Annotated in this window: 102 protein-coding genes and 1 pseudogene (1 of these 103 cut by a window edge); 41 read left to right on the plus strand and 62 right to left on the minus strand. The window is 69.4% G+C overall.

Translation table 11 applies throughout. The features are described from left to right. Positions 1-25 precede the first annotated feature (25 nt). The gene (locus AB0M59_RS00005) at positions 26-814 is read right to left on the minus strand and encodes an IS701 family transposase (protein WP_364605892.1); all 789 of its coding nucleotides are present in this window, start codon (positions 812-814) and stop codon (positions 26-28) included. Positions 815-961: 147 nt separating this feature from the next. On the opposite strand from AB0M59_RS00005, the gene AB0M59_RS00010 reads away from it, so the two are divergent. Beyond that, positions 962-1,186, plus strand: a complete 225-nt coding sequence (locus AB0M59_RS00010; protein WP_364605895.1) for a hypothetical protein — start codon at positions 962-964, stop codon at positions 1,184-1,186. Between the two features lie 568 nt (positions 1,187-1,754). Here AB0M59_RS00010 and AB0M59_RS00015 read toward each other — a convergent pair. The 15 genes from AB0M59_RS00015 to AB0M59_RS00085 all read right to left on the minus strand — a co-directional run bounded on the left by AB0M59_RS00015 (position 1,755) and on the right by AB0M59_RS00085 (position 26,918). Continuing rightward, positions 1,755-2,036: a hypothetical protein gene (locus tag AB0M59_RS00015; RefSeq protein ID WP_364605898.1), complete on the minus strand. Its 282-nt coding sequence runs from the start codon at positions 2,034-2,036 to the stop codon at positions 1,755-1,757. Between the two features lie 250 nt (positions 2,037-2,286). Next, positions 2,287-4,506: a protein DpdD gene (gene dpdD / locus AB0M59_RS00020; protein WP_364605901.1), complete on the minus strand. Its 2,220-nt coding sequence runs from the start codon at positions 4,504-4,506 to the stop codon at positions 2,287-2,289. Continuing rightward, positions 4,503-5,039, minus strand: a complete 537-nt coding sequence (dpdK, locus tag AB0M59_RS00025; protein ID WP_364605904.1) for a phospholipase D-like domain-containing protein DpdK — start codon at positions 5,037-5,039, stop codon at positions 4,503-4,505. The genes dpdD and dpdK overlap by 4 nt, the downstream gene beginning before the upstream one ends. After that, the gene (dpdJ, locus tag AB0M59_RS00030; protein ID WP_364605907.1) at positions 5,036-9,487 is read right to left on the minus strand and encodes a protein DpdJ; all 4,452 of its coding nucleotides are present in this window, start codon (positions 9,485-9,487) and stop codon (positions 5,036-5,038) included. The genes dpdK and dpdJ overlap by 4 nt, the downstream gene beginning before the upstream one ends. Continuing rightward, on the minus strand, positions 9,484-10,236 hold the full coding sequence (locus AB0M59_RS00035; RefSeq protein ID WP_364605909.1) for a hypothetical protein: 753 nt from the start codon (positions 10,234-10,236) through the stop codon (positions 9,484-9,486). Before AB0M59_RS00035 ends, dpdJ begins: the two co-directional genes overlap by 4 nt. Then, positions 10,233-13,205, minus strand: coding sequence for an ATP-binding protein (locus AB0M59_RS00040; RefSeq protein WP_364605912.1), 2,973 nt, complete (start codon positions 13,203-13,205; stop codon positions 10,233-10,235). The genes AB0M59_RS00035 and AB0M59_RS00040 overlap by 4 nt, the downstream gene beginning before the upstream one ends. Beyond that, complete coding sequence (locus AB0M59_RS00045; RefSeq protein WP_364605915.1) at positions 13,202-14,248, minus strand: hypothetical protein; 1,047 nt, start codon at positions 14,246-14,248, stop codon at positions 13,202-13,204. Before AB0M59_RS00045 ends, AB0M59_RS00040 begins: the two co-directional genes overlap by 4 nt. Beyond that, complete coding sequence (dpdF, locus tag AB0M59_RS00050; protein WP_364605918.1) at positions 14,249-16,678, minus strand: protein DpdF; 2,430 nt, start codon at positions 16,676-16,678, stop codon at positions 14,249-14,251. Further along, positions 16,678-19,845 carry a protein DpdE gene (gene dpdE, locus AB0M59_RS00055; protein ID WP_364605920.1) on the minus strand — a complete coding sequence of 1,056 codons (3,168 nt, stop codon included), beginning with the start codon at positions 19,843-19,845 and terminating at the stop codon, positions 16,678-16,680. The genes dpdF and dpdE overlap by 1 nt, the downstream gene beginning before the upstream one ends. Before the next feature lie 1,495 nt (positions 19,846-21,340). Next, a complete protein-coding gene (locus tag AB0M59_RS00060; RefSeq protein WP_364605923.1) occupies positions 21,341-21,946 on the minus strand; it encodes a hypothetical protein in 606 nt (201 codons plus the stop codon). Between the two features lie 431 nt (positions 21,947-22,377). Further along, complete coding sequence (locus tag AB0M59_RS00065) at positions 22,378-22,839, minus strand: glycoside hydrolase family 6 protein (protein WP_364607081.1); 462 nt, start codon at positions 22,837-22,839, stop codon at positions 22,378-22,380. A gap of 727 nt (positions 22,840-23,566) precedes the next feature. Continuing rightward, complete coding sequence (locus AB0M59_RS00070; protein WP_364605926.1) at positions 23,567-24,310, minus strand: hypothetical protein; 744 nt, start codon at positions 24,308-24,310, stop codon at positions 23,567-23,569. Positions 24,311-24,503: 193 nt separating this feature from the next. Then, positions 24,504-24,650 carry a hypothetical protein gene (locus tag AB0M59_RS00075; RefSeq protein ID WP_364605929.1) on the minus strand — a complete coding sequence of 49 codons (147 nt, stop codon included), beginning with the start codon at positions 24,648-24,650 and terminating at the stop codon, positions 24,504-24,506. 190 nt (positions 24,651-24,840) lie between these two features. Continuing rightward, on the minus strand, positions 24,841-25,695 hold the full coding sequence (locus tag AB0M59_RS00080; protein ID WP_364605932.1) for an alpha/beta hydrolase-fold protein: 855 nt from the start codon (positions 25,693-25,695) through the stop codon (positions 24,841-24,843). After that, complete coding sequence (locus tag AB0M59_RS00085; protein ID WP_364605935.1) at positions 25,692-26,918, minus strand: amidohydrolase family protein; 1,227 nt, start codon at positions 26,916-26,918, stop codon at positions 25,692-25,694. Before AB0M59_RS00085 ends, AB0M59_RS00080 begins: the two co-directional genes overlap by 4 nt. Before the next feature lie 87 nt (positions 26,919-27,005). On the opposite strand from AB0M59_RS00085, the gene AB0M59_RS00090 reads away from it, so the two are divergent. From AB0M59_RS00090 to AB0M59_RS00105, 4 genes are all read left to right on the plus strand, one after another. After that, entirely contained in the window at positions 27,006-27,602 is a 597-nt protein-coding gene (locus tag AB0M59_RS00090; RefSeq protein WP_364607084.1) for a TetR/AcrR family transcriptional regulator, read from the plus strand. 479 nt (positions 27,603-28,081) lie between these two features. Continuing rightward, positions 28,082-28,675 carry a TetR/AcrR family transcriptional regulator gene (locus AB0M59_RS00095; RefSeq protein ID WP_364605937.1) on the plus strand — a complete coding sequence of 198 codons (594 nt, stop codon included), beginning with the start codon at positions 28,082-28,084 and terminating at the stop codon, positions 28,673-28,675. 98 nt (positions 28,676-28,773) lie between these two features. Next, positions 28,774-29,628, plus strand: coding sequence for an NAD(P)H-binding protein (locus AB0M59_RS00100; protein ID WP_364605940.1), 855 nt, complete (start codon positions 28,774-28,776; stop codon positions 29,626-29,628). Positions 29,629-30,580: 952 nt separating this feature from the next. Continuing rightward, entirely contained in the window at positions 30,581-31,366 is a 786-nt protein-coding gene (locus tag AB0M59_RS00105) for an AfsR/SARP family transcriptional regulator (protein WP_364605943.1), read from the plus strand. Positions 31,367-31,483: 117 nt separating this feature from the next. Here the strand turns inward: AB0M59_RS00105 and AB0M59_RS00110 are convergent, their stop codons facing one another. After that, the gene (locus AB0M59_RS00110) at positions 31,484-31,879 is read right to left on the minus strand and encodes a lipocalin-like domain-containing protein (protein ID WP_284746770.1); all 396 of its coding nucleotides are present in this window, start codon (positions 31,877-31,879) and stop codon (positions 31,484-31,486) included. 129 nt (positions 31,880-32,008) lie between these two features. Here AB0M59_RS00110 and AB0M59_RS00115 point away from each other — a divergent pair, with 129 nt between their 5' ends. The 3 genes from AB0M59_RS00115 to AB0M59_RS00125 are packed head-to-tail and all read left to right on the plus strand — an operon-like array spanning position 32,009 to position 34,481. Then, positions 32,009-32,773 carry a cyclase family protein gene (locus AB0M59_RS00115; RefSeq protein ID WP_364605946.1) on the plus strand — a complete coding sequence of 255 codons (765 nt, stop codon included), beginning with the start codon at positions 32,009-32,011 and terminating at the stop codon, positions 32,771-32,773. Next, the gene (locus AB0M59_RS00120) at positions 32,773-34,317 is read left to right on the plus strand and encodes an acyl-CoA carboxylase subunit beta (protein WP_364605949.1); all 1,545 of its coding nucleotides are present in this window, start codon (positions 32,773-32,775) and stop codon (positions 34,315-34,317) included. The genes AB0M59_RS00115 and AB0M59_RS00120 overlap by 1 nt, the downstream gene beginning before the upstream one ends. Continuing rightward, the gene (locus tag AB0M59_RS00125) at positions 34,314-34,481 is read left to right on the plus strand and encodes an acyl-CoA carboxylase subunit epsilon (protein ID WP_364605952.1); all 168 of its coding nucleotides are present in this window, start codon (positions 34,314-34,316) and stop codon (positions 34,479-34,481) included. The genes AB0M59_RS00120 and AB0M59_RS00125 overlap by 4 nt, the downstream gene beginning before the upstream one ends. A 43-nt stretch (positions 34,482-34,524) precedes the next feature. On the opposite strand, the gene AB0M59_RS00130 is transcribed toward AB0M59_RS00125, so the two are convergent. Both AB0M59_RS00130 and AB0M59_RS00135 read right to left on the minus strand, forming a co-directional pair. After that, a complete protein-coding gene (locus tag AB0M59_RS00130) occupies positions 34,525-35,058 on the minus strand; it encodes an NAD(P)H-dependent oxidoreductase (protein ID WP_364605955.1) in 534 nt (177 codons plus the stop codon). Between the two features lie 81 nt (positions 35,059-35,139). Beyond that, entirely contained in the window at positions 35,140-35,541 is a 402-nt protein-coding gene (locus AB0M59_RS00135; RefSeq protein ID WP_364605958.1) for a group 1 truncated hemoglobin, read from the minus strand. A 92-nt stretch (positions 35,542-35,633) separates the two neighbouring features. On the opposite strand from AB0M59_RS00135, the gene AB0M59_RS00140 reads away from it, so the two are divergent. Genes AB0M59_RS00140 through AB0M59_RS00170 form a run of 7 tightly spaced genes read left to right on the plus strand, consistent with a single transcriptional unit; the run spans position 35,634 to position 41,042 of the window. After that, the gene (locus AB0M59_RS00140) at positions 35,634-36,521 is read left to right on the plus strand and encodes an aromatase/cyclase (protein ID WP_364605961.1); all 888 of its coding nucleotides are present in this window, start codon (positions 35,634-35,636) and stop codon (positions 36,519-36,521) included. Beyond that, the gene (locus AB0M59_RS00145; protein ID WP_364605964.1) at positions 36,518-37,528 is read left to right on the plus strand and encodes a methyltransferase; all 1,011 of its coding nucleotides are present in this window, start codon (positions 36,518-36,520) and stop codon (positions 37,526-37,528) included. The genes AB0M59_RS00140 and AB0M59_RS00145 overlap by 4 nt, the downstream gene beginning before the upstream one ends. 5 nt (positions 37,529-37,533) lie before the next feature. Continuing rightward, on the plus strand, positions 37,534-37,920 hold the full coding sequence (locus AB0M59_RS00150) for an SCP2 sterol-binding domain-containing protein (protein WP_364605967.1): 387 nt from the start codon (positions 37,534-37,536) through the stop codon (positions 37,918-37,920). Continuing rightward, positions 37,917-38,249 carry a hypothetical protein gene (locus tag AB0M59_RS00155; protein WP_364605970.1) on the plus strand — a complete coding sequence of 111 codons (333 nt, stop codon included), beginning with the start codon at positions 37,917-37,919 and terminating at the stop codon, positions 38,247-38,249. The genes AB0M59_RS00150 and AB0M59_RS00155 overlap by 4 nt, the downstream gene beginning before the upstream one ends. A gap of 2 nt (positions 38,250-38,251) precedes the next feature. Further along, complete coding sequence (locus AB0M59_RS00160) at positions 38,252-38,716, plus strand: cupin domain-containing protein (protein ID WP_364605973.1); 465 nt, start codon at positions 38,252-38,254, stop codon at positions 38,714-38,716. After that, positions 38,713-39,777 carry a methyltransferase gene (locus AB0M59_RS00165; RefSeq protein WP_364605976.1) on the plus strand — a complete coding sequence of 355 codons (1,065 nt, stop codon included), beginning with the start codon at positions 38,713-38,715 and terminating at the stop codon, positions 39,775-39,777. The genes AB0M59_RS00160 and AB0M59_RS00165 overlap by 4 nt, the downstream gene beginning before the upstream one ends. Then, positions 39,774-41,042, plus strand: coding sequence for a cytochrome P450 (locus AB0M59_RS00170; protein ID WP_364605979.1), 1,269 nt, complete (start codon positions 39,774-39,776; stop codon positions 41,040-41,042). Before AB0M59_RS00165 ends, AB0M59_RS00170 begins: the two co-directional genes overlap by 4 nt. A 218-nt stretch (positions 41,043-41,260) precedes the next feature. Here AB0M59_RS00170 and AB0M59_RS00175 read toward each other — a convergent pair whose 3' ends face one another. Further along, entirely contained in the window at positions 41,261-42,709 is a 1,449-nt protein-coding gene (locus AB0M59_RS00175) for a DHA2 family efflux MFS transporter permease subunit (RefSeq protein WP_364605982.1), read from the minus strand. A 50-nt stretch (positions 42,710-42,759) separates the two neighbouring features. Between AB0M59_RS00175 and AB0M59_RS00180 the strand changes: the two genes are divergently transcribed. The 5 genes from AB0M59_RS00180 (at position 42,760) to AB0M59_RS00200 (ending at position 46,388) form a co-directional block, all read left to right on the plus strand. Then, positions 42,760-43,191, plus strand: coding sequence for a MerR family transcriptional regulator (locus AB0M59_RS00180; protein WP_364605985.1), 432 nt, complete (start codon positions 42,760-42,762; stop codon positions 43,189-43,191). A gap of 129 nt (positions 43,192-43,320) precedes the next feature. Beyond that, entirely contained in the window at positions 43,321-44,577 is a 1,257-nt protein-coding gene (locus AB0M59_RS00185; protein WP_364607092.1) for a beta-ketoacyl-[acyl-carrier-protein] synthase family protein, read from the plus strand. After that, the gene (locus tag AB0M59_RS00190) at positions 44,574-45,779 is read left to right on the plus strand and encodes a ketosynthase chain-length factor (RefSeq protein WP_364605988.1); all 1,206 of its coding nucleotides are present in this window, start codon (positions 44,574-44,576) and stop codon (positions 45,777-45,779) included. The genes AB0M59_RS00185 and AB0M59_RS00190 overlap by 4 nt, the downstream gene beginning before the upstream one ends. Before the next feature lie 13 nt (positions 45,780-45,792). After that, a complete protein-coding gene (locus AB0M59_RS00195) occupies positions 45,793-46,038 on the plus strand; it encodes an acyl carrier protein (protein WP_364605991.1) in 246 nt (81 codons plus the stop codon). A gap of 59 nt (positions 46,039-46,097) precedes the next feature. After that, positions 46,098-46,388, plus strand: a complete 291-nt coding sequence (locus tag AB0M59_RS00200) for a YciI family protein (protein ID WP_364605993.1) — start codon at positions 46,098-46,100, stop codon at positions 46,386-46,388. A gap of 33 nt (positions 46,389-46,421) precedes the next feature. Here the strand turns inward: AB0M59_RS00200 and AB0M59_RS00205 are convergent. Next, positions 46,422-46,645, minus strand: a pseudogene (locus AB0M59_RS00205) (IS21 family transposase); the annotation flags it as partial. Between the two features lie 422 nt (positions 46,646-47,067). Between AB0M59_RS00205 and AB0M59_RS00210 the strand changes: the two are divergent. Both AB0M59_RS00210 and AB0M59_RS00215 read left to right on the plus strand, forming a co-directional pair. Continuing rightward, positions 47,068-47,586: an RICIN domain-containing protein gene (locus AB0M59_RS00210; RefSeq protein WP_364605996.1), complete on the plus strand. Its 519-nt coding sequence runs from the start codon at positions 47,068-47,070 to the stop codon at positions 47,584-47,586. 279 nt (positions 47,587-47,865) lie between these two features. Then, a complete protein-coding gene (locus AB0M59_RS00215) occupies positions 47,866-48,609 on the plus strand; it encodes a glycoside hydrolase family 75 protein (RefSeq protein WP_364605999.1) in 744 nt (247 codons plus the stop codon). 138 nt (positions 48,610-48,747) lie between these two features. Here the strand turns inward: AB0M59_RS00215 and AB0M59_RS00220 are convergent, their stop codons facing one another. From AB0M59_RS00220 to AB0M59_RS00235, 4 genes are read right to left on the minus strand one after another with little or no spacing between them, the layout of a single operon-like run. Next, entirely contained in the window at positions 48,748-49,425 is a 678-nt protein-coding gene (locus AB0M59_RS00220; RefSeq protein WP_364606002.1) for a response regulator transcription factor, read from the minus strand. Next, positions 49,422-50,738, minus strand: coding sequence for a histidine kinase (locus AB0M59_RS00225; RefSeq protein WP_364606005.1), 1,317 nt, complete (start codon positions 50,736-50,738; stop codon positions 49,422-49,424). Before AB0M59_RS00225 ends, AB0M59_RS00220 begins: the two co-directional genes overlap by 4 nt. Before the next feature lie 37 nt (positions 50,739-50,775). Next, positions 50,776-51,615 (minus strand): ABC transporter permease, encoded by an 840-nt coding sequence (locus AB0M59_RS00230; RefSeq protein WP_364606008.1) that lies wholly within the window; start codon positions 51,613-51,615, stop codon positions 50,776-50,778. Next, positions 51,612-52,550, minus strand: coding sequence for an ATP-binding cassette domain-containing protein (locus AB0M59_RS00235; protein WP_364606011.1), 939 nt, complete (start codon positions 52,548-52,550; stop codon positions 51,612-51,614). The genes AB0M59_RS00230 and AB0M59_RS00235 overlap by 4 nt, the downstream gene beginning before the upstream one ends. Before the next feature lie 469 nt (positions 52,551-53,019). Between AB0M59_RS00235 and AB0M59_RS00240 the strand changes: the two genes are divergently transcribed. Together AB0M59_RS00240 and AB0M59_RS00245 are read left to right on the plus strand one after the other, a co-directional pair. Continuing rightward, positions 53,020-54,261, plus strand: coding sequence for a GGDEF domain-containing protein (locus AB0M59_RS00240; protein ID WP_364606014.1), 1,242 nt, complete (start codon positions 53,020-53,022; stop codon positions 54,259-54,261). A 302-nt stretch (positions 54,262-54,563) separates the two neighbouring features. Beyond that, on the plus strand, positions 54,564-55,559 hold the full coding sequence (locus AB0M59_RS00245) for an RNA polymerase subunit sigma-70 (RefSeq protein ID WP_364606016.1): 996 nt from the start codon (positions 54,564-54,566) through the stop codon (positions 55,557-55,559). Positions 55,560-55,561: 2 nt separating this feature from the next. Here the strand turns inward: AB0M59_RS00245 and AB0M59_RS00250 are convergent, their stop codons facing one another. From AB0M59_RS00250 to AB0M59_RS00260, 3 genes are read right to left on the minus strand one after another with little or no spacing between them, the layout of a single operon-like run. Continuing rightward, positions 55,562-56,131 (minus strand): dihydrofolate reductase family protein, encoded by a 570-nt coding sequence (locus tag AB0M59_RS00250; RefSeq protein ID WP_364606019.1) that lies wholly within the window; start codon positions 56,129-56,131, stop codon positions 55,562-55,564. A 54-nt stretch (positions 56,132-56,185) separates the two neighbouring features. Next, positions 56,186-57,859, minus strand: a complete 1,674-nt coding sequence (locus AB0M59_RS00255) for an MFS transporter (protein ID WP_364606022.1) — start codon at positions 57,857-57,859, stop codon at positions 56,186-56,188. Positions 57,860-57,909: 50 nt separating this feature from the next. Then, positions 57,910-58,440: a MarR family winged helix-turn-helix transcriptional regulator gene (locus AB0M59_RS00260; RefSeq protein WP_364606025.1), complete on the minus strand. Its 531-nt coding sequence runs from the start codon at positions 58,438-58,440 to the stop codon at positions 57,910-57,912. Between the two features lie 140 nt (positions 58,441-58,580). Here AB0M59_RS00260 and AB0M59_RS00265 point away from each other — a divergent pair, with 140 nt between their 5' ends. Both AB0M59_RS00265 and AB0M59_RS00270 read left to right on the plus strand, forming a co-directional pair. After that, positions 58,581-59,882 carry a DUF1800 domain-containing protein gene (locus AB0M59_RS00265; RefSeq protein WP_364606028.1) on the plus strand — a complete coding sequence of 434 codons (1,302 nt, stop codon included), beginning with the start codon at positions 58,581-58,583 and terminating at the stop codon, positions 59,880-59,882. Beyond that, a complete protein-coding gene (locus AB0M59_RS00270) occupies positions 59,879-61,096 on the plus strand; it encodes a DUF1501 domain-containing protein (protein ID WP_364606031.1) in 1,218 nt (405 codons plus the stop codon). Before AB0M59_RS00265 ends, AB0M59_RS00270 begins: the two co-directional genes overlap by 4 nt. Here the strand turns inward: AB0M59_RS00270 and AB0M59_RS00275 are convergent. The 5 genes from AB0M59_RS00275 to AB0M59_RS00295 form a co-directional block, all read right to left on the minus strand. Next, positions 61,063-62,403, minus strand: a complete 1,341-nt coding sequence (locus AB0M59_RS00275; protein ID WP_364606034.1) for a HAMP domain-containing sensor histidine kinase — start codon at positions 62,401-62,403, stop codon at positions 61,063-61,065. The two genes, AB0M59_RS00270 and AB0M59_RS00275, sit on opposite strands and share 34 nt — an antisense overlap. Next, positions 62,400-63,080, minus strand: a complete 681-nt coding sequence (locus tag AB0M59_RS00280) for a response regulator transcription factor (RefSeq protein WP_364606037.1) — start codon at positions 63,078-63,080, stop codon at positions 62,400-62,402. Before AB0M59_RS00280 ends, AB0M59_RS00275 begins: the two co-directional genes overlap by 4 nt. A 129-nt stretch (positions 63,081-63,209) precedes the next feature. Further along, a complete protein-coding gene (locus AB0M59_RS00285; protein WP_364606040.1) occupies positions 63,210-64,313 on the minus strand; it encodes a glycoside hydrolase family 3 N-terminal domain-containing protein in 1,104 nt (367 codons plus the stop codon). 151 nt (positions 64,314-64,464) lie between these two features. Continuing rightward, a complete protein-coding gene (locus AB0M59_RS00290) occupies positions 64,465-65,586 on the minus strand; it encodes an epoxide hydrolase family protein (RefSeq protein WP_364606042.1) in 1,122 nt (373 codons plus the stop codon). A 27-nt stretch (positions 65,587-65,613) separates the two neighbouring features. Continuing rightward, entirely contained in the window at positions 65,614-66,558 is a 945-nt protein-coding gene (locus AB0M59_RS00295; protein ID WP_364606045.1) for an alpha/beta hydrolase, read from the minus strand. Positions 66,559-66,635: 77 nt separating this feature from the next. Here AB0M59_RS00295 and AB0M59_RS00300 point away from each other — a divergent pair, with 77 nt between their 5' ends. Next, on the plus strand, positions 66,636-67,247 hold the full coding sequence (locus AB0M59_RS00300; protein ID WP_364606048.1) for a TetR/AcrR family transcriptional regulator: 612 nt from the start codon (positions 66,636-66,638) through the stop codon (positions 67,245-67,247). A gap of 89 nt (positions 67,248-67,336) precedes the next feature. Here the strand turns inward: AB0M59_RS00300 and AB0M59_RS00305 are convergent, their stop codons facing one another. The 5 genes from AB0M59_RS00305 to AB0M59_RS00325 form a co-directional block, all read right to left on the minus strand. Then, positions 67,337-68,524: a cytochrome P450 gene (locus AB0M59_RS00305; RefSeq protein ID WP_364606051.1), complete on the minus strand. Its 1,188-nt coding sequence runs from the start codon at positions 68,522-68,524 to the stop codon at positions 67,337-67,339. A gap of 161 nt (positions 68,525-68,685) precedes the next feature. Then, on the minus strand, positions 68,686-69,555 hold the full coding sequence (locus tag AB0M59_RS00310) for an aldo/keto reductase (RefSeq protein WP_364606054.1): 870 nt from the start codon (positions 69,553-69,555) through the stop codon (positions 68,686-68,688). A 20-nt stretch (positions 69,556-69,575) separates the two neighbouring features. After that, positions 69,576-69,986, minus strand: coding sequence for a cupin domain-containing protein (locus AB0M59_RS00315; RefSeq protein WP_364606057.1), 411 nt, complete (start codon positions 69,984-69,986; stop codon positions 69,576-69,578). Between the two features lie 16 nt (positions 69,987-70,002). Further along, positions 70,003-71,025: a zinc-dependent alcohol dehydrogenase family protein gene (locus AB0M59_RS00320; protein ID WP_364606060.1), complete on the minus strand. Its 1,023-nt coding sequence runs from the start codon at positions 71,023-71,025 to the stop codon at positions 70,003-70,005. Positions 71,026-71,051: 26 nt separating this feature from the next. Continuing rightward, the gene (locus tag AB0M59_RS00325) at positions 71,052-72,755 is read right to left on the minus strand and encodes an MFS transporter (protein WP_364606063.1); all 1,704 of its coding nucleotides are present in this window, start codon (positions 72,753-72,755) and stop codon (positions 71,052-71,054) included. Between the two features lie 101 nt (positions 72,756-72,856). Between AB0M59_RS00325 and AB0M59_RS00330 the strand changes: the two genes are divergently transcribed. Next, positions 72,857-73,762 (plus strand): helix-turn-helix transcriptional regulator, encoded by a 906-nt coding sequence (locus tag AB0M59_RS00330; protein ID WP_364606066.1) that lies wholly within the window; start codon positions 72,857-72,859, stop codon positions 73,760-73,762. 40 nt (positions 73,763-73,802) lie between these two features. Here the strand turns inward: AB0M59_RS00330 and AB0M59_RS00335 are convergent, their stop codons facing one another. Then, positions 73,803-74,438 (minus strand): TetR/AcrR family transcriptional regulator, encoded by a 636-nt coding sequence (locus AB0M59_RS00335; RefSeq protein ID WP_364606069.1) that lies wholly within the window; start codon positions 74,436-74,438, stop codon positions 73,803-73,805. A gap of 139 nt (positions 74,439-74,577) precedes the next feature. Between AB0M59_RS00335 and AB0M59_RS00340 the strand changes: the two genes are divergently transcribed. The 3 genes from AB0M59_RS00340 (at position 74,578) to AB0M59_RS00350 (ending at position 77,011) form a co-directional block, all read left to right on the plus strand. Continuing rightward, complete coding sequence (locus tag AB0M59_RS00340; protein ID WP_364606072.1) at positions 74,578-75,312, plus strand: SDR family oxidoreductase; 735 nt, start codon at positions 74,578-74,580, stop codon at positions 75,310-75,312. A gap of 50 nt (positions 75,313-75,362) precedes the next feature. Then, the gene (locus AB0M59_RS00345; protein WP_364606075.1) at positions 75,363-75,986 is read left to right on the plus strand and encodes an NAD(P)-binding domain-containing protein; all 624 of its coding nucleotides are present in this window, start codon (positions 75,363-75,365) and stop codon (positions 75,984-75,986) included. Between the two features lie 122 nt (positions 75,987-76,108). Then, positions 76,109-77,011 (plus strand): TIGR03619 family F420-dependent LLM class oxidoreductase, encoded by a 903-nt coding sequence (locus AB0M59_RS00350; RefSeq protein WP_364606078.1) that lies wholly within the window; start codon positions 76,109-76,111, stop codon positions 77,009-77,011. A 116-nt stretch (positions 77,012-77,127) separates the two neighbouring features. On the opposite strand, the gene AB0M59_RS00355 is transcribed toward AB0M59_RS00350, so the two are convergent. Together AB0M59_RS00355 and AB0M59_RS00360 are read right to left on the minus strand one after the other, a co-directional pair. Then, complete coding sequence (locus AB0M59_RS00355; protein WP_364606081.1) at positions 77,128-78,021, minus strand: fumarylacetoacetate hydrolase family protein; 894 nt, start codon at positions 78,019-78,021, stop codon at positions 77,128-77,130. A 119-nt stretch (positions 78,022-78,140) separates the two neighbouring features. Further along, a complete protein-coding gene (locus AB0M59_RS00360) occupies positions 78,141-78,713 on the minus strand; it encodes a TetR family transcriptional regulator (RefSeq protein ID WP_364606084.1) in 573 nt (190 codons plus the stop codon). 87 nt (positions 78,714-78,800) lie between these two features. Between AB0M59_RS00360 and AB0M59_RS00365 the strand changes: the two genes are divergently transcribed. Together AB0M59_RS00365 and AB0M59_RS00370 are read left to right on the plus strand one after the other, a co-directional pair. Continuing rightward, positions 78,801-80,222 carry an FAD-dependent oxidoreductase gene (locus AB0M59_RS00365; RefSeq protein WP_364606088.1) on the plus strand — a complete coding sequence of 474 codons (1,422 nt, stop codon included), beginning with the start codon at positions 78,801-78,803 and terminating at the stop codon, positions 80,220-80,222. Beyond that, positions 80,222-80,539 (plus strand): putative quinol monooxygenase, encoded by a 318-nt coding sequence (locus tag AB0M59_RS00370; protein ID WP_364606091.1) that lies wholly within the window; start codon positions 80,222-80,224, stop codon positions 80,537-80,539. Before AB0M59_RS00365 ends, AB0M59_RS00370 begins: the two co-directional genes overlap by 1 nt. Before the next feature lies 1 nt (position 80,540). On the opposite strand, the gene AB0M59_RS00375 is transcribed toward AB0M59_RS00370, so the two are convergent. From AB0M59_RS00375 to AB0M59_RS00395, 5 genes are read right to left on the minus strand one after another with little or no spacing between them, the layout of a single operon-like run. Beyond that, the gene (locus AB0M59_RS00375) at positions 80,541-81,884 is read right to left on the minus strand and encodes a CapA family protein (RefSeq protein WP_364606094.1); all 1,344 of its coding nucleotides are present in this window, start codon (positions 81,882-81,884) and stop codon (positions 80,541-80,543) included. Then, positions 81,877-83,721 carry a CocE/NonD family hydrolase gene (locus AB0M59_RS00380; protein ID WP_364606097.1) on the minus strand — a complete coding sequence of 615 codons (1,845 nt, stop codon included), beginning with the start codon at positions 83,719-83,721 and terminating at the stop codon, positions 81,877-81,879. The genes AB0M59_RS00375 and AB0M59_RS00380 overlap by 8 nt, the downstream gene beginning before the upstream one ends. After that, positions 83,721-84,542 carry a transporter substrate-binding domain-containing protein gene (locus AB0M59_RS00385; protein WP_364606100.1) on the minus strand — a complete coding sequence of 274 codons (822 nt, stop codon included), beginning with the start codon at positions 84,540-84,542 and terminating at the stop codon, positions 83,721-83,723. The genes AB0M59_RS00380 and AB0M59_RS00385 overlap by 1 nt, the downstream gene beginning before the upstream one ends. Before the next feature lie 21 nt (positions 84,543-84,563). Further along, on the minus strand, positions 84,564-85,292 hold the full coding sequence (locus tag AB0M59_RS00390; RefSeq protein ID WP_364606103.1) for an amino acid ABC transporter ATP-binding protein: 729 nt from the start codon (positions 85,290-85,292) through the stop codon (positions 84,564-84,566). Further along, complete coding sequence (locus tag AB0M59_RS00395; protein ID WP_364606106.1) at positions 85,292-86,041, minus strand: amino acid ABC transporter permease; 750 nt, start codon at positions 86,039-86,041, stop codon at positions 85,292-85,294. Before AB0M59_RS00395 ends, AB0M59_RS00390 begins: the two co-directional genes overlap by 1 nt. Before the next feature lie 115 nt (positions 86,042-86,156). Here AB0M59_RS00395 and AB0M59_RS00400 point away from each other — a divergent pair, with 115 nt between their 5' ends. Then, entirely contained in the window at positions 86,157-87,233 is a 1,077-nt protein-coding gene (locus AB0M59_RS00400) for a DUF5937 family protein (RefSeq protein ID WP_364606109.1), read from the plus strand. Between the two features lies 1 nt (position 87,234). Here the strand turns inward: AB0M59_RS00400 and AB0M59_RS00405 are convergent, their stop codons facing one another. From AB0M59_RS00405 to AB0M59_RS00420, 4 genes are read right to left on the minus strand one after another with little or no spacing between them, the layout of a single operon-like run. Next, entirely contained in the window at positions 87,235-87,852 is a 618-nt protein-coding gene (locus AB0M59_RS00405) for a phospholipase (protein ID WP_364606112.1), read from the minus strand. Next, positions 87,849-89,027 (minus strand): acyl-CoA dehydrogenase family protein, encoded by a 1,179-nt coding sequence (locus AB0M59_RS00410; RefSeq protein ID WP_364606115.1) that lies wholly within the window; start codon positions 89,025-89,027, stop codon positions 87,849-87,851. Before AB0M59_RS00410 ends, AB0M59_RS00405 begins: the two co-directional genes overlap by 4 nt. After that, on the minus strand, positions 89,024-90,016 hold the full coding sequence (locus AB0M59_RS00415) for an alpha/beta fold hydrolase (protein WP_364606118.1): 993 nt from the start codon (positions 90,014-90,016) through the stop codon (positions 89,024-89,026). Before AB0M59_RS00415 ends, AB0M59_RS00410 begins: the two co-directional genes overlap by 4 nt. 10 nt (positions 90,017-90,026) lie before the next feature. Beyond that, entirely contained in the window at positions 90,027-90,980 is a 954-nt protein-coding gene (locus AB0M59_RS00420; RefSeq protein ID WP_364606121.1) for a VOC family protein, read from the minus strand. Between the two features lie 130 nt (positions 90,981-91,110). Here AB0M59_RS00420 and AB0M59_RS00425 point away from each other — a divergent pair, with 130 nt between their 5' ends. Beyond that, entirely contained in the window at positions 91,111-92,076 is a 966-nt protein-coding gene (locus AB0M59_RS00425; protein ID WP_364606124.1) for a helix-turn-helix domain-containing protein, read from the plus strand. Between the two features lie 59 nt (positions 92,077-92,135). Here AB0M59_RS00425 and AB0M59_RS00430 read toward each other — a convergent pair whose 3' ends face one another. From AB0M59_RS00430 to AB0M59_RS00480, 11 genes are read right to left on the minus strand one after another with little or no spacing between them, the layout of a single operon-like run. Further along, positions 92,136-92,912 (minus strand): helix-turn-helix domain-containing protein, encoded by a 777-nt coding sequence (locus tag AB0M59_RS00430; RefSeq protein ID WP_364606127.1) that lies wholly within the window; start codon positions 92,910-92,912, stop codon positions 92,136-92,138. A 59-nt stretch (positions 92,913-92,971) separates the two neighbouring features. Beyond that, positions 92,972-93,919, minus strand: a complete 948-nt coding sequence (locus AB0M59_RS00435; protein ID WP_364606131.1) for a DUF6282 family protein — start codon at positions 93,917-93,919, stop codon at positions 92,972-92,974. Positions 93,920-93,941: 22 nt separating this feature from the next. Beyond that, positions 93,942-94,934, minus strand: a complete 993-nt coding sequence (locus AB0M59_RS00440; protein ID WP_364606134.1) for a cyclase family protein — start codon at positions 94,932-94,934, stop codon at positions 93,942-93,944. After that, positions 94,906-96,096 (minus strand): MFS transporter, encoded by a 1,191-nt coding sequence (locus AB0M59_RS00445; protein WP_364606137.1) that lies wholly within the window; start codon positions 96,094-96,096, stop codon positions 94,906-94,908. The genes AB0M59_RS00440 and AB0M59_RS00445 overlap by 29 nt, the downstream gene beginning before the upstream one ends. A gap of 21 nt (positions 96,097-96,117) precedes the next feature. Further along, positions 96,118-97,467 (minus strand): MFS transporter, encoded by a 1,350-nt coding sequence (locus tag AB0M59_RS00450; protein ID WP_364606140.1) that lies wholly within the window; start codon positions 97,465-97,467, stop codon positions 96,118-96,120. Positions 97,468-97,497: 30 nt separating this feature from the next. Then, positions 97,498-98,397 carry a hypothetical protein gene (locus tag AB0M59_RS00455; RefSeq protein ID WP_364606143.1) on the minus strand — a complete coding sequence of 300 codons (900 nt, stop codon included), beginning with the start codon at positions 98,395-98,397 and terminating at the stop codon, positions 97,498-97,500. Then, entirely contained in the window at positions 98,394-98,786 is a 393-nt protein-coding gene (locus AB0M59_RS00460; RefSeq protein WP_364606146.1) for a Zn-ribbon domain-containing OB-fold protein, read from the minus strand. The genes AB0M59_RS00455 and AB0M59_RS00460 overlap by 4 nt, the downstream gene beginning before the upstream one ends. Continuing rightward, entirely contained in the window at positions 98,783-99,940 is a 1,158-nt protein-coding gene (locus AB0M59_RS00465; protein WP_364606149.1) for a thiolase domain-containing protein, read from the minus strand. Before AB0M59_RS00465 ends, AB0M59_RS00460 begins: the two co-directional genes overlap by 4 nt. Further along, a complete protein-coding gene (locus AB0M59_RS00470) occupies positions 99,937-100,587 on the minus strand; it encodes a 3-oxoacid CoA-transferase subunit B (RefSeq protein ID WP_364606152.1) in 651 nt (216 codons plus the stop codon). The genes AB0M59_RS00465 and AB0M59_RS00470 overlap by 4 nt, the downstream gene beginning before the upstream one ends. Next, the gene (locus AB0M59_RS00475; RefSeq protein ID WP_364606155.1) at positions 100,587-101,306 is read right to left on the minus strand and encodes a 3-oxoacid CoA-transferase subunit A; all 720 of its coding nucleotides are present in this window, start codon (positions 101,304-101,306) and stop codon (positions 100,587-100,589) included. The genes AB0M59_RS00470 and AB0M59_RS00475 overlap by 1 nt, the downstream gene beginning before the upstream one ends. Then, positions 101,303-102,076, minus strand: coding sequence for an aldolase/citrate lyase family protein (locus AB0M59_RS00480; protein WP_364606157.1), 774 nt, complete (start codon positions 102,074-102,076; stop codon positions 101,303-101,305). The genes AB0M59_RS00475 and AB0M59_RS00480 overlap by 4 nt, the downstream gene beginning before the upstream one ends. 336 nt (positions 102,077-102,412) lie before the next feature. On the opposite strand from AB0M59_RS00480, the gene AB0M59_RS00485 reads away from it, so the two are divergent. Both AB0M59_RS00485 and AB0M59_RS00490 read left to right on the plus strand, forming a co-directional pair. Beyond that, complete coding sequence (locus AB0M59_RS00485; RefSeq protein ID WP_364606160.1) at positions 102,413-105,436, plus strand: DEAD/DEAH box helicase; 3,024 nt, start codon at positions 102,413-102,415, stop codon at positions 105,434-105,436. After that, on the plus strand, positions 105,429-106,160 hold the full coding sequence (locus tag AB0M59_RS00490; protein ID WP_364606163.1) for a hypothetical protein: 732 nt from the start codon (positions 105,429-105,431) through the stop codon (positions 106,158-106,160). Before AB0M59_RS00485 ends, AB0M59_RS00490 begins: the two co-directional genes overlap by 8 nt. 15 nt (positions 106,161-106,175) lie before the next feature. On the opposite strand, the gene AB0M59_RS00495 is transcribed toward AB0M59_RS00490, so the two are convergent. Continuing rightward, positions 106,176-107,762 carry an AMP-binding protein gene (locus AB0M59_RS00495; RefSeq protein WP_364606166.1) on the minus strand — a complete coding sequence of 529 codons (1,587 nt, stop codon included), beginning with the start codon at positions 107,760-107,762 and terminating at the stop codon, positions 106,176-106,178. Between the two features lie 162 nt (positions 107,763-107,924). Here AB0M59_RS00495 and AB0M59_RS00500 point away from each other — a divergent pair, with 162 nt between their 5' ends. From AB0M59_RS00500 to AB0M59_RS00515, 4 genes are all read left to right on the plus strand, one after another. Continuing rightward, positions 107,925-108,581 (plus strand): SAVMC3_10250 family protein, encoded by a 657-nt coding sequence (locus AB0M59_RS00500; protein WP_364606169.1) that lies wholly within the window; start codon positions 107,925-107,927, stop codon positions 108,579-108,581. Then, a complete protein-coding gene (locus tag AB0M59_RS00505) occupies positions 108,582-111,794 on the plus strand; it encodes a protein kinase (RefSeq protein WP_364606171.1) in 3,213 nt (1,070 codons plus the stop codon). 169 nt (positions 111,795-111,963) lie between these two features. Further along, the gene (locus AB0M59_RS00510; RefSeq protein WP_364606174.1) at positions 111,964-113,352 is read left to right on the plus strand and encodes a serine hydrolase domain-containing protein; all 1,389 of its coding nucleotides are present in this window, start codon (positions 111,964-111,966) and stop codon (positions 113,350-113,352) included. Between the two features lie 38 nt (positions 113,353-113,390). Then, positions 113,391-114,469, plus strand: the 5' portion of a protein-coding gene (locus AB0M59_RS00515) for an ABC transporter substrate-binding protein (RefSeq protein ID WP_364606177.1). 517 nt of this gene lie beyond the right edge of the window; the window shows 1,079 of its 1,596 coding nt (coding positions 1-1,079); its start codon is at positions 113,391-113,393; the stop codon falls past the right edge of the window.

Raw genomic sequence — 114,469 nt, forward strand, 5'->3', positions numbered from 1 at the left:
CGATCGGGATGCTCAGTCCCGACACCTACGAGCGGTCGCTGGCAGCGGCTGCCTGAACTGTGTAAGCCCCTGTCCACCGTTCGGGGTGAACCTCAACAGCCATCGCATAGGCGATTCCCTCGGCTTCCAGATATGACCGCAGCCCTGGATTCTGCCCGAACTCCTCGTCCGCGGCGAACCACGCGAACGGCACCCCGGCCACCACTGCCCGCGCGATCATGGCCTGAACCTGCTTCGGGCGGGTAGCGAACGTTACCTTCTCCGGCACGCGCGCCTCGGCTCGGCGCCGGGGATCGGCGCACCACGACTCATCGGGCAGATACAGTTCCCGGTCGATGAGCACCCGATCACCGGCCGTGTTGACATAGGCCAGGAACACGCCGATCTGACAGTTGTCGATCCGTCCCAGCGTGCCCGAATACTGTCGTTGAACACCCGCCGATTTGTTTCCCTTCTTGGCAAACCCGGTCGGGTCCGCGATCAGCACGCCGCGCGGATCAGCGAAATGATCCATCGCATACACGCGTACCAGATCCCGCGCTTCGTCGGCATCCCACGGCCACAGGTTCAACAACCGCTGAAGCGCCTTCGGCTCCGGATCCCCGGAATACTCCGCGATCGTCCAGCCGTTCTTCCGTTCCAGTGGAGCGATCAACCCGCGCACATAATGCCGGGCATGCGCACGCGAATCCGTCCGGTAGAACAACCCGTCAAGACGCGCGCACACATCCCGAAACTCGTGATCCCACGCGGCCAGATCTTCCCGAGTCGCACCGCCCGCGACGTCAGCCCGCCCAGCAGAAGGAATGCTCACACGCAAACCCTCGCACAATCGGCAGTCGATATCGCGAAGCGACACGCAAAGATCTAGCCCTGTAGTACTAGCCGCTTCGGCGTGGTCTCTGCGGCGCAATCTCGTCGGCTCCGCCGCTACCGATGCGGTGACGATGGGGGATCGGACATGAATCGCGAGCCGTCCGCGTCCGGCATCGCCCTACTCAGGCACGTGATCAACGACGCTGCCCGCACCCGTCGAATGGCCGCCCTCATCGTCGTCGGAACGCTAGCGTTGACGGCCGTCGGCGGTGTCGTGTTGCTGCTGGTGCACTTCGCCGGAGTTCCCTCGACTGCGACGGCTGGCGTGATCGGCCTCCTCGCGGGGTTCGCCAAGCGGCGGCGACGTTAGAGCGCGGACCAGGAAAGACCGGACTCCAGCTGAGAATCCCGGTTGCCGGTCGTGGCCGTGGCACGGTGGCGCCGCCGGCGTCGACGCGCACGCCGTGCCCGGGGATCCCGCGGGTCCATGGGTTCAAGTCCCGCTTTGAGCATGCAGACGTGGAAATTTCTCGCGCGGAGGCGGGCCACTTAAGCTGCAGGTCAGTGGTGAACTTCAGCGTGGGGCTATCGATCAACTCGGTCCTCCAACTGGGACTGAGGCCCCACCAGGGCAGGCAATACCGGCTGCCCGATCGAGACGGTGTAAGGCTCGACAGCCTTTCCGGTCACACTGCCGACGAGGTCGATCTAAGCGTGCGCACATCCTCCGCAAGGGGGCAATTGGTGTACGCACGGACCGACGACATGGTGGCACGTTCGCCGATCATGCCGCCGTGGGCGATCTACCCGTTGTCGCCCGAGCTGTGCACCAGGCTGATTGCCGACTACGCGTTGTTCATCGTGACGATGTCCAGCGATGCGGTGCTGGCCGCGCTCGACGATGTCGGTCTGGCGGCCGAATGGGTACTTCCAGCCGATCAAGGCTGCTGGACACGCTCGGCCGGGCGGAGGGGTGTTCGCCGCCGGAGACGGAGGTCCTGGTCGACGTTGACGTCGCCGCGGCAGCGGCGAGCGCGGGCGGCGCGGCGGTCGCCGGAGTGCAACTGGACGCAGAGCAGAATGGTGAGGGTGGCGATCAGGAGCGCGAAGGTTCCGGCGGCGGCATCGGCGGCGCGGGCCCCGGCGATGAATAGAGCGACGCCGGCGGCAATCGCTGTGATCAGGGCAAGAAGGTCGTACGGGTCGGGGCGCGGCGGCATGCTGGAGTCTCCTGGATGAGGGGGACAGTTGCGGCGAACTCGCCGGCCCGACGCCGACTCTGCTCCTGAGTGCGACGGTGTGTAAATTTGTTTCTGAAACTAATCATCGATCCTGCCGAAAGATCCCTCCCTCGTCTCAGGCACCAGTCAGCCGACAACAACGTCATGACCCGCAACAGCTAGCTGAGCGCTGTTCCACGTGGTGCGGTGGTGGCAGATCGTTCAGTCGTGCACGGCGCCCGACTTGTGATCACGAAGCGATTGAGTTGCAGAATCTGCTCAGCGCACTTTCGGTGGCTTCGACTAAGGAGACGGTGCCTTTCCCGCGCGCATAATCCAGGGGTGCCTTCCCGCGGGCGGTCTTCAGTGCATCTGTGGCCGCATGCGCCGCTGCCTTATCAGCAATTATCAAGATGTCGGCTGTTTTTGCGGCGTTTCGCAGACCATCTGTGGCCACTTTTTCTGTGAGCGACTGAACTTTCACGCCCGGATACCGCTTTTGAATTATGGACGCCGCGCGAGCGTTTGCCTGTTCCATCAAGGAGTAGATGGCGATCGACGTTCCCGTGGGAACTTGCGGGTGCTGGGGCGCCTTTGGGTCAGCAGGGGGAGGGGGTGACAGTTCCGCCAGGTCGAGACCGAATTCGGTCCCGAGTGCGATTGCCACCTCGAGCCAGTTGGCGTCCAGTCTTAGTGCGTTGTGCTGGCCGACCCGGCTCAGCACTGCCATGGCGAAAGTTGAGAGTGACTGATCATCATCAGGGCGAAGGTACGCCAGCACCTCTAACGTTTCCAAATTGAAGCGCAAGTCTGCGGCCGTGAGGAAGGGTGTCCAAGCGAGGTTCAGGTTGTCGATGATGTTGCCATAAGTCGCGGTGTTGACGCCGCACGCAAGAGTTCGGCTGACCAGGTCCGTCACCCTCATGGCGCGCCGGCGATTGCCTGACTCATCGCCGAGCGCCCACGTCTCGGTTGTGAGGACTCGCAATTCCTGGATGCCCGGCAAGTCGCCGGCGGCGCTGAAAAGATTGCGTTCGATGTCAAGGAGCAGGTCGACCATCTCGCCCAGGAGGTTGATATCCAAAGATTCGCTCGTCGAGCGCACGGCGCCGATGACGTCCTGGAGTCCCCCTGAGCGCATGAGCCGGGACACAGATTGGGCGCGCAACTCGTCAAGTGCCTTCGTGCGCTGTGTGGCACTGGTCGCTGAGAACGCGGCTTCAAGCGCATCACTGAACCGGGCCGTCGCGATATCTGCTTCCGGTGCAGAATTCGTTAGCCTGACCGCCAGTGCGTCCGCCGCAGGTGTGCCGGAAAGTTTGAGCTGCCATTGCTTGAAAAGTGCGATCGCGCTCGGGGTGAACGTCTTGACAAGTGCATCGACCAGCAGTGGAGCCAGTTCCGCCGTGGGCGACATCTCGGCCATCAGATCGATCGCTGCGTCGAATCGCTTTCCCTCCATTGCCGCCGTAACGTCGGAGAGGACTACCTTTCGGCGGATTTGAGTAGCTTGACTGTCGTCCGACGCCGTCAAGAGTGCGGCCAGGCCGCTGTGCGCGAGGGCATGGTCTAGCCAACCCGCGTCACTAAGGTGTTCGGCGACTTCCGTCGGGCTCTCGTCATTGGCCAGGGACCAGAAAGCGTAGAACTGCGATCCCGCCGCGGACCGGATGGTCGTCACCGTCGGCACCAATGCACCGAACTTCGACGCCGCGTTGACGAAGTCCGCGACCGAGGCGTTGGCTGTCAATCGTGCCAGTGCTAGTCGAGCGAGCGCGTCAGAGGCGAGAACGGGCCTGTCCAGGCGAAGTAGGTCCGGCAGTTGCTCCAGTTGCTCCAGTTCGTCCCACCGCTCGAAAGTCGCCAGAAACTGCAGTCGCTGGAACAGGCGGTTCACTTTGGAGAGTCGGTGGTCCTGCTCGATGAGCAGCAGCAGTTCATGCGCGGATACTTCTGAGCCTGCTGCGCAGGCATCCCAGAAGTCGCCGATCAGTGTCCCCAGATGAGGAGACAGCCGCACCTTGCGGTGCGGCCGAGTCGCGAGCACCCGGGTCAGCCGCTGAAGGCTGTTCTGCACCTCACGGACGGCGTTGCTGTCTTTGGCAACCAGGAAGCGGAGGGCCTTTCCCTCGGTGCCGACGAACGCGTGGACATTTGCGTCCGCCGGAGTCGTCGATTCAGCCGGTACGTGCTTGATGTCCGTATCGATCCATGTCCCGGCGTGCGCGCGAACCAAGTCGCGTACCCAGAGGCGCTGGTCGCGGTTCGGGCAGATCGCGTACCAGTAGTCCCATTGACCCTTACGTCCGGGGAGGAAGAAGGGCGAAGGTGACTCGGCCATCCAGGCGGCCCGCCCCTGTTCCACGAACCACTTCAGTCGCGCGTTTTCCGATGGGCGCAACTCGTTGGGAGCCGAGTAGAAGTCCGCCAGGAACGTTTCCCACCTCGCCGTTCGATCGGTGTCCGTCATGCGAACAGACCGCGTAGTTCGGTGGACACCGTGGTGACCATGGTGCTGTCGGTGGTCACGGTGATCAACTCTCCGTTCATCGATACGCCACTCTTGGTCAAGTTCATCGATCCGTAGATCGCCCAGGAATCAGCCACCAACGCCTTCTCATGACTGAAGACCTTGCGGTTCTGTGACAGGCGTACTGTTTCCAGTTGATCGGTTGTGCCGTCCAACGCAGCACCTTGACTAAGACGGTCGACCAGTTCGGACTCTCGCTCGCCAGGTCCGCAGGCCAAACGCACGTCGACGCCTCGCGCGAGCAAGGAGCGCAGCACAGCGGAAAAGGGGACCATCGTCGCGACCCACGACTGCTCGATTGCCGTGAACTGGCCACCCCGGTTGTCCAGTGCTGCGAAGTCGGACATCCAAGGTGAGACGACCATGATGTTCTTGCCCGGGCACAGCAGTTCTGCGGCCAGCATGCCTTCGATGCAGGCGGCGAGGTCTCGCGTGGGTGAAGCCGCTCTGCGGTGGATGAGTCTGGTGTTCATTGCGGAGCCTCTTGCAGGTTCATCGAAATGGAGAAGCGACCATTCTCGCGGAGGACGCAGTCGAGTTTCGGGTGCACGTGCAGCCAGTCGACCTCCAGCGGGGTGACCATCAGTCCACGCATCGCGTCCGACAGCACAGTCGAGTTGTCAGAGGAACTGAATATCCGAGCACTGCCCCACGTCCGCAACACCGACACGACGTCCTCGCGCCAGCAGGCCTGGTCGACGTCGACCGCACGCGCCTGCTCTGGCAGGACGTCTCTGAGCAGGCTTCGCTCTGTGGCGGGTGGGTTCAGCACGAATCGATTGCTCGTGCGAAGGGTCTCGGGACGGCGTGCGCAGGCTCGCGTCCACAACAGGCTCAGTAGGGTCGACTGTTTCTGGACCTCCCACTCAGTGCTGGTGCGCGGGCTCGCGATGCGCTTGAGCAGAGCTAGGACCTCCTCGTCCTCGGCGAGGAAAGTGCAAATCGCCCGGTGGTCGATCGCGAATCGCGCGCGGACGTCGAACTCGTCCCACTTGCGAAGCAGCAGCCGCAGTAGTTTGTCACTTTCCTGGACAGAACCGGGGCGGAAAACTCGGGTCGCGAGGGCGGAGATCGTGGCGTGGCTCCTGGCGACCCCCTTTTCCGAGATGAGCGCGATGAGGGCTTGCCAACTGGCTAGCCTGTCTCCTCGGCCGGCTCTGAACGTCGCTGCGGCGTTGGCGACGTCGGGGTCATCGGCGAGTAGCGTCAGCACCCGTCGCAGAGAGTAGTCGACCTCCTCCGTGTCGGACGGCTCTGCTGCGCCCGCAACGAGCGAGTCGAACCGACGGGGGTCGTCCGCGATCCGTTCGGTCAGCGTTTCGACGAGCCCGCCACCGCCCGTCACGGCATCGGAGAGAACGATGTGAGCCGTGGGGCCGCCGGCGTCGATGACGTCGACAACAGCATCCGTGTCGACGTTGAAGTCGGCACACAGTTGCTGAGCAGCTGACTGCCAAGCGGCCGCAACGGTTTGGAGGAATCGGGCCCGCAGCCACGGAGCCCACTCCTCGCTGGGGTCGTCGACGAGTGCGCTGACGGCGTTTCGCAGCACGTCGGTGTAGCGAGGCTGGTCGATCGCGTCGAGCACGACGTCCCGCAGTGGAGTCTCGTCGATGGAGCTGTGCGTGGTCGCCAGCAAGACTCCGTCCACCACCTCGGCCGCCAGTTCCCGCCACTCGCGAGGCGTGGACGACACGAGATCGGCGACGTCACTGCCGTGAAGAATCTTGCCCGCGGCCACGGAAAGCGCGACGTCGGTCACCCACATCGCGCCGAACGGGTCTAACTCTTCCGCCTCAAGGCCCTGCTTGACGAGGTGGGTGAACCGGTCGGTGCGCAGTTGACGCAGGCGTTCTTCGTCCAAGTGCAGGTTGAACTCCGCGACGGTCGACGGCACGACGACGGTCATGCGCAGGGCGTCCACTGCGGCGGCGAAGCCGACCGCAGCTGGCTCACCCTGTCGCGTGAACGTGTAGTCCCGCCGTTCGCGAGTTCTCCGGGTCACGATCTCAGCGGTACCTCCGAGGGCGAATCGCCACGTTCGCAGCGGTCCACGGCCCACGTTGAGGAACGCAGTCACCTCTGACACCAGATCGCCGAGCGGACCGGTACGCGGGCGCGGGAGTGGCGTTCCCTCGGCGTCCGAGTCGATCAGGAGCTGCCAGCGCAGCCTGCCGTTGGAGGTCGGCAGGATGGTGCCGCCGGGCTTCTCGGGCTTCAGACGGGTCGGGCGAACGAGCGGGAGTTGCCTGTCGTCCACCGTTACGTAGTGGACCACATCGCCGCCGGGTGCCAGTTTGTCGTCCAGGTCCACCACACCGTCGGGCGGCACATCAATCCACAGCCCACCGACCTTACGCACCGCCCAGCGAAGGGTGACTTTGCCCGGGGCCAGTTCGGTCAAGCCCATGGCCACGGGCAGTGACGTCCTAGCGGCCTCGTCGTAGTCGTCCGGCGGCTCGACGTCGACCTCTGGCAGCAAGAGGTCGCTGAACAGGTTGGACGGGATGTACTCGGGTAGCGGGTGCCGCGCGGTCGTGTCCGACTTTTCGACGAGGTGGTGATCCTCGTCGACCGCGGTCCAGTTGCTCGCTGCCCGTCTGCGAGCGGTGGGTACGGCTTCCAGGAGCAGCGACCGGGGATGCTCCCAGCACACGCTCCATATTTCTTGGTCGGTCAGTCCCAGGCTGGACTGCACGAAGTCGACGAGACTCCGCTGGGGTTCTCCGCCCTCGATCACCGCATCGAGCAAGGCTGCGATCTCAGCCAAGCGAGCCCTCGCCAACTGCTCGTACCCGTCGTTTTTGGGCGGACTGCTGAGCGTGACGCGAGGCGACCACTTCATGCCGCGCTTGTCAGATTCCAGGCGGACGGCGATCCAGTCGACCAGGCACATTGCAGCCTGCATCTTCCTGACCGCCTGGTTGCCCAGGGGCAGGCTCTTCGCCGGGATGGAGGGGTCAAGGATGGTTTCGTAGGACTGGAACGCCAGCCGATCTCGTCCGAAGTCCGAGAGCACCACAACGGTCCACGGCCGCTGGGACTGAAGTCTGCCTGCTCGACCCTTCCGCTGCAGGAACTGGGCGATATCGCGAGGAGCTTTGTGCTGCAGTACGGCTCCGACGCGGGGGTCGTCGTACCCCACCTCCAACGACGAGGTGGCCACGATGATGTCGGCGTTTGTGCTCACACCGGTGTCTTGCGAGGAGGTGCGGGAAACGACCAGGGAGCGGTCGTCGAAACCCAGGCTCTCGGGTAGCCACCAGTGCTGGCCGTCCCGCTCCCAGGCTTCCGGATCGATCTCGTCGGGCTTGCTTTCCGCATGCTTGAGCAAGCGCAGCGCGGCCAAGCCGGGCCCTTCGACCTCGCCGAACGGATTGCGGCCCTCGGCGCTGAGCAGTTGCCGGTAAAGGCGGTTGACCAAGTCGAGGTTCTCGAGAAAGGCGAACACGCGACTACCGAAGGGCTTGCCCAGACTGTCTCCGTTGTCCTCCAGCACTCGCCGCAAGAGCATCAGGCTCTGGATCGTCGTCGAGAGTAGCGCGGATTGAGACGCTGGGTCGCCGCGGAGCAGGAGTTGGTACTCACTTCCTTGCGGCTTGAGATCGGCCGGTTTCGGGCGGACGTCCTCAACCGCATCGGCGGGCAGGCCGCACAGATCGGCGAAGAATGTGGCTGCATTGGCGAGCGTGGCGCTCAACCCCACCCAGGTCACCGGCTTGCCGAGCAGTTTGCGCCACCTGCGCAGCAGGTACGCGACCTGGGCTCCGTTGGTTCCCGTGTACGTGTGGATCTCGTCCAGCAGGATCAGGTCCGGTACTCGCGCGCTGCCTCCGCCCAGTCCGAAGACGTGGCGCGACCAACCGTCGCTCATCTGCTGGTTCAGCATCTCACTGGTGGTGAACAGGATGTCGGGAGGATCAGCTTGCATCGCGTCGCGGGTGAGCCGCAGTTCATCGGAGGTCACCCGGTCTTTGCACTTCAGGCACCGAAGACTGCCCCAGTTGCGGGAGGCTGTGTTCTCCGTCGGCTTGTCCCACACCAGTTGGCCGTCGCACGCTGATCCGTCACTTTCGACCGACGGGCACTTCAGGAACGGGCAGATGTAGCGCTTTACGGCTTTGGACCAGCGCCAGCCTTCCCGGTCGTGTGAATTGGCGAGTGTCTTCCGAGGGGTGAGACCGAAGTAGGCGCCAATGGTCAACTTGCGACCGCCGGCCGCGCGCAGACTGCGGACTTCGCGGAGCGCGGTGACGAACTGATCCTTGAGCAGTTCGTTCCTCGGGTAGATCGCCATGGCGCGGGGACTGGTGGGTCCTGCCGCCGCCATTCTTGCCATGGCGGGGAGGTAGAAAGCCAAGGTCTTCCCGCTGCCGGTACCCGCGCTCACCACCACGCCACGGTCAGCGCCGGACTGCGCGGCCCTGGTGACGGCAACCGTGGCGTCCAGTTGGAAGCGCGACAGCTTTCGCCCGCTGAGGAGCCTGCTCACTTCGTTCACGAGCGGACCAGGTATATCGAGTACCGAGAGTTCGCGCAGGCAGGACTCGGCGTCCAGCGTACGCTCGGAAAACATGCGCGGCCTGCGGAGGAAGCGTATGTCCGAAACCAGCCGGCTGCCGGTCTGCCACGGTCGGTTCGGGAACAGTTGGCGCAATCGGCTGAACAAGCGAACCGTCTCGGCCATCCGGGTCCGATACTGGACGGGTGCGCTCCGCGGGAGTGAGAACAAGAGGTTTTCCGACTCGAGTTGTTGCAAGCACGACTCGGAGTCGCCGCAGTCCCACTTGTCGTCGAGCAGGTCGAGGAGTTGTTCACGGCTCCACGACTCGTCGAGCAGGCCCCACGCCAAGTGGCGGGCCTCGGCCTCCTCGATCAGGTCGAGCGCGCTCATCAGGTCGGGGCGGGGGATGGTGCTCACAGTCGAAGTACAACCTTCAGGTCAGCTGTGTTGGCGGGGTCTGACAGCCACTGGGACACGCTCGGGGTGATCGCACTCCATGGCGCGCCTCCCTCGGTGGCTGCAAGTCTGAGGAACTCCTTGATCTCAGGGTGGTGCTTCTCCAATGCTGCTTCCAGCAGCGGATGCTCCCGCGTCCACTGTTCGGCCTGTGCGGCGATCCTATCGAGTGACGCCACGAGTTTGTCGACAGCCATTTCGGGCAACGGCGCCTGCAAAGTCCTCTGGAGGCTCTGCAGCCTCACGACGAGTGCCTCGCTGACGCCGGAGTAGCCGTGCACCGGTGACTGGATGTCCGCGGGCAGGAGTTGCTGCCGTCTGAGCTTGGCTGCTCTGGCGAGGTGGAGTTCGAGTTCCTTGGCAATGCGCTCGCACGTTGCCAAGGCGCTGTCGACCGACTGTGATCGAGCCCGTTCGGCGGAGGCCCTTGGATCTGTGCGCTCGATGGTGGTCGCGGTGGTCCGCAAGGTCCGCTTGGCGGCCGGGATGTCATTCAACAACGTTCGCTGAAGGGTCGGGAAAGGAATCTCGTGTCGCTCCAGGTCCTGGACGGCGTCCGTGGTGGCTGACAACCGGCGGCGGCACACCTGAGATCTCGCCGAGACCGACTCGACGATGGATCGAGCCTGCTGGTCCTGCTCCCTCTCCTTGACGTCACCCAAGTGCTCGATCAGTCGTCGTGCACGTGTGGCCAGTGATGGCGTTGTCACCTTCGGCCTCCGTGCTTCGTGATGTCGTCCAGCACCTGGGCGAGTTCTCGAAACTCGACCACCAACTTCTCGGTCTCGATGGCGGTACTGGTCCCGGCGCCGGCTGGAACGTCCTGCTCGATGGCCTTGAGCATCTGGTCGACCACCCCGGTGTAGTGGTTCAGGGCTTGGAGCGCGGGCAGGGGATCGTTGCGAATCTGCCACAGATCGGCGGGGCCGACGCCATCCGACAGTTTCTTCGCGAGCTTCCGGTAGATCGTCATCCCGTCGCTCTGGAGCCGGCTGACAGCAAGGTCGTGCTGCTCCTTCGACTGGGAGTAGGGCAGTTTGCCCGCCGCATGCCCGACTTCAACGAGTTGATCGATCACTGCGCGTGTCGACTCCCAGTCATCGTCCGGGGAGATCCGGGTCTTCAGTTCGTCCACGACCTTGGCGATCTCTCCCCAGGCGCGGTTGGAAGCACGCTCCAGTCTAACTTGCAGGAATTGTCGAGTATCGCTGTCGGCGTCGTGACCTGTTGTAGAAAAGTCTCCGATTTTTAGCGATCTGGTGATGTGCGCGTAGATCAGACCGGTGTCCATCAAAGATGGAGCACCTTTTCCCTTGGCGGCCGTTGCGTGATCACGGATGGTGATCAAGGCATTGACGTGAGTTTTTTTGCTGTCCTTGGCGAACTGACGGACCGCTGCACTGGTGGGACCCGGTCCGACTTCGGGGATCAGCATCGACGGAAGTGCGTCCGCGACTGTGGTTCCTGGCTCATCGGATATGTTCCGTAGGACGGTCAAGATCGTGGCAGCATCTCGAAGTGCTGGATCGTCGTTCGCGCGGCCCAGCCTCGCAATCTTGTCGACATACTCGGCGATGCGGGTGTGGAGGTCGAAGTACCATCTGCCACCGTCAATCTCGTCGAGTGGGAGACCGGTAGACGCGGCGACGATCCCACGCAACATGAGAGCATTCTGGTCGCTGACTTTGATCTCGAAAGGGTTGTCTGACTTGATGCCGCCGCCGCCCTCGGCGCGCTCGATCCAGACGTCGCTGAGGCGCATGCTGTGTTCGCCGATACGCCACGAGTTCTTCCCCTCAGTTGTGACTGCAAGGCCGTAGGGGCCGCTGCGAAAAGAATCGAGGATCTTCGTTGAAATCCACACGCGGATCTTGTTCGCGGTGCCAGAACTCAGAGTCGTCTTGTCCGTCCATGCTTGAAACTCGTCAAGGGCTGAGGTTTTCGATGATGCTGCTGGGCCCTGCGTTCGATCGGTTGGTGTCGGCGGCGGTTTGGGTTCCTCGGCGACCGCTTCGTCATCGAGGTCCGTGATCTTGACGTGCAAGTATTCGGCAATGCGCGTCACCGCGCTGTCAAGGACCAGTGGAGACTTCGCGTAGAACGCCCGGAGACTCATCTCGGCCTCCGAGGAGATCGAGTTCTCCCTGCTGATCGCTGCCCGGACCATTACCGGGACCTCACGTCGGGTTGGATCGAGGTCTTTGGCGAACTCTTTTGAGGGGAATGTCCCGTTCATTTCCAATTCACTCTCGGCGACCTCGAGAGGATCGCGGATCGCGTGTCGAAGGATGAACCGGGGCCGAAAGTTTTCGCCGTTGGACAGGCTGACCAAGCGGTCAACTGCGGTCGCGTTGAAAGGAAAGAGTCCATGCCCCAACGAACTGGTGCCGAACGTCGCGTGACACTCGGATTGGATGGGGCATTTCAGACAGGCGTTCTTCGGTGAGTCGGAGCCCGGCCTGCCGGATTGGAAGGCGAGCAGGTCTTCGTCTTTCAATCGCCCCGCATTCAAGTACCTCCCAACGAAGTCCCGTAGACCTTCGCGCCCGATCGTGCCGGTGTAGATGTCCACTTTGAAGAGGATGCCGCGGTCGGCGAACGTGGATACTGAACCGAGATAACCGTCCGTGACAGCAATGGCCGCACGCAACGTGCACAACTCGCTGCTGGCGGGGATGGTCAGTGCCTGCGCCAACTGCTTGTCGATGCCGTGCAGCAGGACCAAGTCTTCGATGAACAGGCAGAGTTCGTGCCCACGCGCCTTGATCTCCCTGCGGACGTCCTCGAAAACCTCGATCAGGTTTGTGTTCGGTCCGGTGAAGACCTCGGCCTTAGCGCGTTCTAGGTATGAATCGCAGAGCGCTGCGATCTCAGAGCGAAGGCGGGAGCTGCCGTTGACTTTGTTGACCAGTTTTTGGATTTCCTGGCCCGCATCCTCGAACCTGCCGGGGTCGACGCGCAGGTCCTGCTCTGTGAGGTGCAAGCTTGCCTCGTCGGTCTCCGCGGCCTCCGAACTCGTGAGCGCAATGCGGACGAGTCGGCGGACTGGGCCGTCCGACCTGCTCAACTCTTGTCGGAAGGTGAAGTCGCCCAGCAATCGGTGCGCTTGCTTCCGCAGGTAGGCAATTTCCGCGGGTTCTGCCTCCGGCAGGTTCTTCAAGTCGGGAGACTGATCGAACTGGACCAGGTGGTCGAGTCGGGCGAGGAGAGCACTCATGGCTTCTTCGTCACTGGTGATTTCGGAGCCTGCTTTGGCCAGTGCCTCTCGAAGCTGCGTCGCCTTGGGAGTGTCGATTCCCTCCAAGATGCGCTCGATGACTCGGCGCAGGTTCGTGTTGCGTTTTTCGATATACACGATGTGCCAGTTCGGCCGAGGTCCGACCTGGGACTTCAGCCACCGCACCAGGTGGCTCTTGCCCGTCCCCTTCGCTCCAGTGACGAAGACCAGGCGCGGTTCGTTCGCGTGGAGCGGCTTGGTGAATTCGCTGAGGAGGTGGGCCTCCGTGGTGGGGGTCTCCTGGGATCCGTTCACATCGCGAACGGTGACCAGAGGCAATGGTTGGTGGATAGCGGAGAAGACGGCGTCGGCGCGCTGGTCACCGACTTCTAATCCGCCGACATCGATTTGAGTCGCGAAGGCCACTGCCTTTCGGTCCCAGCAGACGAGGTCGCCGCTCATGCCCTGCTCCTCCGGTCTTCGTTGTCTGCGAGCCATTCGACACTGGTGAAAGCCCTGTCTCCGGACTGGTCCGTGTGCAGGCGGACTACGTACACGCCGGTGTCGCTCTTTTGGGTGAGTTTTACGGCGCCGTCTGCTTCCATTTGCAACAATGAGATCGACAATGCCGGAGACAGGACTCGAGTCGCCCCGGACAACTCTGGGATGAACCTCCGCTGCAGCGCGCCTCCGTCGAGCAACGGCACTGCGTCGGCGCAATGCTCTACGAATGCTCCTGCGTCGTAAACGCCTTGCGGTAGGCGCCCCAGTCTTATCTTGAGAGCAATACTCGCATCGGCGATGACACCGCTGTCGCCGGCTTGGCCCGTCAAGCCTAAGTAAAAGGACCAGCGACAGAACGCGGTCCACCGGGTTTCGTTGCGCACCGGCCACAGTTTATTATCATCACCGAAAGTGGATACCTGCAATTCCCGAAAACCGCGTTCCAAATTTGCTGATATGAATCGCGCGAACGGTTGAAGCGGCCTATCGGCGGCGTAGACGAGTTCCACTGCCTGGACAAGGTCGTTCACATCGTTCCGGTCGCCGGGGCTCGCTGTGGGGTCGGACAACCGGAACACGTTGTCGAGCAGGAACGCACGAAATGCGGTCGGCGTCACCTCTATGGGCCTCGACCACAGTTCGCTTGCTGTGGAGGCCAAGCTCACCTGCTTTTTCTCGAGGGTGACCAGGCCAAGCGTCTTCAATGCGAGGAGGGATTGGGTGGCGATCACCGCGCCGCCAGTCCTTTGCTTCCCCGGCGCAGTGTCGGTCGTTTGATCGTCTTCGTCTTCGATGGAGTCGGGTTCGTCGTCTTCGGCCGGGTTGACGGCCTCGTGCGCGTAGGCGCCGCCGAGTGGCTCCATGGCGGCGCTCAGGCCAGGTGGCGATACGAGGTTGAGCAACTCCTGGCGGGGAAACGGTCCGCCACCGACTGCTAACAGCGCTCTGACCAGGAAGCGCATGGCTTCCGGGAGCATGTCGGGGGAGTTCAAGAGCGCCACTCACAGCCTCCGAAGGATGTCGTTGATGTAGTACGACGAGCCCCATGCCTCTCGGAGCAGCGACCGGTCGTCGAACGGACTGGGGTGGTCCCTCGTCGTCAGTACCACGGCGAGCGGACTGCGAGTCACCTTCGACAACGCTTCTGCTGTGCCGAGAGCCCGCGCGTCACGGCGGATCGCGATGAGGGTCGAAACATCGAGTCCTTCGTCGTCGCCGAGTTCGGTGATCTTCCGCTCCCACCAGAGACGTTTGCCGGCCGGCAACGCCAACGTGTCATCGTCCGACGCGAAGACCAGGACACCCAGTGCGTGCAGGCGCCTCACCAGTTCCCGCTCCTCGGCATCCTGGTCGTCGTCAGTCCAAATGCACAGCTTGCCGTTTTCGGCCAAGCGCAGCAACGAAGGACGCGCCGCGACCGTCAAGTTGCCCGCCATCAGTGGCGGCACCGACGACTTTTCGGCGATGGGTTGGCCACCGGCCGACCGGCAGTGCGGGCACCCGCCGCACTGCCGAACCGAGGCGATCAGCCCGGACTCAGGGTGAAGTCGGTAGTGGGTTGCGAGGAAGCTGTTGGTGCATCCTGGCGTCCCGTTGAGCAGAGTCATCGCTGATCGGAGTGATGCCGAGGCTGCGCCCCGGCTTGACGACTGAGCAGCACGGAACTGCGCACGAAAAGCTCTCTCGTTACCGAGATTGCTCTGTTTGATGCGAACCGCGGTGGAACGACGATGCGCTGCGAAGATCTCTTGCATGACGTCGTCGGACACGTCGGCCGGCACGTCGGGCGGTGTGGGCCAGTCGAGTGAGATCATCCCTGCTCGGTCCATCCCACTTAGAGTCTGGAGGTTCCAGTAGCGGTTGGCATCGCTCCACGGGTAGGTGACGTCGTCTGTAGCGGCGGTCAGGTCGACTTCGAGCCGGTCGCCGGTCGCTGCGCCCAGTCGCATGGCCGTCCAGCGCTTCCATGCCTTCTCGTCACCGATGAGTCGCGCTTCGGACATCTGCCTGGCCACCCGCGCATCGGCTTGGGTCCACAGAACGACCGACGCGGCGGCTTTCCCGTCCCGGCCTGCGCGTCCCACCTCCTGGTACAGGCGGTCAACGGACTCCGGCACGCACAGGTGGACAACGGCCCTGATGCCGGGGATGTCGATTCCCAAGCCGAAGGCAGATGTCGCTACGACGACGTCCAGGTCATCACCGGGATCGCCGTCCAGGTTCAGGCGACGGACCACGCCTTTGCGTTGTTCCGCAGTCGACGAGCCGGTGACGCCCGCGATCGCGTGGAACCCGGCTGCCGTGAGCCACGACAGGGCGGTCCCCACGTTCGTCGACCGCTCCGATGTGTGCAGCGTGGTGTACACGAGCAGCGGTCGGGGCAGGCGTCTGCACGCCTCTATGAACCGGCGGCGTTTCTCGTCTTCATCGGTGCACTCGCTCGCCCACCAGGCCGGCTCCGGGCGAGTGGCCTGCGCCGACACGAGCAGCTCTTGAGCGCCCGGGAAGAGGCGCTGCAAGGTCGCGAAAGCGTGGTCGTCCAACGTCGCGGTGAGCATGACCGTCGTCGGTTGCTTGCCAGGGGGAGCTGTCTCGATCAACCTGGTACGCAGACCGGCCAAGCTATGGAACGCGGGACGAAAGTCATCTCCCCACTCGGCGATGATGTGTGCCTCGTCGATCGCCACAAGGTCGAGTCGGCCGTCGGCCGCCGCCTTCTCCAAAGGGCGGGCCAGCACCGTGCACGCCGCTTCCGGCGAGGTGATGACCAGCCACTGCGTCCCTTCTCGGACCCTGTCTGCCAGAGCTGACTTGGCTTCCGCGGACAGGCCGCTGTGATAAGCTAAGTCATGGTGTTCTCCGGTCATTTCCGACACCCGGCGCTCGACGTCCAGCGCGAGGGCGACGGTGGGTACGACCAGACACGTCTGCTTCGGGCGGCGTGAGATGGCGCGACTGAGGATCACGTCTGTTTTGCCGGATCCTGTGGGCAGTACACAGATGACCGAATCGCCGGGCTGTGCGGCACCAACTGCCCGCACCGCGTCCCGTTGGCCCGCGCTGAGGTAGTCATCGCGGTCGGTGGCTTCCTGGTAGAAGCGGTCAGCGCCCAGCCGCCAGTCCCTTCGCCGAACTGCCTTGCGCGCGGGTGCCTCGTCGGGAGGTGTGCTGTGGTGGTCGAGCCATTCGGGGAGCCAGGGCGTGGCTTTCCACTCGGTGGGACCGATGGGGCTGAAGCCGTGGTTGGCCCACATCACCGGCGCGATGGGCCGAAGGCCGGGTGAGTCGGTCAAGATCGATCCATATCCCCGTGCCACAAGAGCGGCTCGGACCAGGGCGAGGAGATCGCCGCCGGACGCTTTCGGATCGGTGAGCCTGCGTGCGAGTCGATCTTCCTGTGCGGCCAGATCATCGAGCGACAGAGAGCCCATCAGTTGCCCGTCCCGGTGATGAACACCGCTCCACAGCTTTCCAGGCTGAAGGTCGGGAAGCTGAGGGCGTGGGTCACGCTATCCGCGACCGCCTGGTCGAACGTCGATCGATCGCCGCGTTGTCGGCGGGCGGCCAAGATGGCGCGTTCGCGCAGGAAGACTTCTTCGGCGAGAGCTTTGGACCGCTCCACTCTGTCAACCATTCGTTTGCTGTTCTGTACCGCACTCAAGGCACCTGCGAAGGAAGTCTCGCAATGGTGTTCCCAATTCAAGGAGCCCACGAGTTCACGGAAGCGCTCAAGCCGGCTGCCCAGATTCTCGCCCTGGTGTGTCTCCAAGAACTTGACCTGCTGAGAAGTGCAGGCGCCCCTTCCGAGCGTCCACCAGACTCGCTCGACGGTCGTGGGCATGAAGTGCTCCGCGCGCGACTTGACGGCGCGGACGAACGCCTCGTCGGCGTTTCCCGCGTTGACTACCTGGTTGGGCCCTACCTTGATGTCGAAGGACATTACGATCGTGGGGCGCTCGTCGCGCGGGAGTTTGGGTATAGCGATCTCCACCGCGAATGCGCGTCCACGGTCGTCGCCCTCAGCGAACTCGGAGAAGGCGTTGACCAGCGGCTCGCCCCAGCGGAGGAATGCATGTCCGGCAGTTGCGTTGATGCGATCGGTTGTGTAGGTGCGTTGCAAAGTGTCGACGCCAATCGCCTTGACCTCCGTTTCGGTCAGTAGGGGAGGTCGCCTCCTGCCCGCTTGGAACCGGATGCCATCCTCGGCGTATTCGACCGCGAAGCCGAGCATCTCATGGACGTAGCCGATGGCTGCGTTGGAGATCGTCTGCTGCTTGGCGTCGAACTCCGCGATCCGATCGGCGAGTTCCTCGTCCTCCGCGCGATCTTCGATGCTGTCCAGTGAGTCCTGGCCCGTGATCCGCCGGCGCTCCACCTCCAGCTCGGCTGCGCGGCCCTCGAGCGAGGCCTCTGCACCGGTGAGGGCCGATCTCACCGCCTCCGCGAAGAACTCCGCCTCGATGTCAGCGAGCACGTACTGCAACGTGGCTGTGGACGAGGTATACGCGCCGAATACCTTGTTCAGTACTCGCGTCCACGCATCGAACTGGCGGCTCACTTCGGGGTCCACGTCCTCGACCAGCACTGACCTGATCGGCGAGGCGACCTCGCTCCAGCGGTCGAACCGCCCCAACCGCTGCTCGAGGTGCGAACTCGATGTAGGTGTGTCGAGGTGGAGGACTTCTTCGACGATTTGGAGGTTGACCCCTTCCTCGGCGGACCTGTCCAACACGACGAACGTTCGTTCGCTGCTTCGCTCGAAGTTTGCGATCTGTGCGCTGCGATCCGAGGGGCTCTGCCCTTCCAACAGGGCGGTCACGCGATGACTCTTCACCTCGTTGACCAGCGCCTCGAAGACCATGCGCGCGGTGTTCGGGTAGGTACAGACGATGGCGTGCTTGCCGCGCGTTGCGCGTTGGCGTGCCCAGGTACACATCGCGGAGATGCGATCTGATGGCACGTCCTTGTCGAGCAGCAGGGTGAGCCTCCGCGCGAGTTCATCCGCAGCATCGATCTCCTGCAGCACGACCACCGCAGCGAGTTCGTCCGGGGACAGGTCGTGAGCATCGTCCTGTCGCAGCGCCGCCACCAGGTCGGAGAGCGCTTGCGCGGGCGCAAGGAAACGCCCGAGCAGGACTTGCAGCGTTCGACCGGCATCGATTCGGCCAGACAGTTCTAGTTCGATTCGGACGTCATCGAACAGTGCGAACATCGCACGGCGACGTGCGTCGGGGTCGACCAGTGCGTGTTGCTCTGCGAGTGTGCGACCTCGCACGGGGAAAGACTTTTTAGCTACGCTCGACCGGCGGTTCCTGATCATCCGGCGGTGGAGCCGGTAGGTCTCGGACACGTGGAGGCGGAGTCGGCCCACTTCGGTGCGGACCGCAGCCGGGTCGTCTTCCTCGATGGCCCTCATGGCGGCGGGCACGATCATCCCGACGAGTTCGTCGTCGGGAAGCAGGCCAGCAATCTCGTCGAGGGGTTCGTCGAGGTAGCGTAACGGCAGGTCGCCATCCAACGCCGACATCGCCAGCGCCAGGTCGTCGCGCATCGAGACGCGCTGGCGGAACGCCTGGACGTCGGACAAGGGGTAGTTCTTGGCGTCGAGAAGGTGGAGCAAACCGAGGAACGCGTCTTCGTTGCTCCGTACCGGCGTTGCACTCAGCAGGAGCAGCGCACTTGACGAGTGTGCGACCCCCGCGAGTGCCTGGTAGCGGCGGAGGCGTTGGTCGTCTTTGTCGTAGGCGACGTGGTCGGTGAAACGATGGGCCTCGTCGACGACCGTTAGGAGTCGTTCGTCGGGGTGTTCGTCCTCAATGCGTGAGTGCCCGATGACCCGCACGCGTCTTTTGAACTGTCCGACCCTGAACTTCGTGGTCAGTTCCGCCCTCCACTGCTCCACCAGGTGGTCCGGCACGACGACAAGTACTTGTCCAGGACCGTCGAGCAGGAGTTGTCGGATGACCATCCCGGCCTCGATGGTCTTGCCCAGTCCGACCTCGTCTGCGAGCAGGTAACGGGGAATGGGGTCGGTCAACACCCGCCGCGCCGCGCCCACCTGGTGTTCATGGATCTCCACGGCTGAAGACAGCAGTCCGCCGAGTCCGCGCACTGCACTCCGCTGTTCCGCCACGCTGCGCAGGAACCTGGTCCTCCTGGTGTGGAAGTACTGGGTCTCCACCGTACCGGTCTTCAAGAGCGGCAAGGGGTCGAGCAGTGGCATCTTCCACCGGACACGTAGTTCCGAGGCGTGGACGACAGCGGTTTCCAAGTTGGGAAACTCGACGTAGTAGGCCTCTTCTCCGTCCAGTGTATGCGCGATACTGATCCGGCCCACCATCCAACGATCCCCGCGGAACCACCATGTCCGCTGCTGAGATTCGAGTGTTGCCACGTAAAACGTACGCCCCGCGGAGTTGAGGATGACTTCGGGAGATGTAGGTGAATCGAAGAAGGACAACGTCTCCGCAGTTCGATCGAGTCGTCCCCAGCCGTACTCTTCGTCAAGCACGAACTGCGTGAGAGGCGTTCTGCGTGTGGGTCCCCGGCCGACTATTCCGTCGCCCCGTGAGTGGCTCACGTGATCGGCCCCCATCATCCGGTCAAACTCTTGATGCACAGGTGAGCGCGGTTATGAGTGATCACTTTGCACGCCCGCTGGTGAGGTTCATCGACTTGCTGCACGGTGTTGTTACACCAAAGTTCAAAGGTTGGACCTGCTCCTCAGGGTGATCCGCCGAGAGTCCACTTGTCTTCCGCGACCGCGGCAACGGGTACTGCTGTGAATGACCCGCAAGTACTGCCGTTCAACGGCATTTCCTCCGGAATGCACCACCTCCACCTCAGTTCGCAACTAACTCTACTACCCTCAAATCCGCTTCACCCGCCAACGCCACGCCATGCGGCAACCTCTAAGCCGATTTCCTCCGTCCCTTCCGGCGAGACCGAAGTACACGGCTACCTCGGTCTCTTCCTCTCCGACCCCTGTGCATGCCGCTCCCCGCGGCTCCGGCACCGAGTTCGTCGGACCTGGTCACCCATCCCGGACCAAGACCTCGGTGGCCGTCGGCGTTGCTGGCCGGCGGCAGAGTTGTCGGTAGTGGCGAAGTCGCGGTAGACATTGCAGTTGTTACAGCTGCCTCGTCGCGGGATCGCTGGTTCGATGTCGATCGTGACCGGCCGCTGACCACGACCGGGTGAGCACGGCCAGACCGCGCGATTGCGCCACGGAACTCGCAGCGGGCGGGTCCTGTCGAGGCTCGGCCGCCGGGGCGACGCGCCGGAGGCCGAGTGGTGCCGGTCCTTCAAGGCGTGGACTTCGTCGCGTTCGACGCGCTGGTCGCGGCCATGCCGCCGGTCGGGTGGGCCGAGCAGACCGTGCCGCTTGCCCGGGCGTCGCCGCGCGCTCGTCGCCGACGGCCTCTATGCCCGGGTCGACACGGCGGTCCGGGACCGGGTGGCGCGCGCGGACCCGCTGGTCGACCCGCGCGGCGGCCGGGCTGTCGTTGGCCGCGTTGCTGGGCGGAGATGCGGCAGCGGGACGCGGACGATCAGACCGGCGACGGCACCAGGTGGCAACCGCAGTTCCTCCTGCTCGCCACGGCCGATCCGAGCGTGCTGCCATCGGCCGGGCAGATCTGGTCGAGCGAGGCGAACGGCCCGGTTCGGGAGCCCTCGGGGACTGTTTGTCGCCGAACTGAGCCGGGCCGCGGTCGTGGAGCCGATGCTGGCGCCCGCCCTGCGCCGGACCCGGTCCGCCGAGCATGACCTGACCCATTGAGGAAGCCGAAAAGTTCTTCACCACGGACGCGGCCCGGCTGATCGAGGCCGGCTTCGAAGTGCAGTACCTGGCACCTGCGACGGCCGGCGCGGTGGTGGCTTTCCGTCCGCAACACGCCGCCGAGCAGGTCGTCACCCGCAGCCCGGCTGGGCCGCGACGAGTTGGCCGGGTTCCGCTGGTCGATCGCGGGTGGGCGACAACGAGTTCGGCGAGGAAGAGTCGGCCAAGCTCGTCGCGGCGAAGACCCCGCTGGTGCGGCTGCGGAGCGGTGGATCAGCTTCGACGCCGACCTGGCTCCGCACGGGGCTCGAGTTCATGCGTCGCGACCCGCGCCGGCTCGCCCACCGCGGCCGAACTGCTGGAGGTCGTCCGCGGTGGACAGAGGACGGCAGGGCGAGGGAGAGAGCGCCGTCCGTCGCCCTGTAGGCCCGCCCGGCGTCGGCCCAAGAGTGGCTACCCAGTCGTTGCCGTTGGTGTGGACCTTGGCCAGCCGGACCAGGCGAGAAGCTCGAAATGGCTGCCGACTTATTCCACGGGATGTTCGCTCGACCTGGTAGTTCCCAGGTGTCCAGCCGTCGCGGGCCGGGAGGCCGGGTGCTGCTTCGCGGGGCAGACTGGCGAAGGAGGTCGTCGGCGGGTAGGCGTCGAAGAAACTCGGCGCCCAGATTGACGTGGTAGGTGTCGTGACCGCCGTCCGGTCGGTCGCCGTCACCGTGACGACCACGAGCAGGGGGTCGACCGCGGTGAACGCCCAGTCGCGTTCGCGGGCCTGCGTGCTCCCGGTCACCTTGACCACGTGCTGGGCGAACTCGGCGGCGGCGACCTCCTCGCCGGCGGCACCTGCGAGGTCACCGTCAAGCTCCGCTGGGGGGTTGCCGACGAAGGACCAGTGCAGGTTCGGGCATAGCCCACCGTGCAAGTATCGCCCGTGCCACAGAGCCGCGAACGGGAACGGGTCCTCACCCTGCCACGGCCTATGAGCCGGTCGAGCGGCTGCAGGGTGAGTTGGAAGTCCGCATACATCCGTGCGATGATCGACTAGACGTTAGTCGAGAGCGGCGCCCGCGGTTGGAGTCGTTCGCCGTTGTCCTTGGTATCCACGGTGATAACGCGGCGGTGCCGGTCGTCGGCTTCCGCCTCGCTTTACGCCCCCGGCGCCCATCTCTCAAGCAGGCAACTGCAGATGTGTGGGTAGTGTGCAAGTCGCCCCTCGGATGTTTCTCCCATCCCGATCGTCGGGTCGAAAGGCGCTCGTCTACTGGCGGGTCCCTTTGCAGGTAATGCGAAGGCCGCCCTCGTCTCCTAGTCAGGCTGGGTGCTTGCTTCGGTCTCAGCTTGGCGTTGGCGTCGTCAGGGCGAGGCCGAGACTCGGGTCGAACGTGCCGGTGGGGCTTTCGTTGCGATACCGCAGGAGCCGTCGGACACGCCCGGAGTGGTGAGCCACAGGTTCTGCGCCTGACTTGGGTCGGCGCTGAGGGTGCTGTACGGGCCGACTCGGGCGCCGGCGGGATTGCAGCTGCCTTGCGCGGTGCCGCCGTTGCGGCTGGTGTCGACGAGGAACAGCAGGTCGTCGCGGCCGGTCGAAGACCGGAGGCCGGTGCGGATGGTTGCGGCGGTGGCCGCGATCTCGCGGTCTGGTGTGTAGCCGCCGATGTTGAGGGTGAAGCCGAGGGTGTCGCGGACGTCGGCGGCGCCGAGCAGGGTGATCGCGTCCTGCGGAGCTGTGCCAGTGGCGTCGAGCAGCAGGAGGGTGGTGGGGAGCGGAGGGTGCGGACGCCATCGGCGAGCAAGGCTGCGCGGATGTTCGGGCAGTCACGGCCGCCTCGGACGACGATCAGCGCGGGAACGCCCGCGATTCCGCGTGCGAGCGCGTCGAACCAGCGGTGGCGGGCCTCGGGAGCGCAGGAGCCCGCGCTGTCGCTTTCGGCGAGAATGACGGGTTTTGTGTGGTTCGCGGCCGCCGCCTTGCCGTACCGCCTGGCCTCGGCGGTGACCTGGTCGTTCGGTCCGGCGATCGGGTGGCCGACGACGTGGCCGGCGATGCGTCTCGGACGACAGCCGTCGCGGGATCCGATGGAGCTGCTGTGCGCAACCAACCGGCCGCAACGTTGTCGGGGGTCGGTGTAGAAGCGGGTCTCGCTCAGCAGCGGTTTCGGGATGGATGTACCGCGCGGGTCATGGGTACCGGCGGGCGCTTGACAGGAAGCCAGGAGGAGGAGGAGGAGCGCAAGTAGCAGAGCGAAGCGGCGGACGGCCCGGTGACCGCGCCGGATCCCGGTCATTCGGTCCCTCCGGTTGCTTCCGCGTGGAAGGGGCCGGTGGCTTCCCAAGCGATACGGTAGCCGCGGAACTCGGCGGGACGGCCCTCTGTCGACTCGCCTCGCGCGACGGCGAGCCAGATGAGTCACTCGCCATCGCGAAAGGTGAACCCGCCGCCCTGCAGGTCGGCGTCACGATGGACGAGTTCGCGCAGAGCGGCCTGGTCGGCCTGACCGGGCGGATCGGCCATCGGGTCGGGTGTCATGGTTCCCTTCGCTGGTCAGCCTTCGCCGACGACGCCTTCGGTCACGATCGTCGACACGTTCCTGAGGGTATCCAACACCGAGTGGTAGACGGTGTCATCGTCCATGAACCCGATCAGGTCGTCATCGCGCATACCGAGCGTGCGCTTGATGACGTTGGTGTAGATGCTGTTCAGGGCGTCCGTCTCCGCTTGGTACATGTGTATTTCCCCGCCGCTGATGGCCAGTGCTGTGTCGTCGAGGTGTTCTTGAGTGACGACGTACGAGGGGTCCCGAGGATTGACCATGACTGTCTCGACGAAGTTGCGGTACTTGTCGTAGAGGCTTCGAGCGCCGGCTTTTTCGCTGGCAGACGTCGGAGAGGCCTGGCTCCGGGTCGTCACGGTTTCGGCGTTCAGGTAGAAGAGGTGCGTGGGGAGGCTGCCCAGCCTGGTCTGGGCGAGGAAGTTGTCGCGGATGTTGTCGGCGAGCGGTATGTCGTTGTTGACCGGCAGCCCGTACATCGTGCCGACCGAGTCGAAGGTGCCGCAGTTGCTGTTCGGAACGTTCTCGAGGATGACCTGCGTGATGCCGTCACCACCGAGTCGGACCAGTGACCCGGAATCACCGCCCCAGCCCATGCGTTCGGTGGCGATCAGGTTGTCGAAGCTGTAGCTGAGGTTGGACGCGGAGATGTGGACTTTCGTGGAGTCCATGACGTTGACGATCTGGGTCGAGCTGTACCCGGTCCGCGCACCGACCTTCTCGATCGGGTCGAACATCTGGTAGCCGGTGACGTCGGTGGTGCTGTCGGGAACCATCATCGAGACGCCGAACCGGTCGGTTTCGTGCGCCGCGTCGCGCGGGTGTCCGACCAGTACCCGTGGCAGGGACCTCGGCGGAGGTCGAGGCGCCGCGGGTGATGGCGAGCCGGTCGGGGTCGGGTAGCAGGGCCGGGTCTCGGTTCGCGGCAAGCTACGCGGCGATGCCGATGAGCTCGTCGGTGGTGATGTCGTCGCCGTGCTCGCGCACGAGCATCCCGAGCACGTCCTCACCCGGATCGGCTTGCGCCGCCACGACCAGCTCGGCCCAGTAGCTACTCAGCTCCTGGCCTGGCTGCATTCGCTCCTGCGGGGGCACCGCCAGGTCCATCAGGGTGGTGATGCGGTCTTGGAGCTCGGTAGCGCGAACGCCGTGACGAGATCAGCCGGCGGCCCTTTCTCCGCCATCGCGTCGACCTGCGCCTCGACGATCGCGGCTCCAGCCGCGTCATCCGGCGGATGGTGAACTCCGGGGTGAGGTACTCAGGCGCTTACCGGGCACGGCAGGTCCTGAGGTAGCTGAGGAACGACGCCTGCAGGCCGGTCACATGCGTCTCGCGCAGGACCGCGCTGGTGACGGCTCCGCCGCGGGCGGTCAGGCGATGCAGGACGGTGGCCGCGTTCTTCGCGAGGTTCTGGTAGACGGCCAGGTCTCCGAGAAGCTCTTGGTCGTTGACGGTCAGGTGGAGCTTGGCGGCAGGCAAGCTGTCGCCCATTTCTTCGAGCCGCGCGAAGATCTGACTGTCTTCACTGACGACACCGGGGCTGCCCGCTCCGATGCTCTCGAAGAGCGTGCTGCCGGTGAGCCACGTGTAGAGACTGAAGAGGCCGCCGTAGGAGTAGCCGAAGAGGCCGTGCCCGCTCGCGGCTGTGCCGTAGTCGCGTTCGATCCGCGGGTGCAGTTCCGCGGTGAGGAAGCCCAGGAACGCATCGGCGTGGGTTTCGTGCAGTTCGGCGAGGTAGGCGTCGGCTTCCTCGCGGGTCGTCCTGCCCGTCTGGATTCCCATCTCGACGGCGTCGATGAACTCCTGGGCGATGGGCTCGCCGGGCGGCACGAGATCTCGGTTGCGCAGCCGCGCCCAGTGCTGTGCTTCCTCGCCCGCATAGCCGACGCTGACCTGGATGTAGGGCTCGATCTGCTGCATGGGGTCCAGCTGGGTGACGATGAGCGGCGCCGTCATGCCCACGGCCCAGTTGCCGTCGAGCACGTACACGACAGGCGCTTGCGTCGTGGCGGGGTCGTAGCCCGGTGGCGTGGTGACCCAGACGCCGTAGTCGTGCCCTCCGCTGGAACGCAGCTCGAAATAGTCGGTGTCGGCGAGGCAGCCCTGCCACATGGTGCTCATCGAAGGTCCTTCACAACTCGGCCGGCCTGGAGAACGAGGACGGCATTGGCGGGATCGGCGAACAGCTCCGGGTCTTCGACCGGGTTGCCGTTCCACAACACGAGGTCTGCCTGCGCGCCGGGAGCGATGACACCGACTTGGCCGGACAGGCCGAGGATCTCGGCGTTGGTCTTGGTGGCCGCCACGAGAGCTTCCATCGGTGTTTCGAGCTTCGCGCGCAGCCTGAGCTCTTCGCCTCGGCGGTCCTGAGCCGGGCCGATGAGATCGGAACCCAGCCCGATCCGTACTCCGGCCTCCTTGGCGACCGCGAGCGCCTCGGTCATCCGCTCGCGGACACCCAGCACACGATCGCGGGTCGATTCGTCGAGGCCCGCTCCAGCGGTGTCGTGCAGCAGTTGCTCGACGACGGCGAACGTGGGCACCAGCGTGACCTCGCGAGTGGCCATCAGGGTGGCCGTGGATTCATCGAGGTCGGTGCCGTGTTCGACACAACGCACCCCGGCCTCGACCGCGTTCCGGATGCCGTCGTTGTTGTGGGCGTGAACCGTCACGTAGGTGCCCCGCGCCGCGGCTTCCTGGACAGCGACGGCGATCTCCTCGACGGTGAACTGGGTGTCGGTCAGCCGGTCGTGCGCGCCGACCACTCCGCCGGTCACGCAGAGCTTCAGGAAGGAGGCTCCGCGACGGAAGGCTTCGCGCACGTTGTGCCGCAGCTCGTCGGCGTTGCCGGACATCGTGGACAGGGCGCACAGGCCGGGTAGGTGGTGGCTGCTCCACAGCTCGGTGGGTTCCCAGTCGGCTCCGTAGTAGCCGTGCCCGCCGATCTGGCACTGAACCGGTCCGCACGACAGGACGCGCGGCCCCCTGACCTTGCCCTTCGCGATCGTGGTGACGAGGCCGCCGTCGACCCCGCCGGTGTCCCGGACGGTGGTGAAGCCGGCGTCGAGCGTCGCGCCGGCCGTGGCGAAGATGTCCGCCGCGAGCTCGGCGGCGCTGATCCGGAACGAGAACTGCGGCTGGATCGGGCTCGACAAGCCCAAGTGGACGTGAGCGTCGATCAGGCCGGGCGTCATCGTCAAGCCTCCGGCGTCGAGGCGCTCGCCGTGTGCGGCAGACGCACCGACCTGGGTGATATGCCCGTCTTCGATGCTGACGTCAACGTCGACTGGGTCGCGACCCGATCCGTCGACGACCGTCGCGCCGACCACTTGACACCGTCCCACGAGTCGTTCCCTCCACTGGCGCTGACTGCGACCATGTGTGAGCAACACAGCGCCGCAAGGTTCTTTTCCAATGGATAAACTGTGGGAGTGATCCTGTCAAGCACGGAACGCAACGGCGACGCCCGCGAGCGTCTCCTGGCCCGGCTTCTCGACGCCTTCGGGGAGGGCCTTCCCGCACCGGAGGTGTCGCTCCGTGAGATCGCCGCCCGGACCGGGACCAGTCACGCCCTCTTGCGATACCACTTCGGGTCGCTACCGGGCGTCTTGGCGGCCATGCTCAAGGCACAGCGCTCTCGGGACAACGAGGCCCTCGTCGAGGCCGCCCGGCAGGGCACCTTCGACGACCTCGTCATGGCGATCTGGCGGACCTACACCCGCCCGGAGCAGCTGTCGCGCGTCCGCGGCTTCTTCCACGTCGTAGGACTCGCCGCGTACAGCCCAGAGGACTTCCGTGAGTTCATCGACTCGCTCGACGACCTGACCAAGATGCTGGCCTCGCTCGCGGAACGCGAAGGGCTCGACACCGAGGAAGCGCTGACTCTGGCCACCGTCACCGTTGCCGCGATACGTGGCCTGCTCTTGCAGGAGGTTCTGACTCCACCAGCCCACTCGGAGGACGCGGTCGCCTTGATCCTGCGCATGAGCAGGGACCAATCCGTTCCACGGACACGCCCGGGGCCTTGAGCAGGTAGCCGCCCTTCGCCACCACAGGAGCCCTCTCGACGCCTACCTCTCGAACAGCGTCGGCGCCCGCTTCACCTTCTGCCCTGGGCCGCGGGCGCGGTGGTGGTCCTGCTTCGACGGCCTCTGCGAATTCCACCGCCATAATCGGGCGACGCGTGGCCGAATACGTCTGTTGAGTTAGGGGGACTCAAACCCCTGACATCCTCACAGTGAATGCGGTCGGCATCGTGGCTGTGCTCCAGATTTGCTCCACGTTGATTGGTGAGAGACCGTCGCCGGCGCCGAAGGCTGTGCGGGGCGATCGGTTCATTCGGCACGTGCTCTGCGTTCGGCTACGAGGCGACGACTCGCGGGCTGCCGCGACGCTGCCCTCGGAGAGTGGCCGGCACCTGCCTGACCAACTCGCGGTTGATCTGAGGCCGGCGCGGCGGTACTTTGATTACGTACCCGTTCCGTTTCGTAAATCTGGTGGAGGTGGCATGCCCGGCAGCGGGAACACAGAGCCTGCTCGGGGCCGGCCGCGCGATGCCGGCCGGGACCTGGCGATCTTCGACGCGACGCTGAAGCTGCTGGTCGAGGTCGGCTATGACCGGTTGTCCATCGAGTCGGTCGCGGCCGCAGCCGGGGTTGGCAAGCCCACGATCTACCGGCGCTACGCCGGCAAGGCCGAGCTGGTGGCCGCGGCGGTCGAGCACCGGGCAGCGAGCGTGCCGCCCGCAACTCCCACCGGCGATCTCCGGCAGGCCCTGCTGCAGACCGTGGGATGGTTGGCCGAGCAGATCGCCGAGCAGGAGATCGGGCTGCTCGGCGCGCTGTTCACCGGCATGCGCAGCGACCCGGACCTGGCGGCGGAGATGCGGCGGATCCGGCGACGCGACGAAGCGGCCATGACCGAGCACCCCTTCGGCGGCGTACGGGGGGAAAAGCTCATCCCGGGAGCAGCCGGCCTGTTCGCCGAGATCGTCCCGGCGCTCGTGGTGCACCGGCTCGTGTTCGTCGGAGAGCCGAGCGACCAAGGCTTCGTCGAGCACATCGTCGACGACATTCTGCTGCCGCTGCTCCAACGTCGATGAGCGGTGGAGCGTCCTGCTGTCCGGCCTGGCAGACGGCTGGATCCAGACCCGGGATCGGGCAGAGCGGTGCTGATCCCCTGATTTTGGAGGCAACAATCTTGATCGTCATCACCGGCGCGACCGGCGCCTTGGGCGGCGCCGCTCTCGAGCACCTGCTCAAGCGCGTCTCCGCGGACCGGATCGGCGTCAGCGCCCGCGATGTCGCCAAGGCGCAGCACTTCGCCGACCGCGGCGTGCGCGTACGGCGCGCCTCCTACGACGACCCGGCCGCACTACGTAATTCGTTCGAGGGTGCCGAGCAGGTACTGCTGGTGTCCCAGAACGATCCCGACGGCGACGGTATCGGCCTGCACCGCACCGCGATCGAGGCCGCGGTCGCCGCGGGCGCCCGGCGCATCCTGTACACCAGTCACCAGAACGTCCGCGGCGACAGCCCGTTCACTCCGGCGCACGAGCACGCCGCCACCGAAACATTGCTCGCCCAGTCGGGAGTCGCTTGGACCTCACTGCGCAACGGGTTTTACGCGCACAGTCTCGGCTGGCTCCTCGGCTCCTGGCAGCAGACCGGCGTCATCGCCGCACCGGCCGACGGCCCCGTCTCCTGGACCGACCGCGCCGATGCGGCCGAAGCCGCCGCGATCATCCTGACCGGACAGCAACCCCTCGACGGCCCCGTCACGCTCACCGCACGCCGCGCCGTCACCTTCGACGACATCGCCGACATCCTCACCGGACTCACCGGCCGCCGAATCACCCGAGTCGTCCTCGACGACGAGCAGTGGCTCGCCGACCGGATCGCCGCCGGCACACCCGAGCACATCGCCCGGATGCTGCTGTTGTTCTTCCACGCCGCCCGAAGCGGCCACTTCGCCGAAACCGACCCATTGCTGGCCGAACTCCTACGCCGCGAACCACGGCCGGTCGCCGACCTGCTCACCGACCCCAGTAGGTGATCCGGGCGTGGTGAGCTGCCCGGCCTGCGCCGGTCTTCACGGCAGGCATGACGAGCTGCTGATTTTCCCGAGCCGGAGACCGGCGGGTTTCCGCGTCGCCTCCTCAGTGCCAGTGTCGGTGTAGCAGGTCGAGACCGCGCTGGTGCTCAGCGTCGGCGGCGAGGTGGATCTCGTCAGCGCGCCCCAGCTCAGCGACGCGGTCACCGCGAGTGCCTGTACTTCGGCCCCTGCGGGCAGTGACGCCCGGGCGGCGCCAGGGGGTAGTCCGCCGCTGCGCATGGCGCTCGCGGGAAGTCGCCCGCCGCTCCGCACGTCACCCGCGGCAAGCACCCCGCCGCCGGACCGTCTGCCACCGCTCCCACCAGGCGCCACCGGCTTCCTCGGGAACCGGGCCAGGGCGGGCCGCGGGGCGGAAATCTGCGTACGTTGGCAGCGGAATGCGTGCCGCCGGCCGTATCGCCATTGACCAACGGGCCTGTGGCGGTGATAAATTTTCTGGACCAGTTCGCGCAGGTCAATGACCCTCGTCGCGTGTGTGAACAGCCGGTTCGCCATTCCTTAAAGGACATTTGGTTTTTCGCTGGTCGGCGCGCTGTGTAGTGCCCTTGACACCCACGGCGATCCTGTGCAACAGTCAGTTTCTGACAGATTCGCGTCACTCGAAGAAGGAAACTATCCGACAGGTCGCGGGATTACTGGGGCTTAGTAGCAATTACGGATTTCGATCAATTGCCGAGGCCGGTGGATAACCGCCTTGGTCGCGACTGGGGCAAGCAGCTTCGCGACGATCGCCCCTCGTGTCGTCCGCGGACGGATCCGTTGGCCCCTCGTTGAGCCGGAACATCATCATGCGTCGTGGCATCGGGGCCGCGACGATCGCCATCGCGGAGCGGGTGCGAGGACGCGCCACCGAGGCGATTCCGCCGATTTCCCTTGGGGGGATACACGCTTTATGTCTGAGGAGCAAATACAGATCAACGTGCTGGGGAAGCTCGAGGTCGCACCCGTCGCGCGGGTGCCCGCACCCGATCGGCGCCTCAAGATCACCGCGACCAAGCTGCGTCAGGTCCTGGTGCTGCTCGCCGTCAACGCGGGCACGACGGTGCGGACCGACCAGCTGATCGACGAACTGTGGCCGTCCGGTCCGCCGCAGACCGTCCGGACCATTGTGCAGACGTACGTGTACCAGTTGCGCAAGCTTTTCGCGCGGAGTTTCCGGGCGCCGGACGGCAAGGACCTGCTCAGCACCGACCCCGACGGCTACGTCTTGTCGGTGCCGCGCGAGAACATCGATCTGTTCCAGTTCCAGACCCTCATCGACGACGGCCGCGGCGCGTTGCGCGAGCAAAAATTCGGCTGCGCCGCGGAAATGCTGCGCCGGTCCCTCGAGCTGTGGCGCGGGCCGATACCCGCCGACGTGACGTCGGGGCCGCGGCTGCGCGGGCTGTCCGTCTTCCTGGAAGAACAGCGGCTGGAGGCCGTCTCGCTGCGCATCGAGGCCGATCTGGCCAGCGACCGGCACCTGGAGGTCGTGGGCGAACTCCGTTCACTGGTGGCCACCCATCCACTGCACGAGGTCTTCCACCTGCGGCTGATGCAGGCGCTGCACGGCTCCGGGCGGCGCGGCGAGGCGCTCTACGTCTATAGAGAGCTGCGGTCCACCCTCAACAATGAGCTCGGCCTCGAGCCCTCGCCCGAGGTGCGAAAGGTCCATCAGGAGATCCTGGTCGGCCGGTAGAGGGACATAAATGCCACATCGAGGGTCCTCAGGGCCTCTCGATGTGGCATTCACGTCTCGGGGACCGGCCGGGCGATGCCGCCGCCCGGGGGACGTGCGGCACCGGACCTGGCCGGGTCAGCAACGCTGCCAGTCCATGACGACCCAGTCGTGCGGACCGCCGAGCCGGCGCCGCAGGCTCAGCAGGCCGTCGGCCAGCGTGACCTCCCGGATCTGCTCGGTGTTCACGACCCGGGCGTGAGACCCGATGACGACGTCGTGCACGACCTCGCCGTCCCGTAGCCGCCAGCGACCCGAGTACCCGAGATAGTCGTCGGCCGAGCCGAGGTAGGTCGCGCCGTCGGCCGCGGGCTCGGTCCGCATCAGGCTGGCCGCCATGTAGCCGTCCGCGTGGTAGATCAGGATGCCGTCAGCCTTCTCGCCCATGGGGCCTTCGGCCACGGTGGCGTCGTCGTCGAGGTAGTAGTGGGCCACGAGCCGCCAGGCCCCGATGAGATCCGTGTCAGCCAGCATGTTCCCACGGTGGCGCAGCCGCCTCGAATGGCGCTCGAACGTGGGCGAAGGTAGAGCGCCGGTCGACTCGTCCTTGAGGCGGCGAGCCTAGCTTCGAGCGAAATCGCCAGTCGGAGGGAGACCACGATCGTGCGGCTCATCGATCTCAATGTGCCCACTGTGGACGGTCCGAGCGAGGCAACGGCGGTCGAGGTCAGCCTCCTCGACCACGCCGCGGCGCCTGCTGCGCTGGGCCTGCGGCCCGAGGACTTCCCGGAAGGGGAGGCGATCTCGAACGAGACGGTCACCCTGACCACCCACACCGGGACCCACATGGACGCCCCGCTGCACTACGGCCTGCGCAGCGGCGGGGAGCGGGCGGCCTCCATCGACGAAATCCCGCTGGAGTGGTGCTACGCGCCCGGCATCCGGCTCGACCTGCGGCACATCCCGCCCGGCGCCGCGATCAGCGTCGCCGACATCGAGGACGCGCTGGCCAAGATCCCGTACGAGCTCGTACCCGGCGACATCCCGCTGATCTGGACCGGCGCGGACCGGCTGTGGGGCACGGAGGCATACCGCACCGACCACCCCGGCATGACGCGCGAGTCCACCGCGTACCTCGTCGAGCGCGGTGCCAGGGTGATCGGCATCGACGCCTGGGGTTTCGACCGGCCGTTCGCCTCGATGGTGGGGGACTACCGCCGAGATGGCGACAACTCCGTGCTCTGGCCCGCTCACCTCTACGGCCGGGAGAAGCCCTACTGCCAACTGGAGAAGCTCGCCCACCTGGAAGAACTGCCCGCGGCCACGGGATTCACCGTGGCCTGCTTCCCCGCGAAACTCGCCGGGCTGGGCGCGGGGTGGACGCGTGTGGTCGCGATCGTGCACGAGTTGAACACCGAGGAACGGTGATGGGACAAGCGGAATCCGAGCTTTCCGAACTCCGCCTGCAGGTGCTGAACGGGCCGGGCGCGAAAGCCACCGAGACCCAGCACGCCAAGGGCAAGTTGACCGCGCGCGAGCGAATCGACCTGCTGCTCGACGAGGGATCGTTTCACGAGGTCGAGCCATTCCGCCGCCATCGCGCCACCGGGTTCGGGCTGGAGCACAAGCGGCCCCACACCGACGGCGTCGTCACCGGCTGGGGCACGGTCTTCGGCCGGACCGTCTTCTGCTACGCACACGATTTCCGGATCTTCGGCGGATCGCTCGGCGAGGCGCACGCGGACAAGATCCACAAGATCATGGACATGGCGCTGGCCGCGGGCGCGCCGCTGGTGTCGCTCAACGACGGTGCCGGCGCGCGCATCCAGGAGGGCGTCACCGCGCTGGCCGGCTACGGCGGGATCTTCCTGCGCAACAGCCGCGCCTCGGGCGTCATTCCGCAGATCAGCGTCATCCTAGGCCCGTGCGCGGGCGGGGCGGCGTACTCGCCCGCGTTGACCGACTTCGTGTTCATGGTGCGTGACATCTCGCAGATGTTCATCACCGGGCCCGACGTCGTGCGGGCGGTCACCGGAGCCGACGTCACGCACAACGAGCTCGGCGGCGCCGATGTGCACGCCGAGGTCTCCGGCGTCGCGGGTTTCGCCCATGACGACGAACGCACGTGTCTCGAGGAAGTCCGGTACCTGCTCTCGCTGCTGCCGTCGAACAATCGCGAGGAAGCGCCTGCCACGCCGGTGACCGATCCGGTCGACCGGCTCTGCCCGGCGCTGGCCGACCTGGTCCCCGTCGAGGGCAACAGACCCTACGACATGCGCCGGGTGATCACCGAGATCGTCGACGACGGCGACTGGCTCGAAGTGCACAGCCGCTTCGCCGCCAACGTGATCTGCGCGTTGTCACGGATCGGCGGGTCGGTCGTCGGGATCATCGCCAATCAACCATCCACATTGGCCGGATCGCTGGACATCGACGCGTCGGAGAAGGCCGCGCGGTTCGTCCAGTTCTGCGACGGGTTCAACATCCCGCTCGTCACGCTGCTGGACGTGCCCGGGTTCCTGCCCGGTGTCGCCCAGGAACACAACGGGATCATCCGGCGCGGCGCCAAACTGCTCTACGCCTACTGCACGGCCACTGTGCCGCGCATCCAGGTCATCCTGCGCAAGGCGTACGGCGGCGCTTACATCGTCATGGATTCCCGCTCGGTCGGCGCGGATCTGGCGTTCGCCTGGCCCGCCAACGAGGTCGCCGTGATGGGCGCGGAAGGCGCGGCGAATGTGCTCTTCCGCCGGGAAATCGCGGCTGCGGAGGACCCCGACGAGGTGCGCACGCAGAAGATCAAGGAATACCGCACCAAGCTGATGCACCCGTTCTACGCGGCTGAACGCGGACTCGTGGACGACGTCATCGAGCCGGCCGACACCCGCCGTGTCCTCGCGGAGTCGCTGGCGATGTTGCGCGGAAAGCACGCGGATCAGCCGTTCCGCAAGCACGGGAACCCGCCGCAGTGATCCGGATCCGGAAAGGCACGCCGACCGACGACGAACTGGCCGCGCTCACGCTCGTACTGACCGCGCTCGCGCGAACACCGGCCCCCGGGAAGGGACCGGTGTCGCGGGCACGGCCGGTGCCGTGGCGGGCGTATGTGTCACCGTCGAGCTGGCGGGGTCGCTAGTGTCCTGCGCCGGTTGGAACCGGCGCAGGACACTCACGAGTTCTTACGCCTCGAACAGCTCGTCGAGCATCGCCTTGGCCGCGCTTTCCAGGGTCTCGTCGGCTTGGAACGTTCCGCCGGAAACCCGCTGGAAGTGAAAGGGGATGGTCACGGTCTCGAACACCGGCCGCATCCGCAGCGGGAGCACGACCTGCTTGAGCTGCTGCACCGCGCGGGTGCCGCCGGCGACACCGCCGTAGGAAACGAAGCCGACCGGCTTGCCGTTCCACTCCTGGTGCAAGTAGTCGAGCGCGTTCTTGATCGTCGCGGGATAGCCGTGATTGTACTCCGGCGTGACGATCGCGAACGCGTCCGACGCCTCGACGATCGCGCTCCACCGGACCGTGTGTTCCTGCGTGTACTGCCTCAGTCGCGGGTGATTCGGCTCGTCCAGCAGTGGCAGGCCGATCTCCGCGAGATCCGCCACGGCGACGTCGAATCCGCCGTGCGCGCGGGCGCGCTCGGCGAACCACCCGGCGATCGGCAGCCCGGCCCGCCCGGGGCGGGTGGCGGCGATGATGACGGTCAACCTGGGCACAGTCGGTCCTTCCTCCCTGAGCGGACTCGTGGGTGTTGCGGCCGGTCAGAACCGGCCGCAACACCCACGAGTCTTTTGCCGTTACGCCGCCGAGCCGGCCCGGACGTCGTCGCGGACGCTCTCCAGCACCGCCATGAGTTCCTTGTGCTCCTGCTGCGGCACCCCGCAGTAGGTCATCACGGCGGCCGCCTCCCACAGCACCACGTCGAACTCGAAGTCGCTGACGGTCATCTCGGCGTGCGCGGTGCGCATGTCCGCGCCCGGGTACACCTTGGGGCCGCCGGTCTGCTCGATCATCCACGCGATGAGCGTGAACTTGAAGCCGGGCCGGCCCTTTTCGTTGTGCAGCCGCATCACGGCGGGATTCTGGTTGAGCGTGTCGTTGTCGTAGAGCCGGTCGCCGAGGACGTCGATGATGCGCGCGATGCCGAAGATGCCCCCGAGCCGCTCGAAGAGGGAAGGAACCTGTGGTGCGTCCGCCATGGATTCTCCTCGTCTGGTCCGTCGTTCCCGCCAGGCTTACGCCGTCGCGCTCGAACCGCGCTCAAGCGTGTTCCCGGGTTAGTCGCCCTTGAGTGCCGTTTGACCACAGACCACCAGCATCCGACGTCAGGGACACATCGCGACGCGGAGGGAAAACCATGATCGTACACACTCTTCTGTACCGTTTCCCGACGGAGGCCGAGGAGGGTGACATTCGTGATTTCTTCTCCGGCTTGCAGGTGCTGGCGGGCGAATCCGGGCTGGTGACGGACTTCGGTTGGCAGCAGCACGTGCTCCTGCCCGCGGACGAACACTCCAAGGGCATGACGGCGACGCACATCGCGCAGTTCTCCTGCGCCGACGTGCCGACGCTGCGGAAGTTCTCCGAATCCGCGCCGGTGCACGAGTTCATCTCGAAATGGCGCGGAAGGATCGAATACGACGCCGCGTACGCGAACCACGAAGTGTTGCTTTCCGACGGACAGAACGGGGATGCCATGTTCCACACCGAACACACCGTGACCGTGAACGCGAACGCCGACGTCGTCTACGAGGTGCTCGCCGACGTCGTCGGCTATGCGAAGCTCTTTCCGCCCACCGAAGCGGTGACGATGCTGGAGGAGACCGAGACGTACCAGATCGCGCGGCTCGTGGTGAACGTCAGCGGGCAGGTCCAGAGCTGGGTCTCCCGGCGCGATCTCGACCGTCCTGATCGGATGATCGCCTACCGCCAGCTGGAGAACGCCCCGATGGTGCAGCACATGAGCGGCGAGTGGCGGGCGCTTCCGCTCGGCGAAAACCGCACCCAGCTGATCATCACGCACGACTTCGCCGCCCGGCCGACTGACAAGGTGCCCAGCCAGGAGGAGGCGACCCGGCTGCTGCAGGCCGCGGTGGAGAACAACAGCCATGCCGACCTCGCCGCCGTGCGCGACGAGTCGGAGAAGCGTGCCCAGCGCGTCGGGAGCCCGGCCCGATGACTGTCGACTCACCTGTCACGGCCCTACGGGAGCTGTCGCTCGCGTCGGCCGCGTCGGCGTCGCTGCGGGCGGTCATCCGAGTAGGCGTCGCCGACGCGCTCGGAGACTCGCCCGTGCCGGTCGGCGAGCTGGCGAACACGCTGGGTGTCAACGCCGCGATCCTCGTACGGGTACTGCGGAATCTGCGCTGTTACGGCCTGTTCGACGAGACCGACGCGGGCATCGTGCACACGGCCACCTCGAAGCTGCTGCGCGAGGACCACCCGGAGCGCCTGAGGAACTGGGTGCTGTGGGTCACCGAGCCGTGGGTGTGGCAGCTGTGGCCGGACCTCGAACAGGCGCTGCGCACCGGGCGCGGGCACTTCGACGATCGCTTCGGCGAGGATTTCTTCACCCATCTGCACCAGGAATGGCCGGAGTCGACCGAGACGTTCAACCGGTCGCAGACCGAACTGAGCGTGCTGACGTCGGCGGCGATCGCGGACGCGCTGGACGTGGCCGACGTCAAGACCTTCGCCGACGTCGGCGGCGGCCGCGGGTACACGCTGGCGACGATCCTGGAGCGGCACCCCCACTTGCACGGCACGCTCGTCGACCTGCCCGCCGCGGTCGCGACGCCGGATCCGCGGCTGCGTCCCGACGGTGAGCTGGCTGCGCGGTCCCAGGTCGTCGCGGGCGACTGCCTGACAGAGATCCCTGTCGACGCCGATGTCTACCAGTTCAAGAGCATCCTCGAGTGGGACGACGAGCTGACGGTCAAGGCGCTGAGCAACGCCAGGCGCGCGGGACATCCCGGCAGCAGGGTGCTGGTCATCACGAACCTGATCGACGACAGCCCGGAGCCCCGCTACGCGACCGGCATCGACCTGCTGTTCCTGCTCAACACCAACGGAAAGCGGCACACCAAGGCCGGCGTGACCGCGCTCGCCGAGCGGGCGGGCCTGCGCGTCGAGGGCGTCACCCCGGCCGGGACGCTGCTGCACATCGTGGAAACCGTGATCCCATGACCGCGGTGAAGTTCTTGTCTGACGAGTATCTCGATGAACTCGGTGACCTCGTGCCCCCGGATCTGCCGGAGGTCCCGCACGTCAACGTCCGGCTGCAGTTCCACGCCACCGGCACCCCCGAGGGCGAGGTGGATTACCACCTGGTGGCCGAGCGCGGCGTGGTCGTCCAGGCCGGCCGCGGCCGGCTCGCGGACAGCGACCTGACGATCCGCGCGAGTTACCGCGATCTGCTGGCGTTCGAGTCGGGTGAGCTGCACGCCGCGACGGCGTTCGTCACCGGCCAGTTCGCGGTGACCGGGGACCGGGCGAAGGTGCTGGACCTGATGGTCGTGCTGCAGTCCGGGAACTACCAGCGGTTCATCGCGGATCTGTGGGCGAGGACGACATGGTGACGCACACGTTGATCCTGTCGTTTCCGGACGCGATGTCCGAACAGGAGCGTGAGCTGTTCTTCCAGGACGGCGCCGCGGTCGTGCTCGGCTCGGGCTTCGCGGAGTCCTACCACCACTGGCCGAACGTTTCCGCGCCGAGCGCGGTCGACGCGTCGACGTTCGCCGCGTCCGCGATGGTGCAGATCCGCTGTTCCGACGTCGAATCGCTGCGAAAGCTGTTCGCGCACCCGCCGCTGGGTGAGTACGCGAAGCGGTGGCGCAGCGAGTATCCCCTCCGGGTGGTCGCGATCAACACCGTCGGCCCGCCCGTCGAATCCGACCCGAGGTGACCATGGAACCTCTCATCCTGAACCCTTCGCAGTACCGTCCGAACTCTCCCGGCAACATCCCGTTCAAGCTGCTCGCCGAGGACACCGGCGGCAAGCTGAGCCTGCTCGAGTGGACGCTCGACCCGTGGCAGTCCGGGCCGTTCCTGCACGCGCACGATTTCACCGAGGCGTTCTACGTCGTCGACGGCGAGCTGGAGATCCAGCTGGGAGAGCGTCGCCACATCCTCGGCCCGCGGCACCTGGCGTGGGCGCCCGGCGGCACGCCGCACGCGTTCGCCAACGCGGCCGCAAGGGAAGTCACCGTGCTCACCATCTGCAGTCCCGGCGGGCTGGAGCACTTCTTCGCCGCGCAGGGCGACGACCCGGACTCGTTCCCGGACGTGCCCGGGCTCGGCCTGCGGCTGCTCGGGCCGCGCATCCGCGCCACCGGCGCGCCCGAACTTCACCCAGTGGAAGGATCCCGATGACCGCCGAAGCCACCCTCACCCGGTTCCGCGAGTACATGGTCGGGCCGTCGAGGTTCATCACCCTGTTGTCCTGCTTCGAACTGGGGCTGGTCGACGCGCTGCGCGACGCCGGGCCGCAGACGGCAGAGCAGCTCGCCGGCGCCGCCGGTGTCACGCCGGACGCCGTGCAGCAGCTGCTGCACCTCCTGGTCAAGGACGACTTCGTCACCCTCGACGAGGCGGCCGGGACGTACGCCCTCGGCGGGCTCGCGGACGTCGCCGACGTCGACCTGCAGCGCGTGCTGTCGATCTCGCGGATGATCAAGGTCTTGATGCTGCGCCAGGGCTACTACATGACCGAGAGCGTCCGAGCCGGGATTCCCGTGGGACTCAAGGAGTTCTACGGCTTCGAAGGCAACGTGTACGACGCCGCGGGCGAACACCGGGAGCTGCGCGAGTCCTGGGGCAAGGCGATGGACACCTATACCTCGCACATCGATCCGTGGTTCTTCGAAAACGTCGAGATCCCGGCTGGTGCGCAGGTGCTCGACCTCGCCGGGAACACCGGCCTCGGCGCGATCCTGACGCACAAGCTGAAGGGCTCGGCCGGGCTGCGCGTGACGACATTCGATCTGCCGGAAAAGAGAGAGCCCGCACTGCGGAACTTCCTCGAGCACGGCGTGGAGGACCGGTGCGGGTTCATCGGCGGTGACGTTTTCAAGAGCGTTCCGTCGGGCTTCGACGTCGTTCTGATCAAGCATTTCCTCGACATGTTCGACAAGAAGGACGTCTTCGCCATCCTCAAGGGAGTCAATTCCGCGGTCGAGGCCGGTTCGCTGGTCCACATTCTCGTTCCGGTGTACCCCGAAGACGTCAGGGACTCCTACGGCGTCGACTTCTTCCCGGCGTTCTTCCTCGGCTGTGCCATGGGAAAGGGTGGCCCGCAGAAGCTCTCGACCTACTGTGCGTGGCTGAAGGAGTGCGGGTTCGAGGTCACCCAGGCGATCGCGCAGAACCCCGCCGACATGCCGCCGGATTCCTGGGCCGCGCAGGCGATCCTGAGTGCCAGGAAAGCCGGATGACGGCGACGATCGCGCAGTCTTCGCATGCTGCCGACGAGGCACTGGCGGAGCTGCTGTTTTCGCCGGAGGGCCTGGCGGATCCGTTCTCGCGCTACCACCGGATCCGCGAGGCCGCGCCGGTGCACCGCAGCACCCTGGGCAGCTGGGTGCTCACGCGCCACGACGACGTCGACGAGTTCCTGCGTGACAAGCACGTCGACAAGAACGTGTACACGTGGATGGGCGGGCGGTTCAGCGGGCAGTGGGAACAGCATCACGCGCTGCGGAAGCTCGCCGCGAACATGCTGTGGGCGAATCCTCCGGATCACACGCGGTTGCGCCGCCTCGCGAACCGGGCATTCACCCCGAAACGGGTGCGGGAGCATCGGGCGTTGATCGAGCGGCGGTTCGATTCGCTGATGCGTCCGCTGGATGAGAACGGCGGCGGAGACATCTGCAACGACGTGTTCTTCCCGCTGGCGTTCAGCGTGGTGGCCGGGCTCATCGGTGTGCCGGAGGAGGACGCGCCGCGCCTGCGGGCGTGGATCCGGGATTTCCAGCGGGTGTTCGAGGTGGGTATGACCGCTTCGGAACTGCGGGCGGCGAACGACGCCGCCCGCTCGCTGGACGACTACTTCGGGGAGCTGGTGCGCGCGCGCCAGCGTGAGCGCGGTGACGACCTGCTGTCCGCGCTGATCGACACGTCGGACAAGGGTTCGCGACTGTCCTTCGAGGAGCTCGTGCAGATATGTCACATGATCATCGCCGCGGGCAGCGAGACCACGACGTTCTTCCTGACCAACGGCGTGCATCAGTTCATCACCCACCCGGACCAGACGGACCTGGTGCGGGCCGACCCTTCGCTGCTGAGCGGCGCGATCGACGAGGTACTGCGGTACGCGCCGGCCGCGCACATGATCCCGCGGACGACGATGTCGCCGGTGGACGTCGGCGGCGTCACGATCCCGGAGAACGCGCGGGTGATGGTGATGATCGCGGCCGCCAACCGCGACCCGGCGCGGTTCCCGGACCCGGACCGCTTCGACGTCACCCGGACCGGCACCGCGCTGATGTCGTACGGCCTGGGCACGCACTTCTGCCTGGGCTGGCGGCTCGCGAACCTGCAGGCCGAAGTCGTGTTCAGCGCTCTCCTGACCCGCTACGCGGAGCTCACGCTCGTCGAGTCCCCGCGGCCGCGCACCCGGGTTGCTTTCCCGCAGGTGGAAGACCTCGGCATCCGGTTCCGCCTCATTCGGCACCGCGACGGCAGTCAGGTGAGTGCTTAGACTGACGGAAGTTGTCGAGAGTCTGGGTTCCTGGTCAAAGGAGGCCCATGGCTGAGCGAGGGCGGAGTGAGCAGGACCTGGCCAGGCGCGCGAACCGGCGCCTGGCTGTCCTGCGTCACGCCGAGGAAGTCAGTGGGAACCGGTGCCGACGAGCCGGACATGATCGGATTCACGCTACCGGAGATCCGACGCCTGCTCACCAACCCGGCGTTCAAAGCTCATCGGGTCGCGGGAGCCGGTGAGCGTCCTCGGTCGACCTCTTCGAACAGGGCGGCGGCACGCGCGGCCGATCGCAGTGCGGGCGGGCTCGTGCTCACCACGCCCAGCACGACCACCGCGATCCCGAGCCCGACGGCCAGCCACCACACGCCGTGCTCAGCGGTCGTGAACGCGATTCCGCCGTGCCCGATGGAGGAACTCACCGTCGCACCGGCGATCGCGACGCCCAGCGTGGTCCCGGTCTGCCGTCCGGCGGAAGCCACCGAAGCCGCCACGCCGGCCATCGAACGCGGCATTCCGGACACCGCCGTGTTGGTGATCGGCGCCGCGCTCGTCGCCAGCGCCACCCCGAACAGCAGGTAGATCGCCAGCACGGCCACCAGCGGCGTCGTCGGCGTCAGCCACAGCGACGCCAGTGCGCCCACAGCCAGCGTGGCCCCGGAGACCAGCAGCGGTCCCCGCGGCCCGCGCGCCCCGACGATCTTGCCGGAAATCGGCGAGACCACCGCGATCATCGCGCCGGCAGGCAGCAGGCTCAGCCCGGCGATGACCGCGGTCATCCCGCGGACCTCCTGCAGATATTGCGTGGTCAGGAACAGGAACGAGCCGAACCCGACCAGTGCCGCGATCGCGATGACCAGCGCCGACGCGAACGGCACACTCCGGAACAGCCGCAGCTCCAGCAGCGGGTCGGCGCGGCGCCGTTCGTAGACGATCAGGCCGGCCACGGCCAGCACGGCCACGGCGAGCAGGATCAGGATCGCCGGCGACGTCCAGCCCAGGCGCCCGGACTCGATGATCGCGTAGACCACCGTGCCCAGCATCAGGATCACCAGAACCTGGCCCACCGGGTCGAATCGGCGGGCGCGCTCGGCGCGGGACTCGGGGACGAACAGCGCGGTGCACACGATCGCGATCGCCACGATCGGCACGTTGATCCAGAACACCGACTGCCAGCCGTAGGCGTCGACCAGCGCGCCGCCCAGGATCGGGCCCAGCGCCAGCGCCAGGCCGGACGTCGCGCCGAACACGCCGATCGCCTTGGCCCGCTGAGCGGGAACGGGGAATGTGGTGGCGATGATGGCCATCGCGACCGGGTTGAGCATCGTGCCGCCGACCGCCTGCAACGCCCGTGCCGCGACCAGCCAGCTGACGCCGGGGGCGAGCCCGCACAGCAGCGAGCCGAGGCCGAAGGTGGCGAGGCCGATCAGGAATACGCGTTTGCGGCCGTACCGGTCCGCGGTGGATCCGGCAAGGACCAGGAAACCGGCCAGTACGAGGGTGTAGGCGTCAACTGTCCATTGCAGGCTCGACTCGGTGGCGTGCAGATCGCTGCGGATCGACGGCAACGCGACGGTGACGATCGAGATGTCCATCGTCGCGACGATCATGCTGGCGCAGCAGATCACGAGCACCAGCAGGCGCCGGCGTCGGCTGAGTTCGGGCATGGATTCTCCTCGGTGGGCTTCTCGTACCTCGCTACGCTAGGATTTAGAGCGTGCTCGAAGTCAAGTCGCCACCCGTACCGGAGGCGGGCCTGACCATCGCCGAGGCCGCCCGCCGTACCGGAGTCAGTGCGCACACGCTGCGCTACTACGAACGTGCCGGTCTCGTCGTCGCCGACGTCGACCGCACCAGCGGCGGAAGACGCCGCTATCACGAGCGTGATCTGCACTGGATTCTCGTCTGCACCAAACTGCGCGCCACCGGCATGCCGATCAGGACGATCCGCCGCTACGCCGAGCTGGTCGCCGAGGGCCACGGCAACGAGAAGGAACGCCTCGCGCTGCTCGAGTCGCACCGCACCGGCGTGCTGGAGCAGATCGCGGTGCTGCAGGACAATCTCGAGCTCATCGACCACAAGATCGACGTCTACCGCGGCCGCCTGGAGGCGGGCGACGCCGACAGCTTGTGGACGCCCGCGCGCTGAAAGCGCGACTCTTTCGGTAGAGCCCAGGTTGAGCGGGGGTCGAGAGGGAAAGCTTAGCTTTTCCCCTTGATCGGGGGTGCTTTCCCGCACCTGGCTTCCGTAGAGAAGGGCGCACCTATGCACGGCAGGATGAACCGCCGGGTCGCCATTACCGGAATGGGCGTCCGGGCACCCGGATCGCTGGGCAAGGACGCCTTCTGGGAATTGCTTTCCAGCGGACGTACGGCAACCCGGCGCATCACTTTCTTCGATCCATCGCCGTACCGTTCCCAGGTCGCCGCGGAGGTGGATTTCGATTCGACGGCCGAAGGACTGAGTCCTCGCGAGATCCGGCGGATGGACCGCGCGACGCAGTTCGCGGTGGTCTGTGCCCGCGAAGCGCTGTCCGACAGCGGACTGGCCGGCATCGTTTCCCCGCACCGCACAGGCATCAGCCTGGGCTCGGCGGTCGCGGCGGCGACCAGCCTCGAACGCGAGTACCTCGTGCTGTCGGATTCGGGCCAGCGCTGGACGATGTCGCCGGATCAGCTCACGCCGCAGATGTTCGACTACATGGTTCCCAGTGTCATGGCCGCCGAGGTCGCCTGGGCCGTTGGTGCCGAGGGCCCGGTCGCGATGGTGTCCGACGGATGTACCTCCGGGCTGGACTCGGTCGGCCACGGTGTCGCGCTGATCCGCGAGGGCAGCGCGGACGTCGTGGTCGCGGGCGCCGCGGACACCCCGATCACGCCGATCGTGGTCGCCAGCTTCGATGCGATCAAGGCGACGACCACCTACAACGACGTGCCGGATCAGGCGTCCCGGCCGTTCGACAGCACCCGCAACGGCTTCGTGCTGGCCGAGGGCGCGGCGATGTTCGTGCTGGAGGAGCTGACCGCGGCCCGCCGCCGCGGCGCGCACATCTACGCCGAGGTCGGCGGGTTCGCCACGCGGTGCAACGCCTACCACATGACCGGGCTCAAGACCGACGGCCGCGAGATGGCCGAGGCCATCCGCGTCGCGCTGGACCAAGCGCGAGTGAACGGCGACGCCGTGGACTACATCAACGCGCACGGGTCGGGCACCAAGCAGAACGACCGGCACGAGACCGCCGCGTTCAAGCGCAGCCTGGGCGAGCACGCGTACCGCACGCCGGTCAGTTCGATCAAGTCGATGGTCGGGCACTCGCTGGGCGCCATCGGCTCAGTGGAAATCGCGGCTTCCTTGCTGGCCATGGAAAAGCTGGCCGTCCCGCCGACCGCGAACCTGCGTTCCGCGGACCCCGAATGTGACCTCGACTACGTCCCGGTCCAAGCGCGCGAGCACCACGTGGACACCGTGCTGACCGTCGGCAGCGGGTTCGGCGGGTTCCAGAGCGCGATGGTCCTGACCAGGGCGGCGGCATGAGCGTCATCACCGGGCTGGGGGTGGTCGCGCCGAACGGGCTCGGCCTCAAGGAATTCTGGGCGGCGGCGCTGTCCGGCCGCAGCGGGATCGCCGAGCTGGACCGGTTCGACACGTCGGGCTACCCGGCGCGGCTGGCTGGTCTGGTCCGTGAGCTCGACAGCGCGGAGTACCTGCCCGGCAGGCTGCTCCCGCAGACGGACGTCTCGACCAGGCTCGCGCTCGTCGCCGCCCAGTGGGCGCTGGAGGACGCCGAGGTCGACACCGCCGAGCTGGCCGACTACGACATGGGCGTCGTCACGGCCAACGCCTCCGGCGGCTTCGAATTCACCCACCGGGAGTTCAACAAACTGTGGGCGCACGGCCCCGAGCACGTCAGCGTGTACGAGTCGTTCGCGTGGTTCTACGCGGTGAACACCGGACAGATCTCCATCCGGCACGGGATGCGCGGCCCGAGCAGTGCGCTTGTCGCGGAGCAGGCAGGCGGCCTGGACGCGCTGGGCCACGCCGTCCGCACGATCCGCGGCGGCGTGCCGTTGGTCGTCGGCGGTGGGGTCGATTCCGCCTTCGATCCGTGGGGCTGGCTCTCCCACCTCGCGAGCGGCCGGGTCAGCGTCGACCCGGATCCCGCCACCGCGTACCGCCCCTTCGACGCACGCGCGGCCGGGTACATCCCGGGTGAAGGCGGCGCGATGTGCGTTGTGGAGAGCGCGGAATCGGTGCGGGCACGCGGCGTGCAAGGGTACGGCGAGATCGCGGGCTACGCGGCGACGTTCGACCCGCACCCGGACACCGGCGCGCCACCCGGGTTGCGGCGCGCCGCCGGGCTCGCCCTGGCCGACGCCGGGATCGAGCCCGGCGACGTCGACGTCGTGTTCGCCGACGCGGCAGGTGTCCCGGAGCTCGACGATGCCGAAGCGCTGGCGCTGCGGGAGTTGTTCGGTGTCCGTGGGGTACCGGTCACCGCGCCCAAGGCGTTGACCGGCAGGCTCCTGTCCGGCGCCGCCGTGCTCGACGTCGTCGCCGCGCTGATGAGCATCCAGGAGAGCGTGATCCCGCCGACCTTCGGCACCGCCACCGTGCCCGGCGACTACGGCATCGACCTCGTGACCGGCGAGCCGCGGCCGGTGCCGGTGCGCACCGCCCTCGTCCTCGCCCGCGGCCGCTGGGGCTTCAACGCGGCCACTGTCATCCAGGCACTCTGAGACAGGAGCTGACATGACCGACACCCTGAGCATCGAGGACCTGCGCGGCATCCTCGTCGGCTGCGCCGGCGGCGACGCGCTACCAGACGACATCGCGGACGTCTCGTTCGAGGAGCTGGGCTACGACTCGCTCGCGCTCATCGAGACGGCGGCGGCGCTCAAGCGGGACCGCGGCCTGGTCGTCCCCGACGACCTGATCACCGAGGCACGCACACCCGGCGAGTTGCTCCGCCTGATCAACGACCGGATCGCGGTCTAGTCCGGCGGATCCCGGAAAACGATCTTATGGTGGGGTAGCCGACTCGAAGGAGGTCGCGAGTGCCCTGGTACCTCGTGCGAACCCACTACGACCACGACAAGGTCGAACCGACGCGCTCGGAACACCTGGCGTACATGGACGATCTGGTCCGTCGCGGCAAGCTCGCCGTGGCGGGCCCGATGGTCGACGGCAGCGGTGGCGTCATCATCATGCGCGCCGAGAACGACACGGAGTTGTGGGACGTGCTGAACGCCGACCCCTACCACCTCGCGGATCCGACGTCGGAACGGTCGGTGGGGGAGTACAAGCCGAATCTCGGTTTCTGGCTCACCCCGGACGCATCGGACTAGCAGAACTGCGGCATGGCCGAGCACCGCAACGAGGAGCTTGTCCAGGGTGACCGCTTCGGCCATCTTCGGGCGGATCCGCCGGACGCCGGCGGCCGCGGCCAACCACGCAGCCGCGCCGCTGCCCAGCGCCAGGAACGCCGCCTCCTCCGCGGAGGTGGCCCGCGGGACGCGGTCGCCGTGGTGATCGGGCCGCGCGGGTAGTGCTCATCCTGGATCCACGGGTTCCCCGGTGTCGAACGCGCGTGCCGGGCTACCTCGGCGGAGCCGTTCTCGTCGACCTGTTCGCAGAACTCCCGGCAGGCGGCCTCCAGGTCGCCGAAGCTGTGGTAGGCCTCGAGCAGGTTCGTGGCTCGACGGACAACGGGGCTCCACCCGTACCTGCAGGAACGGATGCCCAGAGCCTGCCGTGTCCGCCGCTGTCGATGGATTGTCGGTGGATTGTCGGCGGACCTTGCCATGGTCAGTGACGCCCCAACGTGACCCGCGGCGGGTCGGGGCTCTTGTCGGTACGGACACCGCGACGGCAGGTTGGAAGTCTGCGCCAGGTCCGGTCACCCGACGGGAGCTTCTCCGCTGCGGGCGCCGCGCCGATGCCACTCGAGCAACCGGTATGGGGAGCAGCGCCAGTGTGGAGGGCGGCCGCGAACGGTTCGGCGCCCGAGCCTACGGGAGGTACCAGATGAGAAAACGGATCGTCACGGCAGCGCTCGCCTTGGCTTCGGCCACGGTCATGTCGCTCGGCGCCGCCGCGCCGGCGTTCGCCGACGACCACTTCGACGTCACCGTCCGGAACACGGCCAGCGGGAAATGCCTGGCACCGCAGGGCGAGTCGTCGGCCGACGGCGTACCCATCGTGCAGGTCACCTGCAACGGCAGCGCGTTCCAGCGGTGGGACTTCGTCGACCACGACAACCACATCTTCCAGATCCGCAACGCGGTCACGCTGAAGTGCATGGACGCGGCGGGTCTCAACACCAACCAGGTGCCGGTCATCCAGTGGCCCTGCGCCGGCATCAGCAACCAGCGGTTCCAGGCGAGCCGGGACCTGCCGGACTTCGTGTCCCTGAGGTCGCGCGTCGCGGGCACGAACACCCACTGCCTCGACGTGCCGGGCGGGCTGGCCACCGAGGGCGCCGCGATGCAGATCTGGGTCTGCAACGGGACCCCCGCGCAGGCTTTCGGTGTGTTCCCCGTCTGACAACAGGCCGACCCGGCTGCGGTGACCCGTGCGGTTGCCGCGGCCGGCGTCATGCCACTGCGGTTGCCGAGGTCATCCGCGTTCACCCTGGTGGGTTGGCCGCGCACGATCGCGGCTTCGTGGCCTCGGACATCTTGCTCCGGAGACCGGGACATTTGCCTAAAATCTTCGTAAAAGTGGTTTCGTGATGTGGGTCACCGGTGGTCCTATCAGTTAGGAAAGGTTCCTAACGATCGACGGAAGGCACCCCTGGCCATGTCATCCCCCACGCGCTTGGCCGTGGCAGCCGCTGCGGCTCTCACGCTCGTCACGCCGTTCGCCATCAAGTCCGCCGACGCCGCCACGATGAGCACTCCCGCCCAAGCCGACGCAACGTACACGGCCGCCCAGGTGCTGGCCGGCGTCAAGAAGAACAGCACGACCGCGAACAAGGTCAACTCCAAACCCCACATCAACACCATGACGCGGTCCCAGAACGTGAACGTCTTCCAGGTGGCGACGGGCGTCTACGCCTACAGCTCCGGCTTGGCCGTCGACGACGACGGCAGCGACCCCGATTCCGATCCCGACCACCAGGACGAGACGACGTTCCAGGACAGCAACGGCAAGCAGCTGGCCGCGCACCACGTGCCGTTCTACGTGCTGGGCGACGACTGCTACGACCGCAAATCCCCCTGCCCGCACTTCTTCTACAAGGAACACGGCATCAAGGGCCGGCAGTTCGCGCTGATGTTCTACAAGAGCAAGGTCATCGGCGCGATCTTCGGCGACACGCAGACCGGGAACAACCAGACCACCTCGGACAACGACTCCCGCGAACTGGGTGAAGCGTCCGTGAAGTCGGCCTCGCTGCTCGGCATTCCCAGCAGCGGCACCACCGGTGGTGTCGACAACGGCGTGACCGTGGTGATCTTCTCCGGGTCGTCCTGGGTTGTGAACGGCACCAACTCCAACCTGAACACCAATGCCCAGGCCCTGGTCGACAAGGCGCTGAACAGCCTCGGCGCAAGCATGGGTCTCTAGTCCCCGGCGCCCGGATTCGGCTGACCGGCACACCGGCATCGGGCGCGACCGTCCACTGGGGACGCAGCGCGAGGACCTGGCTGCGCGGCGCTTCGACCGCGTCGGGCCGAGGGTGGAGATCGGGGCCGAGGACGACGGTCAGCCGGACGAGTGGGGACGGGTCAGGCCGAGGTCGTAGGCGAGGATCACCGCCTGGATGCGGTCGCGGGCGCCGACCTTGGACAGCACCCGGCCCACGTGGGTCTTCACCGTCGACTCCGACAGGACGAGGCGCTCGGCGATCTCGCCGTTGGTCCACCCGCGGCCGATCGCGACCAGGATCTCTTGTTCGCGCTCCGTCAGGGATCGCCAGCGGGCGTCCGTCTGTTCCTGCGTGCCTCCCGCGCCGGCGGGCAGGCGGTGGGCGTACGTGTCGAGCAGGCGCCGGGTCAGCGCGGGAGCGATCACGGCGTCGCCGCCGGCGACGGCGCGGATCCCGGCCAGCAGTTCCTCCGGGTGCGCGTCCTTGAGCAGGAAGCCGCTGGCCCCCGCGCGAAGAACGGCGTAGGCGTACTCGTCCAGGTCGAACGTGGTGAGGGCGAGGACGCGGGAGCGGCCACCGGTGGCGACGATCCGGCGGGTGGCCTCGATGCCGTCCATCCCGGGCATCCGGACGTCCATGAGCACGACGTCCGGCCGCAGGGCCGCCGTCTGCCGCACGGCTTCAGCGCCGTGGGCAGCCTCCCCGGCGACCTCGGTGTCGGGGGTGGCCTCCAGCAGCATCCGGAAGCCGAACCGCTGCAGCGGCTGGTCGTCGACGATGAGGACGGTGGTCACGCCGCACCGCCCGCGACGCCGGGGAGCGGGGTGATGTCCAGGACGGCCTGGACGGCCCAGCCGCCGCTCGGCGCGGGTCCCGCGGCGACGGTGCCGCCGTAGAGAGCGGCGCGCTCGCGCATGCCGGCCAGGCCGTGTCCCTCCTCGGCAGGTGGCTCGAGCCGGCCGGTGCCGTCGGGCCGGCCGGTGTCCTGGACGCGGACCCGCAGCTCCGCGTCCGCGGCGGCGACCAGGACGTCGATCCGGGTGCGCGGACCGGCGTGCTTGAGCGTGTTGGTCAGCGCCTCCTGGACGATGCGATAGGCCATCAGCTGCACTCCGCGGTCGAGGGTGTCGAGATCACCGGCGGAGCGGTACACGACATCGGGTCCGGCGGCGCGGAACCGGGTGCAGAGCTGCTCGAGGTCGGCGATCCCCGGCTGGGGGTTGAGGTCGGGGGCGTCCGCGCGTTCACGCAGCACGCCCACCATGCGCCGCAGTTCGCCGAGGGCCTGGCGGCCGGCGTCGCCGACCAGCTGGAGGGCCTGCTTGCTCCGTTCCGGGCTGCCGTCCGCGGCGTACGCGCCGCCGTCGGCGAGGGTGATGATGACCGAGAGGTTGTGGCCGATGATGTCGTGCATTTCGCGGGCGACGCGGGCGCGCTCGGTGGCGGCGGCCAGTTTGCTGCGCTGATCGCGTTCGACCTCCAGCCGGGCCGCCCGATCGCGGAGGCCGGCGAGCTGGGCCCGGCGGATCCGGACCGTCAGCCCGAGCGCGACCGCTGCGGTCACGGCGCTGAGCAGGAAGAACAGTGCCTCCCACAGGGACACCGCGCCGGTCGCCCGGGAAACCCTCGCTGCCACCGGGAGCGACAGCGTGACCACGGCCGCGCACGCCCACGGCAGGCGCCGGAGCCGCCCGTGCAGCGCCACGCTGTACAGCGCGACGAGCAGGGCGATGTCGGCGCGGAGGAAGACCCCGAGCGACCACTGCACCACGAACACCGCTGCCACCAGGGCCAGCGCTGCCGAGGGAGCCCGCCGCCGCAGCAGCAGCGGCAGCAGGAGCCCGGCCTGCAGCGCCACGGTGGCGACCGCCGGCAGGTGGGTGAACGTCTGCAGCAGCCGATCCGGACCGGGATCGTCCTCGTGGGGGACCAGGTCGGGCAGGCAGAACATCAGGAACATCACGGCGATGACGGCGACATCCAGCACCCAGGGCCGGCGCCGGTCCGCCTGCCGGAGCCGCTGGCCGGCCCGCGTCAGCCGGCCGACGACGGAGTGGGCGGGCCACACTCCGTCGCCGGCCGGGTCGCTGCCGCTCACGGGGTTCACGTGTCCATCGTGGACGACGATCGCCGGTACCGGGGCCTCAGGCGTCGGACCGGACCAGGCGGGCGGCCGCGCCAGCCAGCGCCAGCGCCGTCCAGCCCAGGAACACGAGCAGGCCGGCCGTGGGGGAGAGGCTGGTGCTGTCATGGGTCAGGGCGAACATCGACTGGCCCGCGTTGCTGGGCAGGTAGGGCCCGATGTCGGCCTGCCAGGTCTTCGGGAGCAGCGAGATGAGGCCCGGGATCAGCATGAGCGCGGCGACGAGCACCGAGATGCCGCCGGCGACCGAACGCAGGAGCGCACCCAGCGCCACGCCGAGCACGCCGATGAGCCCGAGGTAGAGCCCGGCGCCCAGGAGGCTGCGCACGACGTCCGGGTGCGACAGCGTCATCGCCGCCGGCGTGCCGGAGAAGATCGCGCTCCCGAAGAGGAAAGCGGCGAACACACCGACCACGCCCACCACGAGCGCGACGAGACCGAACACCGCCGACTTGGACCACAGCACCGGCAGCCGGCGCGGGACCGCCGCGAGCGTCGAGCGGACCATCCCGGTCGAGTACTCGCCGGCGGCGACCAGCACGCCGAGAACCCCGAGCGCCAGCTGGGTGAAGTTGGTCCCGAACAGGGACAGGCCGACCGCGGTGGCGCCCGCGAAGTCCGGGTCGAGCGGCTGCCCGGAAGTGATGTTCGACCGGTAGCGGGCGGCGGAGATCAGGCCGAACGCGAGGAGGAACACCAGGCCGAGCCCGAGGGTGATCCAGGTCGAGCGCAGCGACCACAGCTTCGTCCACTCCGAGCGCAGGACGTGCCGTGTGGTCACCCGGTAGACCGGCCGGGTGGGCACCGCTGTCGCGGCCGGGCTCGTCGTCATGGTGCTCATGCCGCCCTCCCGAGCGCGTCGATGCCGGTGGTGACGCCGTGGTATTCGACGGCGTCGCGGGTCAGGTCCATGAACGCCTCTTCGAGGGAGACCGAGCGCGCGGTCAGTTCGGACAGCGCGATGCCGTGCTCGGCCGCCTTGAGCCCGATCGCCCGGGCGGACAGGCCGGTCACCTGCAGTTCCTCCGAGCCGGCGTGGCCGGCGATCTCCACGCCCGGCCCGGCCAGGAGCTCGCGCAGCCGCGCCGCGTCGGAGGTGGCCACCTGGACGGTGTCGCCGCCCGCCTGGCGGACGAGGTCGTCGACCGTGGTGTCGGCGAGCAGGCGGCCGCGGCCGACGACGATCAGGTGTTCGGCGACCAGCGCCATCTCACTCATCAGGTGCGACGACACGAAGACGGTGCGCCCGTCGGCGGCGAGCTCGGTGAGCAGGTTCCGGATCCACAGGACGCCTTCGGGGTCGAGCCCGTTGACCGGTTCGTCGAGCATGACCGTCGCCGGGTCGCCGAGCAGGGCCGCGGCGATCCCCAGGCGCTGGCCCATGCCGAGCGAGAAGCCCCCCACGCGTTTCTTCGCCACCGACTGCAGCCCGGTCAGCTCGATGACCTCGTCGACCCGCCGTCGCGGGATGCCGTGCGTCTGGGCCTGGGCAAGCAGGTGGTGGTACGCCGACCGTCCCGGGTGGACGGACTTCGCCTCGAGCAGGACACCGACCTCCTGCAGCGGGGCGGTGTGCCGGGCGTAGTGGCGGCCGTTGACCCGGACCGAGCCGCCGGTGGGGGCGTCCAGTCCGACGATCAGCCGCATGGTGGTGGACTTGCCCGCGCCGTTCGGTCCCAGGAAGCCGGTGACGGCGCCCGGCCGGACGGTGAAGTCGAGCCGGTCGACGGCGGTCTTCTCCCCGTAGCGCTTGGTCAGCTGGTGTGCCTCGATCATCGTGGTCGTCCCCTGAGTACGCGAGCCGGGTGCCCCTGCTCGTCCTGTCCGCAACGGTAGGGAGGGAAACCGGGGCGGCCGTGGTACCGCGGGTGGCAATCCCGCGAACTCCGTAGTACCGCGGTACCACGCGGGAAACGGCGTCGCCGGAGAGCGGGATGTGACACGCCGGCGAGCTTGGGGTCCGGCCCGAGGCAAGAAGCCGGGTGGCGAGCCGGACCCCGGTTCGCCACTGATCAGCGGTTCCACTCGGTGGGGCGGCCGGGACGGGGACGACGGGTCGGCTGAGTGCGGGTGATGATCACGGTCTACCTCCTGAGTACCGGGTGCTGAGCCCCGATGCGGTCACCCGGATGACTCACGACCGGGCGTGGTCATCCGATTACAGTGAATATTCTGATCCGGGGAGGGAGGCCGGCACGTCGTGGACCGGACATCGTCACGCGTTCGAGAGTCCCCGCTGCGTGCTTTGCGTTCGCTTCCCGGCGGCCTGCTGGCCTACGTCTGCACCGTCGTCGGGTTCACCGTGGCGGTCGTGGCCGCCGCCGCGGCGACCGCATCGGTCACCGGCAGGGGCTGGGCGTGGCTGGGGCTGCTGCTGGCCTGCGCGATCGCGCACCTGGAAGTCACGCAGGGCCTGGAGCGGATCCGGGAACTGCCCGAAGGCACGCCGTACACGCACCTGCAGTCCACCTGGTACATCGCCGGGCTGCTCCTGCTGCCCCTGCCGCTGCAGGTCATCCTCATCGTCGTCACCTTCGCCTACGAGTGGGTGCGCGTTTTCGCCCGCCGCGCCCCGGTGCACCGGAAGGTCTTCTCCGCTTCCACCGTTGTGCTCGGCGTCGCCGGGGCCACGCTCGTGCTCTCGGCGCTCTATCCAGGCGTCGCCGCGCCTTACGTGACTGTGCTTGACGGGCCGCGTGGCGTGGTCGCGATCGTGCTGGCCGGGCTGATCTACCGGCTGACCAACTACGGCCTGGTCGTCATCGCGATCATCATGGACAACCGTGACCAGCCCGCGCACCGCGCGCTCGGCCCGGCCAGCGACCAGCTGATCATCGCCGCGGCGATCGGCCTGGGCTACGTCTACGCCCTGGTCGCCCTCACCCGGCCCTGGATGCTGGTGTTCGTGCTGGTCCTGGTCGTCGGTCTGCACCTGGGGTTGCTGCTGCCGCAGTTCCAGCACGCCGCCCGCACCGACCGGCGCACCCAGCTCGCCGACGCCACCTGGTGGCACGAGGTGGCCGAACGGGAACTCGAGCGTGCCCGCCGCCTCGGCGACCACGTCGGGGTGCTGCTGCTGGACCTGGACCACTTCAAAGACATCAACGACCGGTTCGGGCACCTGACCGGAGATGCCGTGCTGCGTGCGGTGGCCGATGCCGTGCGTGGCTGCGTGCGTGGCCATGGCCCCGACCTGGCCGGCCGCTGGGGCGGCGAGGAATTCGTGCTTCTGCTGCCCGGCCTCGACCCCGCCGGACTGCGAGCGGCCGCCGAGCGGATCCGGGCCGCGATCGCCGCGATCACCATCCCGGCGATCGACCGACGTACCGAGGAGGACGCAGTGATCACGCTGACGGCCTCCGTCGGCGCCGCGATGTTCCCCGACCACGGCCACGACCTGACCACGGTGCTGCTGGCCGTCGACGACGCGGTCTACCGCGCGAAGGACCGCGGGCGCGACCAGACCGTCACGGCGCCGATTCGATAGGCGCGGTTCAACCGAAATCAGTCTCTGACGGGTCCAACGGCTGCGCCGGTGGTGGAAGCCGCGTCCAGAGCCTGATCGGCTGCGAACGCAGCGGGTCAGGACACCTGGTGGAGACTGGCGGAGAGCCCAAGGAGGCCTTGTGGCTTGGTTGTCGTCCGAGCGGGCCGGCGGTCGGGTGTGGAGGGCGGGTGGCAGCGACCTCGCCTGGGAGAGCGGCGGCGGCGCGGCTTCACCGATCAGAAATCCTCCGCCACGTCGTCAGTTCTGGTGAACCCCTCGTACCGGTGGAAGGATCGATGACCATGACCGACGCCAGACCGCTGGGCGCCGACGAGGCCACGTTCATCGCGGCGGTCCGCTCAGGCGATACGGCGCGGTTCGCGCTCATCACGGAGCGGCACCGGCGTGAGCTGCAGGTGCACTGCTACCGGATGCTCGCGAACTACGCGGACGCCCAGGACATGACGCAGGAGACGTTCCTGCGAGCGTGGAACAAGCGGGAGTCGTTCAAGGGCCACGCCGCGCTGCGGACCTGGCTGTACCGGATCGCGACGAACGCCTGCCTCGACTTCCTGGAGAAGCGCAATGACCGCACACCCCTACCGGCTGAGGGCTCCGAGCTGCTGTACCTGCAGCCGTACCCCGACCGGATGCTCCCCGAGGACCCGCAGGAATCGGTGGTGGCGCGGGAGACGATCGAGCTGGCGTTCATCGTCGCCGTCCAGCACCTGCCGCCGCGGCAGCGGGCGGTGCTCATCCTGCGCGACGTCCTCGGCTGGCCGGCGTCGAAGGCCGCCGACGCCCTCGAGCTGACCGTCGCATCGGTGACCAGCGCACTGCAGCGGGCGCGCGTGACGATGCGCGAACAGCTGCCCGGCCGCCGCCTCGACTGGCGGAGCCCCGCCGGCCACGAGCTGTCGGATGACGAGCGCGGCGTGGTGAAGTCGTACATCGACGCCCATGAGCGCAACGACCTCGAAGGGCTGATGTCCCTGCTGCGCGACGACCTGCGCTTCGCGATGCTGCCCGATTCCGGCACCTTGACCATGACGGCCGAGGACGCGGTGGACGGCTGGGTCTCCGGTGGGCTCTTCCAGCCCGGCCACGACGACTGGCGCGGTATCACCACGACGGTCAACCGCATGCCGGCCGCCGCGCTGTACCTGCGCACCCCCGACGACCCGGAGTACCGGCTGTTCGCCGTCGCGGTCCTGCACGTCGTCGACGGGAAGATCGCCGAGCTCACCGGATTCGACGTCACCGGCAAACCATGGCTGGACCTGCCCCTGACACTGTGATCTCATCGCCTCGTCTCGTATCGGGTCAGCATCACGCCGCCGGGAAACGTCCGCGTCTCCACGAGGTTCAGGTTCACCCGGCTGTCCATCGCCGTGAAGAACGGCGTGCCGCCGCCCAGCAGGACCGGGTGGGTGACCACGGCGTACTCGTCGACCAGCCCGGCCCGCATGGCAGCCCCGGCGAGCGTTGCGCCGCCGATGGTCATCGGGCCGCCGTCCCCGGCCTTGAGCCGGGTGACCTCGGCGACCGCGTCGCCGGTGACCAGGCGGGTGTTCCAATCGACCTTGTCGATCGTCGAGGAGAACACCACCTTCGGCGTGTCCCGCCAGTTCCGCGCGAACTCGATCTGCGCCGGAGTGGCGTCGGGCTGCTGGTCGCCGGTCGGCCAGTAAGAGCTCATCGCCTCCCACAGCTTGCGCCCGTACAGCGAGAGCTCGCTCGCCAGCTCGTGGTCGAGCCAGAACCGGAACAGCTCGTCGCTCGGCGGCCCGCTCCAGCCGATGTCGTCGCCGGTCGCGGCGATGTAGCCGTCCAGGGTCGTGTTCATGCCGAAGATCAGTTTCCGTGTCATGCCGGCCTCCCGTGCGTCGATCTCACACGTACAGACGGGCGCGGCGCGAAATCCTCATCGGTGCGCGGGTTCGATGAACACGTCCTGGGTTTGCCGCTTTCCCAGCATCGTCAACGCGATGAGCGCGGCCACCGCGGCGGCGATGCCGCACACCAGGTAGCCGACGGAGTAGGCGTGGGAGAGCGCGTGGAACGCGACGTCCTTGAGGGGGTTGAACGGGATCGGCGTGCCGTCGGGCCCGGGTACCTGCGCCGGGACGCCGTTCTGCCCGAGCGGGCCGGACTTCACCGCGTGGACGGCCGCTTCCACCTCCGGGCGTTGTGCGGCGGGGACGTGCTGCGGCGAGGCGTAGAACGTGTCCAGCGCGGACTTGAGGGAGGGGGACGAGGCGATTTCGGCGTTGATCGCGTTGGCGGCGTTCGTCAGCGCGATCGCGCCCACGATGGCGGGCCCGAGCGTCAGGCCGCCGTCGCGCAACATGCTTGTCGCCCCGCTGGCCATGCCGGCTTTGGACGTCGGGACGCTGTTCACGGCGACCACGGTGATCGAGGTGACGGCCAGCTTGAACCCGGCGCCGACGACCAGCAGCGGAACCGCGACCGCCCCGATGGACAGGTTCGTGGCGGGAATGGCGGCGAGCACGAAGTCGCCGATACCGATCAGCGCCATCCCGGTGCCGAGCACGACGCCGGGGCTGAAGCGCTCGACGACCCGGGTGCTGACCGGGAACAGCAGTACGCCCATCACGTTGAGGCAGAAGAAGCCGATGGACGTCATGAGTGGGGTGTACTCCTGGATGGCCGACAGCCGGATGCTCGTCGCATATGCGGTGCCCAGGTAGGCGAACATGCCGACGACGGTCACCACCGCGGAGACCGTGAACATCCTGTTGCTGAACAGTTCCAGGCGGATCAGTGGCCGGTCCACCCGGCGCTCGATGACCACGAACAGCGCCATGAACACGACGGCCACGACGAACCCGCCGACCACCGGAAGACTGCCCCAGCCGTCCTCGGCTCCCTGGATCACCGCGTACAGCAGTGCGAACAGGGACACCGCGATGGTGATCTGGCCCGGCCAGTCCAGGGACCGGCCCAGCGGTGCGGCGGAGTTCTGCGCACCCACCAGGGTGATCGCACAGCTGACCACGGCCAGGACCGCCATGGCGAGGAAGGCGTAGCGCCAGCTCGCGTATTCACCGCCCGAGTGGTGGATGCGGGCCAGCAGGCCGGCCAGCACCGGTGAGACGAACCCGGCGCCGGTGAGGGCGGCGGCCCAGATCGAGATGGACTGCGCGCGTTGCCGGACGCTCTGCGTACCCGCCGCGAGCATCGCTATCGACGTCGGGAACAGCGCCGCGGCTCCGACGCCGGAAATCACCTGACTGGTGATGAGCACGCCGGTGCCACCGCTGGGCGTGAAGAAGCCGAGCAGCCCGCCCACGGCCATCAGCGCCGCGCCGATGGCCAGCAGCCGCTTGCGCCCGAACAGGTCACCGACCACGCCGAAGGACAGCTCGAGCAGCGTCACCGGAACCAGGAAGGCGTCGGAGATCCAGGTCAGGGTCGTCGACGAGGTGTGCAGGTCCTGGTTGATGAAGCCGTTGATGACGGCCGGGATGGACAGGCCGATCTGGGCGACGGCGACGGCTGCCGCCGCCGCTACCAAGGTGCCGCGTCGGAGCTCCGCGGGCGCCGATGACCCCGATGGGGCGACGGTCTCACTCACGGTTGTGAAGCCAACCACACCGAAAACCAGATGTACAGGTTTCCTGACTATTACGTGGGCGCCGGCTTCCGGCGAGGCGTGTCGCTCGCCGAACGAGGTGGCGGATCGGTTTCGACCCGGTCCTCGCGCAAGGCGCGTCGGCACAGCTCCAGCGAGTGGTGCAGGTCGCTCGCCTGCCCGGCGGAAAGCAGCGAGACCATGCGGTCCTGCAACGCGGCCACCTGGGGCCGCAGCCGGTCGAGCAGCCGGTGGCCGGCGGGTGTCAAGGCGATGACGAGGCGACGGCGGTCGGCGGGGTCGCGATGGCGCTCGATCAGCCCGAGGTTCAGCAGCGTCGTCACCATGTCGGCCATGCTCTGGTCGGTGACGAAGGAGTGCCGGGCCAGGCGCGCGGCGGTCAGGTCGGGGTGGCGTTCGAGGACGGTCAGAGCCGTGTACTGCAGCGTCGTTAGGTCCGCCGGACGGACGAGGGCGTCGAGTTCGGCGCGCACGGACAGCTCGACCTGCTTCATCAGGTACAGCAGAGTCGACGGCGGCTCGTTCGAACCGGCCTCGCCCGGCTGGGTGTCACCAGTCGTCATGGCCAACCAAGACCTCCCTGGATGACCATCGTAGGCGTCAGCCTGGGCGCGGCAGGTGCGCCATCGCGGTGGCTGTGGATCGGCTTAAGAAACGCTGCCGGTGGTCGCGGCCGCACCGGCCCGCCTCGCACGATGGGCGCATGGTGGTGCTTTCCGAACGAGCGGCCGTGCGGCGGCTGCACGACCGCCTCGGCTTCGGGCCGCGGCCGGGCGACCTCGACCGCGGGTTCGCCGAGACCCGCGACCGGCTGCTGGGCGGCGGACCCGACGCCGGCGCGGCCGCGACACCCGTGCCCGAGCTCGCGCCGCCCCCGGACAAACCGGGGAAGAACGCCGACGACGCCGAGAAGAAGCAGGCCAAGCAGCAGGTGCAGGCCCAAGCCACGCAAGCCGTGGGCTGGTGGCTCGACCGGATGGCCGCCGCCGACATCGCGTCCGTCGAACGGCTCACCTGGTTCTGGCACGGCCACTTCGCCACCAGTGAACAGAAGGTCCGCAGCCCGCGGCTGATGCTCGCGCAGAACCAGGCCCAACGCGAGCACGCCCTGGGCAGCTTCACCGACCTGGCTCGCGCGATGGTCGTCGACCCGGCGCTGCTGCTGTGGCTCGACGGCAACAGCAACAAGGCGGGCAAGCCGAACGAGAACCTCGCCCGCGAATTCATGGAACTGTTCACCTTGGGCGTCGGGCACTACGCCGAGGACGATGTCCGCGAAGCCGCGCGGGCGCTCACCGGCTGGACCGCCAAGCGCGACGCCGACGGCGCGCAGCTGGTCCCCAAGCGACACGACAGCGGCGTGAAACGCATCCTCGGCGCCAGCGGCGACTTCTCCGCCCAGTCCTTCGTGGACCTCGTGCTCGCGCGGCCGGAGTCGGCCCCGTTCGTCACCGGGCGCGTCTGGTCCCGGTTGGTGTCCTCGGCACCGGCGCCGGCGGACACCCTGAACCGGCTGGTCGCCGCCTACGGAAGCGGCCGCGACATCCGAGCGCTGCTGCGGGCGATCACCGACGAGCCCGCGTTCCACGACAGCGCGACGTCGCTGGTCAAGCAACCGGTCGAGTGGCTCGCCGGGTTGCTGCGCGCCGTCGGCGTCCGGCCCGGGAAGCTCGACGAGAAGACTCGCGGGCAGCTGCTGACCGGGCTGCGCGGGATGGGGCAGGTGCCGTTCCAGCCGCCCAGCGTCGGGGGCTGGGCGGCGGGCGGGGCCTGGCTGACGACCTCGGCCGGCGTGGCCCGCCTGCACCTGGCGCAGCAGGTCGTCGCGCACGCCGACCTGGCCGCGGTGGCGAAGGCGCGGGACAAGGTCGCCGCGATCGGTGACCTCCTCGGCGTCGACGCCTGGTCGGAGCGGACCCGTGCCGCGCTGGCGAACGTCGGCGGCGACGTGCGTCAACTGTCCACAGTGGCCGCTTGTGCCCCCGAATACGCAGTGAGCGGGTGACGATCGTGCAGCAGGTGAACCGACGCCGGTTCCTCACCGCGACCGGCGTGACCGCCGCGGCGGCGCTGGCCGCCGGGGCGACCCAGGTCGATTGGGGACGGCTGATGTCGGCCGCCCAGGACAACCCGCTCGACCCGGACGCCGGCGTCCTCGTCGTCGTCACGCTCTACGGCGGCAACGACGGGCTCAACACGGTCGTCCCGGCGAGCGACTCCGCGTACCGGAACGCCCGGTCCGAACTCGCGTACAAACCCGAAGAGGTGCTCGACCTCGGCGAGAGCCTCGGGCTCAACCCCGGGCTCAAGGGGTTCAAGAGCCTCTGGGACGGCGGGCAGCTGGCCGTGCTGCGCGGGGTCGGCTACCCGAAGCCCGACCACAGCCACTTCCGGTCGATGGCGATCTGGCAGACCGCGTCACCGGAGACCTCGGTCCCGACCGGGTGGCTCGGCCGCTGGCTGGACGTCACCGGCGACGACCCGCTGCGCGCGGTGTCGGTCGACCCGGTGCTGCCGCCGCTGCTGGCCGGCGAACGCACCGCCGCCGCGTCGCTGCCGGTCGGTGGGCTGAAGCTCCCGGAAGGCGCGCTGGGCAAGGCGTTCGAGGGCCTCGGCACCGCACAGGCCGGCGAAGGCTTCTGGCAGGCCCGTGCGGCGCGGTCGGTCAACGACCTGCACCGCGCTGTTCAAACGCTCGGGGCGTCCACAAAGGACAAGGGGAAGACCCAGCCCCGCAAGGGAGAGCTGTCCGCGCAGCTCGACGTTGTCGCGGGGCTGATCGAAGCGGGCGTGCCGACCCGGGTGTATTCGGTGTCGCTGGGCGGGTTCGACACGCACGCCGACGAGCGCGGCACCCAGCAGCGCCTGCTGACCGAGCTGGACGGCGCGCTGACCCCGTTCGCCCAGCGCCTGGCGAAGTCCGACCGCGGCAAGCAGGCCACGGTGCTGGTCTACTCGGAGTTCGGGCGGCGGGTGACGGCCAACGCCAGTCAAGGCACTGACCACGGCACGGCCGGCCCCGTGTTCGTCCTCGGCGGCGGCGTCAAAGGCGGCTTCCACGGTGCGGAACCGAGCCTGACCGACCTCGACGACGGCGACCTGAAGCTGACGACGGACTTCCGGGACGTGTACGCGACGCTCGTCGAGCAGGTGCTGGGCACGGACGCGGGCAAGGTGCTGCCGAATCACTCCGGGCGCATGGACGGGCTGTTCGCCTGAGCCGCCGGCGCCAGACCGGTCAGCCGGAACCGCGCGCCGCCGCCCGGCGCGGCCTCGCACCAGAGGTCGCCGCCGTGGGCGCGGGCGAAGCCGCGGGCGATCGGCAGGCCCAGGCCGGAGCCGGCCTGCTGACCGCGTGCGGTGTCGAGGCGGACCAGCCGGTCGAAGATCCGCTCGCGGTCCGGGCCCGGCATACCCGGTCCGGTATCGGTCACCGTGAACCCGTCGGCGGTGATCTCCACGGTGAGCGTCCCGGTGCCCTTCATCGCGTGCACGGCGTTGCCGGTGAGGTTGGCCAGGATCTGGGTCAGCCGGGTCCGGTCGCCGAGAACCCGGGCGCCGGGCCCGGTGACCTCGACGGTGACGCCGGGCGCGGTCAGCCGCACCTGTTCGGCTTGCGCGTGCGCCAGCTCCCGCAGCGCGACCGGGGTCCGCTCCAGCTCCGTGCCCGCGTCGAGCCGGGCCAGGTCCAGGAGGTCGGCGACGAGCCGCCCGGCCCGCTGTGACTCGCGGATCACCAGCAGCTGCAGGTGTTCGCGGTGCTCCGCCGGCGCGTCCGGCGGCTGCTGCACCAGCGCCTCGGCCGCCGCCTGGACGCCGGCCAGCGGCGTCCGCAGCTCGTGGGCCGCGTCCGCGACGAACCGCCGGGTCCGCTCCTCGGAGGCCCGGGCCGCGCGCTCGGCGCCTTCGAGGGCGTCCAACGCCGAGTCGAACGCGGCCGCCGCGCGGCCCAGCTCGGTGCCGGTCCGCTCCGGCGCGAGCCGGCCACCCCGGCCGCCGGAGACGATCGAGCGGGCCAGCCGGGTCATCGCGTCCAGCGGCGCCAACGCGAACCGGACCGCCAGCAGCAACGCGGCCGCGGCGACGAGCAGCGCGGCGACGCCGGTGGCCAGCAGCACCCACCGCAGGCTTTGCTCGGCGGCGGCCACGAGCGACTCGTCCGCGGTGAGCGTCAGTTTCGCGCCGTTGATCCGGGCCGGCCCGGACAGCGTCGCCCGGACCAGCCGGAGCCGGGCGTCCGCCGGCAGGTCCGCCGCACCGAGGAACGTGCCGTCCGGCAGCCTCAGCGAGCCCTGCACGCCGCGGGTCTCCACACGGCGGAGCAGGTTTTGCGGTGCGACGTTCTGCTTCGCCAGCTGCTGGGCCAGCTGCACGCGGGCGGTGAGCACGGCGTTGACGTCGCGCTCGGCTTGCGCGCGGAACACCGTGTCGACCACGAGCCCGACCGCGACGAGCACCACCGCGAGCACCACCAGCACGGTGACGGTGACCCGGCGGCGCAGCGACGTCGTCCGCAGGCCGGTCACGGGTCCCCGCGCAGGACATAGCCTTGGCCCCGCACGGTGTGCAGGACGCGCGGGCCGTGCGCTTCGAGCTTGCGGCGCAGCGTGCTCACGTTGACCTCGACCAGGTTCGGCGCGTAGTCGCCGTAGCCCCACACCGCGGTGAGGACCTGGGTCTTGGACACCACCCGGTCGCGGTGCTGGGCCAGGTAGGTCAGCAGCTTCCACTCGGTGGAGGTCAGCTCGACGTCGGCGGCGCCGTAGCGGACGCGGCCGCCCTCGACGTCGACCACCAGCTCGCCGATCTCGATGGTCGGGCGGCTGCGGCCGGTCCGGCGCAGCACGGCGGTGACCCGCGCGACCAGCTCGGCGAGCACGAACGGCTTCACGACGTAGTCGTCGGCGCCGTCGCCGAGTCCGCGCAGCCGGTCTTCGACGCCGTCGCGGGCGGTCAGCATCACCACACCGGCGGCCGAGTGCCGCCGGATCACCCGCAGCAGCTCGAACCCGTCGCGGCCGGGCAGCATGACGTCGAGGACGACGAGATCGGGGCGAGCGTGGGCCAGCTCGGTTTCGAGCCCGGCGCCGTCGGGCTGCGCGCGCACCGAAAACCCGGCCGAGGTCAGCGCGGAACCGACCGACACGCGGATCGCTTCGGCGTCCTCGATCACGAGGATGCGTGGGGCGGTCGGCTCGTGCACACGATCAGCGTAGGAGGTCCCGCCGTGAGCCACGCGCTCAGCGGCCGGGCGATCGGGTCGGCGGCGGTCACTGTCCGCCGGCCGAGGACGGGTGTGGCGCGCCGGCGTCTTCGTCGCCGCCGCCGGGTGTCAGTGCAGCTGGCTCCGCAGGTCGGAGACCCGGTCGACCGCGGCGGTGAAGTCCGCTGCGGGCAGGGTGCCGTCGTCCAGTGCGGTGGCCAGGGCGTCGGCGGCGCTGTCGCCCTGGGCGACGTCGCGGGCCGAGGCCAGGATGAGGTCCATTCCCGCGCCGGCCGCCAGTACCGCGCGGTTGCCGGTGGTCCCGTAGCCGGCCAGGGCGCGGGCTTCCAGGGCGTCGGTGATGGTGGTGCCGCCAAAACCGTTGCGCTGCCGCAGTTCCTGCCGGATGACGGTGGGGGAGAGCCCGGCCGGGTGCCCGGGGTCGAGTGCCGGGTAGACCGCCCAGGACAGCATCACGAGGTTCACCGCCGCCCGGATGGCCGGCGAGTACGGTGCTTCGTCCGTCGCGCGCAGTTCGGTCAGGGGCACGTTGAGCGTCACCGGCGCCGTGTCGGTGTTCGCGCCCGCGGGGGCCGAGCCCAGGCCGGGGAAGTGCTTGGCGGTCGCCGCGACGCCGGTGGATTGTTGCGCGGTGATGGCCGCGGCGCCGAGGCGGCCGGCGACGGCCGGGTCGTTGCTGTAGGAGCGGCCGTACTGGTCGATGAAGTCGCCGGGCCGGCGGTAGACGTCGAGCACCGGCGCCAGGTTGACGTTCATCCCGGCGGCGCCGAGGGTGTAGCCCGCGCCGCGGCCGGCGGCGGTCGCGGCGGCCACCGGATCGGCCGCCTGCCCGACCTGCTTCTCCGACAGGGCGGGCTCACCCGGCAGCCGGCGCACCTGGCCGCCTTCCTGGTCGGTCATCAGCAGCAGCGGCTGGGGTACCGGGCTCTGCGCCGACGCGGCGCGCAGCTGTCGCACGACCCCGGCGATCTGCTGGCTGCTCTGGATGTTCTCGCCGAAGAAGATGACGCCGGCCGCTTCGCCGGCGCGGATGCGCTGCAGGAGTGCGGCCGGTGGGGTGAGGCCGGGGTAGGAGTAGATCACCCGCTGGCCGGCGAGCTGCCGGGGCGTCAGGCCGGAGTCGGCTGCCCCCGGGGCGGCGGCCGCGGCACCCGCCAGCGCGGCCACGGCGACCAGGGCCGGCAAAAGCTTTCTGCGCGTCACACGGGTCATGGGGTCAGGCTCCCTCCAGGTGACCTTCACGGTAACTCTTTCGAGTGACCGGCGGAAACTTTCCGACGATCTCGGCCCAGCTGCCGCCGCCGTCCCGAAGGGCGACAGAACCACCCTCCGGGCGCGGGCTTCCCGGCAACGGGACGGACAGTCAGCGGAAGAGGCGGAAGAACCCGCGCACCTGCTCGACCAGCGACTCCGGCTGTTCCAGCGCGGCGAAGTGGCCACCTCGCGGCAGTTCCTCGAACCAGCGCAAATCGGTGAACCGCAACTCGGCCTCCCGCCGCGACGGGCGGGTGATGTCGCGCGGGTAGACCGACAGCCCGGACGGCGCGGTGACCTTGTCCCGGAAGTGGGCGAAGCTCTCCCAGTACAGGCGCGCCGACGACGTGGCCGACGCGGTGAACCAGTAGACGGAGATCTCGTCGAGGATCTTCTGCCGCGACACCGCGTCCTCGGCGTGACCGTCGTGGTCCGTCCAGGCCCAGAACTTTTCGGCGATCCAGGCGGCCTGGCCCGCCGGGGAGTCGGTGAGGCCGTAGCCGAGCGTCTGCGGCCGGGTCGCCTGGAGCGCCGAGTAGCCCCGGCCGGTGCGCTGGAACTCCTTCTCCGCCTCGAGGTTCGCCAGCTCCGACGGTGTCGGGTCGTCGAACGTGCCCGCCGCCACGGACCCCAGGTTCAGGTGCACGGCGGCGACCCGCTCGGGCGCCACCTCGCCCAGCGCGCCGGACACCGCCGAACCCCAGTCGCCGCCCTGCGCGCCGTACCGTTGGTAACCCAGCGAAACCATCAACGTGTCCCAGGCGCGAGCGATGCGAGTGACGCCCCACCCGGTCGTCGACGGCTTGTCGCTCCAGCCGTATCCGGGCAACGACGGCGCGACCACGTGGAACGCGTCCGCCGGGTCCCCGCCGTGTGCGCGCGGGTCGGTCAGCGGGCCGAGGACGTCCAGGAACTCGAGCACCGAGCCCGGCCACCCGTGCGTGAGCACCAGCGGGAACGCGTCCGGCTCCGGCGAGCGGACGTGCAGGAAGTGGATGCCCAGCCCGTCGACGGTGTCGCGGTACTGCGGGAAGACGTTCAGCCGCTCGGCGAACCCGAAGTCGTAGTCCTCGGCCCAGCTGCGGCACAGCTCCTGCGCATACGCCAGCGGCAACCCCTGCGACCAGTCGTCGACCGGCTCGGGCTCGGGCCACCGGGTCCGTCGCAGCCGGTCACGCAGATCCGCGATCTCGGCTTCGGTGACGCTGACCTCGAACGGCTCGGCGGCCACGGCGGGGCTCCCTTCCTCGGCAAGGGGCTATCGGATCACAGGCGAACCGAGGAAGCCGACCAGCGCCTCGTTCACGATCTCCGGCGCCTCGAGCTGCGGCCAGTGGCCCACGCCCTCGATCGGCAGGAAACCCTTGAGGTTCGGCACGACGCTGGTGATGTCCCCCTCCTTGAACGCTCGCATCCGGACCATGCCGTCGTCGGTGCCGAACCCGAAGAAGGCGGGCTGCCGGATCTTCGCCCCGGCGAAGGCTTTCGCCTCGTCGAAGTAGGGCTGCATGGCGCGGTAGGTGTTGAGCGGGCCGTGGAAGCCGTCGCGTTCGAAGCCTGCGATCGCCGCCTCGACGTCCTCCCGGTTCGCGAAGGGCGGGATGCCGATCGGCGACGGCCGGTTGAGGCTCTTGTCCGGGTCCATCGGATCCCACGCCTCGGAAGCATCGGGCAGCCCTGACGTCCAGTAGAGCATGCCGGGCAGCGTCGTGGCGGCGTCCGCCCACTCCTGGTCGGCCTCCGGCCGCATCTGCCGGAACATGTAGAAGTCGTCCTCCTTGCCGGCGGACTTCAGCCGCTCGAGCATGCTGGGGCCGCCCGGTAGCACCGGCGGGACGCTGAGGCAGAAGACCGCGTCGAAGAGATCCGGCCGCATCATCGCCGCGCTCCAGCTCACCGTCGCGCCGAAGTCGTGGCCGACGAGGGTGGCGTGCTCGATCCCGAGTTCCGCGAGGACGCCGACGAGGTCTCCGACGCAGTAGAAGACCGTGTAGAGCGCGGGGTCTTCGGGCTTGGAGGTTCCGCCGTAGCCGCGCATGTCCAGCGCTATCGCGCGGTAACCCGCGGCCGCGACCGCCGCCATCTGCCCGCGCCACCCCCGCCAGCCGTCGGGGAAGCCGTGCACGAACAGCACGGCCGGGCCTTCGCCTTCCTCGACCACGTTCAGCGTGATGCCGTTGGACTCGATCTGCGTCTGCTTCATGGAGCTGCTCCGATCTGTAATCGTGACTACAGAAGTACGGTAGCAGAGATCTGTAATCGGTGTTCTAGAATGGGTGCATGGCAGCTTTGGGGCGACCGCGCGGCTTCGATCGGGCCGTCGCGCTCGACGGCGCGCTGCAGGCGTTCTGGGAGCAGGGGTTCGAGTCGACCTCGATCGCCGATCTGACCCGCCGCCTGGGCATCGCACCGCCGAGCCTGTACGCGGCGTTCGGCGACAAGCGCGCGTTGTTCCTCGAGGTGCTGGACCTCTACTACGACCGCTTCGTCCAGTTCCTCGACGAGACGCTCGCGGTGCCGGGGGCCAGGCGGGACGCGATCGCGGCGATGCTGCTGGGCATCGCGCGGTTCTACTCGACGCCAGGACTGCCGAGGGGCTGCATGGTGAACACCGCGGCGGCGCCGACCGGGGAGCCGATACTGCTCGCCCGGCTCGCCGAGTTGCGGTCGTCCGTGCAGGAGCGGCTGCGCCGCGAGACGCGCGCGGCGGCCGACGCCGGTGAACTGCCGCGAGACATGGAGCCGGATGCGCTGGCCGCGGTGATCTGGACCGCCGTGCTGGGCATGTCGATGCGATCCCGCGACGGCGCTGACCGGGACGAGCTCGAGTCGACCGCGCGCTTGACCATGACGATCTGGCCGCCCGTCCGGCGATCCGGCGACCAGTCCTGACGCCGAGGTCCTCGACGAGAACGGCGATCCGATCGGGGGCTGTCATCCGGCTGCCCACCACGCCCCGCGCACGTAGCCGTGCACGGACTTCACCAGGTGACGGGCAGGCCCGTGACCCCACGCATCAGTCCGCCGCGGCGCCACTCGAGGTCCTCCGCGGAGATCGCGAGGCGCAGGTCCGGCAGGTGGCGAACCAGCGTCGACAGCAGGACGCGCAGTTCCAGCCTCGCCAGCGGCGCGCCGACGCAGTGGTGCACGCCGAAGCCGAACGCGACGTGGTGGTTGACCTTGCGGCCGAAGTCCAGGTCCCCGGCCGAGGCGAACACCGATTCGTCGCGGTTCGCCGAGTCCAGCTGGACCAGCACCGCGTCCCCGGCCCGGATCGCCTGGCCGCCGATCTCGAGGTCCTCCTTGGCGATCCGCGCGAGATCCGCGACGGTCGCCAGCGGCACGAACCGCAGCAGCTCCTCGACCGCCGAGGGGATCAGCTCGGGCCGTGCGACGAGCGTCGTCCACCGTTCGCGGTCGGACAGCAGCTCGACCAGGAAGCTGCCGGTGAGGTTCGCCGTGGTCTCGTGGCCGCCGGCCAGCAGTGCCACGCCGAGCATGAGCAGTTCGTTGTCCGTCAGGCGGTCGCCCTCGTCACGTGCGGCGACGAGCGCGGTGAGCAGATCGTCAGTGGGCTCTTCCCGGCGCTGCGCGATCAGCGTGGTCAGCGCGCCCGCCAGCCTTCCGCGTGCTGCCATGACGTCCGCGGGTGTCACGGTTCCGCCCGAGGCGACCAGCGTTTCGGTGCACTCGCGCACCATCCGGCGCTCGCCCGGCGGCACGCCGAGCAGCTCGCTGATCACCTGCACGGGCAGTTCCCACGCCACCGCCGAGGCGAAGTCGGCGGGCGGGCTGATGCCGTCGAGGAGCGTGTCGACGATCTCCTGGATCCGGGGCTGGAGCAGCTCCACCCGGCGGCCGGTGAAGACCTTGGCCACCAGCGCCCGGATCCGGTTGTGCTCCGGTGGGTCCATGGCCAGCAGGTTGCCCGCCGGTTCGAAGCCCGGACGCCCGCGCGGCACGTCCGCCCCGGCCGCGGCGGCGCGGGAGAACCGCGGGTCCGACAGGACGAACCGCGTCTGCTCGTACCGCGTCACCAGCCAGGCGTCGCCGCCGAAGGGCATCGTGACGCGTACCGGCGCTTCGGACTTCCGCAGCTCGGCGAACCGCGGGTGGGGTTGCAGTGCCACGACGTCCCCGAAGGGGTAGCGAGGTGGTCGGACCTCCATCGCCTCATCGTGGGGCACGCGTGCGCCGTGGCGTACCGCCCAATGGTGGTCAGGCGAGGATGTCCGTGGTGACCGAGCTGAGGTGAGCGCGGAGCGCTGCCACGACGTGTCGCAGGTCTTCCGGCTCGCCGGGGCGACCGGGCCGTCGGCTACCCGGCTCGTCAATGGCCGACGAGGGCCATGTGGTGCTCGTTGTACCGGTCGCCCCGCACGCCGATCCGCGCCGTGATGTGGTTCAGGTCCGTCAGCTCGTCCGCAGAGAGCGGTACCTGGGTGGCGGCGGCGTTTTCCTCGACCCGTTCGAGCCGGCGGGTGCCGGGGATGGGCACGATCCACGGGTGCTGGGCGAGCAGCCAGGCGAGGGCGACCTGGCCGGGGGTGACGTCCTTCGCACGGGCCAGGCGGGTCACGTGTTCGACCAGGGCCTGGTTGGCGTTGCGGTTGTCCTCGGTGAAGCGGGGGATGCCGGCGCGGACGTCGTCCGGGTCGAACCGGGTGGTGGCGGTGACGGCGCCGGTGAGGAAGCCCTTGCCGAGGGGGCTGAACGGCACGAAGCCGATGCCGAGCTCGCCGCAGGTGGGCAGTACCTCCGGTTCGGGGTCGCGGGTCCACAGCGAGTATTCGCTTTGCACGGCGGTCACGGGGTGGACGGCGTGCGCGCGGCGGATGGTGGCCGCGGCGGCCTCGGAAAGCCCGAAGTACCGCACCTTGCCGGCCTGGACGAGTTCGCCGACGGCGCCGGCGACGTCCTCGATCGGGACGTCCGGGTCGACGCGGTGCTGGTAGAACAGGTCGATCGTGTCGGTCCGCAGGCGGCGCAGCGAGGCGTCGGCGACCCGTTTGATCTGTCCGGGACGGCTGTCGAGCCCCACCGACCGGCCGTCCTCGATCCGCCAGCCGAACTTCGTGGCGATCACGACTTCGTCGCGCAGCGGGGAGAGCGCTTCGCCGACGAGCTCTTCGTTGACGTAGGGGCCGTAGACCTCGGCGGTGTCGAAGAACGTGACACCTCGTTCGACCGCGCCGCGCAAGTTCGTGTGTACACGGTGGATCAGCTCCGCTGGTGGGCGTCGTGGTACTGCTGGTCGGTGACGGGTTCGAGCCAGGTGGTGCCGTCCCCGCCTTCTTCGGGGCCTTCGAGCATGGCGATGTGGCTCATGCAGGTGGTGTCGGTGCCGCCGTGCCAGTGTTCTTCGCCGGGCGGGGTCCAGACGGTCTCGCCGGCCCGCATGCGGATGACCTGGCCGTCGCGGTTGACGACGAGGCCGATGCCGTCGGTGACGTGGAGGGTTTGCCCGACCGCGTGGGAGTGCCAGTTGGTGCGGGCGCCGGGGGTGAACCGGACCAGGGAGGCGACCAGGCGCGACGGCGGCTCGGGAGTTTTGATCATGGTGAGGTAGACGTCGCCGGTGAAGCGCTCGGCCGGGGTCTTGACGGTGTCGTTGACGGGGATGTGCTGCATCGTGGATCTCCGGTTCTCAGGGGCGCAGAAGGGTTTTGACGGCGCGGCGTTCGTCCATGGCCCGGTAGCCCTCGGCGACCTGGTCGAGGGGAAGGGTGAGGTCGAAGACGCGACCCGGGTCGATGGCACCGCGCCAGATGCGGTCGATCAGGTCCGGCAGGAAGCGGCGGACCGGGGCGGGACCGCCGAGGAGGCGGACGTGGGAGTAGAACAGTTCCTCGCCGGGCAGGGTGACGTCGTGGGCGACGCCGACGTAGCCGACCGCGCCGCCGGGGCGGGTGGAGCGGATGGCCTGCATCATCGACTCCTGCGTGCCGACGGCTTCGATGACCGAGTGCGCGCCGAGTCCGCCGGTGAGGTCCTTGACCGCGGCGACGCCGTCGTCCCCGCGCTCGGTGACGATGTCGGTCGCGCCGAATTCGGTGGCCAGCTTCTGCCGGGATTCGTGGCGGCTCATCGCGATGATCCGCTCGGCGCCGAGCTCCCGCGCCGCCAGGACGGCGAGCAGGCCGACGGCGCCGTCGCCGACGACGGTGACGGTGGAGCCGGGCCGGACGTCGGCGGCGACTGCGCCGAACCAGCCGGTGCCCAGGACGTCTGAAGCGGCCAGCAGGCTGGGCAGCAGATCGTCGGACGGGACTTCCGGCGTGGCGACGAGGGTGCCGTCGGCCAGTGGGACCCGCAGGTACTCGGCTTGGGCGCCGCCGGCGCCGACGAATTCGCGGTGCACGCAGGAGGTCTGGAAGCCGGTGCGGCAGATTTCGCAGGTGTTGTCGGAGGCGAAGAAGGAGCCGATGACGAACTGGCCGGGCTTGATGGTGGTGACGTCGGTGCCGGCCTCTTCGACGATTCCGGCGTATTCGTGGCCCATCGGGGTGGGGGAGGTGACCGGGTTGATGCCGCGGTAGTCCCACAGATCCGAGCCGCACACGCAGGTGGCGGACATCCGGATGACCGCGTCCGTCGGGGCTTGGATGGTGGGATCGGCGCGGTCCTCGAGGCGGACGTCGCCGGGGGCGTGGATGACAGCTCCGCGCATGGTCGTGTGCTCCTTCGAAAGGGTGGTCAGTTCCGGAAGACCTTCTTGGCGACGGCCATGGCGGCCATCGCCTGCGGCCAGCCGGCGTAGAAGGCCAAGTGGGTGATCGCTTCGATCAGTTCGGCTTCGGTGTTGCCGTTCTCCTTGGCCAGGCCGAGGTGGTAGACGAGCTGCTCGGTGTTGCCGTTGGTGGTCAGCGCGGCGACGGTGACGAGGCTGCGTTCCTTGGGAGTCAGGTCGGTGCGCTTCCACACTTCGCCGAAGAGGACGTCGTCGGTGAAGTGCACCAGCGCGGGCGCGAAGTCGCCGAACATCTTCTCCGCGCCGGAGGGCTGGGGGTTGTCGGTCATCGTGGTTCCCTTTCGTTGATCTTGTTCCAGTGGCGGGTGCCCAGGCCCGCGATCGCGGTGAAGGCGGCCGCGGCGGCGACGGCGGCGGCCAGTAGGAGGCTGACCCGCATGCCGGGCGTTAAACCCGGAGGTGCGGCCAGCAGGGCGCCGAAGACTGCGACGGCCAGTGCGCCGCCGAGCTGGCGGCTGGTGTTGAACGCCCCGCTCGCGGTCCCGGCCCGGTGCGCGGGGACCGCGGCGAGCAGGACCGCGATCACCGGCGGGATCACCGTGGGACCGCCCAGCCCGACGAGAATCATCAGTGCGGCGGTCACTCACGTGGGTGCGGTGGCGGGGAGGAGCGCGAGGGCCGCGACGCCGGCCGTCATCAGCGCCAGGCCGGTCACGACCACGGGCCGGGCGCCGGTTCGCTCGACCACGCGGGGCACGATCGGGGGTCAGTACGAGCCCGGCCGGCATCATCGGCAGGAACACCACACCGGTGGCCGGCGACGACAGACCGCGGTCTTGCAGGACCAGGCTCAGCACGAATGGCATCCCGTAGTAGCCGATCATGAACGCGAACCCGATGACCACCGCCGCGACCACGGTGCGGGAGCGGAACAGCTCCAGCGGGAGCATCGGGTGCGCGATCCGGGCTTCGAGCAGCACGAACGCGGCCAACGCGAGAACGGCGATCCCGAACGCCGTCAGCACGGCCGGCCGGCCGAAGCCGTCTTGACCGGCTTCGATGGCCCCGAAGACCAGCGCGGCCATCGCGAGGGCGCCGACGAGCTGACCCGCCGCGTCGAACGGCACCCGGTGGCGGTCCGACCGGCCGACCCGGCGGAGCAAGAGCAACGCCACGGCTCCGGCGGGGAGGTTGATCAGGAAGATCCACCGCCAGCTCACCGTCGTCAGGACGCCGCCCAGGAGCGGGCCGGCCGAAGACGCCGCGGCGCCGCCCATCGCCCACATCGCGACCGCGCGGGCCCGGCGCACCGGGTCGGGGTAGGTCTGGGCGATGAGCGCCATGGAGGACGGCATCACCACCGCGGCGGCCAGCCCTTGGGCGAAGCGGCACGCCACCAGCACCCCGAGCTGCGGGGCCGGCCCGCACGCCGGCGACGCCAGGGTGAACCCGGCGATCCCGAGCCCGAACGCCTTCTTGGCGCCGATCCGGTCGGCGAGCGAGCCGGCCGAGAGCAGGGCGGCGGCGAACATGAGCGTGTAGCCGTCGACCACCCACTGCAGGCCCGCGATGCCGCCGCCCAGGCCGGTCCGGATGTCCGGCAGGGCGATGTTCACGACGACCGCGTCCAGGGTGACCACGAAGAACCCGAGCAACGCGGTGGCGAGCGTCGCGACGGCGCTGCCGGCGGTCTTCTCAGGAGTGGTCACGCTTCGATGGAACGCCCGTTCGGGTACGCGCGGCAGGTCGCGTCTTTCCGGGTCACGACAGAACCCCCCTCACGGGTTCGGGCCGTCGTACCGTGGAGCGGGTGAACGCCAAGAGCACCGAGGTCCGCGACTTCCTGGTCACCCGCCGGGCCAAGATCACCCCCGAGCAGGCCGGGTTGCAGCACTACGGTGGCAACCGCCGCGTGCCGGGCCTGCGCCGCGAAGAGGTCGCCATGCTCGCCGGTGTCTCCGCCGACTACTACACCCGCGTCGAGAAGGGCAACCTCGCCGGCGTCTCCGACAGCGTCCTGGACGCCATCGCCGGCGCGCTGCAGCTCGACGAGGCCGAGCGCGTCTACCTGTTCGACCTCGCCCGCGCCGCCAACGCGGCCGGCCGTCCCCGCACCGCCTCCGGCCAGCGCCGCCGTTCTCCGCAGCGGGTGCGTCCGGTCGTGCAGCAGATCCTCGACAGCATGACGACGACGGCCGCGTTCGTCCGCAATGGACGGTTGGACATCCTGGCCGTCAACCTGCTCGGCCGCGCGCTGTACTCGCCGGTGTTCGACAGTCCCACCCGCACCAGCGAGGTTTCTTTGCCCAACCTCGCCCGCTTCGGGTTCCTCGACCCCGCTGCCCGCGACTACTTCCCGGACTACGCCAAGTCCTGCCACACCTCGGTCGCGATCCTGCGCACCGAAGCCGGCCGCGACCCCCACAACCGCGATCTGTCCGACCTCATCGGGGAGCTGTCGACCCGCAGCGAGGACTTCCGCACCCGCTGGGCCGCCCATGACGTCCGCCTGCACCGCACTGGTACCAAGGAGTTTCGCCACCCGGTCGTCGGCGAGCTCGTCCTCGACTTCGAGGCCATGGAACTCGCGGCCGACACCGGGCTGACCCTCACCGCTTACACCGCGCGCCCTGACTCCCCTTCGGCCGAACGACTCCAGCTCCTGGCGAGCTGGGCCGCGACAACCACGCTCGCCGAAGCCGACGTCGACCGCTGAACCGGGGATTCCGGTTACCACCCTGCGACAAGCCCGGCAGCTACCGCTTCGGCCGCGCCGAATTCGACGTCGTTGCGCGGTCATCGCCGGGCCGCCGAGAAGATGACGCGGGGATGGCGTTGTCGATGAGGACGGCGGCGATGGCGGCGGCGGTGGGGAAGGATTCGCTGTTGAGGACCCGGGTGCGGGCCGAGGCGCCGTCGATGAGCAGCGCCAGTTGTTCGCCGAGTTGTTCGGGGTCGGTGGCGCCGGCCTCGCGGGCGGTTTCGGTGAGCCGCGCGGCGATGGCGGTCTTGTAGTCGCGCGCGTACTGGGATGCGGGGTGTTCGGGGTCGTGGAGTTCGACGGCCGCCGCGATGTAGGGGCACAGGGGCGTGGACGCGGGTATCTCGAAGGCGGCGAGGAGCCGTTCGCGGGGGGTGAGGTCGGTGCGGTCGAACACTCCGGGCATGACGTCGGGATCGAATCGGCGCAGGTATTCGGCGACGAGTTCGTCCTTGCCGGCGAAGTGCTGGTAGGCCGTGCGCTTGGACACCTGGGCCACGGTGCAGAGCTGGTCCATGCCGGTGCGGTTGATGCCCTGATCGCGGAACAGCTGCTGTGACGCGCTGAGGATGCGCTCGCGTGCGCCCCTGCCGCGGCGCCGGCCCTGGGGGCCCTTCTCCAACTCCGTCATGCCGCCAGTGTAGACCCGTTCGGTACCGACCGGTGTACGTAGCTTGCGCCCCGGCCGGTCGTCGGATACGTTACGTACACAGACTGGTGTACGTAAGAATCGGGCTGTTTCGGATACCCCTCAATTCAACGGAGTGATCGTGGGAAAGCTCGATGGCAAGGTCGCGGTGATCACCGGCGGATCCACCGGGATGGCACTGGCCGGCGCCAAACTGTTCGTCGAGGAAGGAGCGCACGTCTTCATCCAGGCCCGGCGGCAGGAAGCACTGGACGACGCCGTCGAGCTGATCGGCCGCAACGTCACCGCCGTCCAGGGTGACGCGGCCGAGCTGGACGACCTGGACCGCTTGTACGACACCGTCAAGCGGGAAAAGGGCTCGATCGACGTGCTGTGGGCCAGCGCCGGGATGGGCGAACCCGCCGTCCTCGGCGAGATCACCGAGGAACAGTTCCACCGCGCCTTCTGGCTCAACGCGCGCGGCACCCTGTTCACCGTGCAGAAGGCGCTGCCGCTGATCAACGACCACGGCTCGATCTTCATGACCGGATCCAACGCCTCCCTCGGCGCGTTCCCCGGCTGGAGCCTTTACGCGGGAAGCAAAGCCGTCCAGCAGGCCTGGGCCCGCGTCTGGCTCAACGAACTGCGCGACCGCAAGATCCGGGTCAACGTCCTGACTCCCGGCCAGGTCGCCACGGCCAAACAGGAAGAACTGTTCGACGAGGCGACCAAGGCCGCATTCGAGTCCCTCATCCCCCGCGGAAAGATGGGCCGTCCCGAGGAAATCGCCACGGTCGCCCTGTTCCTCGCCTCGGACGACTCCACCTACGTCAACGGCCTGGAACTGGTCACCGACGGCGGCACCACCGCCATCTGAACCACACCAGGAATGTCGCGGCACCTCGAAACAGGAAGAGAGCACACCTCATGAGCAGCATCACCCTAATCGGCACGGGGAACATGGCCCGCACGATCGGCACGCTCGCGGTCGCGGGCGGCACCACCGTCGAGGTCATGGGACGCGATCAGTCCAAGGCCGAGGACCTGGCCAAGGCTCTGGGCGGCGGCGCGACGGCGGGCGAGTGGGGCGCCGTCCCGGCCGGGGACATCGTCATCACGGCCCTGTTGTACGACGGTGTCGTTCCGGTCGTCGCCGAGTACGGAGACGCCCTCGCGGGCAAGGTCATCGTCGACATCAGCAACCCCTTCAACGCCACGTTCGACGGCCTGGCCCACAGCGAGGAGACCTCGATCGCGCAGGAAGTCGCCAAGGTGGCCCCGGCCGGCGCCGGCGTGGTGAAGGCGTTCAACACCATCTTCCGCAACGTCCTGGAGAACGGCCGGCCCGACGTCTTCATCGCCGGCGACGATGCGCGGGCCAAGGCGGGCGTGGCGGCATTCGTCGAGAGCCTCGGCCTGCGCCCGCTGGACGTCGGCGGCCTGAAAATGGCGCACTGGCTGGAAGGGGTGGGCGTGGTGACGGTGGGCCTCGCCGGCAACGGGGTCGGCCACGGGGACTTCGCCCTGGGCGTCAACGAATTCACCGGCTGAGCCCCGGGGCCGAGCAGCCGGTGAACAGGGCGCCGTGTGCCCTGGCAATGGTTGATGGACCACCGACTCGCTGAGGTCGGAATCAATGGTGGCAAACGATCCTGCTTGAGGAGATTCTCGCGATGAAGCTCGGTTTCGTGATTCCCATTGTCGGGCCCGCCGTCAGCGGCGCCCCCGGCCTGAGCGCGTTCTGCCGCGGACTCGAGGACCTTGGCTACGACACCCTGTGGGTCGGCGATCGCCTGGCCACGCCGGTCGATGTGGACAGCGGCTATCTGGCCCACGGGCCGCAGATGACCCGTTCCCTCGATCCGGTGCTGCTGTGGACCGTCGCCGCGGCGGCGACCAGCCGGATGCGCCTGAACGCCAGCACGCTCAGCACGTTCTACTACGAGCCGCCGCACCTGGCCCGGCTGCTGACCACGCTCGACGTGCTCAGCGACGGCCGCCTTGGCGTTGGTGTGGGGCTGGGGTGGATGAGGCAGGAGTACGACATCGCCCGCAGCGCGGACTGGCACCGGCGAGGCAAGATGCTCGACGACATGCTGGCGTTCCTGCATACGTGGTGGACCACCAATCCTGTGTCCTGGGACAGCGAGTTCTTCACCTTGCCGCCGGTCCACGCCGACCTGCGTCCGGTCCAGGCGGGCGGGCCGCCCATCTGGATCGGCGGGGCCGGCGAGGCCGCGATGCGCCGGGTCGGCCGCAGCGGGGTCGGCTGGCTCGGGGTCGACGGGCCGGCACCCGCCGCGTCGATCACCAGTCAGGACGAGGGCGCCGACCGCCTGTGGTCGATCGCGCGCCGAGCGGCGCAGGACGCCGGCCGCGATCCCGACGCACTGAAGACGGCCATGCGGATCAACCTCGAACCGGGCACGTCCGTCGGCTCGCTCGCCGACAAGTTACAGCGGTACGCCGAGTCCGGTGTTGATGAGGCGTACTTCGATGCCTTCGCGGTGTTCACCAGTCTTGACCAGATGCTCGACTTCGCCGGCCAGGTGATCGCGCGTACCGGCCGGTTGTGACCACCGAAGAACCGACGGAATCGGCTGCCGCGGAACGCATCTACCCGCGTGGGGTGAATCCGCAGGTGGTCGCGTCGCCGGACGGGACGATCTTGGGGGTGTCGGGCGACTTGCGCTCAGTGGCCCGGCTGGGGCGCGCGGGCCGCGAGCACTCGGCGCACCTCGTCCGCGCCCAGCACCACGGGGGAGCGTAGCGATCCGACCTCGTCGATCTCGATCTCGACCACGTCTCCCGGCCGCAGCCCTTGATCGAGTCCCGGTACCACGGAGGTGCCCGCCGAGAGCACGGCGCCGTCGGGGAAGTCGTTTTCCCGCCACAGGTACTCGACCAGTCCGGCCGGTTTGCGGTTGAGCTGCGCGGTACTGGCGTCGCCGGCGAACACCTCGTGACCGTCGCGCAGGATGCGCATGCGGAAGCCGAGCGACAGCGGGTCCGGTACCTCCCACGCGGGCCGCACCCGCGCCGACACCGCGCACGAACCGGTGTAGATCTTGGCCTGCGGGAGGTACAACGGGTTCTCGCCTTCGATGCTGCGGGAGCTGACGTCGTCGACCACCACGTACCCGGCGATCTCCCCGGCACCGGTCAGCAGCAGGCCGAGTTCCGGCTCCGGCACGTTGTTGGCGGAATCCGCGCGGATGGCGATCGGCTCGCCGTCGGTGACCACGCGCCAGGCGGCCGACTTGAAGAACAACTCCGGCCGCTCCGCGCGGTACACCCGCGCGTAGATGTCCTCGTCGGCGCTCTCCTCGCGGCGGGCCTCCTCGGACCGCAGGTAAGTCACCCCGGCGGCCCACACCTCCATGCGCCCGTCCAGTGGCGGCAGCAGGCGCGTCCCGGCCGTGGACACCGGCTCCCCGGCGGCCTCGGCCAGCTCGCGGATCTCCGCCACGGGGCGACGCAGCAGGTCACTCATCGACGCCACCGCGAGCGGCCGCAGCTGCTCATCGGTGAGCAGGCCGACCCGGATGGTGCCGGATCCGTCGGCGAATCGCACCAGGTGGCTCATCCAGGACCTCCTCGTTCACCATCGAACTTACGGAGTGCGGAGCGCGGCGGTCAACGAGTTTCGAACAGCCGAAAGCTACAGCGGAGACAGGAGGTACCGCGCCGCACGGTCCTGAGACATCAACCGCTCACGACCGGGCGGGGGTCGGTGAGGTAGTGGCGGATGACCGGCGTGACCCAGGCTTCGAGTTCGGCGCGGGACATGTGCGCCAGGGGCGGCACCTTCAGCACGTAGCGGGAGACGGCCAGGCCGAGGATCTGTGAGCCGAGGAGTGCGGCGCGTTCGGGGGCGTGGTCGGTCACGACGGCGGCCACCGCCGGGGTGACCTGGCCGGTGAACAGTTCCAGCATCTTCGCCGCCGCCGCTTCGCTGGTCGTGGCCGCGCGCAGCAGGGACAGGAAACCGGCGTCGTCTTCCCAGACGCCGAAGAACCGCGGCATCAGCACGTGCCCGAGCTCGTCGGCCGTCACGCCGGTGAGGTCGGGCAGGTTCAGCTCGAACTCCGCCGCCGCCGCGAAAAGGCCTTCCTTGGTGCCGAAGTAGCGGATGACCATCGCCGGGTCGACGCCGACGTCCGCGGCCACGTCGCGCAAGCGCACCCGGTCGAACCCGTGCGCGCCGAAGCGGGTCCGGGCCGCTTCGAGGATCGCGGCGCGGGTGGCGGGGGCGGAGCGGCGGCGGGTCTCGGGCATGGCGCCAGCATAAGTCATCGACGGTTGACTTCGCCCGGCGACGCTCGTACGGTCTAAGTCACCCGCTGTTGACTTAGGAGGTCCGGAGTGGACACCGTGGACGTCGTCGTGGTCGGGGCCGGCCCGACCGGCTGCATGCTCGCCGGGGAACTGGCGCTGGCCGGTCGGTCGGTCGTGGTCGTCGAAAAGCACGCGGAAGCGTCGCCGCTGAGCCGGGCGTTCGGGACCCACGCCCGGACGCTGGAGGTCCTGGACACCCGCGGCCTCGCCGACGAACTGGTCGCCACGGGCACGAAAGCGGGCAGCCTCAGCCTGTGGAAGAGCGCCGGGCTCGACCTGACCCGGCTGCCGTCGAGATTCCCGTTCCTACTGGTCACCCCGCAGCGGAACGTGGACGCGCTGCTGGAAAAGCACGCCTTGGCGCAGGGTGCGCAGATCGTGCGCGGCGCCGGGGTCACGGACCTGGACCACCGCGAGGACGGCGTTGTCGTCCGCGCCGGGGAGCGAGCGTGGAAGGCGTCCTACGTGGTCGCCGCCGACGGCGCGCACAGCACGGTCCGGCGGCTGACCGGCACGGAGTTCCCGGGCAAGGTCCTGCTGAACTCGATCATGCTCGCCGACGCGTACCTCGCCGAGCCGCCGGCCACGGTCATCACCGTCGACGCGGTCAAGGACAGTTTCGCGTTCCTCGCGCCCTTCGGCGACGGCTGGTTCCGTGTCATCGCCTGGGCTCGGCGCCACGAACGCGATCCGGCCTTCCGCGCGGAACCGGAGCTGGTGCGCGACATCCTCCGGCGCACCATGGGCAGCGACTTCGGCATGGGGGAGACCCGCTGGATCTCGCAGTTCCGCAGCGACGAACGCCAGATCGGCGCCTACCGCGCGGGCCGTGTGTTCTTCGCCGGCGACGCCGCGCACGTCCATTCGCCCGCGGGCGGGCAGGGCATGAACACGGGCATCCAGGACGCGGCCAACCTCGGCTGGAAACTGGCCGCCGTCCTCGACGGCGCCGACCCCGCGATCCTCGACACCTACCAGGCGGAACGGCATCCGGTCGGCAAGCTGGTGCTGCGCACGAGCGGCGCCACGATCCGGATGATGACGGTGCGGGCGTGGCCGGTGCGGATGCTCCGCAACCACGTGATCGGCGCCCTGCTGCGCAGCGGCCGGTTCTCTCGCAAGGCGGCCGGGATGTTCACCGGGACCGGAATCCGCTACCGGCGCGCGTCGTCCGAGCATCCGCTGGTCGGCACCCCCGCGGCCGGCGTTCCGCTGCGGGAGGGCCGGTTGCCGCTTGCGTTGCGCCGTGGCGGGTTCGTGCTCGTCGCGGGCCGGGACGCCGGGGACGTGCACGCGCCGGTGCCGGTGGTGCATCGCACCGACGACGGACCCGGGCTGCTGGTGCGTCCGGACGGCTACGTCGCGTGGGCCGGCGACGTAGCGTCGGGGGAGTGGGCCGGTGCTCTCGGCCGGTGGACCGCTCCCGCCCGGGAACGGCGGGCCGGCTGATGCAGGTCGTCGTCATCCGCTTCGTCGTGCGCGAGGAATGGGCTTCCCGCTGGCTTGCGCTCGTCGATGAGTTCACGCGCGCGACGCGGGCCGAGGACAGCAATCTGTGGTTCTGGTGGGCGCGTGACGTCGACGAGCCGAACGTCTTCTTCCTCTTGGAGGGGCATCGGGAGGAGGGCGTCGAGGCACACTTGAAGTCGCCGTTGATCCCGAAGATCCAGCGTGAGTGGCCGGCCGCGCTCGTCGAGACACCGCGGGTGCTCATGACGACCATGCCCGGGAACGCGTGGGCGGACCTGGCGCTGCTGCCGGTGTAGCTCAGCGGAGGTCCACGTACCCGACGCCGCCACGGTTGACGAGCTTCGTCCCGAGCGGCGCCGACAACCGCTGCAGCCGACGAAGGATCCGCGTCGCGCTCGAACCCCGCGCGAGCCGGGGGATGCCGCGGTCGGCGTCGCGGCCGCTGTTCCAGTGCAGCTCGATGGGCTGCAGGCGAAGCTCGGACAGCCGGCCCCGCGAGGTGAACCGGCACACGGCCACCACGCTCTCGTACCAGATCCGCTCCTCGAACACGCCGTGGACACGCTTGTGCTCCAGGTACTCGGCTTCGGTGGTCTCCGGTCCCGGCGGCGGCTGCTTCTCGTAGGCGTCGTGGGTCAGTGGGCGCTGCGTGTTTTCCATGAAGACGAAGTTGCCGAGCGAGTGGAAGACCGGGCGGCCGCGGTGCAGCTCGATGCCGCGGAGCTGGTGGGGCCCGTGCCCGGCGACCAGGTCGGCGCCGTCGTCGATCGCTTCGCGGGCGAGGGTGCGCAGGAACTCCGGCGCCGTCCGGCTCCGGTTGCCGGGCTCGTGGGTGTGCACCGCCGCGATCGTGAAGTCCGACGTCTGTTTCGCCTGGCGCACCGAGCGCAGCACCGCCCGGCGGTCGCCGTCGTGCATCGTGTACTCGACGCCGACCGCGTCCCCGGCGCCGAAGGACGTGCCGAAGAGCGTGACCGTCCCTTCGCGACGGTCGGCCTCGAGCACGGACCGCTTGACGTCGGGCAGGGCGTCGCGGATGCGGGCCAGCGCGGCCAGCTCGGCCGCCGGGACCCGGACGAGCCGCCGGGTGCGCAGCGCGTTGAGGCCCGGGCGGCCCGGCACCCGGCCGAGCGGGTCGGCGGCCCGGGCCATCGGCTCGAACCGCGAGGCGAGCGACACCAGCGCGACCCGGCCGGCGGGGGTGACCAGGTACCGGGGCGCGCGGGCGTCCGCGAGGGTTTCGCCCGTGCCGGCGTGCGCGATCCCGGCCGCGGTGAGCAACCGGTCGGTGGCGCGCATGCCGGCCACGCCCCAGTCGGTGGTGTGGTTGTTCGCCCGGGAGACCAGGTCGAACCCCATGCGGCGCAGGTCGGCGGGCACGCCGGGGGTGCTGATCAGCCACGACCCGCCCGGTTCGGCTTCCGGCCAGCCGCCGAAGGCGCCGAGGTCGGCCGCGGTGCCTTCGAAGTTCCCGACCGTCACGTCGGCCGAACGCAGGAGCGCGAGCAGGTCCGGGGCGCGGCGTTCCAGCACTGGCGTGAGCACGTCGTCGACGACGAGGTCGCCGACCGCGGCGACGGTGAAGCCGTCCGGCACGTTCGCCCGCCGCCAGGCCGGGGCCAGGGCGCCGCGCTCACGCATCGAGCACCGGCAGGGTCAGCCACGACCGCCCGTCGACGTGGACCCGGTTGGTGGCCACGACCTTGCGCCGGTCGCCCACTTCCCGCGCGCCGGTGTTGGTGTTGACGTCGAAGCGGGGGAAGTTGCTGGAGCTGACGTCGAGCCGGATCCGGTGCCCGGCCCGGAAGAGGTTCGCCGTATCCGGGGCTTCCACGGTGATGTCGCAGACCTCGCCGGGGACGAGCGGCTCCGGCTCGGCGAAGGAGTTGCGGTAGCGGCAGCGCAGGATGCCGTCGGTGAGGTTCATCGCGAAGCCCTGGGGGTAGTCCGCGCTCGGCGGGTGGACGTCGATCAGCTTGACGGTGAAGTCGGTGTCGGCGGCGGTGGACGAGACGGCCAGCCGCACCGTGACCGGGCCGGCGACCGCGACGTCGTGGTCCAGCGGCGGGGTCTGGAACACGAGCACGTCGGGCCGGCTCTCCAGCGGCAGGAACGGCGGCACCGCGCCGAAGAAGCGTTCGTCGGGGCACTGGTGGAACGCGCCGCCGCTCATCACCGGTTCGCCGGAGGTGACCTGACCACCGAGCGTCGGCACCGGGTCCGCGGGGTCGTAGTCGTACTCCAGGTACGCGCCGCTCGCCGGCGTGCGCGACAGACCGCCGTCGGCGTGCAGGTGGAACACCTGCTCCCGCGCGGTTTCCGGCGGCCACGCCGTCGCGGTGCGCCACCGGCCGCCGTGGTCGAGCCGTCCTTCGGGGGTCCGGCGCCCGGAGCCGCCGCCCATCAGGAAGTACCGCACCGGCGGCGGGGTCTCACCGGACGCGGCGAGGTGCGCGTCGAACCAGCGCAGCCGCATCGAGACGTAGTCGTCGTCGAGGTTCCCGTCGAGGGCCGCCCGGGGGCCGAAGTCGACGTCGCCGGCGTGCCGCGCGCTGCGGGCGCCGTGGGTCCACGGCCCGAGCACGAGGTAGGCGGGGCTGTGCTTCTTGCGGCCCAGCTCCCGGAAGTTCTCGGTCGCGGTGCGGATGTAGGGGTCGTACCAGCTGGAGATGTGCAGGCTCGGGACGTCCGGGAACCGGTCGTAGAAGCCGCGGGCGAAGATGCCGGGCTGACGCCAGTACTCGTCGAAGATCCCGTGCTCCCACTGCTCCAGCAGGTAGTCCTCGTAGTCGGGGACGAACCGCAGCGGGGTCGCGCCGCGCCGCCACGGCATCCGGGTGAACCACGCCCGCAGGTCCTCGGAGTCCAAGGTGGCCCGCAGCACCGGGTCGGCGGCCACCCGCGCGCTGGTCCGGGCACGGTGGAACGCCCAGGTCACCTGCTTCAGCTCGAACGCCCCGCCCATCCGGGTGCCGGCTTCGTAGGCGCTGGCGAACCCGCCGGAGTCGAGGAACATGGCGGCCAGGTGCGGCGCCCCCAGCGAGGCCAGCGCGGCTTGGGCGTGGGCCGAGTAGGAGACGCCCATCGTCGCGACCCGGCCGTCGCACCAGTCCCGCGCGGCGATCCACTCGACGGTGTCGTAGCCGTCCTCGGCCTCGTTGAGGTACTTGGTGAACGTGCCGCCGGAGTCGCCCCGGCCGCGGCAGTCCTGGCGGACGACCAGGTACCCGCCCGCGACGAACCGTTCCGCGGCCACCTCGGGCGCCGGCGGGTCGTCGGGGCCGAGGGCGCCGTCGGACTGGCGGGCCAGCCGGCGGCCGTACGGCGTGCGCTCCAGCAGCACCGGCCCGGCCGGGGGATCGGGCCGCGCCGCGTAGAGGTCGGCGACCAGGACCGTGCCGTCGCGCGCGGGCACCTCGAGCACGAGCCGCCAGCAGGTCCGGCCGCCGGGCAGGTCCAGCTGTTCCCAGCCGCCCATCAGAGGCCGCCCGCGAACTGCGCGCCGAGCTCGGGCCAGGCGGCGACGAGCTGGGGGAGCGGAGCGGTGGTGAAGTACTTGCGGTACAGCCGCGCGTACGTGCCGTCGGCGACCATCGCGCCGATCTGCTGGTCCAGCGCGGTCAGCAGGGCGCTGTGGTCCTTCGGCACGGCCATCGACGTCGGGTGGTCGACCGGCGCGGAGGTGGCCCGGCGCAGCGAAGGGTACTGCTTGAGGAAGTGCTCAGCGTCGGGACCGCCGACGACGAAGGCGTCGATGCTGCCGTTGAGCAGCTGGCTGACCGCGGCGTTGGCGTTGGGGAAGCCGATCGGCGCGGCGCCCGGCATCTTGGCCGGGACGAAGGGCTCCTGCGCCGAGCCGGTGACGACGCCGACTTTGCGGCCGCCGAAGTCGGTCAGTTTCGCGGCGGTGCTCTTGCCGCCGGTCAGCACGGCGGTCGTGCTCCAGAACAGCGGCTTGGTGAACGCGACGCTCTTCGCCCGTTCGTCGGTGACGCCGAGCCCGGACGCGGCGAGGTCGTACTGGTGGCTGGTGAGGCCGGCCAGCGACGACGTCACCGACGTCGACTTGTAGTCGACCTTCAGCCCGAGCCGCTTGGCGGCCTCGTCGGTGACGTCGATGACGAACCCGACCGGCTTGCCACTGGGGTCACCGTAGGCGAAGGGCGGCTGGCTGGTCTGCGTGGCGGCGCGGATGGTGCCGGGTTCGAGCAGACCGTACTGGTCGTCGGCGGACGAGGTGCCGCCGCAGCCGGCGAGCACGAGCGCGCCGGCGAACGCGGCCAAGGCGATGCGGAACATGCGAATGTCCTTTCCGGACGGTCAGAGGACGCGGGCGAGGAAGTCGCGCAGCCGCGAGGTTTCGGGGTCGTCGAGGGTGGCGCGGGCCGGGCCGGCTTCGGCGACGCGGCCGTCGTCCATGAACACCACGCGATCGGCCACCTCGCGGGCGAAGCCGATTTCGTGGGTCACCGCGATCATCGTCATGCCGGACGTGGCCAGCGAGCGCATCACGTCGAGGACGTCCTTGACCAGCTCGGGGTCGAGGGCGGAGGTGGCCTCGTCGAACAGCATCACCTCGGGTTCCATGGCGAGCGCCCGGGCGATCGCGACCCGTTGCTGCTGCCCGCCGGAAAGGCGGCCGGGCCGCTGGTGGGCCAGGTGCGCCAGGCCGAGCCGCTCCAGCTGGGTCATGGCCGCGGCGTCGGCGGCGTCCTTGCCGAGGCGCCGGACGTTCCGCAGCGCGGCGGTGACGTTCTTCAGCACGCTCAGGTGCGGGAACAGGTTGAAGTGCTGGAACACCATGCCGACGCGGGCGCGGACGGCGTCGACGTCCACGCCGGCGCCGCTGATCGGCGTGCCGCCGATCAGGATCTCCCCGGCGGTCGGCTCTTCCAGCAGGTTGAGGCACTTGAGCAGGGTCGACTTGCCGGACCCGGACCGGCCGATCACGCAGACGGTTTCGCCGGGCGCGACGTCGAGGTCGACGTCGCGGAGCACTTCGATCGAGCCGTACCGCTTGTGCAGGCCGCGCACGGTCACCGCGGTCATCAGACGACCGCCTTCGCCGGGACGGGCGCGACCGGCGCCGGCTCGCTGGTGAAGCGGCGGCCGTCGCGCATGCGCTTGTCGAGCCGGTTCACCGCGTAGGTCAGGGGAATGGTGAGCAGCAGGTAGCACAGCCCGGCGGCGACCAGCGCCGACGAGTTGTACGTCGCCGCCTGTCGTTCCTGGGCGATGAAGTAGAGCTCCCGCTGGCCGAAGCCGAGTCCGAGCAGGTACACCAGAGCGCTCTCCTTGATGTCGATGATGAACTGGCCGGCCAGCGCGGGCAGCACGTTGCGCACGCCCTGCGGGACGACGACCACCCGCATGGCCGTCAGGTAGGGCATGCCGAGACTGCGCGCGGCGTGCAACTGCCCGGCCGGGACGGCCTGGATGCCGGAGCGGAAGATCTCGGCCGAGTAGGCCGCGGAGATCAGCGCGATGGCGAGCACCGCGTAGCCGAGCGGTTCGCGGCCGAAGGGCCGCAGCCCGGCGGCGGGCAGGCCGACGCCGACCAGGCTGACGGTGACGATGGCCGGCAGGCCGCGGAAGACGTCGACGTACAGGCGGGCGGGCAGCCGGACCAGCCGCCGCCGGGACAGCAGCAGCATCGCCAGCAGCACCCCGGCGACGACGCCGAAGACGATCGCCAGCGCGGCGATCAGCAGGGTGTTGCGCAGCCCCTCGGTGAGCAGTGCGGGCAGGACGTCCAGGATCTCGTGGAGGTCGAAGAAGGTGCGCAGGAAGTCGGACATGACCTGGCCTCTCGTGTCGCGGTGGCGGCCGGATCCCGGAAGGCTAGGTCCGTTTCGCCGCGTTGCCGCCGACGCTTACCGCGACCGCGGTAAGCATGGGCCGTAAGCTGCGCTCATGTCCGTGGTGCTGACCGTCCAGGGTGCGCGGGCGGCGGACCTCGTGGCGGGGGTGTCGCCGCTGGCGGAACTGCTCGCGTGCCTGCACTCGATCGCCGAGCCGGAGCACCACTTCGAGGTCCGGCCGTGGCTCACCCGCGTCCGCGCGGACACCTCCGCGGCACTGCAGGGGCGGCTGAACACCTACGCGCCGCTGTGGGCCCGCCGCCGCTGCCGGCTGCTGCTGCCGTTCGAACTGCCGCTGGGACAGACCTTCGACGAGGAGCTGCGCCGGCTCGAGACGCTGCCGTTGCCACGGTTCGTCGCGACGGCGGCGGACGCGATCCACGGCGGCCTGCTCGAAATCGGCGACGTGCTGGGCGACCCCGCGACGCGGGACGGGTACGTCGCCTCCTGCGAGCGGCGGTCCTTCGGCCGCGGCGAGCTGGCCCGGCACCTCGTCGGTGACCCGGAGGCGTTCCGCGCCGACCTGCTCGACGTCCTGCGCGCCTGCGCCGAGGAGTTCTTCGCCGACGAGTGGGCGCGCGTGTCGCATCGGCTGGAAGCCGAGTGCGCGGCGGTGCGGGCGCGGGTCGGCGCGTTGTCGGTGGCCGAAGCGCTGGCCTCGCTCAGCCCGAACGCGGCGGTGCGGCACGAACCGCCGTCGGTGGTGTTCGACAAGCTGCAGTCCCTGCACGCCGACCTGCGCGGCCGCCGCTGCCTGCTGGTGCCCTCGGTGCACGCGCGGCCGCACCTGATCGTCAAGGTCGACCCGGAGTACCCGGTGGTCGTGCACTTCCCGGTGGAGGGCGACGGCGCCCGCGACACCCTGGCCCAGGTGCGCCTGCGGCTGGCGATCCTCGCCGACCCGGCCCGGCTGTCGCTGTGCCGGCACCTGGTCAACGAGCCGATCACGACGTCGGACCTCGCGGCACGGACGGGCATGACGGTGCCGCAGGTGTCCCGCCACCTCGGCCGCCTGCGCGAGGCCGGTCTGCTGGTCTCGCGCCGGGACGGCCGGATGATCCAGCACCGCCTCAACCTCCAGCGGCTGCTGCCGATGGGGGTGGACGTGCTCACCGCGATCATGCGGTGAGCTACGAGCGTGCCGCCACGGTCGTGAGCAACTCGGTCGCCGCCGCGCAGGCCTCGTCCGTGACGATGTGCTCGGTGCCCGGGTCGATGCGCAGGTCCACCTTGGCACCGGCGCGACGCAGCAGCTCGGCCGTCTCCTCGACGCGGTGCCGGGGCACCCACGGATCGTCCTCGATGCTGCGCATCACCGCGGGAACGCCGTCCAAGGCGGCACCCGACGGGGGCGTGCCGCCGATATACCCGCCGGTGAACAGCACGAGCCCGGCCAGCGGCCGCGGGGCGGTGAGCACCAGGTGCGACAGCAGGCAGGCGCCCTGCGAGAAGCCCCACAGCACGACCCGCTGACCGCCGAAACCGGCTTGGGCGAGCCGGTCGAGGGAGGTCTCCACGGCTCGCAGGGACCGGTCCAGCGCGGGCTGGTTGCGTTCGACCGGCTCCAGGAACGACAGCGGGTACCACGTGTTGTTCTCGGCTTCCGGCGCGAAGAACCGCACCGGCGCCGGACCCAGCCGGCGAGCCAGCGCGCACATGAACGCCGGGTCCTGCCCACGGCCGTGCACGGCGAGCACGGCCAGTTCGGCCCGGTCCGCCGGGAGTCCCCATTCGAGCAGCGACGTCACCGTGGTTCCTGAAGGTCGAGGAACATCCACTGCGCGCCGGGCGCCAGGCCGCTGAGCAGCTTGCCGCAGTTCTGCAGCACGACCGGGCCGGAGGTGACGTGCTGCGTGCCGGCGTGCAGGTCGCGGAAGAACCGCTGCAGGACGCCGTGCCGCAGCGCCGCCGTGCCCGCCCACTTGTAGACCGTCTGGCCCACGGCGTGCACCGACCACGTGGTGTTGTTGAGCATCAGGCGGGTCAGCGTCTCCTGCTCGGTGTCCAGCAGCTCGCCGCGGTCGAGGGCGGCTTCGCAATCCGCCCAGACCTCCATCGCCCACGCCCTCGCCGCACGCAGCTTCGCCTCGGCCTGGGCGTACTCCGCGTAGAACTGCTGCGTGTCGACCGTCGCGTTCGGACTGCCGGTCTTCTTGGCGGCCAGGGCTTTCAGCTCGTCGAGCAGCCGGCGGCCGACGCCGAGGGCCCAGCCGGTGTGGCAGATGCCGGCCATGTTCGCCAGTCCCATGCGGTAGATCGCGCCGCCGTGCCGGGTTTCGGTGGTCGCGATCCCGTACGTGTGGCTGGACGGCACGAACAGGTCGTCGCAGACGTAGTCGTGGCTGCTGGTCGCCCGCAGGCCCATGACGTCCCAGTTGTCGATCAGTCGCGCCTGGTCCTTGGGCAGGGTGAAGACCAGCGCCTCGCCGGTTTCCGCGCAGAGCGCCGCGGTGTGGATGTGAGTCGCCATCGAGATCCCAGACGCGAAGTGCCAGTGCCCGCTGACCCGGTAGCCGCCCTCGACCCGCACCGCCTCGCCGAGCTTCGTGCCCTGGCCGGCGATGAGCGCGTGGCCGCCGGCGCCGACGTCGGGGAACAGGTCCGCGGCGGCCGCCGGCCCGAGGTAGGCGGCCGTCGTGCCGGTGACCATCTGCACGGCCATGAAGGCCCAGCCCACGGAAGCGTCCGCATAGGACAGTTTGGCGATCGTGTCGATCACCTGGCGCGGCGAGAACTCGTAGCCGCCGAGCTCCCGGGGGATGCCGACCTTGAACACGCCGGACTCGTGCAGCGCCTTCGCGGCGTCGTCGGGCACGCGACCGAGTGACTCGCCCTCCTCGGCGGTTTTCTCGAGGAGCGGCGTGATCGCGTCGAGCCGGGACATGAGCGCGTCGAACTCGTCGCTGACGTTCAGCTGGTTCATGATGCCCTTCCTCGGGTGGCGGCCAGAATCCAGTCGATGACGGGCTTCACGGTTTCGTCCGAGTTGGCCTCGAAGATCAGTCCATGCCCGTTGCCGGTGACGCCGAAGTCCGGCAGGTGCAGCTGCCGGGCGTCGGCTCCGGCGTTGTTCAGGAACGCCACGACCTGCGGGGCGAAGCCGGCGAACACGGACGCCCCGCCCGTCACCACCGCGACCGGCTTGCCCGTGAGCGCGGGAATGCGCCGCCCCGGGACCTCGGACGGGTCGGCGGCCGGCGGGTCGCAGGTGATTTCCGCGCTCGTCAACCCCCACGTCAGCGCGCCGAGGCCCGGGAACTCCGCGAACGGCGGCCCCATCGGCTCGATCGCGGCGATGGCCGCGACCCGGTCCGGCCGCGCGTCCGCGGTCAGCCAGCCGACCGGACCGCCCGCCGAATGGGTCACGAGCACGGCCTCGCCGACGACGTCGAGCAGCCTGCCCAGCCGGTCCGCGTCGAGGCGCTGCGACTCGGCCAGGTCGGCGGGCAGCGGGCCCATCGGGCAGAGGAGCTGGTCGAGGTCGGGTGAGCCGATCTCGCGTCCGTAGGTCCATTGCGTCTGCGCGTCGCGCTCCCCGTCGGGCAGGAAGAGCGCCTGCGCGGCCTCGTACGGGAACGGTCCACCCATCGGGGCGACGACGTCCGGGTGATACGGCGAGCGCCCGTGCGCGCAGCGGTCGACGACGTAGACGGCGAAGCCCGCCTCGACGAACCGGGTCGCCCACCCCGGTCGGCCGTCGGGGGTGCCGGTCCAGTCGGTGCCCTGCCCGCCCCCGCCGTGCACGAGCACGAGCGGCACGGGATGAGCCTCGCCGGGCGGGGCTTCCCACTGCACGAACAGCGGAGCCCGCTGCACGGTCCCGTGTTCCGTGCCCACCCGGTCGCCGGGCACCCAGAACTGTCCACGCCGGACGGTGATCTCGTGCCCGCCGGCCACGTGCGGCGCTGCCATGCCGGCCCCCTCAGACGTCGATCGGTTCCAGCCTTCCCAGGATCTCGTCGCGACGGTGTTCGAACTGCTCCGGCAGCTGGAACCGGGTGCCGAGCTCGTGCGGCGACTCGTCGCAGGTCCAGCCGCCGTCGGCGTGGGTCACGGCGAGCTCGAACAGTGCCCCGCTCGGGGTCCGCACGTAGACGCTCTTGAAGTACTTGCGGTCCTTGAGCTCGGAGATGTCGGTGTAGCCGCGCCCTTCGATCTCGAACTTGACCGCGTCCTGGTTCTCCAGCGTGCTGACGTTCCACGCGAAGTGGTGGTAGGTGCCGGCGCCGTAGCTCCAGGTGCCCTGGTCGTCGGTGCGGTTGACGGTGATTTCGAGGTGGTTGCCGTGCTTGGCGTCCCCGATCCGCAGTCCGATGACGTCGCCCTCCTCGGCGAGGGCGTCCTGGGCGAAGAACGACTCGCCGGCGAACTCGACCATCCGGTCGGGGGTGGCCATGTGCACGCCCACGCCGTGGATGCCGTGGATCGCGTGTTCCGGCGGCACCCCGTGGCCGGGGTGGCCGACCCGCTCGTCGCCGTCGGCGCCGACGAACCGGTACTCGATGCCCGACGGGTGCCGGAACGCGAGCCGGCGCCGGCCGAACCGTTCGACGTCGGCGACCTCGACGCCGTGCGCGGTCAGCCGGTCGTGCCAGAAGTCCAGCGAGTGGTCCGGCACCGCCAGCAGGACCTCACGGGCCTGGTTGGTGCCGCGCTTGCCGAAGAACCCGGCCTGCGCCCAGGGGAAGGTCGTGACGACGCTCGACGGGTCGCCCGCGGCGTTGGAGTAGTACAGGTGGTAGATCGGGAGGGAGCCGTCGAACAGGACGGTGCGCTTGATGAAGCGCATCCCGAGGATCTTGACGTGGAAGTCGACGTCTTCCTGGGCGTTCGCCACCGACAGCGTCACGTGGTGGGAACCCTGCACGTAGGTCATGGGTGGCTCCTCTGCACCGGGGTGCCCGGACTCTAGGAACTCCGCGGGTGCGCGTGTGGCGCCGGAGCGCAGGGTGGTGTCGAACCAGCGCACCGTTGGTACCGTGGGCGGACCGACCGTGGAGCTGACGATGACGTCATTCACAGCGCTGTCGGAGCGGTTCGCCGGCGTGGCGCCCCGCCCGATCACGTTCACGTCCTGGGCGGCCGCCGTCCGGCGCAGCGTGCTGAGGTTCGAGTTCGACTGCGACCGGCCGGACGGGTTCACCGGCCGCGTCCGGGACCGGCACCTGCACGGGGTCAGCTTCGTCGACATGGCCTCCGGACGGCACGCCGCCTACCGCGACCACGCCACGATCCGCCCCGCCGACGCCGGGTTCTACGTGCTCACCCTGCAGCTCGCCGGCGAGATCCGCATCGCGCAGGACGACCGCGTCGCGCGTCTGGAGCCCGGCCTGTTCGCGCTGTACGACTCGGGCCGGCCGGCCACCCTCACCGTCGGCGACGGCTACCGCTCCACCTGCATCCGGTTCCCCAAGACCGCGATCACACCCCGCCGCGAGGACCCGCTGGCCGAGATCACCGCGACGCCGTTCGCCTGCACGCCGGGCCTGACCGACACGGTGTGGAGCACGGTGCTCAGCGTCAACCGCAACCTCGAGTCGCTCGGCGTGCACGGGCCCACCGCCGTCCGGTCCCTGATGACGCTGGTCGGCACGATGCTGCGCGGCGAGCTCGGGCACCAGGTCCCGGCGCGGCCCCCGCACGAGGAACTGCTCGAACGCGTCCTCGACCACATCGACGCCCACCTGTGCGACGCCGAGCTCGATCCGGCCTCGATCGCGGCCGCGCACTACTTGTCACCGCGGTCCCTGCACGCCCTGTTCGAGCGGACCGGCACGACGGTGTCCCGCTGCGTCCGGGAGCGGCGCGTCGAACGGTGCCGGCTCGACCTCGCCGACCCGGCGCTCACGCACGTGCCGGCGGCCGCGATCGGGGCGCGTTGGGGGTTCGCCGGTGCTTCGCACTTCGGGCAGGTGTTCAAGCGGGAGACCGGCCTGACCCCCGCGGAGTTCCGGCGGCAGGCCCACCCTTGAGGACACGCGGACACCGATCGACAAGCAGCCCACCGCGACCACGGGCATCGGCCTGCCGGCTACTTCCCATCGGTCAGGACGGCGTCGCGCAGGCCGGCGCCGCCCAGTTCCGCGGTGATCGACGAAACGGTGTCCAGCAGCGCCGACTCCATCGTGGCCGACTTCTCCGGCAGTGACGACGTGGTGCCCACCAGAGCCACCGTGGCCGCGACGTCGTGCTCGTCGAAGACCGCCGCGGCCAGGACCACGCCGTCGATCGGGGGCACCGGGACCCGGCACAGCCCGCGGGAGCGGCACGACGGCAGCTGGCCTTCGAGCCGCGTCCGGTGTTCGGGCGGCAGCCGGTTCAGGTATTGCTCGCTTCGGTTCCCGTCGCGGGACAGCGCGAGGAACAAGCGCGCCTGCGCCGAATCCCAGCCGAGCATGGAGCCGATCCGGACCGTGATCAGGATCGGGTGGGTGCCGGCTTCCGAAACCAGCGACACCACCGGCCCGGAGGCGCCCCACAGCGACAGCACCACCGTCAGCCCCGTCTCCACCGACAGCTCGCCCATGTGCCGCGGGGCGACGTCCAGCACCCGCCGCTGGCCCTGGGCGACCGCGCCGACCTGCAACAGCAGCCGCCCCGGTGTGTAGGTCGTCGCGTCGTCCGGCGAGCGCTCCAGGATCTCGTCCAGCACCAGCGAACTGAAGTACCGGTGCGTGGTCGTCCGGTTCAGCCCGAGGGTGGCGGCGGCCTCGGCGACGGTGACCCGCGGGTTGGTCAGCGTGAACAGCTTGAGGATCTCCGCGACGCGGTGCACTGCCTGGATGTCGCCGGTGCCGCCGTTGGCCAAGGGGTTCGCTCCTCGATTCGCTTCGCTGGTCCGGACTATACCCAGCCGAGGGTTCCGGCTCAGCCGGCGAGCAGCTCGCCCGCGTTGCCTCCGGTCATCGCCTTGACGTCGTCGCGGCCGACGCCCGCGTCCAGCAGGGCGCGCACCATCCGGCGATAGGCGGTGACGGGCAAGGGATTGCCCTTCTGGCCGAGGTCGGACGAGAAGATCGTCCGGCCGGACCCGGCGGCGCGGTAGAACTCGGCGATCTTCGCGAACGGCTCGGGCTTGGGTTCCCGGCCGACGAGCATCGCCAGGCAGTGCTCGACGAACACGCCCTGGCGGGCCCACCGCCCGATCCGGTCGGGGCCGGCGCCGAGGACGAATTCGGGGTGGCTCACCACGATCCGCGTCACGCCCGCCTCGAGCGCGCCCGGGATCAGCACGTCGATCTCCGCCGCGGGCAGGTGGCCGCAGTTGAGGATCGCCGACTCCGCCGCGATGACGTCGAGGACGTCCCGCGTGGCCGCGTTCAGCCCGCCGGCTTCGTCGAGCACGCTGATCGGTTCGTTCTCGCGCAGCGCGACCCCCGCGACCGGGAACCCGCTGCTGTGGTTGTGCGCGTGGAACTCCAGGTGCGCGGGCGAAGAAATCGTCGGGAACCACACGACGCGCCCGCCCATCCGCAACGCCAGCTCGACGGCGTACGGGTTGAGCCCGCCGACCGTGCGGTTGAGCGCGACGCCGCCGTAGACCTTGACGGGCAGGTCCTGCAGCCCGGCCGTCTCGAGCGCCAGGATGTCGGTCTGCATGCTGTGGTGGTGCGACTTCGCCACCACGGCCCGGAATCCGACGGTCGCCGCGTCCGTCGCGGCGTCCAGGATGGACATCCGGCGGGGGAACGGGCTGGGGCCGGGATGGGTGTGCAGGTCGACGGCGCCGTGCAGGAGCTCGTCGACCTCCGGGTCCGCCTGCTGCCGGTCGGCGTCCAGCACCGGGTCCCACAGTTCACTGATCGTCTGCGTCACGAGAAGGTCCTCACTTGTCGGGTTATTTGACGGCCAGGGCGTTCGGCGGCGAGCCGACCCCGCCCGTCAGGTTGAGTGGCTTGGCGGTCAGCAGGAACTCGTGGACGCCGTCGGCGGCGCAGTCTTCGGCCAGTTCGTCGAGCTTCCAGAGTTCGCCGATGATCAGCCCGAGCAGGGCGATCAGCGGGCGGTGCAGCATGCCGTTGTGCGACGGTCCGCGAGGCGGGGGCGGTTCGTCCGGGTCGACCCAGCCCGAGAGGGGATCGACGGGGAACGCTTCGAGGCCGCCGTTGTCCGCCGCCGCGATCGAAATCCGGTGGTCCCACAGCCACGCGAGCATCTCCTCGGACTGGTGCAGGCCGGGGCCGCCGGTGCGGCTCGCGCGTTGCTCCGGTGTGGAGCGGAGCCAGTGCTCGGCGAACCCGGTGCGCAGCAGCAGGATGTCCCCGGACCGCACTTCCACGCCGAAGTGCGCCGCCATCGCGTCCAAATCGGACGGGGTGATGCCCCGGGGAGCGTCCGGCACGAGAGGTTCGCCGACGTGCTCGAAGTACCGGACGGCGTCGAGCAGGATGCCGCGGCCCACCAGGCCCTTCTCGGCGAGCAGCTGGATGCCCAGCGCGGGCTCGCCGACGGCCACGCGCTCGTCCGGCACACCGCCGTAGAAACCGTGCCGGGGATGACGGATGTGGCGCAGACCGTCCACTTGGGACGTGGACTGGAGGTAGAAGGAGTCCAGCCAGTCGTCGCGGTGGTTCGGGTTGTTGGAAAAGATGTGGTGCTCGGTCGCGGGGCGCGTCCCGGCGAGGCTGGGTACGAACGTGTTCAGCGGGTAGTCCAGGTTGAACGTCCGGCCGCGCTTGACCAGCGCCGCGCCGTCGAGCGCGCTCCGCTCGGTGAGGAAGTTCAGGGTGCCGAGCTGGTCGTCCGGCCCGAACAGGTGCCAGGACGACCCGGGCGGGGCGTCGGTGCGGCGACGGAGTTCTTCATACGGCGGAACCGTGGCGGAGCTCATCGACCCTCCGATGCGTGTGTCTCAGCCAGGGCCGCAGGAGCGGCACGGCGACCACGTTGAGCACGAACAACGCCAGGTAGGCGAGCAGGTAGTCGTGCGTCAGCGAAAACAGCTGCCCGAGCACGAACGGCCCGGCCGCCGACCCCAGCGAAGTCCAGGTCTGGAACCGCGCGAACTTGCCCGCGAAGTCGCCGATCCCGAACAGCCCGACGACGACCTGCGACCGGATGAGGATCGTGTTGCCGAGGCTCTGCCCGATGAGCGCCGCGCCGAGGAACAGCACCCACCCGGCCGGCGCCAGCCCGACGAGCGCGACCCCGGCCGCCTGGGCGCAGAAGCTGGTCATCGTCCAGCGGCCCAGGCCGAGCCGCCGGATCCCGGCGCTGCCGAGCCAGCGGGAGGCGACCGCCGCCGCGGTGGCGACCGAGACGGCCAGGCGGGCGCCGGTGAAGTCCCGGGAGAGCCCGGTCGCCACGATGTAGGAGGTCGCTCCCAGCTGGGAGGCGCTGACCAGGCTGAACGCGAGGACGAGCGGCCAGTGCGCGGCCATTCGTCCGGTCGGCCCGGCCGGGGGCACCTCGGTGGCGGACCGTGCGGTCACCCGCCAGGTGAGCGTGAGGGCGAGTCCGCTGATCACCAGGAATCCCGCCGCCACCGCGAGGAACGAGCCGGCGGTGACCGCCTGCGTGGTCAGCAGCAACGCCAGCAGCGGCGAGACCAGGATGCCGCCCGCCGAGGAGCCGGAGGTCGCCAGCGCCATCCCGGACGTCGGCCTGCCCTCGAAGACCCGTACCAGCACGGTCGTGCCCACCACGACGAGCCCGCCGTTGAAGGTCGCGCCCAGCACGCAGAAGGCCGCGATCACGACGGGGCCCGAAAGGTCCACCGCCAGTGCCGTGATGGCCGCCGCGGCGCCGAGGACCGAGCCCAGCAGGACCACGTTCGGGTTGCGTTGCCCTAGTCCGCCGAACGCCGGCCCGGCCAGCGCACCCGCCAGGAAGAACGCCGTGCTCGCCAGGGACAGCTGCGCCGGGTTCACCGTGCCCGAGCGCAGGAACGCCGCGATGTAGATCGGGATGCCGTACACCGCGATCCCGCTGCCCGCGGTCTGCAGGACGAAGATGGCGACGGCGACACGCGTGGTCGGGCGGTCGGTGCGCATACCTGGCCTTCGTGCGGAGGGTCATGACCCGGCCTCGCCCACGGTGTGCAGGTCGGTCGCGCGGGTCTCCGGCCCGGCCATGACGGCGAACAGGATGAGCACGCCCCCGAAGGCGGCGAGGATGCCCGGGGTGAACGCGGCGGGCACCAGGTGCGCCAGCCCCAGCTGGTAGTAGGAGAAGAACGCCGGGATGACGACGGCGGTGCTGTAGGCGACGCCCCAGCCCGACGAGCGGACCGCCGTGGCGAAGCGCTCGTTGATGTAGGCCGGCAGCACCCCGAGCGCGCCGAGGGTGAACACGTTGGTCAGCGCGGCCAGCAGCGTGAGGTTCGCCCAGCCGTGCACGGATCCGTTGGCCAGCAGGGTGTAGGTGATCGGGGTGAAGACGATGGTGATGGTCGCGGCGATGTAGAGCGCGCGCTTGCGCCCGATCCGGTCGCTGAGCCAGCCGAAGAACAAGTACGTGGCGATGCCCGGCCAGGCGTTGATGAGCTGCGTGTGCGCGAGGTCGGCGGCGGTGTACCCCTTGTTGGACAGCAACAGCTGCGGCATGACGCTGCCGAGCATGTTCACCGCGAAGAAGACACCGGTCATGATGATGTAGGACTGGAGGAAGGCGCGCCCGGAGGAACCCTTGAGCATGTCCCGCAGAGGAGACTTGCTGCGTGCGGTCTCCTTCCAGGTGTCGGAGTCCTCGACGCGCCGCCGCAGGAACCAGGCGACGAACCAGGCCAGGAACGCGCCGATCAGGAACGGGATCCGCCAGCCCCACTGGACGTACGGCGAGTGCAGGCCCGCGTTCGGGGCGAACACCAGCACCAGCGAGGTCAGCACGGCCACCACGAACGGGCCGCCGCTGGCCGAGCACTGGATGAGCGCGCCGGTGAACCCGCGCCGGCCGCGGGTGGCGTATTCCAGGGCCAGTGGTGTCGCGGCGGTGTACTCGCCGCCGAGGAAGATGCCTTCGATGAACCGCAGCCCGAGCAGCAGCGCGGTGGCGGTCCCCGCACCGACCTGCTCGGCGCCCGGCAGCATCGCGATGAACAGCGAGATGGTGCCGAAGCCGTAGATCGTGATGGACCCGACCCGGCGCCGGCCGATCCGGTCGGCGAAGTGCCCGAACAGCAGCGCGCCGATCGGCCGGCCGAGCAGGGTCGCGGCGAAGGTCATGCCGACGAACACCGACAGCTGGCTCGCCGACAGGTGCGCCTGGAAGTAGACCATCGCCGGCAGCAGCGAGGTCGACGCCACGTAGATCGAGTAGGAGTCGATCGCGAAGCCCGCCCAGGCGCTCGTGATCGCCCGGCGTCTGCGCGAGATGAAGGTGGGATCGAGCGAAGTGGCCGCGACTTCGCCGGTGCTGGAGGACATGGATGTTCCCTTCGACGCTGAAGGTGGAGCTCAGGCGGGTGGCGCGGGGTAGTCGCCGGCGTTGAGGACCCAGCCGGGCCGGGCCGAGAAGTCGTGACGCGGTCCGGAGAAGATGTCGATCAGGTGGTTGACGCCGGAGCCGATGGCCTGCGAGGTGTGCACCGTCGGCGGCGGGATGACGGTCGCCGAAGGGCTGCCGACGCGGGCGTGGTCTTCGGGCCGCCAGTCGTCGGCGTCGGTGCCCCACGGCGTCTGGATGTGGTGCACGTAGGTGCCGGCGACGATCAGGCTGCACTGCTCGAAGTCGTCGTGGAAGTGCGGTGACAGCTTGTGCGGGTTCCGCGGCCCCTGGTTCGGCTTGAGGAAGTTGACCATGAACGCGCGGGTGCGGAAGATGTGGCCGAAGCGCTTCGGGTCGTCGGGGACGTCGGCCATCCGGTAGGTCCGCCACCGGTGGCCCCCGACCGGTTCCGGCCACAGCTCCAGCGGCGCGACCTGCGGGTGCGGGTGGGCGTAGCTGTCCGCATTGGACGCTTTGGCCGCCCACTCGAGTTCGTCGGACTGGATCAGCTGCGTGAGCTGCCCGCTGCCGGTGCTGACGATCTCGGCCTCGCCGGGCGGGACGACGACGAGCGCCGGGCCGGTGACCGCGTGCGGTCCGGCCGAGATCCCGCTGCTCTCGTCGATCACCAGGACGACCTGTTCGGACCGCAGGTCGCCGGACCAGATGACGTCGCCGGGCACGGGTTCGGTGTGGACGAGCACGAAGTTCTGGCCCCGCACGATCCACTGCCGGCTCCCCGCGGGCGTGACGACGTCCGGTGCGGTGACGGAGAAGTCGAGGAACTCGGGCGCGGCGACCGCTCCGGCGGGGCGCGCCGCGGTGCTCGTGGTCAGGGCGGAGCGGAGGTCGTCCTTGGCGTAGGTCATGAGCTCTCCTTCACGTCGGGGTCGCGCTCGAACGTCAGCCGCACCTGGCCTTCGTCGTCGAGACCGTGGGTGAGCCGTACGGGCATGCCGATGTGCGTCGTCCCGTCCACCCGGGACAGCACGCGGGGGCCTTCGGCCAGCTCGACGTAGGCGATGACGAAGGGGTCCGCCCCGGCGTACTTGCCCTGGCCGCGCCGGTTGACGGTGCAGGAGTGGACGGTGCCGGACCCGGACAGCGCTTCCCATTCGAGGCTTTCCGACATGCAGTGCGGGCAGCGCGCCCGCGGGTACCAGACCAGCGCGCCGCAGGCGGTGCACCGGGGGAGGTCGAGCCGCCCCGCGGACAGCGCTTCCCGGAAGCGGTCGAGCACCGGGTCTTCGGGGGTCATGCGTCCTCCGTTCCGAGCAGCAGGGTGGCGGCGGCGGTGCGGAAGCCGAGGCTGCCGCCGTGGGCCTGGACGAGCCCGATCCGGGCGCCGGGCACCTGGATCTCCGGCGTGGCCTCGCCGCGCAGCTGGCGGACCGCCTCGACGGTGCGGACCATGCCGCCGCGGAAGTCCGGGTGGTTGTTGCACAGGCCGCCGCCGTCGGTGTTGTACGGCAGCCGTCCGTCCGGGCCTTGCAGCGTGCCGTCGGTGACGAAGGTGCCGCCTTTGCCCTTCTCACAGAAGCCGAGGTCCTCCAGGCTCATCAGCACTGTGATCGTGAAGGAGTCGTAGATCGAGACGTAGTCGACGTCGCGCGGGGTCAGGCCCGCCTCGGCGAACGCCCGCGGGCCGGAGAGCGCGGCGCCGGTGTAGGTGAGGTCGATCCCGCCGGCCGCGCTGTGCTTGACGGCCTCGCCGTGGCCGAGGATCTTCACCGTGCGGCCGGGCAGCGAGCGGGCGACGTCCTCGGCGACGATCACCAGCGCGGCGCCGCCGTCGGTGGTGATGCAGCAGTCCAGCCGGTGCAGGGGGTCGGAGATCAGCGGCGACTCGACGACGTCGGCGATCGTGACCGGCTTGCGCAGCACGGCGTTCGGGTTGAACTGCGCGTGGTGCGCGGCGGCGACCTTGACTTCGGCGAGCTGTTCGGACGTGGTGCCGTACTCGTGCATGTGCCGCTGCGCCGCCAGCGCGTACCCCGCGGGAACGGTGACGCCGTACGCCGACTCGTACGGGTGGTCCGGGCCGCGTTCGCCGCCGCCGGACCGGGTGCCCGACAACGGCAGCCCGGCCATCGCGAGCAACGCCACCCGGCACTTGCCCGCCGCCACCGCGGCCACGGCGTGCCCGGCGTGCATGACGTAGGACGCGCCGCCGCCCTCGGTGACGTCTACATAGGACAGATTGTCGAGTCCGAGGTAGTCGGCCATCGCGATCGAGCCGAGCCCGGGGACTTCCGAACAGAAGAAGCCGTCCACATCGGACAAGCTCAGCCCGGCGTCGGCGAGCGCGCCGTAGGCGACCTCGGCGAGCACCTGCGGCACGGTCTTGCCGGGGATCTTGCGCTGCGGGTGCTCGAAGGCTCCGGCGATGCGCGCGGTCACCTGCCTGGTCATGCGGCTTCTCCTCGGTTCCAGAGGTCGACGGTGTAGGTGGCTTCGGTCAGGGGGGCGATCTGTTCGGGCCGGACGCCGGGGGCGCACTCGCGCAGGGTCAGCACGCCGCCGGTGAACTCGAACACGGCCAGATCGGTGTAGACGCGGTCGACCACGCCCACGCCGGTGAGCGGGAACGTGCATTCCTTGCGCAGTTTGGCGTTCCCCCGCTTGTCGACGTGGTTCATCATGACCCAGACGCGGCGGGCGCCGACCGCGAGATCCATCGCGCCACCCACGCCCGGGTTGCCGCCGGGGACCACCCAGTTCGCCAGGTCGCCGTTCTCGCCGACCTGCAGCGCGCCGAGGACGCACAGGTCGAGCCGCCCGCCCCGGGCGATGGCGAAGGACAGCGACGAGTCGAACGCCGCCGCGCCCGCCAGCAACGTGACCGGGTTCTTGCCGGCGTCGGTGATGTCCGGGTCCGGCTCGCCCTCCGGTGGCGGCCCGACGCCGAGCAGGCCGTGTTCGCAGTGGTAGAGGATCTCCTTGCCGGGTGTGGGTTGTCCCGGCAGCAGCAGGGGAGCGCCGATGCCGACGTTGACGCACCAGCCGTCCTCGAGGTCGTCGGCCACGCGCCGGGCGAGTTCCGTTCTGAGCAGGCTCATCAGGCTGCCTCCGGTTCGGTGCGCACCAGGTGGTCCACGAACGGGCCCGGCAGGTGGATGTCGTCGGGCGGCAGGGATCCGGTGCGCTCGACGTGGTCGGCCTGCACGACGGTCGTCCGCGCGGCCATCGCGGCCAGCGGGTTGAAGTTGCGGGCGCCGAGGCGGAACCGGAGGTTGCCGTAGCGGTCCGCCCGGTCGGCCTTCACCAGCGCGAAGTCCGGGCGCAGTGGTGATTCGAGCACGTAGGTCCGGCCGTCGATCACGCGTTGTTCCTTCGCGGGAAGCGTTTTCTCCGATGCGCCGTGCCGCATGACGAAACCGCCGTCGGCGAGGATGGTGCCCGCGGCGGTGGGCGTGTAGAAGCCGCCGAGGCCCGAGCCGCCCGCGCGCAGGCGTTCGGCCAGCGTCCCCTGCGGCACGAGTTCGATTTCGACCTCGCCGGCGAAGTAGCGCCGGAAGAAGGCGGGGTTCACCGGGAAGGAGCAGGAGAACTTCTTCACCCGGTTCTCGGCGAGCAGCCGTCCGATGCCGCGCTCGCCGGGCAGCCCCTGGCCGCCGTTGTTGGCGATGATGTGCAGCTCGCCGACGTCACGCTCGCAGAGCGCGTCGATCAGGTCGACCGGGACCCCGGTGCGGCCGAAGCCGCCGATGACGATCGACGCTCCACTGAGGACGGTCTCGAGGGCCGCGGCGGCGCCGTCCCGGATCTTGTCGATCACGAGGTGCTCCCCAGCGCTTCGCGGGCCTGGGTGACGGTGCGCCGGGCGGCGCCGGAGAGCATGCCGGTGTCGTTGCCGACGAGCAGGAACCGGCACCCCTGCCCGGCGCGCAGCCGGAGCTGGTCCTCGCCCTGGACCACGGTCCCGACCGGAACGCCGGCGCGGACCGCGGCCTCGATCGACCGCGTCACGGCGTCGTGCACCTCGGGGGAGCCCGGGGGAACGCCCAGGCTGAGCGAGAGGTCACCCGGCCCGACGAACACGGCGTCGAGCCCGGGGGCGGCGAGGATGCCTTCGACGTCCTCGACCGCTTCCCGCTCCTCGATCATCGCGATGCGCGCGACATCCTCCTGACCTGCGCGAACGTACTCCGCGACACCGCCGTCGAGACCGCCCCACACGCTGGCGCGGGCGGCGTAGCCCATGCCGCGGGTGCCGGCGGGCGGGAACAGGAACTGCCGCATGACGGACTCGGCCTGCGCGGCGTTCGAGACGTGGGGCACGAGGACGCCGGCCGCGCCCGCATCGAGGTAGCGCTGGGCGTCGCCGTAGCCGTGGTCGGTGATCCGCACCAGCGGTGCGACACCGATCCGGGAGTACACGACGATCAGCGAGTACACGTCGCGGACCGAAAGCAGGGCGTGTTCGGTGTCGATCACGACGAAGTCGAACCCCGCGGCGCCGATGATCTCGGCGACCTCCAGCGCGGGGATCTTGACGAACGTGCCGAGCACGGGCGGGCCGGACGACTTCAGCAACTGCTGGAACATGCGCGATCTCCGTCGATGAGTTCGGCTCCGAGCGAGTTCGTTATACGAACAGCTTGTTCGCGATGTAGCATCGCACGCATGCCTCGGCCGGGCAAGAGGCGATCTCACGGGCACGTCGACCGCGCCCGGGTCGCGGGCGCCGGACTGTCCACAGTGCACTGGGCGCCGCGGCGCGCGGCGCCGCCGGGGAGGTCATCCCCCACCACGGCGAGGTCCCCGGCGGGCGGACCGGCGTCTCGGTGAGCTTGACCTGGGGACTTGAACCCCGGCTCCCTCACTGCCGGTGCCGTGCGACGATCTGTGGGGAACCCCGATCGGACGAAGGAGCCTCAGACCTTGCCCTTGGTGCACGCTCTGTGGTCCCCGGGCCGGGGTCTGCTGCTCTGGGCGGAGCACGATCGAGGCCCCGCCGGCACGTCGATTCGGTCGGCGCAGATCGCGGTTCCGCATCCCTTCGCGGTCTCCAGCGCGAAGCTGACCGCTCTGCATCCCGGCAAGCCGACCTCGGCGACGGTGCTGCTGCCGTCGCGGGCGAACCGGCCGCTCGCTGCCTCCGAGTTCGCGGCGGGGGGAAAACGGCGTGGCTCGGCGCTGTCGCTGCGGCCGTGGTCGGTGCCGGCGCTGATCGTGGACGCGACCGAGCTGGACGACCTCGACGACGCGGCCTCGTACGGCTCTTCGGTCACCTACCTACGGGCGGTGGCGCGCCTGGCCGCGGATCTGGTGGGGCGTGGGCGGGTGCTGCCGACGCTGGTCCGCCAGGGTGATGCGGCGGAGGCCCGGTGGCGCCCGGTGCTGCAGGGCGTGGACTTCGTCGCGTTCGACGCACTGGTCGCCGCCATGCCGCCGGTCGGGCGGGCCGAGCAGGTCGCGCCGCTCACCGGGGCCTCGCCGCGCGCGCTCGTCACCGATGCCCTGCACACCCTGGTCGACGCGGCGGTCCGGGACCGGCTGGCGCGCGCGGATCCGCCCGTCGACCTGCGCGGGGGCCGGGGCGCGGCCGGGGTGTGGTTGTCCGCGCTGCAGGGCGGCGCTCCCCGCGTCGAGCTGCCGCTGGGTGAGCTCGGTGCCCTGGCCGACGCCGTCGCGAAGTGGGACGAGGTCGCCGACACCGACATCGTCGACGGCCGGGCGTGTTTCCGGCTGGCCGAAGTCGGCACTCTGCGTCAGCCGGCCGCGGACGATCCCGACGACCAGACCGGCGACGGCACCAAGTGGCAGCTGCAGTTCCTCCTGCGGGCGACGGCCGATCCGAGCTTGCTGCTGTCGGCGGGGCAGATCTGGTCGGGCGAGGCGAACGGGCTGGTCAGGGATCCGAAGGGGCTGTTCGTCGCCGAACTGGGCCGGGCCGCGCTGGTGGAACCGATGCTGGCTCCCGCCCTGCGCAGGACTCAGCCGTCCGAGTACGACCTGACCGTCGAGGAAGCCGAACAATTCCTCACCTCGGGCGCGAATCGGCTGATCGAGGCCGGGTTCGAAGTGCAGCTTCCGGCCACCTGGGACGGCCGGCGCCGGCTCGGGCTCCGGCTCTCCGTCCGCAGCACGCCCTCCGAGCAGGTCGTCGCCCGCAACCGGGTGGGCCGCGACGAGCTGGCCGCGTTCCGCTGGTCGGTCGCGGTGGGCGACGACGAAATCGGCCAAGAAGCGCTGGCCAGGCTCGTCGCGGCGAAGACTCCGCTGGTGCGGCTGCGGGGCCGGTGGATCAGCGTCGACGCCGACCGGCTCCGCGCCGGTCTCGAGTTCCTGCGCCGCGACCCGCACCGGCAGACCCAGGGCCCCACCGCGGCCGAGCTGCTGGAGCTCGTCCACCTCGCGCGGGAGACGCCGCTCCCGGTCACCGTCGTCCGCGCCGACGGCTGGGTCGGCGACGTCCTGGCCGGGCGGGTCCACCAGGCACTGCGGCCGGTCGGGTTGCCGCCGTCGTTCCGGGCCACGCTGCGCCCCTACCAGCAGCGGGGGGTCGACTGGCTGGCGTTCATGTCGGCGCTGGGGCTCGGTGCGTGCCTGGCCGACGACATGGGCCTCGGCAAGACCGTTCAGACGCTGGCGCTCGAGGCCGTCGAGCGGGCCGAGGACGATCGCCGGCCGACGTTGGTGCTGTGCCCGATGTCGCTGGTCGGCATGTGGCAGCGGGAGGCGGCGAACTTCGCCCCCAGTCTGCGTGTCCACGCCCACCACGCCAGCGCCCGCGCGCACGGGGACGCGCTCGCCGAGCAGGTCGCCGCGGCCGACCTCGTCGTCACGACCTACGCCACCGCCGCCCGTGACGCCGGCGAACTCGAGGGGTTCGCCTGGCGACGTCTGGTGCTCGACGAAGCGCACGCCATCAAGAACGCCGACACCGCGACGGCCAAGGCGGTGCGGCGGTTCACGGCCGGGCACCGGCTCGCGCTGACCGGCACCCCGGTGGAGAACCGGCTGGCGGACCTGTGGTCGGTGCTGGACCTGCTCAACCCCGGGCTGCTCGGCACCAGGTTCGAATTCCGGCGGCGGTTCGCGGTCCCGATCGAGCGCCGGGGCGACACCGCCGCGGCTGCCGAGCTGCGCCGGCTCACGCAGCCGTACCTGCTGCGCCGGGTGAAGACGGACCCCGTGATCGTCCCCGAGCTCCCCGAAAAGATCGAAATCACGCAGGAGTACCGGCTCACCCGCGAACAGGGCACGTTGTACAGCGCGATCGTCGACGAGATGATGAAGAAGATCGAGAACAGCCAGGGCATCAAGCGCCGCGGCAACATCCTCGCCGCGATCACGAAACTCAAGCAGGTCTGCAACCACCCCGCGCACCTGCTGCACGACGGCTCCCCGATCGGGCACCGCTCCGGCAAGGTCACCCGCCTCGAAGAGATCCTGACGGAAATCCTGGCGTCGGGTGATCGGGTGTTGTGCTTCACGCAGTACACCGAATTCGGCCACCTGCTCGTGCCCCACCTGTCGGACCGGCTCGGCACCGAAGTCGCGTTTTTGCACGGTGGCTTGGCAAAGGGGTCGCGAGACGCGATCGTGGAACGCTTCCAAGCCGGCGACGGGCCGCGGATCCTCTTGCTCTCGCTCAAAGCAGGCGGCTCCGGGCTCACGCTGACCGCCGCCAACCAGGTCCTGCACCTGGACCGCTGGTGGAACCCGGCCGTCGAGAACCAAGCCACCGACCGGGCGTTCCGGATCGGGCAGGGCCGGAACGTCCAGGTCCGGAAGTTCGTCTGCCCGGGCACCATCGAGGAACGCATCGACACCCTGATCACCAAGAAACGCGCGCTCGCCGGAATGGTCGTCGGCGAGGGCGAAGGTTGGCTCACCGAACTGTCCACGGACGCGCTGCGCGGGGTGCTCACCCTGGGGGAGGAGGCGATCGATGACTGAGCCACTCCCGTGGTGGGCGACCCGGTTCATCCGGGCGTTGACGGCGATCGGCGTCCTCCTGCCCGCGCCCGGGCAGGGGCGCGTCGCGTCCTTGGCGGTCGGTGCCGGGCGCGTCGACGCCGAGGTGCAGGACAGCCGCGTTCACCAGGTGCGAATCGGGCTGACGGCGTTCGGGAAAACGGACTGGGCGGCGATCACCCACGCCCTCGCCGCGAAGGCGTCGGCCACGGTCCTGCTGCTCAGCGGCGAGCTGCCCCGTGACGTCGAGCAGATCTTCAAAGCGGTCCGGCTGCCCTTGTTCCCGTCGTCGGCGCGGGAGGTGTCACTGGACTGCACCTGCCCGGACGTCGAGGTGCCGTGCGGCCACCTGAACGCCGTGTTCTCCGCGCTCGTGGCGCGGGTCGTCGACGATCCGTTCACCATTCTCGCGTTGCGGGGCCGGAGCCGCGAAACGCTGCTGGAAGAGCTGAAGAACCGGCTCATCTCCGCCGAGCCGCTCGATCCTGACGACACGTCCCCGGCCCTGACCGAAGTCATGGACACCTTCTTCGACTGCGGTCCGGCCCCGGGCCTGGCCGGCGCGGCGCCGTTGCAGGGACCGCGAACGTCCTTCGACGCGCTGCTGGACCACGCCCCGCCGTTCGCGATCACGGTGGCCGGCGAAGACGTCGCCGAGCTGCTCCGGCCGGTGTACCGGGCACTCGCCGGAGAGCACGGCAGTTAGCACTCGGTTGCCGGTCTACAGCCCGGATTGCTCGCGGAGAACGTGCTTCCGGATCTTCCCGGAACCGGTCATCGGGAATTCGGTGACGAAACGCCAGATCCGGGGTGTCTTGTGCGGCGCGAGGTTCTCGCGCACGTGGGCGAAGAGTTCCGCTTCACCGACGGTTTCGCCCGGCACGAGCCGGATGAAGGCCGCGACCTGTTCTCCCCACACCGGGTCGGGGACCCCGACGACCGCGACCTCGTGCACGACCGGATGGTCGAGCAGGACGTTTTCGATCTCCCGGGGGTAGATGTTCTCGCCGCCGCGGATGATCATTTCCTTGACCCGGCCCTCGATGCGGAGGTATCCGTGGTCGTCCATGGTGGCGAGGTCACCGGTGTGCAGCCAGCCCGCCGGGTCGATGGCCTCGGCCGTCTGGTCGGGCCGGTCGAAGTAGCCGCTCATCACGTGGTAGCCGCGGGTGCACACTTCGCCGATCTCGCCGCGGGCACGCACGTCGCCGGTGGCGGGATCGGTGATCTTGACCGCGCAGCCGGGCAACGGCCTTCCGAGCGTTTCCGCCCGGGTTTCGGGACTGTCGTCGAGCCGGGTCATGGTGATTCCGGGTGAGGCCTCGGTCTGCGCGTAGATGATGCTCATCGGCACACCGACCGCGGACTCGACGCGCCGGACCAGCTCGGGCGGGACCGTCGCGCCGCCGGCGAGGGCGTAGCGCACCGATGAGAGGTCGGTCGCGGCGAACCGCGGGTGGCTCAGCAAGGCCAGCAGCATGGTGGGGACACCGCCGAACACCACGCCCCGTTCGGCTTCGATCAGCTCGAGCTGCAGCCCGGGGTCGAACCACGGCAGCAGGACCTGGGTGCCCAGCGACGCGATCGGCGCCAGGGTGGCCAGCACGCAGCCGGCGGTGTGGAAGAGCGGCATCGGGTTGACGAAAGCTTCGCCGGCCCGCATCTCCAGTGTCCGCGCGTAGGACAACCACGCGTTGTTGGTGATGCCGCGGTGGTGCAGGACCGCGCCTTTGGGGGTGCCGGTGGTGCCGGAGGTGTATTGGATCTGCGCCGGGTCGTCCGGGCTCACCTCCGGGAGCGCCTCGGTGGGGGAGCCGGACTCGCGAAACGCCTGCCAGTCCTCGAACAGCACCGCCTCCCGCAGGTGCGGGAGGCCGGGACGCACCCGGGCGAGCGTCTCCGCCATCGGGTTGCCGCGGTACTCCGGCACCAGGAAGATCCCGGCCGCCCGCGACTGGCTCAGGACGTGCCGGACCTCCTCTTCACGCAGGGCGGGATTCACCGTGACCAGGGTCGTACCGGCGAGTGCGGCCCCCATCTCCAGCACCACCCACTCGGGAATGTTGTTGGCCCACACCGCCACCCGCTCGCCCGGCTGGAACCGGCCGAGCAGCGCCCGAGCCGTTTGTTCGGCTTCCGCCAACAGGTCCGAGTACGTCCAGCGGCGTCGCGCCCGCGGGTCGGGAACGCCTTCGACCAGCGCGGGCGCGGAGGGGGCTCGCTCGGCGGCGTCGCGGAGGAGGGAACCGATGGTCAGCTCGCGTACCGAGCCCGCGTCCACCGCGGGTGCGTAGGCCAGGTCCGACATGGAAGCCTCTCCTCGGATCGGTGGACGCGGCCGTGACCGGTCGCCACAGGCCAGGCTGTGGTGAGTCGTCGTTGATCTCGCAACGGTTACAGCCCGGCCGCAGGTGACACCGGGGACGTACCGGGTCTTCGGTCGCTATGATCCGGCCAGCGTCGTCGGGGGATGGGGAGCACGTTGTCGTTCCAGTACTACCTGTACGTCAGTGACAGCAAGGTCGACATGCTGCTCGCGCAGATGGATCCGGGCTTCACGCGCAAGCGCACCACCGAGGTCAGCGTGAACCTGAAGCTCTTCGGGGGCAAGCAGGCCACGGAGGCGCCCGCGGGCGGTGAGCGCACGGCGAAGCTGCAGCGAGTGGTCCGCTACCTGGAAGAGCACGGCGACCTCGGCACGGTCGACGAACCCGGCCAGTTCTTCTGGGGACTGCTGCCGATGAGCTGGGGACCGTTCCCCGCCGAGCCGACGCTCGCGTACTTCGGCGGGGCCACCGAGTGGACCGTCGTCGGACTCGGCGGGTCCTCGCACCACGTCCTCGGCGGCGGACCCGCGACCGGGGTGCCGCGGTCGATGATGCCGTCGCTGCTCGCCGGGCTGCGCAGCGATCCGGAGATCGGCGCACTGACCGAAGCGATCAAGCACGAGGACGACGGCGCGCACAAGAGTGCGCTGGCCGCCGTGCAGCGGGCCAACGAGGCCATGCCGGGGCCGGACCAGAACCTCGAGTTCGTCGCCAAGCGGCTGCTGAGCGGGTCCAGCCCCACGGCCGATGGCGTGAACGTCGTGCTCGGCACCCCGCTCTACGTGGCGCAGGTGGACTAGATGTGGTCCCCGGGGGACGTGGTGCTCGGGGTGTACGAGGTCCGTGACGTCGTCACGACCGGCGGCATGGGCCTGGTGTACCGCGTGTGGCACCGCCAATGGGGGATGGAACTGGCGGTCAAGACCCCGCGCCAGGAGCTGGTTGCGTCCCCGGCCGACGCGGAGCGGTTCGAGGCCGAGGCGGAGACCTGGGTGGGCCTCGGCGCGCACCCGCACGTGGTGAGCTGCGCCTACGTCCGCCGCGTCGACGGCACGCCCCGGGTGTTCGCCGAATGGGCCGGCGGCGGCAGCCTCGCCGAGGCCGTCCGCGATCGCGCGCTCTACGGCGACGGCCACCGCCCGGCGGTGCGCCGGATCCTCGACCTGGCGATCCAGACCGCGTGGGGCCTCGGGCACGCGCACGAGCGCGGGGTCATCCACCAGGACGTCAAGCCCGCCAACGTCATGCTCGACACCGGCGGCGCGGCGAAGGTCACGGACTTCGGACTGGCCAACGTCACCGGCGGCGAAGGCCTGACCGTGGAGTATTGCTCGCCCGAGCAGGCCAGGGGCGAGGTGCTCGGCCCGGCGACCGACGTCTGGTCGTGGGCGGTGAGCGTGTTCGAGATGTTCGCGGGCGGGCCGCCGGCGATGTTCGGGCACGCGGCGGCGGGCGTCTTCGCGCGGTTCCTCGAGGCCGATCCCGTCGACCCGGTCCTCCCGCCGGTGCCGCCAGGGGTCGCCGACCTGCTGCGGCGCTGCTTCGCCGAGGACCCCGCGGCCCGTCCCACGGGGTTCGGCGAACTCGCCGACGAACTGGCGGAGCTCTACCGGGCCGCGGTGTTCGAGCCGTACCCGCGGCAGCGGCCGGACGAAGCCCCGTTGCTCGCCGACGCGCTGTCCAACCGCGCGCTGTCCCTGCTGGACCTCGGGCACGCCGAGCAGGCGGACGAGCTCTGGGAGGAGGCGCTGCGCGCGGACCCGCACCACCCGCACGCGACCTACAACCTCGGGTTGCGCCGGTGGCGGGCCGGGGCGCGGACCGACCGGCAGCTGCTCGCCGAGCTGGACGCGGTGCGGCTGAGCCACGACGGCGACCGGACCGCCGACCACCTGCTCGCCGCGGTGCACATCGAGCGCGGGGACAAGGAGTCGGCGCTGCGCCTGCTCGACGACCTGCCCGACGGCCCGGACACCGCCACCGCCCGCGCCCTGCCGGACCGGAAGGTCACCGAGCGGCCCAGCACGGTCTACGTCGACCGGGCGCACCCGATCGCGCTGAGCGCCGACGGCCGGGTCGCCGCGGTGACGTTCCGAGGCCGGGAGGCCGAAGTCTGGTCCCTGCCGGACGAGCGGGTGCGGTACAGCTTGGCCGGCCACGAAAACCGCCTCCGGTCGATGTCGCTGAGCGCCGACGGCCGGGTGCTGGCTTCCGCCGACGAGAGCGGGCAGGTGCGGGTCTGGGACACCACGACGGGGGAGTGCACCCGGGTCGTGGAGCTGCCGGGCACGGTGGAAGCCGTCGCGGTCAGCCCCGACGGGACCGTGGTGGCCACCGTCGGCGGCGACGGATCCGTGCGGGTGCTGGGTGCCGCCGTCGAGCTGATCCGCGCCGGGTCGGCGGACTCCCAGTACGGCCGGGGCTGGGCGATCGCGGTCACCGCCGGCAACGAGCGGCTGGTCGTGTTCGACGGCTTCGACTGGACGCTGCGGGTTCTGGCGGCGGGCACCGGTGAGGAGCTGTGGCGGATCGGCGGCCTGCGGCACAACTGCGCGATCAGCCCCACCGCCGAGTACGCGCTTTCGGCCACCCACGACGACAAAGTGGTGCGGGTGGACCTGACGACCGCCGAGGTGACGGTCATCGGCAGCGCCCTGTTGTGGAACAAGGGTTTCAGCTGGCTGGCGGTCAGCGACGACGGCCGCACCGCCGTGAACACCTTCGATCTCCTGCTCCAGAGCTGGCGGCTCGACGAAGGCCGGTGCACGTTCACCACGACCGTGTCGGCACGCGACACGATGGTCGTCGCCGCGGACGCCGGCGGCCGCACGGTGCTGGTCCTGCTCGGCAGCCGCACCCCGCGGACCGTCCACACCACCGCCGTCGTCCACCTGCCCGAGCCGGGACCCGCCGCGCCGTGGAGCTACGCCCGTCCGCAGCCGACCGACCGGATGGCCGGGGACGCGCTGATCGCCGCGGAAAACCTCGGCCTGGCCGCGGAATTCCTCGACACCGGCCGGCTCGCCGACGCCCGGCGGCAACTGGACATCCTCCGTGCGATGCCCGCCTACCGTCGGCATCCGGAGCTCCGGACGCTGTGGCGGCGGGTGGGCGCGGTCAGCGAGCGGACCGCCCTCGCGGGCGTGTGGCCCACCCGCCGCTTCGACGCCGTCCTGCACGGCCGGACGGCCCTCACCCGGGACGTGCGCTACGCCTTCGCGGACTTCTTCGGCCGGGGTGTCCGGGTCATGGATCTCCGCACCGGTGACGTGGCGGCCGCGCCGGAGCGGCACGAGCTGGACTTCGAGCACGCGACGGCCTGCGCGGACGACCGCCACGTGCTCGCGGTGGACTCGGACGGCGCCGAAGTGCTGTGGGACCTCAGGACGGTTCGCCGCGTCGGCGTCGTCGTGCGGGACGAGGCCGGGAACCCCGTGCTGAAGGACGGGAACCCGGCGTTCGAGTTCGTGCGCCGGGACGGTCTCGGCATCCTGCGCAACCGGCTGACGGGCCGCCCGCTGCACGGGTGGTCGGTGCGCGCCGACGAGCGGCTGGTGCTGTCGGGGGCGGTCGCCGTGCTGGTGAAGGACGACGGGCGCGTCCGGGTGCTGGACGCCGAGCACTTCACGACCGTGCGCGAGGCGCGCGTCTACGCCGGTGGGACAGCCGTCGTCGCGAGCGCCGACGGCCGGGTCCTCGCCGGCACCCGGCTCGGCTTCGACAACACCGGCGAGATCGTGCTGTCCGTCGCGGGATCGGCCGAGGCCGTGGCGAAGGTGGCCGACGACCGGGTGGAGTCCCTGGCGCTCAGCGCGGACGGCGATCTCCTGCTCACGGCGTCGCCTCGGCTGCTCCGGCTGTGGCACCTGCCGAGTGGCGACCTGGTCACCGAGATCGAGTGCGACCAGGACGTCATCGCGGTCGAGCTGTCCCCCGACGGGTGCGCCGCGGTGGCCATCCTGGGGTACCACCACCTCCAGTGCTGGGAGCTGGATTGGGATTACCGCGCGTAGCCGTGGCGGGCGGCGGGCGTCCGGGGTGACACCGGCGGCATGAAGGTCGTCGACGGGCAGCGGAGGGCATACCGCTCGCCGCCGGTCGTCGGAGGCGACCAATGGAGGGGCAGCGACTTGTCGCCGACGACGAACTTTCCCGGCCGCGCTGTTCCTAGCATCGTCGGCCATGGGCAACCTCGACGACGTTCACGCTTGGCTTGACGAGCGGCTGCCGCCGCTCCTGGAGAAGTACGACGTTCCGGGTGCGGCGTGGGCCGTGCTGCACCACGACCGGGTGGCGGACGGCGCCGCCGGTCTGCTCAGCAAGACCACCGGGGTCGAGGCGACCGCGGACTCGGTCTTCCAGATCGGGTCGGTGACCAAGCTCTGGACCAGCACGCTGGTCCTGCAGCTGGCCGACGAGGGCACGGTCGACCTCGAGCAGCCGGTCCGCACCTACCTGCCGGAGTTCCGCATCGGCGACGAAGCGGCGGCGGCGCGGATCACCGTCCGGCAGCTGCTCGACCACACCGCCGGGTTCGAAGGGGACATCTTCACCGACACCGGCGTGGGCGACGACTGCCTCGAAAAGTACATCGCGACCCTGCACGACGTGCCGCAGCTGTTCCCGCCCGGCGAGCAGTTCTCCTACAACAACGCCGGGTACTGCGTGCTCGGCCGGCTCGTCGAGGTACTGCGCGGAAAGCCGTACGACGTGTGCCTGCGTGAGCACCTCATCGCGCCGCTGGGGCTCACCCACACGGCGACCGGCGCCGCCGAGGCGATCCTGTTCCGGGCCGCGGTCGGCCACATCGAGCCGGAGCCGGGCGCCGGGTACGTCCCGGCGCCGATGTGGGCGATGGCGCGGTCGAACGCGCCGGCCGGTTCGATGCTCTCGATGCGGCCGCGGGACCTGCTCGCGTTCGCCCGCATGCACCTCGACGACGGCCGCGCGGCCGACGGCACGCAGGTCCTCGCCCCCGGAACCGCCGCGCGGATGCACGACCGGCAGGTCGTCCTGCCCGAGCTGGGCCTCATGGGCTCGTCGTGGGGGCTGGGTTTCGAACGGTTCGACACCCCGGCGGGCACGATCATCGGGCACGACGGCAACACGATCGGGCAGGCCGCCTTCCTGCGAATGATCCCCGAAGCGGGGCTCGCCGTCGCGTTGCTCACCAACGGCGGCGACGTCTTCCCGCTCTACCGCGACGTCGTGGGCCACGTCCTGGCCGAGCTCGCCGACGTCGGCCTGTCGGCCCTGCCCGCGCCGCCCGCGCAGCCGTCGCAGATCGACGCGCAGCGTTACGTCGGCACCTACTCGGCCCAGGTCTTCGACCTCACCGTCAGCCAGGACGACGACGGGCGCATCTGGATCGAGCAGGTCCCCAAGGGTGCCTTGATCGAGATGGGCGGGCAGGTCGAGCGGACCGAGCTCGTGCACTACCGCGACGACATGCTGATCCCGGTCGAAGCCGATCGCGGGATGCACATGCCCCACGCGTTCCTCGGCGACGACGGCACCGGGCGCGCCCTGTACCTGCACCTCGGCCGCGCCGTCCGCCGCGCCGGCGCCTGACCCTCCCCGCACGACCCCAGTACGGAAACGGAACTGCCATGAAACTGACCACTGCGGGCACGTACGCCCTGTGTCTCGGCTTGGCCGGGGCCGCGCTCACCGCGTGCGGGAGCGCCTCGAACAGCAGCGAAGGTGCCGCGGTCGTCGACGGCGGCACCTTCACGCTCGGGATCACCTCGGACCCGGGCAGCCTCGACCCGCAGATGGGCGCGGGCAGTGCGCTGTACGCGATCACCCAGTTCGCCTACGACCCACTGGTCAGCGTCGACGGCAGGACCGGCGAGATCCAGTCCGAACTGGCCAAGACCTGGCAGGTGCAAGGCACCACGGTCACCCTCACGCTGGCCGAGGGCATCACTTGTTCCGACGGTGCCGCGCTCACCGCCAAGGACGTCGCCGACAACCTCAACTTCGTCGGCGACCCCAAGAACAAGAGCCCGTTCCTCGGCGCTTTCCTTCCCGGCGGCACCACGGCGAAGGGCGACAACGCGACCCGCGTCGTCACGCTCACCCTCACCCAGCCGGCTCCCTTCGTCCTCAATGGACTGTCCGGTCTCCCGATCGTCTGTCCCGCCGGCGCGGCGAACCGCGACGCGCTGAAGAAGTCCACCGCCGGTTCCGGTCCCTACAAGCTGGTCGAGGCGGCGCCGGGCGACCACTACACGTACGCGATCCGCGACGGCTACACGTGGGGGCCGAACGGCGCCACCACGGCGACCAAGGGGCTGCCGAAGACGGTCGTCTTCAAGGTGGTCCCGAACGAGACGACCGCGGCGAACCTGCTGCTCTCCGGCGGCCTGAGCGGCGCGCAGATCGCCGGTCCGGACGCGGACCGGCTCGAGAAGGCGGGCCTGTTCACGGCCAAGACCCCGGCGAACGTGGGGGAGCAGTGGTACAACCACGGTACCGGCCGGATCACGGCCGACCCGAAGGTCCGGATGGCGCTGACGCAGGCCCTCGACCTGCCCCAGGTGCAGAAGGTGCTCACCTCGGGCCAGGGCGGCCCGGTGGCGACGCTGGCCGCGAACGAACCGGTCGCCTGTCCCGGTGACTCCGTCTCCCGCGCGCTGCCGGCGAGCAACCCCCAGGCGGCGGCCGCCCTCCTCGACCAGGCAGG

This window comes from Amycolatopsis sp. NPDC051371 (genome assembly GCF_040682155.1).
GTDB lineage: Bacteria > Actinomycetota > Actinomycetes > Mycobacteriales > Pseudonocardiaceae > Amycolatopsis.

Excerpts from the sequence above, each read along its gene's own strand:
- AB0M59_RS00010 (WP_364605895.1), top strand. The coding sequence starts at position 962 with ATGAATCGCGAGCCGTCCGCGTCCGGCATCGCCCTACTCAGGCACGTG.
- AB0M59_RS00015 (WP_364605898.1), bottom strand. The coding sequence starts at position 2,036 with ATGCCGCCGCGCCCCGACCCGTACGACCTTCTTGCCCTGATCACAGCG.
- dpdD (WP_364605901.1), bottom strand. The coding sequence starts at position 4,506 with ATGACGGACACCGATCGAACGGCGAGGTGGGAAACGTTCCTGGCGGAC.
- dpdK (WP_364605904.1), bottom strand. The coding sequence starts at position 5,039 with ATGAACACCAGACTCATCCACCGCAGAGCGGCTTCACCCACGCGAGAC.
- AB0M59_RS00040 (WP_364605912.1), bottom strand. The coding sequence starts at position 13,205 with ATGAGCGGCGACCTCGTCTGCTGGGACCGAAAGGCAGTGGCCTTCGCG.
- dpdF (WP_364605918.1), bottom strand. The coding sequence starts at position 16,678 with ATGGGCTCTCTGTCGCTCGATGATCTGGCCGCACAGGAAGATCGACTC.
- dpdE (WP_364605920.1), bottom strand. The coding sequence starts at position 19,845 with ATGATGGGGGCCGATCACGTGAGCCACTCACGGGGCGACGGAATAGTC.
- AB0M59_RS00070 (WP_364605926.1), bottom strand. The coding sequence starts at position 24,310 with ATGTTCGACCCGATCGAGAAGGTCGGTGCGCGGACCGGGTACAGCTCG.
- AB0M59_RS00075 (WP_364605929.1), bottom strand. The coding sequence starts at position 24,650 with ATGCAGCCAGGCCAGGAGCTGAGTAGCTACTGGGCCGAGCTGGTCGTG.
- AB0M59_RS00080 (WP_364605932.1), bottom strand. The coding sequence starts at position 25,695 with ATGAGCACCATGTGGCAGGGCTGCCTCGCCGACACCGACTATTTCGAG.
- AB0M59_RS00095 (WP_364605937.1), top strand. The coding sequence starts at position 28,082 with ATGCCCGGCAGCGGGAACACAGAGCCTGCTCGGGGCCGGCCGCGCGAT.
- AB0M59_RS00105 (WP_364605943.1), top strand. The coding sequence starts at position 30,581 with ATGTCTGAGGAGCAAATACAGATCAACGTGCTGGGGAAGCTCGAGGTC.
- AB0M59_RS00110 (WP_284746770.1), bottom strand. The coding sequence starts at position 31,879 with ATGCTGGCTGACACGGATCTCATCGGGGCCTGGCGGCTCGTGGCCCAC.
- AB0M59_RS00120 (WP_364605949.1), top strand. The coding sequence starts at position 32,773 with ATGGGACAAGCGGAATCCGAGCTTTCCGAACTCCGCCTGCAGGTGCTG.
- AB0M59_RS00135 (WP_364605958.1), bottom strand. The coding sequence starts at position 35,541 with ATGGCGGACGCACCACAGGTTCCTTCCCTCTTCGAGCGGCTCGGGGGC.
- AB0M59_RS00145 (WP_364605964.1), top strand. The coding sequence starts at position 36,518 with ATGACTGTCGACTCACCTGTCACGGCCCTACGGGAGCTGTCGCTCGCG.
- AB0M59_RS00160 (WP_364605973.1), top strand. The coding sequence starts at position 38,252 with ATGGAACCTCTCATCCTGAACCCTTCGCAGTACCGTCCGAACTCTCCC.
- AB0M59_RS00165 (WP_364605976.1), top strand. The coding sequence starts at position 38,713 with ATGACCGCCGAAGCCACCCTCACCCGGTTCCGCGAGTACATGGTCGGG.
- AB0M59_RS00170 (WP_364605979.1), top strand. The coding sequence starts at position 39,774 with ATGACGGCGACGATCGCGCAGTCTTCGCATGCTGCCGACGAGGCACTG.
- AB0M59_RS00175 (WP_364605982.1), bottom strand. The coding sequence starts at position 42,709 with ATGCCCGAACTCAGCCGACGCCGGCGCCTGCTGGTGCTCGTGATCTGC.
- AB0M59_RS00185 (WP_364607092.1), top strand. The coding sequence starts at position 43,321 with ATGAACCGCCGGGTCGCCATTACCGGAATGGGCGTCCGGGCACCCGGA.
- AB0M59_RS00190 (WP_364605988.1), top strand. The coding sequence starts at position 44,574 with ATGAGCGTCATCACCGGGCTGGGGGTGGTCGCGCCGAACGGGCTCGGC.
- AB0M59_RS00195 (WP_364605991.1), top strand. The coding sequence starts at position 45,793 with ATGACCGACACCCTGAGCATCGAGGACCTGCGCGGCATCCTCGTCGGC.
- AB0M59_RS00210 (WP_364605996.1), top strand. The coding sequence starts at position 47,068 with ATGAGAAAACGGATCGTCACGGCAGCGCTCGCCTTGGCTTCGGCCACG.
- AB0M59_RS00230 (WP_364606008.1), bottom strand. The coding sequence starts at position 51,615 with ATGAGCACCATGACGACGAGCCCGGCCGCGACAGCGGTGCCCACCCGG.
- AB0M59_RS00235 (WP_364606011.1), bottom strand. The coding sequence starts at position 52,550 with ATGATCGAGGCACACCAGCTGACCAAGCGCTACGGGGAGAAGACCGCC.
- AB0M59_RS00245 (WP_364606016.1), top strand. The coding sequence starts at position 54,564 with ATGACCGACGCCAGACCGCTGGGCGCCGACGAGGCCACGTTCATCGCG.
- AB0M59_RS00250 (WP_364606019.1), bottom strand. The coding sequence starts at position 56,131 with ATGACACGGAAACTGATCTTCGGCATGAACACGACCCTGGACGGCTAC.
- AB0M59_RS00260 (WP_364606025.1), bottom strand. The coding sequence starts at position 58,440 with ATGACGACTGGTGACACCCAGCCGGGCGAGGCCGGTTCGAACGAGCCG.
- AB0M59_RS00265 (WP_364606028.1), top strand. The coding sequence starts at position 58,581 with ATGGTGGTGCTTTCCGAACGAGCGGCCGTGCGGCGGCTGCACGACCGC.
- AB0M59_RS00285 (WP_364606040.1), bottom strand. The coding sequence starts at position 64,313 with ATGACCCGTGTGACGCGCAGAAAGCTTTTGCCGGCCCTGGTCGCCGTG.
- AB0M59_RS00295 (WP_364606045.1), bottom strand. The coding sequence starts at position 66,558 with ATGAAGCAGACGCAGATCGAGTCCAACGGCATCACGCTGAACGTGGTC.
- AB0M59_RS00300 (WP_364606048.1), top strand. The coding sequence starts at position 66,636 with ATGGCAGCTTTGGGGCGACCGCGCGGCTTCGATCGGGCCGTCGCGCTC.
- AB0M59_RS00305 (WP_364606051.1), bottom strand. The coding sequence starts at position 68,524 with ATGGAGGTCCGACCACCTCGCTACCCCTTCGGGGACGTCGTGGCACTG.
- AB0M59_RS00315 (WP_364606057.1), bottom strand. The coding sequence starts at position 69,986 with ATGCAGCACATCCCCGTCAACGACACCGTCAAGACCCCGGCCGAGCGC.
- AB0M59_RS00320 (WP_364606060.1), bottom strand. The coding sequence starts at position 71,025 with ATGCGCGGAGCTGTCATCCACGCCCCCGGCGACGTCCGCCTCGAGGAC.
- AB0M59_RS00335 (WP_364606069.1), bottom strand. The coding sequence starts at position 74,438 with ATGACGGAGTTGGAGAAGGGCCCCCAGGGCCGGCGCCGCGGCAGGGGC.
- AB0M59_RS00345 (WP_364606075.1), top strand. The coding sequence starts at position 75,363 with ATGAGCAGCATCACCCTAATCGGCACGGGGAACATGGCCCGCACGATC.
- AB0M59_RS00350 (WP_364606078.1), top strand. The coding sequence starts at position 76,109 with ATGAAGCTCGGTTTCGTGATTCCCATTGTCGGGCCCGCCGTCAGCGGC.
- AB0M59_RS00355 (WP_364606081.1), bottom strand. The coding sequence starts at position 78,021 with ATGAGCCACCTGGTGCGATTCGCCGACGGATCCGGCACCATCCGGGTC.
- AB0M59_RS00360 (WP_364606084.1), bottom strand. The coding sequence starts at position 78,713 with ATGCCCGAGACCCGCCGCCGCTCCGCCCCCGCCACCCGCGCCGCGATC.
- AB0M59_RS00370 (WP_364606091.1), top strand. The coding sequence starts at position 80,222 with ATGCAGGTCGTCGTCATCCGCTTCGTCGTGCGCGAGGAATGGGCTTCC.
- AB0M59_RS00375 (WP_364606094.1), bottom strand. The coding sequence starts at position 81,884 with ATGCGTGAGCGCGGCGCCCTGGCCCCGGCCTGGCGGCGGGCGAACGTG.
- AB0M59_RS00380 (WP_364606097.1), bottom strand. The coding sequence starts at position 83,721 with ATGGGCGGCTGGGAACAGCTGGACCTGCCCGGCGGCCGGACCTGCTGG.
- AB0M59_RS00385 (WP_364606100.1), bottom strand. The coding sequence starts at position 84,542 with ATGTTCCGCATCGCCTTGGCCGCGTTCGCCGGCGCGCTCGTGCTCGCC.
- AB0M59_RS00390 (WP_364606103.1), bottom strand. The coding sequence starts at position 85,292 with ATGACCGCGGTGACCGTGCGCGGCCTGCACAAGCGGTACGGCTCGATC.
- AB0M59_RS00395 (WP_364606106.1), bottom strand. The coding sequence starts at position 86,041 with ATGTCCGACTTCCTGCGCACCTTCTTCGACCTCCACGAGATCCTGGAC.
- AB0M59_RS00400 (WP_364606109.1), top strand. The coding sequence starts at position 86,157 with ATGTCCGTGGTGCTGACCGTCCAGGGTGCGCGGGCGGCGGACCTCGTG.
- AB0M59_RS00410 (WP_364606115.1), bottom strand. The coding sequence starts at position 89,027 with ATGAACCAGCTGAACGTCAGCGACGAGTTCGACGCGCTCATGTCCCGG.
- AB0M59_RS00415 (WP_364606118.1), bottom strand. The coding sequence starts at position 90,016 with ATGGCAGCGCCGCACGTGGCCGGCGGGCACGAGATCACCGTCCGGCGT.
- AB0M59_RS00420 (WP_364606121.1), bottom strand. The coding sequence starts at position 90,980 with ATGACCTACGTGCAGGGTTCCCACCACGTGACGCTGTCGGTGGCGAAC.
- AB0M59_RS00425 (WP_364606124.1), top strand. The coding sequence starts at position 91,111 with ATGACGTCATTCACAGCGCTGTCGGAGCGGTTCGCCGGCGTGGCGCCC.
- AB0M59_RS00440 (WP_364606134.1), bottom strand. The coding sequence starts at position 94,934 with ATGAGCTCCGCCACGGTTCCGCCGTATGAAGAACTCCGTCGCCGCACC.
- AB0M59_RS00445 (WP_364606137.1), bottom strand. The coding sequence starts at position 96,096 with ATGCGCACCGACCGCCCGACCACGCGTGTCGCCGTCGCCATCTTCGTC.
- AB0M59_RS00450 (WP_364606140.1), bottom strand. The coding sequence starts at position 97,467 with ATGTCCTCCAGCACCGGCGAAGTCGCGGCCACTTCGCTCGATCCCACC.
- AB0M59_RS00455 (WP_364606143.1), bottom strand. The coding sequence starts at position 98,397 with ATGACCTACGCCAAGGACGACCTCCGCTCCGCCCTGACCACGAGCACC.
- AB0M59_RS00460 (WP_364606146.1), bottom strand. The coding sequence starts at position 98,786 with ATGACCCCCGAAGACCCGGTGCTCGACCGCTTCCGGGAAGCGCTGTCC.
- AB0M59_RS00465 (WP_364606149.1), bottom strand. The coding sequence starts at position 99,940 with ATGACCAGGCAGGTGACCGCGCGCATCGCCGGAGCCTTCGAGCACCCG.
- AB0M59_RS00470 (WP_364606152.1), bottom strand. The coding sequence starts at position 100,587 with ATGAGCCTGCTCAGAACGGAACTCGCCCGGCGCGTGGCCGACGACCTC.
- AB0M59_RS00480 (WP_364606157.1), bottom strand. The coding sequence starts at position 102,076 with ATGTTCCAGCAGTTGCTGAAGTCGTCCGGCCCGCCCGTGCTCGGCACG.
- AB0M59_RS00490 (WP_364606163.1), top strand. The coding sequence starts at position 105,429 with ATGACTGAGCCACTCCCGTGGTGGGCGACCCGGTTCATCCGGGCGTTG.
- AB0M59_RS00495 (WP_364606166.1), bottom strand. The coding sequence starts at position 107,762 with ATGTCGGACCTGGCCTACGCACCCGCGGTGGACGCGGGCTCGGTACGC.
- AB0M59_RS00500 (WP_364606169.1), top strand. The coding sequence starts at position 107,925 with ATGGGGAGCACGTTGTCGTTCCAGTACTACCTGTACGTCAGTGACAGC.
- AB0M59_RS00505 (WP_364606171.1), top strand. The coding sequence starts at position 108,582 with ATGTGGTCCCCGGGGGACGTGGTGCTCGGGGTGTACGAGGTCCGTGAC.
- AB0M59_RS00510 (WP_364606174.1), top strand. The coding sequence starts at position 111,964 with ATGGGCAACCTCGACGACGTTCACGCTTGGCTTGACGAGCGGCTGCCG.